The following is a 115343-nucleotide window of genomic DNA, read 5'->3' on the forward strand; positions in this document are numbered from 1 at the left end:
GGACATCGCGGCGCTCGTGGGGCGCCTCCGCTCGCTCACCGACGCGCTTGTCGCATCACCGGACGCGCCCCTCTCGAGCCTACTCCTGCCGTAGCTGCTTGGAGCCTCTCGCTGGACCTACTTCCCGCAGCACCTCTTCCACTTACGTCCACTTCCGCAGGGACAGGGAGCTTGCCGCCCGATCGGTGCCGTGCCCGCGCCCGGCCTGCGCCCCGCCTGAGCCGCCTTCAGCAGCGGGTCGAGCACCATCCACGTATTGGCCGGTGTCCAGGGCTGGTGGAGCGCCTCAGCGAGCGCGCCCGGCAGATAGAACTGCTCCGGCGTGCAACGAGCCGTGGCCGCGATGAGGTTCAGCGACACAAGCAGCTTCTTGCCGTCCGTGATCCCGTCGGCCCTGGACATCAACGGTAGCGTGCGGACGAGCTCTTCTCGGATCGGGTCATCCACTTTCGCCGCGTCCGGCTCAAAGTAGCTCTCGCCGACCCTGCGGAGCATCGCTTCGAGCTCCTCGGCAGGGGCTTCAAGGAACTGCGCCGTGATCTCGCAGCAGAGCTGCACCTCGCGGCCCATCACCTCCCGGAGACGCTTGGCCTGCGGCGTGAGGGCGGTGCTGGGGGCCGCGTGAAGCGCCTTCACGATCTCGGCGCGGGTGTTCTTCGCCCGGGTCCCGATCGCGAGGAGCGCGAACAACGTGTCGAGCAGCTCGAAGAAGCTCACGTCCTCCGCGAGCGCCCGCTTGTAGTCGGGCAGCATGAGCTTGCCGAGGCGCGCCGCCGCCCACGCGCCCTTGAGGATGAACGTGACGACGCCCGTCCCGGTGAGGGGATAGCTGAACGCGGCTCGCGCTCCCTTGTGCTGGTCGGTGAGCGACACGTACTGGTCTCGATCGGCCGTGATCGCGCCCAGGAGCGCCATGTGCCCTGCGGCGTGCAGGAGGTTCCAGTACGCGTGGAGGACCTCCTCGTCCTGGGCCCGGCGGCTGCGACGCGTCCGGAGCATGGGCCCCTGCAGCGAGAGCTCCCGCCCCATGGCCAGGTAGAGGTCGAGGAACACCGGTCCGAGGAGCGGCTCCCAGGCCGCGACGGCGAGGAAGTCCTCCCGGCTCACCGAGTCGGACGCGACGAGGAGTCGCCGCAGCAGGCGCGCGTGCGCTCGCTCTCCGCCGAGCTGCTTCGCGAGGACCATCTTCTCCCGGAGCCGGGTCACCTTGCGAGCGATCGCGTCGAGCTCGCCGCGCTTCACGATGGGGAGATCCCCGGCCCGCATGCCCCGACCGAGGCACGTGACGAAGTGGCCGCTGCGCGTGACGACCAGGAACGGCCCCTGCACGGGATCGTCGAGCGAGATCGCCACCCGCTCCACGCGCTCCGGCAGCGTCGCGGCGTCGAGCACGGCGCGGAGCAGCTCCGGGTCGCGGTAGAGCTCGAGAGCGAGATCCACCTCGCTGCGCGGCAGGCGATCGAGGCGTGAGAGGAAGTGCTCCGCGTGTTGCACGCCGGCCTGGGTACCCGCGCGGACAGAGAGCGGCAAGCCCGCTATTTCATCCAGCATCGGTTTGATTTTGTGAGAAATTCAAACGCATCGGCGGAAAGCTAGACGATCTCGCCGGGCCATGATCTCGTCCGCGTCCGGAGGCCCATGGATGGAACGACGCGCTGCCGGTGGGAGTGTCGCGGCAGGAACAGTGGCCGATGAAGCGGTGGATACGTGGGAGAGCGCGGCTCCGCTTTCTCGGGCTGTGCCGGCACGGGCTGTGAATCTGTACCTGAACGGCGCGGGCGCCGGGCTGCTCGCCAAGGAGACGCCATGTCTCGCTGGCGTACCTGTGCCGGGGCCGCCCGCGTGTTAGCCAGGGAGCTCGCGGACAGATGAGCGAGTACCAGTGGTACGAGTTCGTCGCGCTCGATCGTCCCCTCACGCCGAAGCAGATGGCGGAGCTCAGGGCCATCTCGACGCGCGCCGACATCACGCCCACGCGCTTCTGGAACGAGTACCAGTGGGGCAACCTCAAGGCCGATCCGGCGAAGCTCCTCGAACGCTACTTCGACGCGCACCTTTACTTCGCCAACTGGGGTACGCGGCGGCTGATGCTCCGGCTGCCGGCGGCGCGCGTGGACAGGAAGCAGCTCCACCCGTACTTCCCCGGCGGCGCAGCACGCATGACGGAGGCCGGCGAGCGCGTCGTGCTCGAGCTGGTGAGCGAGACCGAGGAGCCCGAGGACGACTTCACGAGCGGCGCGTCGCTCTCCTCGCTGGTGCCGGTACGGAACGAGCTTCTGCGCGGAGATCTGCGCGCCGCGTACCTCGCGTGGCTCCTCGCGGTCGAGGCGGGCGATGTCGAGGACGACGAGACGGAGCCGCCACTGCCGCCGGGGCTTCGCGAGCTCTCCGCGCCGCTCCAGGCGATGGTCGGCTTCCTTCGCCTCGACGGCGATCTCCTGTCGGCCGCGGCGGAGCCGAGCGGCGCGGAGCCGGAGGATGCCGACGCCCTCCGCGCGTGGGTCGGCGCGCTCCCCGCGCGCACAAAGGATCAGTGGCTACGACGCGCGGTGGATGAGCCGGAGCTCGCGCTCGGCGCCGAGCTGCGTCGCGCGTTCCGTGCTCGGGTGAAGGCGAAAGCCACCAGGGCTCCGCGGACCGTCGCGGAGCTGCGCGCGGCGGCCGAGGAGCGCCGCGCGAAGAGAGAGCGCGCCGAGGCGCTCCGCGCCGAGCGGTCGCGCAAGGCCGCAGAGGCCGCCCGGACGAAGCAGCTCGACGCGCTCGCGAGGCGGCTCGACGCAGCGTGGAGCGAGCTGGAGGCGCTGGTCGCGAAGAGCGCCCACGACGAGGCGCTGAAGCTGGCCATCGACCTTCGCGACCTTGCCGCGCGCGATGGCACGAGCGCTGGGTTCGCGGAGAGGTTCGAGGCGATGCGGAAGCGACAGTCGCGGCGCCGGGGCTTCTTCGACCGCTGGAAGCGGGAGAACGCGCCGAGGCGATGGTGAAGATGGTGAAGAAAGACGAGGGCCGAGCCAGGCGCCTGCCGCCGCAGCCAGCGGAGCGTCCGCTCGACGACGGCGTGCGCTACGGCCCGGAGACGTGGCGCGAGATCGATGGCGTCGCCTTCTGCCACTGGGATCGGTGGCTCCTGCGGCTGGCGCTGGCGGAGCCGCGCGGCCTCGCTGCGATCCAGCGTGAGCTCCGTGCGCGCACCGCGAATCCGCGCCTCGACCGCGACGTGGCCGAGGCGATGCTGGCGCAGGTGGTCGACCTTCGTGGCCGGCTCGCACGCCTCGCGCGGACCCCGGAGGAGATCCTCGATGCGGAAGAGCGAGCGAGCGAGTGGCTGCTGAAGAAAGCCTGGAAGCGAGTATGGCATGCCGGTCCGAACCGCCGCACGGACGCGATGCTCAACACGCCTCGCCGGCGGCTCTGGGCGCACGCGCTCCGGGGAAACTGGGCGCGCTTCCCGATGTCGCCCGCGCGCTTCGAGCCCGAGCTCCGGCGCGTCGTCGGTGACCACGCGTATTACGACTACCGCGCCACGGATCTTGTCGCGCGCCTCCTCGAGAGCCAGGTCGATCTCCTCGGAGCGATGGCAGCCTCGGATCTGGAGCGCCTGGCGCTACATCGGGCGGCGATGACGGTCATCATCGAGATGATGGACCGGGTCGACGACTCCCTCGCGGACATGAGCCAGGTGTTCGCGGCGAGCGAGCGCGCGTACCTCGCGCTCGCCCGCGACCATGCCGGGCTCGACGGGATCCTGCGCGACCTCCTCGAGCTCGCCGCGTGGGAGAACTACGGGCTTCTCCGCGGCGTCGGCGACTTCCTGGGGGCACTCAAGGAGGAGCACGCGAACCTCGCCGTCCGTGAGCTCTCAGGGATCATCGCGGAGCTGCGGCGAGAGCGCCTCGATGACCAGCTCGCCCTTGCGCTCGCGCTCCGCAAGGCGGTGCTGGCCCCCTGGGGATAGGATGGAACCGCGGCGCGCCGGCCTCGCCCAGAGGAAGTGACCTTCGGAGCGCGGCGATTCCCATCCTGAATCGCCGCCGTCCGCGCCATGACCGGCGAGACGCCCGGTGCGCTCGTTGCGCGGCCGCGCAACGCGGCCAGACCGGCGCGCTGAGAATGAGGATGAGGGGCCCAGGTGTGGCGGAAATTCGGCGGCGGGGTCGACGTCCACGTGTCGCTCGCGGGATCGTGGATCTCGGCGCTCTCGCCCGCATCGACGAGGCCGCGCGAACGCAGTGGATTGCGGTCCGGAGGGGGTTCCGAGGCCGCGCGAACGCAGTGGATTGCGGTCGGGAGGGGGTCCCGAGGCCGCGCGAACGCAGTGGATTGCGGTCCGGAGGGGTCCGGACCCCCCATCTGGCACAAAAACTGGCGCCTCCGAGGGGACGGTGGCGCAGATTTGCGCAATTTCGGACGCTGTCTGGCACAGAAATCCCCCCGGAAGACGGTTCGTGGCACGTTCCGGAGGGGTCCGGGACCCGGTGTGTCGCAATGCATTGCGTCTGTGCCGGTGCCGGACCCCCCTCGCTTGGCACAGGATCGAGCCGTTTGGCACACTCCAGGCCGGTGCGCCGCTGAAATTGACACAGAGCGCGGCGCCGATGACCCTGGCCCCATGGCGCGCACCGCTCCGGATCGTCTGGCAGCGGCACCGCCTCGGCCGGGAGCTCTATGTGACCGACCCGCTCGGTCGAATGACGATCACCGAGCGCGATCCGGACGGGCACGTCCGCTCTTCACCGGCTTGGCGGGGGCAACGCCGTGGTCGTTGCCGGCGAGCTTGTCAACCGCGGCGTCTCTGTGAGACCGATGGCCGTGCAGCGCATGCCCGACCTGCTTCGAGAGCTCCTCCTGCGGCACCACGCGTACGTGCCGAGCGACAACGACTTTCAGCGGCGGGCGCGGCTCCTGCAGGCTCTCTGGCGCGAGGAGCAGGGCCTTCCGATCGGCGAACATCGCGGGCAGCCCCTCGGCTCGCGGCTCACGATGCCGAGCGCGAAGGACACGCTCGCGAACTACCTCACCGGCACGATCCGTGACGTGGTCCGCGCGGAGGTGCTCGACCCGGCGCGAAGCCGCGGGAAGCTCTTCAGCCAGCCTCGGATCTGGAACGACCTGCTCTCGAGCCAGCCACTCTGCTTCAACCTCTTCGGCGAGCTACAGCGGGACCTCCCTCTCGCGTCGCGCGTCCTGGGCCGCCTCTCCGGCGGCCGCATCGCGACGGTGAGCGCGATGGGGTTCGAGCACTCGCCCGGGCGCGGGGACCCGAAGTACACCGGCGACCGCTCGGCGTTCGACGTCTTCGTCGAGTACCGGACGCCGAGCGGCGCGAAGGGTTTCCTCGGGATCGAGGTGAAGTACCACGAGGACCTGAGCGACCCTCCCGCTCCGCATCGGGCCCGGTACGACGAGATCGCCGCGTCGATGGGGACCTTCAAGCCGAGCCACATGGCGCTGCTTCGGACGAAGCCGGTCCAGCAAATCTGGCGGGACCATCTCCTGGCCGGGAGCCTCGTTCTCGATGGGGACCGCGGGATTGCCGAGGGGCTGTTCGCGATCGTCTACCCTGCGGGCAACGCGGCGTGCGCGCGAGCGATCGAGCTGTACCGGGCCTGCCTGGCCGACACGCGGACCTTCTCCGCCTGGACACTCGAAGCCGTCGCCGGGGCGCTCAGGTCCGAGGGCACGCCTGCGTGGCTCGCCGCCTTCGACGATCGGTACCTCGCGTTCGACAAGATCACGCCGTGACCTCCAAGAGCCTGCTCTGACGGGACGTCCTTGACCGGGGTCCGCGGTGGACAGAGCGTGCGGACGATGTTCGGGTGTAAACACCGATCTGCCCCGCTCGTGCAGGTTGATAGGACGCTCGATTGGCCGCGCTGCCGAACGACGCGGCGCAGATCGTGCCCACATGCGGCGGCGCCACGACCTCGACCGCTCGGGTCCCAGAGCCGGAACGCGCCCCTCAGCGCGATCCCCTCATAAGATTCTCGTCCGGCCTGTCTCAAACCTGTTGGCATCCTCCGCCGTTCCCGATCCCCCCACACTCTGCCGTGCCCCCTTTACATCGAGCACCCCGGCCACCAGAAGCTCGCGCATCAACCTATCCGGTAAGCACGGTTGAAACTTCGAAACCCTGCTCCGCCCCGTCCCCTCCGCATGCCGCAGCGCATCCTCCTCCGTCGGCTGCCCCGCTGCCCGCATGGCCGAGAGCACCTGCTGCACTCGCACGATGCTCTTGCCCGCCTCGCCCTTGAGCGTGATCGACTGGTTCCGACTCACGCACTGTCCACCGAGCTCGGCTTCCAGCATCCGCACCAGCAACAGGTTCGCCCCCCCGCCCGCGAACGTCCACCATGTGATCCCGTCCTGGCTCTCCAGCACCGGCGCCGCTTCGGCCCGCAAAAACGTGTGCTCCGTTCGCATCATCGAAAGCACGTTCCGAGCACGAGGAGACCAGCTGGCGTCCTCTGCGTCCTCCACGAGGACGCGCCGCATCGCCTGGCACAGCTCGTACCGAAGGTGCTGCGGCCCTCCCGCCCATCGAGGAGGCCGACCAGCAGACGCCGGCCTCACCGCACAAATTCCACGCTTCCAGTCGATCGACAGGATCTCCCAGGCGCGCCCCGCAAGCGTGAAGCTCGCCGGCTCCCGGTCCGAGTCGAGCGTCATCAGGAACAGCGCATCCACCGTCCCGATCTCTTCTGTGTTCGAACGGACCGTCACGAGCCGCGGCACATCGAACACCGCGTACAGCTCGCGGAAGTTGGCGCGCCCGTAGCGCTTCTCACCCTCGACTCCGAGCCAGAGCTTCCCACCTTGCTCCGACAGGATCGTCGTATCCAGCATGTGCTGGACGATCTCCGACCGCTCCTCCGCGCTAATCCCGTCGAACGCAGTGGCTCCTTCGAGCCATGCCCACCAATCACCCCGGCCGATGCCGCTCGCCTGGATGCTCAGACCCATGAGCTGGTGCGCGAGAATGTGCGTCGCACGGCGGCTCGGTCGGACATCTTCGATGAAGCCTTCCCGGTACAGCCGGATGATCGCCGCCGCCTGCAGGACTGCCATCTCCTTCGTCACCAGAAAGGTGCAGTTGGGTACGGCTCCGTCGCGCCGTCCGGTGCGGCCCATGCGCTGCAAGAAGCTTGCGACGCTCGGAGGGCTGTCAATCTGGAGCACATGGTCGAGATCGCCCACGTCGATACCGAGCTCCAGCGCGCTCGTCGCGACGATGACGCAGTCCCTTCCCTCCTGAAAAGCGCGCTCCGCGTCGCGGCGCTCCGGAAACGACAGCGATCCATGGCTGACGAACGCCGTCACCCCAAGCTGCTTCAGGATGTGGCCGAGCCCCTCCGCCGTGCGCCGCGAGTCGACGAAGACCAGCCTCTTCTTGCCCGGGTGCAGCGCCTTCACCACCATCGCCGCGTTCTCGAGCGTCGCCACGTAGTCGAGCGCCAGATCCGGGGGGATCCTGGATCCCTTCGGATCGACCACCTCTGCCACGCGCTGCGAGCTTCCCTGGATCCAGCGCAGGATCTCCCCGGGGTTCCCCACCGTGGCCGAAAGGCCGACCCTCTGCACATCGCGACCACAGTAGCGCGTCAGTCGCTCCATGAGCGAGGAGAGGTGTGCCCCGCGGTCATCGGCCGCGAACGAGTGGACCTCGTCGATGACGACCGTACGAAGACCGGCGAACAGCTCGCGGGTCGGCACGCGCGGGCTGATCAGCATTGCCTCCAGCGACTCCGGCGTGATCAACAGGATGTCGGCGGGGTCGCGGAGGAACGCTTTGCGCGCGCTCGGCGTCGTGTCGCCGTGCCACTTGAAGGAGCGGCGCCCGACGAGGCCAGCGAGCTTCGCCACGCGCTCTTCCTGGTTGTTGAGGAGCGCGCGGATCGGCGAGAGGTAGAGAACCGACACCGGGCGCCAGTCCTCGGTATCCATCGAGGCGAGGAGCGGGAAGAACGCGGCCTCCGTTTTTCCGCCTGCCGTCGGCGCCAGGACGACTGCGTTCTTCCCGTCAAGCACAGGGCCGATCGCGGCCTCCTGCACGGGGCGCAGCGCGCGATAGCTCAGCGTGTTGGCGATCTGGTACTGAAGCGCGCTCGAGAGGCGATCGAAGGCGCTCATTCCAGCTCGCCTCCGCGGCCTCCCTTCCGGTCTTCACCTCCCAAATCGAGCGCGATGTCGGCGACCGTGCGGATGACCCCGGCGGCGTCGCGCTCCTCATCGTTCATCTCGTTCATGGCCACGACGAGCTCGTAGTGAACGAGCGGATCGAACTCCGCGTGCTCGTCCACCTGATCGAGCAACCCCACGAGGCGCTTCAGATAAAGGCGCGGAGCTATACCCACCTTACCACCGAGCTTGCCAGCGACCCCGCGCGCAAGGCTTACGAGAAGCGCGTCATTCACGTGCGTGGCGATGCGTGCCGGGTGGTCCGACGGGTAGAGATCGCGAACCCGCCGGCCGACCTCGACAAGACGTTCGAAAGAGAACGGCTGAAGCCGGATCTGCACGGCGCGGGCGCTGTCGAATTTCGGGTCCTTTGCGAACTCCGTCTGGAGCCGCTGCGCGAGTGGCGGCAGGCGCTGAACGCCTTGCATCCCGTCGAAAAACTGAGGCGTGCCGGTGATGAGCACGTAGAGCCCCGGAAAGCGCCCGGCGCTCAGGTCGTCGATGAGCTGTCGTAAGGCGTTCAGGCTCTTTTCGCGGCTGTCGGCGCGCACGCGCTGGATCGTCTCCACCTCGTCGAGCACGAGCACGAGCCCTGCGCGCCCCGTCTGCTTGAGCAACTCGAGCAAGCCCCGGAGGAAGCCCGCGGCGCCGTCATGATCCACGTCGCCCTTGAGGCCCGCCGCGCGCTTGATGTCGGCGGCGACGTTCGGCTGCCCCATCAGCCACGCGACAAGGCCCTCGGCGATCGCGTGCTCCTCCTTCACCCGCGCCGCGTGGCACCGCCGCAGCGCGGCAGCGAACTGCGGCTGGGTCGCGCTCACCGTCGCGAGCCGCTGCTCGAGCAGCTTGCCCACCGCCTGGCTCACCGCCTCGGCGTCGTTCGCGTCGGTGCCGGGCTGGGCGATCACCTCTTCTTCGAGATTGTAGAACCAGCGGTCGACGAGCGAGCGAAAGGCGCCAATCGACCACTCCTTCGTCTGAAGGCCCTCGATGGCCCGGCGATAGACCGTCTCCATCCGATAGAGCGGCGTGTCGGACTCCGAGATCTGCACGAGCGTCGTCGCGAACCCGCGCTGCCGCGCCCGGTGCTCGAGCCAGCTCGCGAAGAACGTCTTGCCCGTCCCATACTCGCCACGCACCGCCTTGAACTTGCCGCGTCCCGATGCCGATGCCTCGAGCTCCTCGTCGATCACCTTTTCGAAGGGGTCGAGCCCGACCGCGAAGAGCTCGAGCCCATGCCGCGGGACGGCTCCGAGCCGCAGGGAGTCGACGATCTCACGTCGTTTGAGGGGGCTCTTCGGGGTCACAGCTTCACCTCGAACTGCTGCGCGAGCTTCTCACGATCGAGGTGAATCGTCTTCGCCGCCGCGTCATGGCGGATCACCTGATAGCCATCGATGTTGAGGACCTCTCCGAGCTTCGACACCACGCCTCCAATGCGCCACACGGCCACGTTCATGGCGCCCGCGAGGGCGGCTTCGGACGCTACCCCCTGGCGCTCCAGGAGGAACTCGACCGCTTCGATGATCTGCCTCCGGTCGCTCGCGGCCTTCTGCAGCGAAGCCAGAATGGGCGAAGACGCGAAGGCCGACTGCCTGGCCGCCGGCGCGGGCGGCGGCGCCGGAGGCGGCGGGGCGAGCGCCGGGAGGACGAGCTGTGCCTGGGTTGCCGGCTTCTTCGGTCGGGCCGGGCTCTCGATGGGAGCTGCATCCGGCACGACGATCGGCGTGCGGACCTCGAGATACCACCAGGGCGGGATATGCGCCGAGCCCACGTCGAGCGCCCGATCGTCATGCGCCGGCGCTCCGAGATCCTCGCAGCCGATGAGCAGACATGGCGCCACCACCTCGGCGAGCGTTGCCCCGCCGTGCTCCCCGGCGTGCGTCGCGCCACCGTACCGCGAGGCGTCGTCCGCCAGGAGCACGGCCCCATGGGCCCCTTTGGGGCTACAGATCGTGTCGCCGCGAAAGCCGACCTCGTACGGTGCGAGCACCTCGTCGGCCGAGGTCCACGGGCGCCAGCGCGCCCCCGCGTCCTTGTAAGACCCCTTCGAGACGAGGCGGTCCGCGGGCACATGACCGTGGTCGCTCGCCAGGAGCACCGCGCGGCCCGCCTCGCGCGCGCGCTCGAGCAGCTCCGGCAGCGACCTGATGCTCTCCACCGTCCACGCGTGACGCTGCTGCGGATCGCCCTTGAGCGAAGAGTCGATGGCGTTGATCACGATCGCCACGACCCGCCGGGCCCTGTCGGCGACCAGGCTCAGCGCTTCCGGTGAGGCTGAGCCCTCGAGTGTATGCCCTTCGCCACGCAGGAGGAGCTTCGGTACTTCGGCGCCGCCGAAGAGCTTCTTCACGTCGCGATGCTCGGCCCATCGCTCCACGTCCTTCGAGGTATTCCACGCCGCGCCCGGTGGCAGGGCCTTTCCTCCGAAGAACGCCGCGCGGCTCACGTCGGTCATCGTTGGAAGATTTGCCAGCACAGCCGGATAGATGCCGTCGCCGATCTTGCCCTTCGACGAGCCGTGCCAGGCCAACGGCCCCCAGGGCACCGTGCGGGCGCTGAGCGATTGCAAGAGCTCTACGGCCTGCGCCCACGCCATGCCGTCCATCAGCAACACGAGGAGCTGCCGCGAGGCGTCGTCGTCGAGGAAGCGGACAGCGATCCGCTTCACCGCCTGATCGATCGGCACCACCTGCGCCGAGGGGCGCCCGGCATCTACCCAGCTCGACAGCGAGCGGGCGAAGCGCCGATCCAGCTCCTGGCGCGCGTCATCCGCCGCCGCGACGACCGCGTTTGCGCCCTTGCCGAACCCGTCCTCCGCGGTCCCGCGCGCACTTCGACGAGCCCAGTCCACGTAGCCCCCCTCGGCGGCGTACCAGCGCGCGAGCAGCTCTGCGTCGCCGTGCGGCGTCGGCGGGCCCTGGAGATCGCGGTCCGGCCGAGCTGCGAGCCATGCCGCGAGCCGTACGGCCATCTCGGCCCGCGCGATGACCACCATCTGATCCGTGTCGGCGTAGAAGGCGTGCCCCTCGAGGCCCTTGCAGACCGCCGCGGCGCGCCCGACGCTCTGGGCCGATGGCGCCGCCGCCGCCTCGGCGAGCGCGCGGCCGAGCGCGGCGAGCCGAGCGCGCCACGCCGATGGCAACCGGCGATCGCCGGCGAGCGCCTCGCGCACGTCGGCGTTCTCGACGAGCGCGTCGGCCGCCTGCACGATCGCGCGCGCCGACGCCGCGCCCGCCTTCTGCTCGACCTGGCGGAGCGCCCCGTCCGCCGAGGCCCCGAGCGCTCCGGCCACCGCGGTCATGGCGCCGTCGTTTGCCACGTCGAGCGCAGACCGGGGCGCCAGGCTCACCCACATCTTCACCCCGGCGTGCTCGCTCGACGCCAGCGTTTCGAACAGCAGCGCATACGCGAGGGGCGTTGTGCCTCGCCCGCGCTCCCAGGCCTTCCACACGACCGGCCCCGCCTCGCCGAGCTGCGCCTTGAGGTACGCGAGGAGCTCGTCCCGCACGCCCTTCGCCGTCGGCCCGCTCATCGCCTCGACGAACTGCGCCCCTCGCTGATCGAGCGCGGCCCAGCTGAGCAGCGTGTCGAGACCGAGGCCGCCGGACACGTCGATCCGCCAGACCGCGCTGAGCCATGCGTTCCACATCGCCGCCAGGGTCAGCCGCCCCGCGGGCACCTTCAGGGGAGCGGGCGCCGACGTCGTGAGCAGGTACGTCGATAGCGCGCTCTTCCGGGCCTCCCCTTCGATTTCGTTGGCGCCCAGGAGCGTCATCAGGCGCGCTTCGGTGCCGATCCGGAGGATCTTCCCGCTCTGGGCGAAGCGACCGGCGAGATCGATCGGGATCTCCGTCGCCCACGGCACGAGGAACGCGATGCGCGTTTCCTCGTCGCCGAGCACCGGCATGCGCTCGCGCAGCTCGAGCTCACTCCGCACCGGCACGACCCGGAGCGGCGGCATGTTCGGGAAGCTCAACTGCTCTTCGATCCCGGTCCCGAAGAACGCGAACAGGTGCCGCTTGCGCTCGTACCGGTAGAGCTTGCCGATCTGCTCGGTGATGTCTCTCTGCGTGAGGCTCGGGATGTCGCTCATCCCTTCTTCTTTCCGGCGAGGGTCACCGTTCCGTGCACGCGCACGTCATCGCCCGCCGCGTCGAGCGCGCCCTCCACGTCCGCGAGCAGGGCTCGCAAGCTCGCGAGAACGGCCTCTCGCCCCCGCCCCTCCAAGGTTTTCTGAAAAAGGACCACTTCCGCCGCGCCCGCGCCCGCGCCGCGCCCGCCGCCTCCGCCGCTGATGTCGAAAACAAGAGGCGGGGCGAGCAGGCGTTGCCCCTCCTCCGCAAGCGCGCGCAGTCGCGGGGCGAGCGCCTCGTTGACCTCGTCCTGGCGCAGCGCCTGCGCCACGTTGTCGTTGACCGTCTGCGCTCCGGCCAGCTCCGCGCGTCGGGCCTGAAGCTGCGCGAAGACACCGAACACCAGCGCGTTGTCGAGCACGCTCACCGTCTCGGCGGCCGAGCCCATGCTCCGCCCGACCGCTTTGGCGCTGGTGTCGAACGTGGCCCCGGCGAGCAGGTTCACCTGCTCCAAGCCGCTCTTCTTCTGCAGGCTCGCGCAGAGCCGATCCGCGGTGATCGCCGTCCGCAGCCGGTCCGCCGTCTCCGGCTCTCCCAGCGCGACAAGGCGTGCGCGGAGGGCGCTCGGCAGCTTCGCGGACGCCGCGGCCACCGCCGCGAGCTTCTCGGCGAGCAGCGACTCGAAGCGCTTGAGGTTGTCCGCGTGGAGCGCCTTGCCGGCCAGCGCGATCCCGAACGTATCCCCCGCGACGACGAGCGCCCTGGCCCAGTCCGCGTGCCCCGGGAGAGGCGGCTTCTCGAGCACCACGTCATCCGGGATCTCCTGCCCGGCCTTCGGCTCGAACGGCTTGTCGAAGCGCACCAGGGTCCGCGCGGCCCAGCGCGCGTAGCAGCGGACGATGAGGTCGAGGGCGTCGACCTGCAAACCCATCTTGTTGCTCTCGTCGATCCAGCTCCGGATCTGGCCGACCGTCGGGATGTCGACCGCCTTCTGGCTCCGCTTCTTCTCCAGCTCCTGCAGGGTCCGGTCCTCGACGAGATGGACGGCCGTCTCGGTGACGCGCACGAGGCCGAGCTCCGAGAGCGTGCCGCTCATCTCTTTATATAGATCCCGGTCCGCGGCGATCCGCTTGTCCTCGGCGTCGATAATCTCGCCGAATTTCTCGACCAACTTGACGATCCGCGGGCCGGTCAGCGACGGGGCGAAGTGCGGGTGACGCGGGTAGCGCGCGGCGAGCACCGCGGGGATGTAGGCGTCGAGCGCGTCCGTCAGGTTGGCCGCCAGGGTCGGCTGGAGCGTCGCGCCGGGCATGAGCAGGCGCAGGTGGTTCTCCACGCTGCGACTCGGGTCGAGATCGCCTTCCTTCGCGCGGCTCAAGCCGTAGGCCTGCTCCAGCGCGCCGATCAGGCGTAACGTCTTCTGGCTGCGCAGGTTGCGGAGGTCGAGCAGCGCGCGCGCCTGGTTCTCGACCGAGAGGTGGGCCACCGCCTGTCGCTCCGTCTCCTTGTTCTCGAGGAGGTGCTCGATCACCACGAGCTCGCCCAGGAGGTCGTTGATCGACCTCGAGAAGAAGCTCGGGATCCACGCGAGCGTCCACGTCCCGTGGGTCTTCTCCACCAGCTCGTCGAGGACCCGGAGGTCGTCGTTGGGGCCAAAGTCCTTCTCGTCGAACGGATAGTCGACCACCAGACGCCAATCGTCATCGGCGGGGCAGAGGAGCTGCTCGTCGCCGAGCTTGCGCACGTTGCCGAAGCGCAGGTGTCCGGGGCGCTTCGTCCCGCGCCAGATCTGCACCCGGTCCTTCCCCCAGTCGGCGATCTTGTCGACGCCCATCGCTTCGAACAGCAGGTCGCGAATTACCCGCTGCCGCCCGCCCGGCGTGTCGTGCTCGCGCGCTTGCTGGAGGATCGGTGTCAGATCGACGCCTTCGAGCACCAGGCGCACCACCGGATCGGCCTGCGTCCCGACGTGGAGCTGGCCCACGGTGCTGCCCCAGGTGCGCAGCTTCTGGGCGACGATGGTCGCCTCGGCGCCCGGGATCGGCACGCGCAGCGTCCCGTGGTTGAGCTGCGCCAGCTTGCTCGCGGTGACCTCTTTGAAGGCCGCGATCTCGGGGACGAGCGCCGCGACGATCAGCGTCTTGATCAGCCGGTTGTCGAGGCGACAGGCCTTCTCCGGGCAGTTCGAGCAGCCGAGTCGCACCGGGTGCCCCGGCCGGAGCCGCTGGCAGCGATCCGGCGTCGTCGTCCCGTTGCCCTCCTGGATCATCGGGAGGAACTGGTAACGGTAGATCTGCTTCGCCGCCTCGAACCGCGCCTTCATCACCCCGTCGGCCGGATCATCGCCGCCGGACAGGACATCGAAGAGATCTCCCACGCCGACCACGTCGCCGAGGCGGAGATCTTCGATATGCTCGACGAGGATTTCGAGCAAGAGCTTGATCGCGGTGCGCTCGCGCTGGAGCGAGTTCGAGAGCGCGACGAGCGCCTCGACGAGGACCGGGCTGAACGGGTAGAGCAAACGGAAGGCCGTGGCGTCATCGCGACCGAGCAGGGTTTGCCACGACGCGCCCGAGGCGCGCTTGAGCTTCTCGAAGGCGTCGTCGAGAAGGCGTCGCGCGGCGTCGTCCTTGTGCTTGAGCACGCGCTTCTCGAGGATCGCGGGCAGGTCCCGGTCCTCGAGCGCGATGGTGTCGTAGCGGCCCTCCCAGTGCTCGAGAGATCGGTGCAGGCGCGCCGTCTCAGCGCCTGCGTACTGGGCGCCCACCATCTCGGCGAGGTTTCGCTGCCGGGCGATGAAGCTGATGATCGGGATGGGCCGCTGCGCTTCCTGCGCCTCGACCAGCTTGACCATCTTCTGCGTCTCGTTGTGCAGCCAGGCGGCCTCGGAGGCCCGGTGGGCCAGCCAGAGGATGAGCTCGTCGAGGAAGAGCACGATCCCCTCGTATCCGAGCCCGGCGGCGTGGCGCGCCATCGTGCCGAGGCCGCTGTCGAGATCCACGAAAGCGCGGCTCTCGTGCGCGTAGGCCTTGAAGCGGGTCTTGACGAGCGCGCTGAAGAGCTGCTCGCGCACTTTGGGGTCGGCGGAGGTGGCCGCTTCTTCGAAGCGCTCGCGGCTCCAGACCGTGACCTTGCTGAGCTCGCCCCAGCCGGCGCCGGGCGCGACGCCGTCGTTCATCGGACCGAAGAACCGCGCGTCGCCGAGTTCCTCGAGCATCCGCCGGGCGTCGGCAAAGAGCTGCTCGTCGGCGAAGAGCCCGGGCACGGTGGCGTCGGGGTGGTGCTGCCGGACATGGTCGACATAACGGCCGAAGACGGCCGCCTCGATGCTGTCCTGTCCGACCATGTGGAAGTGGAGCTGGAGGAGCTTCTTCTTCCCGATGAAGCCGTGCGGCTCGCGCAGCGCATGGAGCGTGGGGATCCGCCAGGCGTCTTCTTGCCCCTGCAGCAGGAGCGTCAGGAGGGCCATGAAGTGCGACTTGCCGCTGCCGAAGCTCCCGTGCAGGTACGCGGCCTGGCTGCGCCCGTCGCGCAGCGCGGAGCCGACGAGGCGCAGGGCCTGATCGAAGGAGGCGACGAGGGCCTTCGTGACCACGTAGGTCGAGGCCGTCTCCTTCGGCTGCTCGATGCCCTCGGTCAGCTTGAGGACGAAGTCGCCCTTGCGAACCTGGTTTGGCAGCAGGAAGAGATCGCGGACGCGGGTCGGTTCGGTCATGGCTTTCTCGGGCTTTCCAGGGGCGTGCGGGGGGAGGGGAGGAATCGACCGTGCTCTGGAGCCGGTGGACGGCGAGGCCAGCGATGAACTTCTCGCAGTTGTGGCGATTGACGACCAGCAGCCGAGGATTGAGCCATTATCTGCTCCAGCCAACGGGTGGTCCACTCGGCCAGGGGGGTCGCGGTCCGCCGGGCGTGCACCTCGCGGGCGTGCTGCTCGGCGAGCCCGGCGGCCAGGGCCGGCACCTGGGCCCGCGCCAGGAGATCGGGCAGCAGCGTCTTCTCGAGCAGCCGTGCGAGCGCGGCGGTGAGGCTCTCTTCGGCTCCTTTCTTGCGCCCGCCGGCCATGAGGTCGACCCTACCACGAGCCTGGCCAGCGCCGGGTGGCCTTGGCCGATGCCCTGGTCGTGCCGGCGCACCATGTCCCGGCCAGGAGCGTGGCATCGACGAACGCCCACCATCGCGCCCAGGGTGCGCGCTCTGGCGTCCGGGCTGCGCCTCGCTGTGGGTTGCACTCAGGCTGCGTGGGCGACGGACTCATGGGTCGCGACGTTGCGGCTCGCCAGCAGGGTCACGAGGTCGAGGGTTAGAGCCAGCCCTTTGACGCAAGGACGTCCCGCGCGAGGCGGATCTGCTCGGGGGAGAAGCGTCGCTTTTCCTCGTTCCAAGCGTGGACGGCGCCGACCGTCGCGTCGGGCTCGGCCGTCCCCTCGCGCGTCGAGACCCAGTGCACGGTGGCCAGGAGCTCCAGCCCGAATGGCGTCTCGAACCCTTCGACGAGATCGGCGACGCGATCGAAGCGGCCACGCGTGGCGGCATGCTCCGCGAGGAAGGCGGTCGCGTTCTCGATCGCACCGGGAAGCAGGTCGAGCTGCTTGTCCGGCGCGTCCCCCCCATCGGCGTAGCCGCGAACCAGATGACCCTCGATGACCGCGAGGACCTGGCGAAGGTTCTCGGCATAGGGCCCATATCGGCCCTTCGTATACCGAAGCCGGAGCGGCTCCCCTGCCTCCTGGGCGAAGTACATCAGTTTGTGCACCTCGAGCAGGGACACGAAGGGGTCCATCAGCCCGGCGAGGTAGCGATTCATGAGCCCGAGGAGCGCTGCCCGGCCAGGCGTCATTTCCGGCCGCCTGGTCGCCCGGGCCAGGTCGCCCGCCGCCGGCGCGCCCGCCGGCTCGAACAGGAGGACACGCACCTCGGAAGCTGCTGCGAATGCACGCTCGATCCGAGGACGCACGTCGCGCCAGGCGAGTCCGCCCAGGCCGCATCCGAGCGGAGGCACCGCGATCGACCGAATGTGCCGGCGCTCGACCTCGGCGACGAGCGCCTCGAGCCCTGCCTCGATGTCCGAGAGCCGGCTGTTGGCCCGCCAGTGGCGCTTCGTGGGGAAGTTGACGATGTAGCGGGGGTTCGTGAGCTGCCCGGTCTCCACCACGAGCATGCGCCCGGGCTGCACCTCGCCGCGTTTGCATGCTGCCTCGTAGACGCGGAAATTCTCCGGGAACGAGTGCTTGAACTGCAGCGCGATGCCGCGGCCCATGAAGCCGACGCAGTTGACGGTGTTCACGAGCGCCTCGGCGTCGACCTTGAGGATGTCCCCTCGCGTGAGCTCAATCATGGCTTTCAATGCCTCAATAGTACCAGTGCGGCTGGACGGCCACCGTTGGCCGATGGACAGCCGTGGCGAGCAGCGTCTCGACCTGCACCTTCAGGGTGGACGACTGAACCCCGACAGACCGGACGAGCGTCCACGGCCACCACTCATGAACCAGGAACTCCGCCTGCTTTGCCTCCTTGACCGCTTGATTCCGGAAGTCCGTCGCGGCGATCGCTTGCCAGTCGAGCTCGTCCAGCCGCGCAACGTCGGCTCGAAACGACGTGTACACAGCACCCGCGTTCGACAGGCTGAACGCCCAGCGTCTACGGTTCTGCTCAGCCCATGCGATCACCTCATGAAGATCGGCCTCCAGGTGGACGATCGGCCCCTGTCCGCCACGGTAGCCCAGATCCGGATGGTTCCCGCAGTGGATCACGAACAGCATGATCGAGCGTGGGCAAAAGTAGAAAGGGACATAGTCGCCGACGTACGTCGGGGGGTGACAGACGACGGGCAGACGGAGCCGGCGTCGCTTGATATTCGACATCCCGATCCCCGCGCTCGGGCCACCCCGCGCGATCATCGCAGCGTCCGAGAATAGCCCACCGTTGGCTACGATGGAGGCGAGGTTCCCCACGTGCGTGATGTGGTAGATCTTCGGGGTCACCGGTGCCGGGCTCCCGTGCTACTCATCGGACGCGCTCTCCTCGGCGTCCTCGGTCGCGGGCTTCTTGCGCTTGCCGGCGGCCTTGCCGCGCCGCTTGGCCTCCGGGCGCCAGGCGCGGAGATCGTCGCGGGTGAGGCCGAGGCTGCGGCACTCGCCGTCGAGGAAGCCGTCGAAGAAATCGCCGAGGCGCATGCCGGAGAACTCCTCGCTGGGCTCGTTGTGCCACTGCTTGATCCAGGGGAGCAGCTCGAGCAAGCCCGCGAGCATCGGGGTGAGGCGGTCTTTGCCCCAGGCCTCTTCCTGCTTGCGCTTCTGGTAGAGGGCGGCGAGCGCCTGGGCTTGCTGGAGGTGGTTCCAGCCGGCCCAGCCGTAGACGGGCTCGCCGTCTTGATCGCTCTCGCAGCCGGGGTAGCTGATGAAGCGCTCCTTGGGGACGTCGAGCTTGCCGCGGAGGCGGTAGTAGACCGGGTCGCGGTAGTCCTTGGGGTCGTATTTCGGAGGGACGGGGATCTCACCGACTTTCTCGCCGGCGTCTTCGCGACGCTGGAGATCCCAGGTCTGCTCCCAGATGGCACGCTTATCTAGACCTGATGGTGAATGTCGAAGCGCTGCCATGTAGGCAACTGCATCGGATTCAAGTAACGTCTGCGATGCCGCGCCTTCAATTTTCGTCTTGGTGCGCCTCCCAATTTCGCTCGGTCGGACCGGGGCAATGTCGTGCATCTCACATTCAATGGAGTCGAGTAGCCACTGGGCATGCCGTGTTTCATCGTGATTTCGGCGAAAGGCAAACTCGTCCAAGTTGTCATCCGTGTCCCGCCACTGCCGCTTGTAAAGTGGCTGTTCGAGCATCGTTAGGTCTTCGCTTGCCCGTAACTCCGATAGGCGGCACGCCCAAAGAGATTCTAGTGCCGACGACAGACGGTTGATGGGGGGCACTTCGGCCTCATGGAGAGGTACCAGGTGATCACGCCGACGCACGAAGCTCTTCCGTGGAACGAGCCGCTCGCACGGCCTGTCGCCACGTGGACAACGTGCGGCCGGCGGTGGCTCCCCGAGGACCGCGTCGGTCGCAAGACCGAATAGATGATAAACGCGCCAATCTATTTCTTCCTGTAGAACGACCATTTGTTCGCGCAGGTCATCAAATTCTCGCCACTTGCTCGTCGGCAGCGCGGTGGAGGCTGCTGGGTTGTTGTCGTGAATTGCGGCCCAGCGCATTGTGGCCAGATCCGTTAACCTTCGCGCGGCATCGGCCAGTATTTTATCGCTTTGGATACCCGGAGGTACTGGCAGCTCCTGTAGCGCCGTTCCTGCGTGTTCATAACGATTGCGTTCTGGTTCTGGATGCGTTTTGTGTTCGGCTGAATTTTTGGGCTGGAACACCTGCTTCATCCAGAAGCACGCCGTCGAGCTGTTGAGGTACGCCAGCAGCGCGAGGTGGTCGTCCTCGGTGGCGGTCTCGGGGAGCTTGATGATGGGCGCCGAGCGGTTGAAGACCTTGCCGCCGCGGTCGAGGACGAAGTGGTTGTGCGTGGCGACGAAGGCGAATGTGATTGTTCGCGGAGTACGCAGCTTGTCCGCCGTCAGTCGGCCGAACTCGTACCATTTGATGCCACTTTGGATTTTTGTCTTGCCGCCGAACAGTATGTTGTTCGATAGGTTTGTTCGGTGGGGCCATAGAGCAGTTAAGGTTGGGTCTGACGGCCTCATGGGCAAGAGGTTGTCGTCGTAGGGAAAGAAGGCATCGTCAACTTCGCCGATGGACCAATCGCGAATCACCTCTCCAATAACCATGGCCCGGAGCCGCGTCTCGGGAACGTTAAGCCTTAGCCACGCCCCCCTTGGTCGAAGGTAGACGTCGTCCTCGAGAGTGAATGATGCGATTCCGATGTTGTCTGTGATTTCGCCAAGGCGCGCCTTGGCTCGTTCCTCAAGCAACTCCTTAAGCTCCGCCGCTCCGCCGCCGCCGAGGCTCCAAGGGTGCTTTCCGAGCGTCAAACGCGCCACCCGGGCTACCGACATGTAGTCGTTCTCGAAGGCTACCTCGCTCCAGTTGTCGGCGATGCTCCGCCAGACAAGACCTTGCTCCGGATCCTCCGGGGTCGTCGGCTCACCGCGCTTCGCCAGCACGGCCAGGATGTCCGTTCCCTGGGCTGCCTCGCCAGTTCCGAACAGCAGGACCGTTGGCGTTCCATGCCCGGGGATGTACGCCCCTGAGGTGTTCACGATCAACTCAAGGTTCACCGTCGGTAGATACTTCTCGATGAGCTTCTTGCCGAACTCCCGCTTCATGAAGGAATTCGCGGTGATCATCCCGACACTCCCCCTTTCACGTGCCAGTTGGAAGAAGCGCTGCGCGAACGGCGCGGCGAGCGAGTACTTTCCCGCAGCGGCGTCGTACATCTCTCGGTACCGCTCCCGAAGTACCGCATCCTTCACCATGATATAAGGCGGGTTCCCCACCACCGCCGCAAATCTCCGGTGCAGCACTTCCCGCGCCGCCCCCTCGTCTTCCAGCGCATACGCTTGGCCCGCCCACGCCTCCGCCGACTGCCCCTCGATCTCCAGAAAGCTCGCCTGGGGCGCCTGCGCGTTGTGAAGCAACGAATCCGCGACCACCAGATGCAGCGGCAACGCCGGCGCTCCCGCGAGCCGCTTGAACCCCGCCTTCTCCAGGTACGCCAGGGTCAGCCGGAATCGCGCGATCGCCACCGCATACGGGTTGATATCCGCCCCATACACCGCATCGAGCGCCTTCCGCGCCGCCTCGCGCTCGCCCAGCCCCGGCTCCGCGTGCAGCCGGTGCTCGTAGAGCCGATCGAACGCTCCGAGCAAAAAGTGCCCGCTGCCGCACGTCGGATCGATCACCGTCGTCTCGTTCAGCCCGAACCGTTCGATCGCCGGCTCCAGGGTCCGATCCAGGATGAACGACTCCACGAACCTGGGCGTCTGGAGCAGCGCATACCGCTTCTGCACCACCTCGTTCAGGTCCTGATACAGGTCTCCAAGAAACCGCGTGTCCTCCTGCCCAAAGCGAAACGTCGGCGCCTCCGGATCCGGCAGCCGGAACAGCCCGAGCAGCGCCTTCGCCGCCTCCGCCGAAGGTGTCAACAGCCATACCGGGTTGTGCTTCGCATCGAACAGGTCCCGCGCCGCCGGAAAGTGGCTGAGCTCGCGAAAGACCGTGAGCAGATAGTCCCGCTCCCCGAGCGACGGGGCCAGATCGAGGAAGATCCGCTGGCTATCCGCCGCGCCCGGCCCCGCGAGCCGCGCCCCGCCCAGCAGCCCCCGGTCCTCCAGCGTCCGGACGAAGACGCACGAGAGCAGCCACGCCGCCGCGACCTGGTCCACCAGGTTCGTCTGCCAGACGACGAACGGATCCGCCGTCCGCCGCTGCTCCTGCTCCACCTTGTGCCGCGCTTCCAGCGCCGCCGTGACCGCCGCCGACCCTCTCGCCCGCACCAGCAGATCCTCGGCGAGCTGCTTCAACACCGGCCTCGCCGCGACCAGCAACCGGGCGCTGTCGAGCGGCGCCTTCGGATCGCTCTGCCCTTCAATCTCCGTGGGGTTCTTCTGCGTGCTCTGGCGTCGGGCGGCCATGGTCGTTTCGCTCTCAGGCGGCGGCGTTGTGCTTGTTGGTGAGCCAGTAGGGCGAGACCCACAGGCCGTCCGAAGGCAAAATCCCGCGGATCGGGAGCTCCTGGTTGATCAGCGGCAGTCCGCCCGCGTCATGCGCCGGCACGAGCAGGAAGATCGCCGCCGCGTCGCGCTCCTTCGACGCCTCGATCAGCCGGCTCAGGAAGCCCGTGAGCCGGTAGCGCGCGAGCAGCCCCGGCGACACAAGCACCAGCGGCTTCCGCGGCGGCAACAGCCGATCGGCCACCTCGGCTGCGGCCAGCTCGGCGAGGTGGATCAGGTTCGGCCACGTCGCCCCCGCCGGCCCCTGGCGATCGGCGTCGTGGACCACCGCCGGGTTCACCCCGAGCTTCTCCATCTGCCGGTTCATCGCCCCGATGAGCTCGGTGTCGAACGACGTCGGCTCCGTCCCCGCGCGGCGCGCCAGCATCAGCGCCGCCTGGCTCGCCGAGTCCGCGAGCACGCCCAGCACCCGGAACAGCCGGCGGTCGAGCGCGTGGGCGATCTTCTCGTCGAACGCGCGGGCGTGGATCGCCTCCGCATCCATCGCGAGCGGCCGCCCCGTCGGCGCCGTCGGGAGCCGCGGCAGCGCCGCGCCCGTCGTCGCATGGCCGGTGCGCTGGCCCTCGCCCGCCCGGAGGTAGCAGCCCGCCGCCCCGTTCCAGACCAGGTCGTGCGCCTTCAGCAGCGCGTCGAGCTCCGGCCTCTCCGGCAACGCCGCGGCGTCTGGGTAGCGCGCGCTGACCCGCTTCTGGATCTCCTCCGGCGGCAGCCCGCTCACCAGCACCGCCGCGCTCAGGGCCAGGGCGCGCTCCGGCGGCAGATCCCGCGGGTAGATCTCGAGGCGGGTCGAGCGCGCCGCGTGCCGGCTGGCCGCCGCAGCGACCTCGGCGAGCCGCTCTCCGGCCAGCGCCGCGAGCGGGGTGTCGCGAACCACCTCGGCAAAGCAGCGCGCCGCCTCGCCCGGCGAGGCGAGGATCGTCCGGCCCGCCAGCTCGTCGGCGACGCGACCCAGCGCCTCCAGCACGGTCTTGAGCGCCTCGTCGGCGAGCGCCCAGATCGAGCCACCCGAAAGGCGCATCACCTGCAGGCGGCCGGGATGCCCGTGCTCGACCTCATCGATGATCCGGAAGAGCGCCGCCGCGCGGGCACGGGAAAGAGGCTCTGCGACCGCGCGATCGTGGGGCAGGCGCGCGAGGATCGCCTCGGCCGCGCGCGCGATCGGGAGGGCGCCGCCGGCCTCGTCGAGGAGGGCGTGGCCGAGATCGCGCAGCTCGCCCAAGGCGCCGTGCTTCGCCCAGGCCGCGCGCGCCGCCCCGAGCGCGAGGTAGATGTTCGCGGTCGTGACCTTGTGGTGGGCCGAGACCTCGCGCACCGTGACGTCGAGGCGCGACGTGAACGGCTCGGCGAGGCCGTAGAGCGACGTCAGGTACGCCGTCCGCTTCTTCGCGGCGGGCAGGAGGGCGGCGATCCACGCCTCGAGCGTCGGCGGGCGGGTGCGATCGCCGGCGGCCCGGCTCTCCCGCTCGATGAGCTGGGTGAGCTCCGCCGTCTCGAACCCGGCCCGCCGGACGACGGCGTTGACCTGCGCGGCCGGCGCCGCGGCGACGGCGAGGAGGCCGTGGAGCCCCGCGTCGCCGAGCGCGGCCACCAGCGCCGGCGCGAGCTTCGTCGTCGCGAGGTGGACGTCTTCGCCGCGGTAACCGGCGGCGAAGAACGGCGTCGGCGCCACGGACGCGAGCGCCTCGAGCGCCTTCAAGCGGTTGCGCAGGCCGAGGATCTCCACCGCGACGCGGCGGCCGACGCCGCGCACCGACGAGATCCGGTTGTCGGGGAGCTCCAGCAGATCGCGGGCGGACAGGACCCCGGCCCGATCGAGCGCGTTGCGCGCGCGGGCGGAGAGCGGGAGGGCTTCCGCCGGGGTCTCGGGGCGGATCGCGGCGAGCTGCTCGGGCGTGAGCTCTGCCGGCTCCGGGGCCGCGGTGGCCTGCTCGGCGGTGGGACTCCGCGCCGCGCCGGCGGCGGCGGCCGAGGGGCCGGCGACCGGCGCGACGGCCGTGGCCGCGGGCGCGTCGAACCCCGCCATCGCCACCCAGGCGCGCCGCATCTCGCGCGCGGAGGAGAAGCGCAGCTCGGCGTCAGGGGTGAGCGCCTTCTCGAAGAAGACCACGAGTCGGTCGCGGACGGCCGGATCGAACCGCTCCGCGGCCAGCGTGGTCCTGGGGACGGCCGCGCCGTCGGGCGACGCGCCCTCGGTCACGGTCGGCCGCACGCCGGTGAGCATCTCGTGGAGGGTGACCGCTGCGCTCCAGCGATCGGCGGCCGGATCCCAGGCGCCGCGCTGGCGCAGGAACGGGTCGCGGTAGGCCGCGGTGCCCACGCCGAGCTCGGTGAGCGGCGCGAGGCCGAGCGAGAAGTCGAAGAGGGTGAGGTGCACCGCGGCTTTGCCGGGGCCGCCGACGCCGACGTTGGCAGGCTTGATGTCGCGGTGGATGATCTTCTTGTCCTCGAGCTCTTCGAGCGCCGAGAGCAGGTCTTCGCCAAAGCGGCTGGCGTAATCGAGCGACACGGTGCCTTCGAGCGCAAGGAAGCGCTGGAGCGTCTGCTCGCCCGCGAACGAGAGGAGCAGGCAGGCGCGATCGGCGATCGAGCGCTGCTCGACGACGCGGACGATGCGCGGGTGCTCGAGCTCGCGGAGTATCTTGGCCTCCTCGACGAGGCGCTCGTCGTGCTCGGGCGCGAGGCTGACCTTGAGCGCATAGATCCGGCTGTCCGACGCGCGGAGGACCTGGAGCGCGCGGGAGCTCGCGCCATAGCCGAGCACGGCCTCGACGACGAGGCCGCCGGCGAGGACGTCCCGCGCGCGGGCCTCGAGCGGGTCGAGCTCGATCGCCTCGGGCACGGGCGCCCGGGGGGTGATCTCCGCGAGGAGCAGCTCGATCCACTCGCCGGCGTCGTCGTAGCGCAAGGGGACCGAGCGCTTTGTCGCGGCGATGATCACCTCGGCCAGGTTCCTTGTGTCGACGTCGTCGTCGACGGTGCGCGGATCGAGGTGGTGCTCGCGGGCGAGGCGAGCGTCGAGATCGACGACGCTCGCGGCCGGAGGCCGCCCCGTGAAGATGAAGTACGCGAGCGCGCCGAGGCTGAAGACGTCGGATACGGGCGTCGGCCCCCCGGCTTCTTCGCGCAGCTCGGGCGCCTGATAGACCGCCCAGGGCGTCGAGGTGAGCGCCGACCAGTGGACGGTGCTGCGGACCTGCTGGCCGGCCCCGAGCTGAAAGTTGAAGAGGCACGTTTGCAGGAGGCCTGCCGAGTCGCGGCGCACGAGCACCGCGTGCGGGCCGAGCGCGCCGTGGCGGACGTCCTTCTTGTGGCAGTAGGCGAGCGCGCGGGCGATCTGCTCGACCAGGGCGACCCGCTCGGGGAACGGGAGATCGGCGTTCTGGCGGAGGAACGCGTCGAGCGGGACACCGCCCTCGAACGCGTCGAAGAGGACCGTGGGGCCGAGCGGTGCGTCGGTGATGTAGTCGACGAAGGTGAGCACGTTCGGGTGCTCGCGGACGCCGTAGAGGAGCTGGGACTCGCGGTCGGCCGCGCGTCGAAGCGACTGGCGGCGTGCGACGGTGGTCTGCTGCGGGACGAGGTAGACGCGCGCCCGGCGGCTCAAGCCCGGGGTGTCGCGGTGGGTGGCGAGGCGGTCCTGGTACCCCGAGGGAGCCGAGGCGTCGTCGTCGGCGCCGCCTGCCTGGAAGATCCCGTCGTCGAGCAGCGGACCGAGCTCGTACGCGCCCGCGTAGAGCTTGCCCTTGCGCTTGCGGATGCCGATCGCGGCGAGCGCCTGGGCGATGTCCGCGGCGAGCGGCTGGTCGATGCGTTCGGCGCGCCAGCCCGGCGGGGCACCGGGAAATTCGTGCCGGGTGAGCGCGGCGAGGAGCTCTTTGCGACCGACGACGGCGAGGCGGCCGTCGCTCCCGAGGCGCACCTCGGCCTCGGGGCTGCTGAGGAAGATCAGCGGCTCGACCCGGGGAGCCCGGTCCGGATTCTTCATCTTCGAGCGCAGGCGGCTCTTGAGGATCTTCGCTTTGAGGTTCGCGAGGCGGAGCGGTGGCTCCATCCAGCGTCGGAGCCCGTCCGGCGGGGTGCGATACCAGTCGACGACGTCGCCCTCGTATTTGCCGGGACCGCTCTTGATCTCGACGAGGTAGAGCGCGGAGTACCCGAGCACGAGGAGGTCAATCTCGTAAAGGCGCCCGGTGGTCGGCTCGAGGAGCTCGACAAGGCCCCAGATGCGGTACGGATCGGAGCTCGGCAGCTCGCCTATCGCGAACTGGATCGCCTCCACCTCGTGGGCGTGGGGCGACTCTCCCACCAGCTCGATTCGCGAGGTTGCGAGCATGTCGATCTCCGTCAGGGCGCGGCGGCGGCGCGCGCCCAGGTGGCGTCCTCGGGCGCGGCGTCGCTCGAGAGGACGAGGCGGCGGCCCGCGCTGATCGTGGTCTTGCCGGCGGGCGAGGCGAGGGCGGTGGGATTCTTTGTGTCGTTGAGCAGGGCGGCCCCGAGGGCGGCGAGCTGCCGGTGGGCGGGCGGCGTGGCGACGCAGACGACCTGGTCGGCCCAACCGAGGTCTTTGTCGGCCGCGAACGCGGTGACGACGGCGGCGACCGCGCTCGGCCCCACGACGAGCAGCTTGTCGGTGGGCGCGATCGTGCCGAGCTCGGGCGGGTCGAACTCTAGATCCCACGACGATGCGGCGGCGAGAACGGTCTCCCGGACCCCCTCGGGCGGCGCTTCGGCGAGGACCTTGCGCCAGAGCTCCTCGGCGTCGAGGGGATCGAGCGGACTCCACCCGGCGCCGAACGCCTCGTCCTCGGCGGCCGCTCGGAGCGCGAACACGTTGCGAGCGCCGAACGCGGCGGGCCAGTGCGCGTCGGCGTCGCGCAGCAGGAGGTCGAGTCGATCCGCGGTGGTGAGATTGCCACGGAAGGCGCCCCATTGCGCGTCGGCCTCGCTGCCGAAGCGGCGGGTGGTGGGCGCGCGCCGTTCGACGAAGCGGAGCGCCCGGAGCGCGGCCGTGTAGTACCGGGCGCGGTCGGGTACGTCAGGCTGCGTCGTGGTGGCTTGCGTCGGGCTGCTCATCGTGCGCTCCCCTGCGTGGTGCCACCATCACGGCCGGCTGGCCCGCGGATGGCGGCGAAGGGGCGCAACACTAGCCGCTCGGGTGGACGAGGTGAAGGGCGTCCAGGCGATCGTCGTTTCGAGGCTTTCTGGAAAACGCGACCGGGGGCCGCGCCAGCCCTGGTAATCTTGGTGACGGCGACGGTACCCTCGTCCTCCGGTCGCGGCCGCGCGACGACGCGCAGCCTCCAAACGATCGTTCCATCGGCTCCGCGCCGACCCACGCCGAGCTTCCGTGCGCTTCCCCTGATGAGGACCATGGCACCTTTCCTCACCGATCTCGACGAGCGCGCCGTTGTCAAGGGCTCTCGCGACCCGCTCGGTATCCAGGCCATCTGGACCCGCCTCGGCCGTCACGTCATTCACAACCTCACGACCGTGAGCAGCTCGGTCCGCGACTTCACGACGCTGATCCTCGGCTACTGGTTCGTCGAGCGCGTCGCCGAAGCCGGCGCCAGCGGCACGGAGCTCGCCACCTTCCTCAAGTGGGAGCAGCTCGCCGCCTATGCCCGCGCCGCGGTCAACGAGGACTTCTCCTTCCGCGGCGTCGAGCGCGTCGCCCGGAGCCTGAACGAAGGTCCGAAGATCACCCTATCGGCCGACCGGTCCTGCCAGATCCTCAGCGACCAGAAGACCTACGGCCTCTGGGGTCTCTACACCGTCCCCGCGCGGTCCTCGGGCCTGGTCGAGTCGGATCCTCCACGGCTCACGCCCGCAGCGCGGGACTTCGTCGAGCGGACGTACCTCCCCGTGCTCGCGGAAGGCGCGGGCCGGGAGGGCCGCGCGCTCGTCAACATCCTCCGCAATCCAGCGACGCGCCTCGACCTGCGCGGGAAGGACGCGGGCCTGGTCGACGGGGTGGCCCGGATCCTCAAGCGCCGTATCCTCGCGAAGGAGCGCGCGTTCTACTGCGACAGCCTGGTCTATGGTGGCCCCGAGGATCGCACCGGCGGGCTCCAGCGCGAGCTCGCGGGCCTGCTCCTCGATCCGCCTTTCGCCGGGTCCGGTTTTGCCTGGAGCCCGCCCGCGGTCGCGCAGCTCGTCAAGACCGCGCGGACCCGCGGGGGCGAGGCGAGCGTGCTCGCGCAAAAGCTCGATCGGATCCGTCACGCGGAGTCCTTGATGGCGCCCGCCTCGCTGCTCTTCTCGTTCCTGCTGGCTCGAGGCGAGGCCACGACCGTCGAGGTGGTCGCGGCGTTGCGCGAGCGCTGGGGTCCCCGCGTCAGGACGATCGACGTGAAAGGCGTGCAGGCGCTGGAGGCCGAGATCGGCGTCGCCTCCGGTGAGCCTGCAGCGGGAGAGCGCTGGGTGCGGTTCGGGGAGCGGCTCGGCGCCGGCGATTATGCGTCGGCGGTCCAGCTCCTGCTCGAGCAGAACCGCTATGTGATGAAGTCGCGCGCCGGGGCCATTCCGTGGATCGAGGAGCAGGGCGGCCGGCTCGTGGTGCGCTTCCGTGACGAGGGCGGGAACCTGCCGCCGCGCGAGGAGCTGCCCCATCTCTGGCGCTTCCCCTACTTCCTCGATTCGCTGCGGGCGGTGACGCTCGCCCTCAAGGAGGGGTGATCGTGCCGGAGATCCCGCGCGCCGTGCTCTCACGCCACTTCGGCGACCGGATGAACGGGCGGCGCCTCGTGAGCGCCGTCTTCCTCACGTTCCGTTTCGACCCGGGCTTCTTCGAACAGGAGGTGCTCCCCGTCTTTCTCGACATTCCGGTGAGCCACGCGACGGCTGTTCGCCTGGTGCAGCTCGAGGACGCGCTCCGCAGCCTGCCCGGGCACATCGCGGTGTACTACGACGCCAACGGCCTGCAGCAGAGCGACGCCGGCGGGGCAAAGCTCGATGTGCGCCGGATCCCGGTGCAGCACCGGACGGGGATCTTCCACCCGAAGAACGTCTTCGTGCTCGTCGAGGAGAAGGAGCAGAACGCGGAGGGGCAACGGCCGCGGGCGCTGCTGGTGGCGAGCCTCTCGGCCAACCTGACCCGCGCCGGCTGGTGGGAGAACGTCGAGGTGTGCCATCTCGAAGAGATCCCCGAAGGGGGCAAGACGCGGCTTCGCGACGATCTCGTCGGGTTCCTCGGTTGGCTGGAGCGGAAGGTGCCAGCCCAGGAGGAGCACGTCGCGCTCCGGGAGATAAGGGCCTTCCTGCGGCGCACGGAGCAGCGCGCGGTCCGCTCCGAGGAGGGGGTGCTCCACACACACTTCTACGACGGGAAGCAGCCCGTCCCAGACTTCCTCGCCGAGGTGACGGGCAACGCGCTCCGGGGCATGTGCCTGGAGGTGATCTCTCCGTACTTCGACGATGCCGCCGAGGCGAAGCCTCTCGAGGATCTCCTCGCTCGCTTCTCACCGCGCGCGGTGCGCGTCTATCTGCCGCGCGGTCGCCGGGGCGAAGCGCTCTGCCGGCAGGAACTCTACGAGTCGGTGAGCGCCCTGCCGGGCGTGACCTGGGCAGGGCTGCCCAAAGAGCTGCTCCGCGGCGGCGAGATCAAGAACGCGGACAGCCGCCTGGTCCACGCCAAGGTGTACCGCTTCTTCTCGCAGCAACCGAAGCGGGAGATCCTCTTCGTGGGCTCGGCCAACCTGACGAACGCGGCCCACGGGGCCGGTGGTAACGTGGAGACCGGCTTCCTGGTCGAGGTGGTCCCGCCGCGGCGTCCAGACTTCTGGCTCGACGCCGAGGAGCGCCGCCCCGTCCACTTCCAGTTCGCGGGCGAAGACGAGGGCACGGCGGCGTCGGGCGGAACGCGGCTGCGCATCCGCTACCGCTGGGACACCGGCGCCGCCGAGGTGTACTGGGATGACCTGAAGCCCTCCCCGGGGCTGCGCGTCGAGGCGCAGGGCGAGGAGCTCTTCCGCCTCACCGCGCTGCCCGGCCGCGCGTGGAGCTCGCTGTCCGAGGACGACGCGCGTCGCCTCGCGGTGCTGCTGAAGAGCGCCTCGTTCCTGACCGTGCACGGCGAGGCCGTGACGCCGGGTGTGCTCCTGGTCCAGGAGGAGGGCATGTCGCACAAGCCCTCGCTGCTCACGGAGCTCTCGGCAGCCGACATCCTCCGCTACTGGTCGCTCCTCACCGTGGAGCAGCGGGCCGCCTTCCTGGAAGCGCGGGCCCCCGAGCTCGCGCTCCTGGGTCAGGGCGCCGACCTCATGGCGGCCGCCCGTCTGGTCGCCGACGCCGACACCCTGTTCGACCGCTTCGCCGGCATCTTTCACGCCTTCGGCTGCCTGGAGCGGGCGGTGCACGAGGCGCTCGAGAGAGGCAACGAGCGCGAGGCGATCTACCGTCTCTTTGGCAAGAAGTACGACTCGCTCGGGAGCCTGCTGGTGCGTGTCCTCGAAGGGAAGGGGCACGCCGATGCCGTCGACCGGTACGTCATGGTGCTCTGCGCCAGGCAGCTTTGCGCCGGGGTGCGGGGGAGATGGCCCGACTTCTGGCGTGAGCACGAGGTCGACGGCAAGGCGCTGGAGCGGTTGTTCGAGGGGGCCCGTCCCATCCGCGAGGCGCTGATTGCAAAGGCGCCTGACGAGATGGGTCCGTTCCTCGCGTGGTTCGACGAACGGTTCCTGCGTCGCCAGAAAGCGCACGAGGCGGGGACATGATCGACCTCCGTACGGCGGCTGAGCTTCTGGATTTCGGGGCCCGCATCGGCGGGGGGCAGCGCGCGCAGGAGCAGCTCGAGGGGGCCGTGGCGCTGCATGACATCCTCTGTCGCCGCGGCGTGGCGTACCTGGCCGACGAGGTCGGGATGGGCAAGACCTACGTGGCGCTCGGGGTGCTCGCCCTGTTCCGCCACTTCGAGCCCACCTTCCGTGTGCTCGTGCTTTCGCCGCGCGAGAACATCCAGCAGAAATGGATGAAGGAGCTCAGTAACTTCGTTCGCCACAACGTCCGCTTCGCGGACATGCGGGTGAAGGCGCTCGACGGGCGCCCGGCCCGCGCCCTCGTCTCCTGCAGCAACCTGCTCGAGCTGGTGCGCGAGACCGGGCTCGACGACGACCGTGACTTCTTCGGGCGCTTCAGCAGCTTCAGCCTCCCCCTCTCCGGCGACACGGAAAGCTGGCGGCGCACAAGCGATTCGTTCCGAAAGCACCTGCCCTGGGTCCACCCCGAGGTCTTTGACCTGCGGGTGAAAAAAGAGGCATTCAAGGACAACTTTGCCCGCGCCGTGTGCTGCGCGTTGCCGGTCTTCGACCTGGTGATCGTCGATGAGGCCCACAACCTCAAGCACGGCTTCCGCGAGCAGGCCGCTGCCCGCAACCGCGTCCTCGGCCTCGCCTTCGGCCACCCGTCGGAGAAGACGGGTGGCCGAAGGCGCCTCTTCCCCGGATACGGCTGCCGGGCAAAACGGGTGTTGTTCCTCTCGGCGACACCCATCGAAGAGACGTACACCCATCTCTGGAACCAGCTCGACCTCTTCGGGCACGCCAAGGGCTTCGAGGGGTTGCGGGATCCGGAGGTGAGCGAGGACGAGAAGAAGAAGCTCGCCGCGGAGATCCTCGTGCGCCGCGTCACCAGCATCCAGGTGAACGGCGCAGAGCACACGAAGAACCTCTACCGGCGAGAGTGGCGGCGCGGCGGCGTGGCGCAGCACGACCAGCCCATCCGGGTCGAGGACGACCGCCAACGTCTCGTCGTGGCGCTGGTGCAGAAGAAGGTGAGCGAGGTGCTCGGCGACGAGCGATTCAACGCGTCGTTCCAGATCGGCATGCTCGCGTCCTTCGAGAGCTTCCTGCAGACGGCGGGCGTGAAGCGCGACGACGAGGAGGCGAGCAACTTCGACGATCCGGATCAGACCGAAGAGCAGCAGGAGCGGGAGGGCATCGACGTCGGCTCGGTGAACGGGCTCGCGCGCGACTACCGCAAGCGCTTCGACGGGCAGGAGCTGCCGCACCCGAAGATGGACGCGGTTGTGGAGAGCCTGGCCGGCGCCTGGACCGGGGGGCGGAAGGCGCTGGTCTTCGTCCGGCGGGTCGCCTCCGTGAAGGAGCTGAAGCGGAAGCTCGATGATCGCTACGACATGTGGCTCATCGAGACGCTGCGCAGCCGGCTACCGGCGGAGGTTCGACCGAAGCTCGATCAGATGTACGCGCAGTACCGGGCAGAGAAGGCGCAGGCCCGTGATCTTGGTTCTGACGCATCCACACCCGGAGGCGGCGTACCAGGACGGCCCGGCGCGACGGGCGACGACGAGGATCGGGGCGGGACCGACACGTTCTTTGCGTGGTTCTTCCGGGGCGAAGGGCCGAAGGGGGTGATCAGCGGCGCCAACGTCCAGCAGCGCTTCGTGCAGCGCGGGGCGACCTACGCGACGTTCTTCGAGGACAACCACGTCATGGCGCTGCTCGGCGCTCGCCCCCAGGGAGTTACAACTGCCTTGGCCGAGGCGCTCGGTATGCCGGTCGAAGCGCTGCGCGCCGAGCTGCGACGGCGGTCGGCGCGCTTCCTGAGCAGCAAGGCGAAGAAGCACGCCCGCGGCGACCGCTTCATGGCGGTGCAGGCTGCGTCGATCGAGCTGCTCAAGGATCGGGAGGGGCCGCTCTGCGAAGACGCGCGGGTCATCTGGCACGATCGCTACGAGGCAGCGGCTAAGAAGCCCTATACGAAAGAGCCTCCGGAGATAGGCGACTGGCTTGAGCTCCCCACCTTCTGGACCGAGCTCCGCGAGCGGCCTCGTCTGCGTGCCCGGCTCTGGCCGGAGCCGCGTGCCCGGGACTTCCGCGGCGTGTTTCGGGAGCGGGAGCAACGCGCTCAGCTCCTCACCACGACGGCCCGACTCGGTCACGCCCTCATCGACCTCTATGTGATGACGATCGGCCGCATTCGCAGCCTCGACCTGCGCGCGCACGAGGTCGCCGAGGACGACGCGACTGTGGTCGACAAGGCGCGCATCGACGAGTACCTCGATCTGCTGGAGGGGCAGATGGCGGCGCCGCTCACGACGCGGTCGTGGGGGGCTTTCGACGAGCTCGCCGCGGTCGCGGACCACTTCGAGCTCATCCTGGATGTCAACGCGCCGGACGCGCGGACGCGCCCACCCTCCGAGACGGCGCGCGTCTTTGCAGACCTGCTTCGACGGCAGCAGCCCGTGGGCGGCATGTCGGGGCAGGTCAACGGCACCCTGGTCAAACAGTTCCGCATGCCCGGGTATCCGTTGGTGCTCGTGACCACCGATCTGCTCCAGGAGGGTGAGGATCTGCATACGTTCTGTTCGGCGGTGCATCACTACGGGATCTCATGGACCCCATCGGCGATGGAGCAGCGCATCGGCCGGATCGATCGCGTCCTCTCGCAGACGGATCGCCGCCTGTCCGGGCTTGCGGGGGAGCTCGGCGGCGAGGACATGCTGCAGGTGTACTACCCGCACCTGGAAGACACGGTAGAGGTGCTCCAGGTCCAGCGCGTCCTCGAGCGGATGAACGTATTTTTGCGCCTGATGCACGAGGGGCTGGGACAGGGCGAGGCGGAGCAGCGAAAGCTCGATGTCTCGAAGGAGATCGTCGGGGGCCGACGCTACGTGGAGCCGATCCGCGCGAGGCTGCGGAGCGCGTTCCCCGTGCCGCGGAGCGCGCTGTCGGGCGGGCGGCGAGGGCTGGCGGTAGAGTCAGCGGCCACGCAGGCGGCGCTCGCGCGCTTCGATCGGCTGCGCAGCCGACCTCTCGGAGCGCTGCGCGTCGCTTTGGAGGAGGCGGCGCCGCCGGGGGCGCTCCTCGGCACCGTGCAGCTCGAGCGCCGCCAGCAGCCGTTCGCGCTCTATCTGCAATCGTTCGGCGAACGACCGCTGGTCCGGTGCATCAGTCCTGTGGGCCGCGTATCGCCCGACGAGGGGCAGGACGCGATCGCCGAAGAGGTATCGGCGCTGCCCGTCCGGCTCGGGGTGATCGACAAGGAGGAGGGGTCGTACGATCTGACCGTCGAGGAGGACGTGCTTCTCGCGGCCGAGGAGCACGACGCTGAGCGCATCGCGGCGCTCATCGGCCGGGTCGCCGCGCAGGCCGATCGGTTGGAGCAGCATCACCTTCCGGGGCATGACGAGCCGCTGGCAACGTTCCGGAGCGACCTGGAGAAGGAGTCGACCGATGGCGCGTGAGTGGACACGCTTGTGCAAGGGCGCGGGCTTCGCGATCGACGGTGACGAGATCGAGGTACGGTTCGCCGACGAGCGGCACCAGCGGGTGCGCGTAGCCGACGAGGGGGACGCTTTTCGGGTCGTGGGCGTGGTCGCCCAGCGGGCCGAGGTCCAGCGGCAGGAGAAAATCGCCCTGAGGGCATGGCGCAGGAATCGGTCGACGCAGCTCGTGGGGTTCCGGCTCGACGACCGAGGGCGGCTCGTGGGCGAGTCGTGGGTACCGAAGGCGGGGCTGTCGGGGGAGGAGTTCGCGACGTACGTGCGGCAGGTGGCGGCGGAGTGTGATCGGCTCGAATATCTGTTGACGGGGAAAGATACGGAGTAGGTCGCCGGAGCCGATCGTCAGCGCGCCATCGATGTAACGCTTCTGGTCTTTGCCGGGCGTGAGCACATGTTTCTGCCGGCCGCGCCGCATCCAGTCGAGCCCGAGCCGCGGGTTGAGGTCGACGTCCATCTCATCGGCGTAGAAGGCGATCTCCTCGCGAGGCAGGCCACGGATGATCGCCGACGTTCGCGCCATGACCGGCGAGACGCCGCGCGCGCTCGTCGCGCGGCCGCCCAACGCTGCGACACCGGCGCGCCGAGGAGGAGAGTGAGCGGGCCCCGGGGCGATCCCCCGCGCACCGCGCGGCGCCCCTGGACGCGTCACCGCTTCTTCTTGCAGCCCCCGTAGCGCTCCACGCTCTCGATCGCCGGCGGATTCGAGAAGTACGTCGCGTCATACCCGCCCGTGATGAGGACCGAGCCGTCTTGCAGCGTCGTCGCGGTGTGGAAGGCCCTCGGGATCGGGTCGTCGATCACGGTCCACGTATTGTTCGCCTCCTTGTAGATCTCGGCGCCCTCATCGCCGATGGCCATGACGCGGCCGTGGGACATGGGCGCCACGGCGGAGGCCCAGGTGTGGCGGAAATTCGGCGGCGGGGTCAGCGTCCACGTGTCGCTCGCGGGATCGTAGATCTCGGCGGTCTCGCCCGCATCGACGAGGACCACGATCTCCTCCTCGGTGCCGCCGTAGATCTGGCCGCCGCCGCCGACCACCAGCACCCGCCCGCTGGGCAGCAGCGTGGCCGTGTGCTGCATGCGAGGCAGGTTCGTCGGCGCCGCCGCCGTCCAGGCGCCCGTGGCCGGATCGTAGATCTCGACGCCGGTGCGACCTTCGGGCATCTCGTTGCCGTTCAACTTGTACCCGCCGGCGACGAGCACGCGCCCATCCTGGAGCAGCGTCGCCGTATGCAGGTGGCGAGTCACCGACATCGACCCTGCGCTGGACCAGGTGTTCGTGGCAGGATCGTAGAGCACGGCCTCCTTCAGAACACTCTCGTCGTCGCTGCCGCCCGTGCGCAGCACCAGCCCGTTCGGCAGGGGAGTCAGCGCCGTCTGGGCAAACTCCCAGCCATGGATCGACTCGCCGGGCGTGAGGGGGACGCTCGTCGTCGCGCCCGTGCTCGGATCGTAGACAAGCCCGCCCGGGCTGAAGAGCACCCGGCCGTCCGGCAGGGGCGCCGCGCCCACGGGGGCCAGCGGGTAGGGCAGCGTGCCGCCGGTCGTCCACGCGTCGGCGGCGGGATTGTAGAAGTCGACCGTCGTGGGGTAGGGGTAGTCGCCGCTGCCGCCGGCGACCATCACCTGGCCGTCCGGCATGAGCAGGGCGATGTGCCGCTCTCGCGCCCGGGGCAGCGGCGCCACAGAGGACCACTCCGCGTGGACACCGATGTGGCCGCGGCACTTCTTCTTCTGCTTCTCCTTCTGCTTCTTCGCGTGGTGGTCGGCCGACGGCGCCGCGTTCGCCTGGAGCGCCGCGTCTTCGAGCGCCGCTTCCGCGAGCGCCGCGGGCTCCGATGCAGGACCGCAGCCGGCGGCCACGAGCGCGGCGAGGGAAAGGAAGGCGATCAGACCACGATGGCAGTGACCGGTGGGAGACATGGTAAGACCTCGTCAGGTGTTGGGGGAGGACGGAGCCGTCCCCTGCGGGGACGCGCCACGAGCGCCGAGCGCAACAGTGGATCATATCAGAGGATCATGTGGGTGAGCGCGAGTTCCCCGGGTGGACCACGATCCGTGGGCGGTCACCCGCAACACAGACGCACACTGCGCTTCTCCTGTGCGTGCCAGGATCCGATGTGGAGGTCCGCGCCGGATTCGGCCTGGAAAATTTCGACGGTTCACCGGAAAGCATCGCGTTATTCGCTTCGGCCATTCCGTGTGGCTTCTGAATTTTCTCATTTCATGTCCCATTTTCTCAACTGACCGACTCCCATCCGACCCTGGACGTCGTGAGCCCGTCGGCAGTGCTGAATCGAGACGGACGTTGCGGTACGGTGCGCGCGCATGGCGAAGCCGAATCCCCGGATCTCGAAGGATCGTCAGCTCCGTCCCGTGGCGCGCCCGGCGCGCGGTACCCAGCGGGACGACCGGCGCCCCAAGGTCGTCGACCTCCGCCTGCTGCGCACCTTCCTGCGGGCGCCCGGCCCCCTCGACGAGCGCGCGGAGCCGCAGCCCCCGGCGTCCACGCTTCCTCTGCCCGGTGACGACGTCCCCCTGTCCCTCGACGAGATCGAGGCGGCCTTCCGCGATCAGTCCGTGACGCGCTTGCCGTGGATCCGACAGGCCGCCGCCGTGCTGGATGCGCGGCAGACGCCGATGACCGCGGAGGAGATCGAGACCTTCCTCGCCGGGCTCACGAGGTACCGAGAGAAGCTCGGCCCCCGCAACGGGCCGGGGAAGAGCGACCTCTTCATCCACGGTGACGGCGGACGGCTCACGCTGAACCCCGCCGCGCCCGGCCTCGTCGCGATGCGGCGGGCGATCCGCGAGCTGTCACAGCCGGTGCTCGTCCAGCGAGCGCAGCGCACGTCGCGAGAGGCGCAGCGCACGTCGCGAGAGGCGCAGCGCTCGGAGCCGGAGGCGCAGCGCGCCGCGCCGGAGCAGCACAGGGCGGTCCGCCGCGCGAAGCTCGACGCGGAGGCGCAGCGCGACGCCGAGATCGCGCGCGCGTCCCGTCGCGCCGTCCTTCGCGTGGTCCCTTCCGCCGCGCATCCGCAGGCCGTGGCGCTGCTCGACGTCGGCCCGCGATCGATCCAGACCTTCATCGGCCGCGACGCCGCCGAGCTCGCTGGGGTGCTCGCGCGATTCGACGTGATCGCAGGGCTCCACATCCGCGACACGCTGCACGCGCTGGGGTTCGACGCGGACCGCTGCCGGGTCGTGGACCTCGGGCCTCCGCAGGCGTCCAGGCGCCTGGACCGCACGGGCCGTACGCTCCAGATCACGCCGGAGCTCGTCATCGCCGGAACCACCCGCATCAGCCGTCCTCTCGGCGAGCCCGAGCGGATGGCGCGCTACCTGTCCGAAGGCGACCACCAGCGGCTTGCGCGTCGGATCGAGAGCGATGTCAAGGCGCTCCTCTCCTTCTACCAGTACGGTGTCCTCCACGGCTCCGTTCGGCTTCGCTATGGCCCCCTCGACGAAGCGCTGGCCGTCGACTGGGCCCTGCCCGGCGACGTGAGCCTCCACCAGCAGCTGAAGAGCGCCCGCGAGAAGTGCGCGGCCGTCGACCTGGTGATCGGCGCAGCGCCGGGCTGGGCCGATCCGTGGTCGCGGGCGCGGCGCGTGCGCGTCGTCGACCTCAGCTGGCCTGAGGTCGTCTTGACAAGGGACGAGGAGGGCAACGTCCTCCCGATAGGACGGGATGAGATCCAGGCGATCCGCGTGGCGCCTGACGATGCCGCGCAGTGGGCGTGGAACGAGCTCCGGATCCCGGACGAGCAACCGTAGGGAACAGGCCATCCATCTCGACGTCTGGAGGCCACACGCCGCTGTCCATGTGTTCAGAGCGCTCGGCCCGTGGACTGCGCGAGCTGCATTGGACAGCCCACGCAGCGCTTATTTTTATTTTTGTGAGAATTTGAGATGGGTTCACGTAACGCGAATGGCGGCCGATTTCGGCTCTACGAGTTGTTCTTCCGGATCTTCTGAAAACTGATGCTGGTATAAGAGCGACGCCGCGCGGAACGAGTCCGCGCGGCGTCGGGTCCACCTCGGTGCCGCGAGGCGAACCATGCGCGCTCGTAGACGACTGATCTGTTCATCACAAGGGGCTATGGCAGCCGCCCTCGCGCTGTGCTCCAGCGCGCTCGCCGCGGACCCTGCGCCAGGGTCCCGCGAGGTGGATGCGCTCATCCGCGAAGCCGATGCGGCCGTGAAGCGGCTCGATGTCAACCGCGCCCGCGACCTCTGGGCGCAGGTCTACGCGCTCAAGCCTTTGACGATGGCGCTCTGTCAGCTCGGCCAGCTGGATCTCCGCCTCGGGCGCCTGGAGGAAGCCGCGGCGGAGCTATCGAAATGCGTCGAGCAGATGCCTGCGCCCACCAACGCCGTCGAGCGCCGCCGTTACGAGGTGAGGCGAGCCGATCTCGCCGCGGTACGCCAGCGCGTGGCGGAGATTCACCTGCTCGCGCCCCCGGACGCGGCGCGGCTCCTCCTGAACGGCAAGGAGGTGAAGGCCGGCAGCCCGATCTACGTCGCGCCGGGCCAGCACGAGGTGACCGTCACCGGGCGGCACGGGCAGGTCGCTCGCACGCTGGTGAAGGTCGCAGCCGGCGAGTCGCGAAACATATCCCTCTCCTTCGAGAGCCCGCCAGGGGCCGCGGCGCCGAGAGCTCGTCCACCTGCGCGTGTCACAGCAGCGCCGGCGCGGATAGCGCAGGCGCCGGCGCGATCCGGGCCGAAGCCGTGGATCGTTGGCACGGGCGCCGCTGTCTCGACGGCCCTGCTCGTCACGGGCATCGGGCTGCACCTGGCGGCCAACGCCTCGGACAACGAGGCTGTCGCGAGGGTCGCCCAGGTAGGCGACGAGCAACTGCTCCCGAGCAGCCCCGAGTTCCGTCAGGTTTACGACGAGGCAACAGCCGCCAACACGCGAGCGAACCTGCTGCACGGATTCGGATCGGGGGCGCTCATCGCCGGCGCCGTGGCGGGCGCCGCGACGCTCATCTACGTCGTATTGCCGCATGACACGGAGATCCGGGCTCGCGCCGCCGGTGCGGAGGTGACGATCGCATGGTAGCCAAGGGCGAGATCTGGGAGGGGCACGAGCTCGTGAACGAGCTGGCTCGGGGCATGGTGCGCACCTTCCTCGCGAGGCAGCTCGGAGACACGAGGGAGCTCGTCTGGGTGCACGTGCGGGAAGGCGCGCGGATCGAGCGCGACGTGTTTGCCGCGGAGATCGAGCGCTTGCAGCGCCTCGCCGACAAGGTGCCGCAGGTCGCGCGCGTGCTTTACGGCGGGCTCAGCGGGACCGTCGCCTGGGCAGCGACGCCGTTCCACAAGGACGCGATCCGGCTCAGGGACGCCACGCGCGCGGCGGATCTCGGGCTCACCGCCGTGAGGATGCTCATCGAGCTCGGGCAGAGCCTCGCGCGCGCGCACGACCTCGGCGCGATCCATGGCGCCTTGAGCCCGGAGCGGGTGCTCATCGCCGCCGAGAACGGGTACGCCATCACCCACTTCGGCTTCGTTCGCCTCTTTCAGCTCGCCGAGGAGGAGGCGCTCCGGGAGCCGTGCCACGCGGCGCCGGAGCTCATCTTCGGCGGCCGGCTGGGCAAGCGCACCGATGTCTACGGATTCGGCACCGTCATGTACGAGCTCCTGTGCCAGCGCGAGCTCTACGCCGACGAGGAGCATCGGACCCTGTCCGAGAAGACCTGGGAGCCCAGGTTCCCCATCACGGTTCCTCCGGTGCTTCGCTGTGTGATGAAGAAGGCCCTCGCGAAGGAGCCGAGGGACCGGTATCCCAGCGTGGAACAGATGCTCACGGTGCTGGCGGCCATCGCCGACGCGTGGGCGGAGCTGGGGCGAGCGCCCGCGGACCTCGAGGACGCTGCTGTGACCGGATCGCCCGCGGAGCGCCAGGGGGCTCCCGAGGAGGCGTGGGAGCCATTCGCGCGCGACGAGGAGGCGCCGATGGCTGCGCCGGTGCCCGTGGTGACCCCGAGCCTCGACCGGGTGCTCGAGGACGATATCGCCCCGATCGAGGTGTCTTCCCTCGATCCCCCGTCGCGCCAGGCGCGCGAGCTGGCGGGACCGGCGCCGAGCCCGCCACGGATGCCGGAGCTGCCTCTCCCGGTACGCTCGAGCGAGGACACCGGAACGCGTGTCGCGGTGCGCTGGCTCGGCGCGCTGCTCGTGCTGGGAGCGGCGCTCGTGCTGGGAGCGGCGCTCGGGGCCGGGAGCGCGATGTCCTGGCGGCAGCGCCCTCCCGAGGCCGTTGCGCGCCTGGCGCAGATCGTCCAGCCCGCGGCCCTTCGATCCGGCGCGCCGTGTCCTCTCAGGCCCGCCGGCGCGCTCCAGGAAGCACCAGTTGCCGCGCCGCCCGTCGCGCCTCGGTCCCTGGCGAACGGCCAGGCCATGGTCGCGCGGGAAGCCGCAACGCGGCGGCCGTCGCCGGAGGTCGAGCACTGTGACGGTATCTACGCGGGCTATCTATGCGGGCACGACAACTACTGAACCGCGGGCAGCAGGAGGGGTTCACGATGCACCCGGCAGCTTGGCTCATGCTCGGCGCTCTGGCGCTCGTCGCCTGTGGGGATGAGCTCGAGCTCTACGGGCCCCGCATGGATGATGACCCGGTGTTGCTCTGGGTGGGACGTCACGCGGAGGCGCCGCCGTGTCCTGGAGATCGCCTGGACTACTGGGAGGGGTGGGCTTATGAAGCCGCTTCGGACGAATGCGGCCCCTGCACGTGCGGCCCTGCCGCATGCGTCGCGCCGTCGAGCCTGACGACGCACGCCGCGATCCGCTGCGACGGCGAAGGAGAGCCGCTCACGATCGCTGCTGAGGAGGGCTGGCATGGAACATGTGTTGCTATCGATCCCCCTGTCTCGAGCGAACGCTTCGCGTCCGTCCTCTTCGCGCCGCCGGCGCTGGCTCCCCAGTGCGCGCCCTCGCCGCCGCTCGAGCCGCCGCCCATCTCGGGAGATTTTGCAAAGGTCTGCCCGCTGGAATGGTCGCACGCTTCCTGGGAGCGCTTCGCGTTGTGTATCACACCGGAGGCCGATGGGTTATGCCGGCCTGGCTTCACGAATCGCCTGGCGTTCACGGTGCGACTCAGCGACGACCGCGCGTGTACCCCATGTGCCTGCGGCGCTCCGACAGGGGGCCGCTGCATGGCCGACGTCATGCTGTACGGAGACGCCACGTGCAATACCCAGATCGACCTGGGTGCGTTCATCGATCAAGGTGACAACCCGTGTCACGATGTTCCTGCGCCCCTGCCGCTGGCGGCAGTGCGGACAGTGCTCACCCGCGCGGAGTCGGGCTCCTGCACGCCAACGCCGGCCACCTCCAAGGTGGTTGGCACGGTGGAGCGAGGCGAGAAGCGCGTGTTCTGCTGTGAAAAGTAGCGCTCACCTGGGAAGCTGCGCGCGGAGGGCGCTCCTGCCAACGCACGAATCACTCGTTGCGGATGAACCGGCGCACATCGGAGGACGACAAGCCGTATGACTGTCCAAATCTCGCGGAGAGCCCTGGTGTCCGGTGAAAGGGTGGTGGTTGCGATGCGATTTTCCGTGGTCTACACGCTGGTAACGCTCGCATTGCTCGGCTGCTCTTCGCCGTATCCTGACGATCTGCCTTCGCCGGACCTCCGAGATAAAGTTTTCGTCTACCTGACGGGTTATGAGGATAGGCACGAATGTATACAGAGTAATCAGCTCCTGTGGGAGTCATTGGTCGATGTTATACCGATCGAAGATGTTGAGCAGGACAAATGCGAGCCGTGTGAGTGTGGCCCGGCCGAGTGCGTCCTGCCGTCCAAGGTGACTGCGCATGCGTCCGTCTGCCCCGGCGACGGCGCCGCCGGCACGTTCGATGCTGGCTCGTCGTGGGATGGTTCCTGTGCGGCGCGCACTCCGCCCATAGAGAGCGACGCCTTCGCCGCGGTGACGTTCGATCCGCCAACGCTGGCTTCCTGCGCACCCGTGTCGCGAGCGCCGGAGCCGTCGCGTCGCGCTCTGGCGTTCGCCACGGTGTGCGCGGCGAGCCCCCAAGGTTCCGGTCCCACCTCAGCGGTCCCCTGCTATCCTCCGCAGGCAAACGGAAGCTGCTGGCGCGGGTACGGTGTTCGGCACGAGTTCACGACAGTCATCGATACCCGCACGTGCAAGCCTTGCAAATGCGGTGCACCGAGCGGCGGGAAGTGCGCGGCGAATACAATATTATATCAAGACAAGTATTGTCTGGACGAGCTGGATAGCTATTTTATTTCGGATAAAGATCCGCCGATGTGCAGCAGGGGGACCACCGGACCGCTCGCGGGGATGCGGTCTGTGTTCACCCAGACGGAGCCGGGTACGTGCGCCCCTTCTGTCTCCGAATTCGAGGGCGGCGCGCTCGAGCGGGGGATCACTCGCGCGCTGTGCTGCAAACACTAGAGACGCTCGGCAAGCGTCTCTCGTTCTGTTATCGGCCTACGGGCGGCCCGGATCGGACGCCCTCCGCCGCCGACCTCGCGTGCGCCCCTCATTCCCCCCCGTCCAAAGGCTCGACCAGGGCACGCAGCGCGGCGAGCGCACGCGTGCGCCTGTACGCGGTGGACATGGGGACCTCGATCTTCTCGACAAGGTCACCCATGGACATCTCCTCGATGTCGTGCCCGACGAGCACCTCGCGCTCGTGGGGATCGAGCCTGTCGATCGCGTCGAGCACGCCGAGCCGGGTCTCCTCCGCGACAAGGAGGCTCAGCGCGTCAGGCGCCGGGTCCGGGACGTCCAGCGGTTCGTCCAGGAGCACCTCTCTCCGCCGCGACGCCCGTTCATGGTAGTGCGAGCAGACGTGCAGCATGATCCTGTTCAGCCATCGCACGGGCCTCGCGTGCTCGGGGTCGTACGTGGGCCAGCTGTGCCAGACGCAGAGCCAGACTTCGCCCGCCACGTCGTCCCGATCGCGGGCTGGAACGCCGAGGCGCTCCAGCCAGCGCAGCACGTCGCGGAACACCTTCGGGCGGAACAGGCTCGCTGCCGCAGCAGAGCGCGTGTCTTCGGTTGGCGGCCGATGCATGGGTCCTCTCCTCAAGGGGCAGCCGTCCGCCGTCATCGCGGCGGCCGCTGCCTGCCCACACCGGGCAGCGTGGCGTTGAGCGGGGAGCGGTCGAGGTCGTCCCAGGCGTCGCCGATCTCGGGAAGCGTGTCCTGGCGCTGTATCGGACGGTCCGCGCGTCCGGCGTCGGGCGCTGCGCGCGCCGGCCTGAGCTCGGGTCTGGAGGCGGTCAACCGTGGGGAACGCGGCCTCGGCGGCGGAGGCAGGGCGCCACGCTGGCTCGACACGACGAGCTCCGGATGCGCGGTAGCCGGCGCAGGGATCTCGGCGGGTGCAGAGGGGGCGGGCTCGCGCCCCACGACAAGGGGCGCCGGGGCGAAGCCCGGCGCCGGCACGCGCGCCGGATGCCTCCGCGCCCGCGTCGCCTGATCGACCAGGAGCAGCAACGTCTCGTCCGTCTCCGTCCGGTACTCGTCGTGCAGGCGCCACAGGTACTCCCAGTACCGCGCGGGCGCGCCGGTGAAGCGCTCCAGGCTCCGCGCGAGGCCCGGCGTGATCGGGAGCTCGTTCTTCAGGAGCCTCTCCACCTCCTCGGATCTCAATCCGGCGGATCGGGCGAGGTCTCGCTTCCAGTCGGCGTTCCACGAGCACAGGCTCTCCAGGATCCCGCCAGGGGACGGGACCAGCCGCTCACGAAACTCCGTCGCCTCCGCGACGATGGCGTCGATGTGACAGCCGAGGAGGCGGCGATATCGTTCGATCTCGTGAAGCTCCCAGTTCTTGTGGGTGGTCAGGGTCTTGACGGCCGCATCGCGCGCCCGTTCGGCGGCTGCGCGCAGGCCGCGCTCCACCCCGAGCGCCTCCCGCGCCGCGAGCGCCAGGCCGAAGGCAACACAGGCGATGATCGCCAGCCCGACCGGCGACAGAGGAGCCATCGTGTGAAGTAAACGTTCCATGAGGTGATCTCCAGAGGACAGAGCACGACCCGCCCGGCAGCCCAGCAGGGGCGCCCGTCACTGTCGGAACCAGGCACGGCGCGAGCGCCGTGATGTCAGAGAAGCCGTCGCTCGTCTGGCGGGCCCACGTGGAGCGAATCGGCGCTGATGCCCTTGATCATCAAGCCCGCCTCGCGGGCCCTGGCCTGCACGATCAAGCCGACGGCGCGATCCGACAGGCGGTCGCCGAGCTGGCCCCAGCGGTTGATCCCGACGAACAGCGGGCCATGTGCAGGCAGCGCAGCAGCGTCGAGCCACGCGCGCACGGCGCGCACGGGACAGGTGATGGGGTGGCAGCCACGCGGCAGGAGGATCCGCCGCGCCGGCACGACGAGCTCGATCTCGTCCGCAGCAATGCGCACGTCGGCGACGTTCAGGCGGACGAGGTCCGCGCGCCGGAGCCTGGCGGCGTAACCCACGAGAAGGAGCGCGCGATCGCGCAGATCCACGAGGTCGTCGTCGATCGAGGCGATGATCTGGCGGACCTGCTCGGCCGTCAGCGGGGCCGCTTGCTGTTGCTCGTGAGCGCCGCCGGCGACGAGGCGACGCCGCCACGCGATGACGATGGGGGAGCTCGTCGGCGGAGCGTGGCCGGAGAGCTCGTGCGCCTTGGCGATTGCCTGGCCAGCGGCCTTGATCGTCGACGGCGCCAGACGCTCACGCGCGAGCGACGCGAGATAGACGACGACCAGGCGCGGCCGGGCAGGGAGGGGGAGGGAGCGGCGCGCGGCGCACCAGGCCACGAACTGGCGCCACTGCGCCCCGTAGAGCCGGCGGGTGTTGTCGGGCAGATCGGCGTCGTCGAACAGGCGTAGAAGCTCGGCGCATCTCCTCACGACTTCGCTGCTGTTCATGGTCGACGATCGCATGAGGCGGACGTGGTCCTCGGCGCATGGCCCACCCATCCATCCCAGAGCCACGCTCGGGATCCTGGACGCCGCCTGCGTTTGTGGGCCGAGAATGGATCGATATCGGAAGTCATGCAAGAGGTATCGGAAGTCATCGCGACGGAAGTGGACCCCGGCGTCGAGCTGACCGGCATGCGCGTCGAGGCACACGGCCGCGCTGGGCCGGCGGGTCAGAGGAGGCGTCGCTCGTCAGGCGAGCCCACGTGGAGTGAGTCCGCGCTGATCCCTTCATCGAGAGATCGGCTCGTCCTCCATCGACGTGGCCATCCGGCGAACGTGCTCGGCCGTCAGCGGGGCCGTCGGCTGTTCAGCGTGACATGGTTGGATTTGGCGAGCGCATGAGTGAGACGGACGTTGTGTGCTGCGCGCCGAGGCAGCCACTCCAGAGCTACCCGTGGCGGTGCTGGGGCCTGTCGGCTCGTCTGGTCGGACGATGGATCGCGAGAGGACGCCACACCACGAGCTTGATGCTGTCCCACCCTCTTGCGACGGAGCGTTGACAAGCGCGGGCGTTCCCGCCGAACCTGACAGTGACGAATGGGACGCCGTGGCCCTCGACTCTTCCCTCGTGCGCGTCTTCCACGAGGAGGCGGGCGGGGTGGTGGATCTGCCGGAGCGGTCGCGATCCTGGTCGCGATCGCGATAGCGTTCAGCCTGTACGTGCTCGCGGCGATCCTGGCGGCGATCGGCGCGGTGCTCGCAACGCCGTACCCGTGGGTCGCGCTGGTGCTCGTCGGCACAGGTTATATCGTTTACCGCGAGCGCCTCGCGCGGCTCGGGCGGGCGGGATCGGGGGGCGGCCGCCCGCTCGCGGTGCTCGCGGTGCTCGCGGCGCTGACCGGCGTTGTTGCGCTGATCCTGTTCGCGCTCGTGATGGTGCTGAGGATCCCCGCCGTCTGGATCCTCCTCGGGGTCGGCGGCGTCGGCTACGCGATCTACCGAGTGGCGCGGCGGTTCCGGCGCGAGCGCCTGGAAGTGCTGTTCCTCGACACGGTGGCGGCCCGCCACGCGTCGGATCCCAGGGCTGTCGAGCTGCTCGGCGCGCTCGAGCACCGCGGAAGGCACGAGGCCGACGCGTGGCTGCTCGTCGCAGCCGACGCCGCGAGCCGCGCACGATATCAGGATGCCCTCGCGGCCTTGGAGCGGGCCGCTGCGCGAGTCCATGGCATCGGTCGGCTCTCGTCGGGCATTGCGCTGGCCTTCCCCGGGCTGCCTGCGCCGCTGTCGTTCCGCCCGGAGGGCGGGGGAGCCGGCAGCGTGGAGGTCGCGCTGGCCCAGATGCATGTGCTCGCCGGGGCTCCGCGCGAGGCGCTCGGTGCCCTCAAGCTCTCCATCGCCGATCCCGCCTATCCCTTGGGCGTGTGCGCGCTGGCGGATGCGCACGTCGCGCTGGGCGAGATCGACCAGGCAACGATGGCGCTGAAGCAAGCTGCGGATGCTCCGAACTGTGCCCCCGAGCTGTCGCGCAGCCTGCGTTACAAGCTGGCGCGGTTGCTGGAAGATCACGAGTCCCGCTCCGCCGCCGTGCGGGAATACAAGGCGTTGCTCGCTCAGGGCGGCCAAGAGGACGCGGCCGAGCGCCTCCGGGCGCTGCGGGCAGAGATCAAGCAGGAGCAGCGACGCGAGGAGGAGGCGCGGAGAATCGAGGAGGAGGCGCGGAGGATCGAGCAGGCACGGAGAATCGAGGAGGCGCGCGTCGAGGAGGAGGCGCGCCGTCAGCGGGCGTTGCGGGCAGAGGAGCAGGCAACGCTCGAGCAGGCGCTCGCAAAGCTCGAGGCGGCGAGGGGACCTGCCGGACGGAGGAGCGCCGTGCGGGCCGGCCTCGACCGGCTCACGCTCCAGGAACTGCGCGATCAGCTCCTGCTGGAGGCCTCCCGGATCGAGGTCGATGCTGTCCTGGAGAAGGTGGATGGGCTCAAGACCGCGGCAGCGAAACGCCGCCACCTGCTCGCCGCGCTCGAGGCCCTCCGCGCCGACGAGATCCCGGACGACCTGCAAGCGCAGCAGATCCGATGGATCGAGGAGGCGCTCGCGGCGCTGGAGATGTGACGATGGCAGATCAGGATCCGCCCAGCACGCCGCCCGAGCCTCCCGCAGCGCCGCCCGGCCCGAGCCCGGTGCCGAGCCTGGAGGGGCTCTTCCCGCGGCCCCATCCGTCGAGCGAGACACTCTTCCTGCTGGGCGTCGCGGCCATCGTGCTCGGACCGTTCGCCGGCGTGCCGGCGATCCTGCTCGGCCGGCTCGTGCTCCGCGAGATCGCCCGCTCGGAGGGGCGATACACCGGTGAGGCCAGGGCGAGGCTCGGCTTCCGCCTCGGGTGGGCCGGGACCCAGGTCTACACGCTGCTGTTGCTCTACGTGATCGGCGCTGCCTCCGGACCCGTTGCGCTCGCCGTGCTCGGGGCAGGCGTCGTTGCCGGCCTGGCGATCGCGATTGGCGATAGCGTCGCGGGGGCTCCGCGGCCGTTCGCGGCCGCGGCACGGGCGTCGCGCCAGGCGCCGTGGGGGATCTACCCCGCTATCGCCGGCCTGCTCGGCGTGGGCCTCGCGGGCTTCCTCACGAAGCAGAGCGCCGACGAGCGTGCCCGCGTGGAGGCGCTCGCCGCCTGTCAGGAGGCGCGCCGCAGCGCGGGTGAGGCCCTGGAGGCGGCGAGCTTCGACCTGGCCCGGTCGCATCTCCGGGAGGCGCGGACCACCTGTGTCGAGGGGGCGGCGCTGCAGGAGGCCGCGCGCACGGAGGCGGATGTCGACGCGAGGGAGCGCGAGGCCATCCAGCAGCGCGCCGAGGAGGAAGCCGCCCGCAAGGCGCGCGAGCGCGTCGAGGAGGAGCGGGAGCGCGCCGAGGAGGAGCGGAGACAGGCGGAGAGGGAGCGGGCGGCCGCTGTGCGGTTCAAGGACGTCGCTCCGGCGATTGCACGTCAGGTGCAGGTCGCCTCCGCCAGGGCAACGCAGCGACGGTGGAACGATGCCCAGGCCGCGTTGAGCCAGGCGGAGCTCGCGCTGGACGAGTTCCGGGGGACCGACGTGCAGCGGTCCGAGCGCTGCGCTGCGCTCCTCGCGCAGATCGTGCGGCTGCGGCCGGATGTCGACGCGGGCGTGGAGCAGACCCGGCGGCGGCGAGAAGAGGAGGAACGGCGGCGGCAGGAGCTCAAAGCGGCGGCGGAGGAGAGACTGCAGCTGATGAAAGAGGCCGCCGAGGAGAGGCGACAGGCGAGCCTCCGGGTGCAGTGCTGCGATGGCACGCTCTCGCCGAGCTGCCTGTGCGGCCGCCCCTCGTACCGTGGCTGCTGCTCGCATCATGGAGGCGTCTGCGGTTGCCAGGATTGAGGGGAGGCGTCTATCGAGGGCCTGGCTCGTGATGCCTCTTGGACGCGCGCTGATCTGCCGTAGACTCGCTCGTTCATGACGACGAGCCGGCGCGGTCTCTACGAGATCCTGATCACGGAGGCGCTGGCCTCGGGCCTTCGCGAGCTCGACGCCAGCCTGGAAGCCCGCACCGGGGCGCTCCGCGCCGCGGAGGCCGCCGACCGCATCGCGCTGCATCTGGGTCGCATCGTGCAGCGCGCCATAGCCGGTGTTCCCGACCCAGAGCGGGTGAGCGTGGGCGTGGGTCTGGCGCGGAGGCTCCTCGCGCAGATCGACGAGGTGATCGCCGGCGCGGAGGTCCAGCCGGATGCGCCGGTGGAGCCGGGAATGGTGCTCCGGGCCATCGTGGGGCGCCAGCCGGACGGCAAGCCGGAGACGATCGCCGAGCCGCTCATCCCGCTCCTCGACACGACGCTGCTCACCAACGCGCCTGGCGAGCCCAGGGTGGGTCACCAGCTCCTGACGGAGGCGCGCTCGGCGGACCGCATCGACATCGTCATGGCGTTCGTCCGCCGGAGCGGCATCGCCCCGCTGCTCGAGGCGCTCCGCGTGCATCGTGAGGCGGGCCGCGAGCTGCGCGTGCTGACGACGACGTACACGGGCTCGACGGAGGCGTCGGCGCTCGACGCGCTCTGCAGGATCGGCGCGAGCGTAGGCGTCTCGTACGACACGGGTACGACGCGCCTGCACGCGAAGGCCTGGCTCTTTCATCGCGCGTCGGGCTTCTCGACGGCCTATATCGGCTCCTCGAACCTGACGCATACCGCGCAGACGAACGGACTCGAGTGGAATGTTCGCGTGTCCGGCGCCCGCAACCCGGATGTCGTCGCCAAGGTCGCCGCAGTCTTCGAGAGCTACTGGAACAGCGGCGATTTCGTGCCGTACGACCGCGAGGAGTTCCTCGCGCGCGTCGAGCAGGCATCGAGCGGAGCGTCCTCGGTGATGCTCAGTCCGATCGAGCTCCGCCCCGAGCCGTTCCAGGAGCGCCTGCTCGAGCAGATTGCGCTCTCCCGCGAGCGCGGGCATCACCGCAACTTGCTCGTATCGGCGACCGGAACGGGAAAGACCGTCATGGCGGCCATCGACTACGCCCGGCTCCGGGAGGCGCTGCCCCGCGCGCGCCTGCTCTTCGTCGCGCACCGCGAGGAGATCCTGGAGCAGAGCCTCGCGACCTTTCGTCATGGCCTGCGCGATCACGCCTTCGGCGAGCTGTGGGTCGGCGGCCGTCACCCGCGACGCTTCGAGCACGTGTTTGCTTCGATTCAGAGCCTCTCCGCTGCAGGGCTCGACGATCTCGATCCGCGCCATTTCGACGTGGTGATCATCGACGAGTTTCACCACGCCGCTGCGAGATCGTACCGCGCCTTGCTGGAGCACGTGCAACCCGTCGAGCTCATCGGCCTCACGGCCACCCCCGAGAGGAGCGATGGGCTTCCGCTGCTCGGCTGGTTCAATGACCGGATCGCCGCAGAGCTGCGGCTCTGGGACGCGATCGACCAGCACCGGCTCGTCCCCTTCGTGTACTACGGCATCCACGACGGGCTGGATCTGCGCGAGGTGCCCTGGCGCCGCGGGCGCGGTTACGACGTCGAGGGCCTCTCGGGGTTGCTCACGGCCAACGACGTCTGGGCCCGGCAGGTGGTGGCCCAGCTCGCCGCGCACGTCGACGATCCGCGGAAGATGCGGGCGCTCGGGTTCTGCGTCAGCATCGAGCACGCGCGGTTCATGGCGCGCGTCTTCCGCGAGGCGGGCATCGCGGCGACGGCCGTGTGGGGGGACAGCCCCGATGGCGAGCGGCGCGCGGCGCTCGCGGAGCTCGGCGCGCGGGGCGTCAACGTTGTCTTCTCGGTGGACCTGTTCAACGAGGGCATCGACGTCCCTGCGGTCGATACGCTGATCCTCCTGCGCCCGACCGATAGCCCCACGCTCTTCTTGCAGCAGCTCGGGCGTGGCCTGCGGCGCAGCGCCGGCAAGACCGCCTGCACGGTGCTCGACTTCGTGGGGCACCATCGCCGCGAATTCCGCTTCGATCGTCGCTTCGGAGCCCTGCTCGGCGGCAGCCGAAAGGAGCTAGTTCAGCAGATCGAGGGCGGGTTCCCGTTTCTGCCGGCGGGCTGCCACATGGAGCTCGACCCGAAGGCGTCGGAGCTCGTGCTCGAGAACATCCGGCAAGCCGTGCCGTCGGGGTGGACCGCCAAGATCGAGGAGCTGCGACGGCTCGCCCGCGGCGGTGGCGACGTGAGCCTCGCGCGGTTCCTGGAGGAGACCGGGCTGGAGATCGAGGACGTGGTTGCCGGACAGCGGTCGTGGTCAGACCTCCGGGCCGATGCGGGGCTTCCGTTGCTGGGCGCGGGGCCGCACGAGGAGGCGCTGCGGCGCGCGTGCGGGCGGCTGCTGCACGTCGACGATTTCGTGCGGATCGAGGCCTATCGCCGGCTGCTCGCGTCCGAGGCGTGTCCGGATCCGGGAGCGATGAGCCTCCGCGAGCGCCGACTCCTGCGCATGCTCGTCGCCACCGTGGCCGATCGCGCGATCGGCAAAGCGACCCCCCTTGCGCAGGCGTGCGCTCTCGTCTGGGCGCACCCCCAGGTGCGCGCGGAGCTCGTCGAGGTGATGGACCTGCTCGCGGACCGCGTCGACCATGTTCACCGGGCGATCGCGACCCACCCGGACGTGCCGCTGGAGGTGCACGCGCGCTACTCGCGCATCGAGATCCTGGCGGCGTTCTGGGTCGGGGGCGGCGCGAAGGTCGCGCCGTGGCAGACCGGCGTGTACTGGGCGAAGGACGCCGGGGCCGACCTGCTCGCGTTCACGCTCGACAAGACGAGCGGGCAGTTCTCGCCGACGACGCGCTACCGCGACCATGCCATCAGCCGGCAGCTGATCCACTGGGAGAGCCAGTCGAGCACCCGCGCCGAGAGCGAGACGGGGCGGCGGTATCAGCAGCACGAGGCGCTCGGCACGGCGGTGATGCTGTTCGCGCGGCTGCGCAGCGATGAGCGGGCGTTCTGGTTCCTGGGCCCGGCGAGCTATGTGCGGCACGCGTCCGAGCTGCCGATGGCGATCACGTGGAGGCTGCACCACGCGCTGCCGGGGGACCTCTTCGCCTCGTTCGCGGCGGCGGTGGCGTGATGTGGGCCTCGCCCGCTCGACGGTCGGTTCGCTCCCGCCCTCGATGAACGATGTCAGTCTGGATGAGACAAGACGCTGGGCAAGGAGGCGCTCGCCTGCACGGAGCGCGGCCTGGCAACCAGGTAAGTCACGCCGCATCGGCGATGCTCGTGATGCTCGTTCCGGCGAGCCCTCCGACGAAGCCAGAAGGTCCTTGCGCCGAGGACGGAACGCGCGAGGGGGTATTCTGCAGAGTGTGTTCCGTGCGATTCTCTCCCCGGGATGCAGCTGTTTTTGCTTCACTGTCCGGACGACGACGACTGCGCGATGGCGCTTCGCCCTCACCTCGATGAGGTGTGCCGCAAAGAGCGTGTCGAGATGCTGGGTGCCTGCATCGCCGGCGAGCACGTGGAGCGCGGGATCGAGGAGCGCCTCCGCGCGGCCACGCATGTGGTCGTCCTTGTCACTGCCCGGCTGCTCGACTGGCCCCAGTGGACCCGTGTCGTCCGTCCTGCCCTCATGGCACGGAGGCGGGCCGAGGTCTCGCTCGTGTCATGGGAAGCCTGCGTCGACGACGCGGACGAGGTACTGCGTCGCTTCGGGCCGATGCGGGAGCCGGTGGCGAGCGCCGTCGATCGCGCCGCAGCCGTCTGCGCGGCCGCACGCCGCGTCGGCGACGCGCTGCGCGCGGCTCGACTGGGCCCGAGGTATGGTGTGGCGCTTGGCGGTCTTCCTTCGCCCGAGCGAGGGATTGTGGGGCGTGAGCAGGATAAGAGGCAGCTGGACGACGCGCTCGACAATCAAGCCGTCCATGCCGTCGTCGTGATCGGCGAGGGGGGAGCTGGCAAGACGCAGCTCGTCCGGACCTGGCTCGACGGCCTGCAACCGGCCTACGGGGACGTCGACGCCGTGATCTCCTGTTCCATCGAGGATCAGGACCGCGGCGGTGGCCCCTACGGATCCGCCGCCGTGTCCGTTTTGCTCGATGCGCTCGGCGAGAAGCCCTCGGAAGACCCGCTCGAGAGCGTGAGCCGTCTCGTCCGGTGGGTGCGTGAGCGCCGCACGATCGTGGTCCTTGATGGGCTGGAACCGCTGCAGGACGACCGAGGAAGGCTGATCGACAGCCCCATCCGGATGCTCGTTCGTACTCTGGCGTCGCAGATGTACGGCGGGCTATGCGTGATCACCACGCGCCCACCCTTCGATCTCGAAGGGACCGGCGTCCGCCGCATCCAGCTCGGCCCCGTCGACCCGGCGTCCGCCATCCAGGTGCTACGGAGCCGAGACGTGCGCGGGTCCGACGAGCAGCTCGGGCGCGTGGCCGATCGCGTGGGCCGCCACGCCCTCTCGCTCGCCCTCGTGGCCGACTACCTGAGCGAGGCGCACGCTGGCGACGTCCTCGCGGCCGATCGTCTCGACCTCGGCGCTGAGGATATCGACGACGGCGGCCGGATCCAGCGTATCCTCTCCTTCTACGAAGACCGCTTGAGACCCGACGAGCGCGCGGTGCTCGGCGTCGTCGCGCTCTGCGAGCGGCCCACGGATCTCGCCACGCTCGCCGCGGTCGGCGCCCGGCCAGGTGCCTCCGGCTTCGCCGCGGTGCTCGGCGAATCACCGCCCCAGCAGCACCGGCGGATCTGCGCGCGCCTCGAGAAGACCGCGCTCCTGTTGAAGACCGAGGCGGGCGCCTGGGATCAGCACCCCCTCGTGCGTGGCTTCTGGCGACGCCGGCTGGAAGCGAGCGATCCCGCGGGGGTCCGCTCCGCGCACGAGCGCCTGTTCGAGTGGTTTCGCGACTTGCCTCCTCGCGCAAGCGACGGCACGGTCCGCCGCGAGGACCTCGATCCGCTCTATGCAGCGGTCGCACACGGCGTTCGAGCCCAGCGATGGTCCGGAGCGTTCGAGGTCTTGCACGACCGCATCCGCCAGGGAGAGCGTCACTCCAGCCTCAAGCTGCACGGCACCGTGGCGGAAGACCGGCGCGCTTTTCTCGCCTTCTTCGATCGGGACACCTTTCGGTTGCTCGGAGACCTCGCCCCCTCGCAGCGATACTGGCTCGAGAACAGCGCGGGCGTGCTCCTTCGTGCGCAAGGGGAGACCTCCGACGCCGTGCGCCTCCTCGAGCGCGCCGTGCGGACGGCGGTCGACTCGGGCCTCCCTGGGGGAGCGGCGGAGTCTGCGCGCAACCTGGCCTCTGTGCACTCGCTGAGAGGCAACCTCACCGAGGCGCTCGCGTGCGCGGAGAGCTCCGTGCGCCACGCTGACGCTTCTGGCGAGCTGCGTCCTCGCCTCAGTGCGCGGGACTTCCGCGGCTACCTCATGCACCGGCTTGGCCGGCTGCACGAGGCCCGCGCTGCCTACGAGGAAATCGAGCAGATCCGCGACCGGGAGATCGCGGGCCAAGCGGGTGTGGCGCACTACCCGTTCGCGAACCACGCCGTGCTGCTGCTCGATCTTGATGAGGTGGATCTCGCCCACGAACGCGCAACGCGGGCCCTCCGACTGATCTGTGGTGACGATCCCGACGCCGCCTCGCTGCTGAACCGCGGCCTGTCGACGCGTGTGCTCGCCCGGACGCTCGTCGCGCGGGCGCGGCCGGACGAGGCGAGCCAGCTGTTCGAAGAGGCCGTGTCGCTCGTCCGAGATTCCGGGCGATGGGACCACCTCGCGTCGTGTCTCATCGATTGTGCGTGGTTCTGGGCAGCCCGGGATGTCCACAGGGCCCGGAGGCATCTCGACGAGGCCCGCCAGATCTGGGAAGGTCGTGGTTTCCGCCTCAGCGAGGCCGGCGCGGCGCTCACCGCGACCCGTGTGGCTCTCGTCGAGAACAGGCTGGCCGAGGCCACCGAGCAGCTCGATACCGCCGAGGCGCTCCTGTGCGAGATGCGTTACCGCGTCCGCCTCCCGTGGGTCCATGTCTTTCGCGCGCAGCTCTGCGCCCTGCGGGGTGACCACGCCGGCGCGCGCCGGCAGGCGGACCTGGCCCGCCAGAAAGCGAGCGCGATGGGGCTGAAGAGGCGCGAACTCTGGCGAGAGCTGGACGCCTGGAGCGGTGCCAAGGAGAGCTCATGAAGATCCTGCAGGTCATCCACGGCTACCCGATGCGCTACAACGCGGGCTCGGAGGTCTACACGCAGACGCTCTGTCACGGGCTCGCCGGCCGCCACGAGGTCCACGTCTTCACGCGCGAGGAGGACCCGTTTGCGCTGGATTATGCGCTCCGCCACGAGAAGGACAGCGACGATCCGCGCATCTCGCTCCACCTCGTCAACATGCCGCGCGCTCGAGACGGCTACCGGCACGCCGGCGTCGACCAGCGCTTCGCCGAGCTTTGCGACCGGCTCCGGCCCGACGTGGTCCATATCGGTCACCTCAACCACCTCTCGACCTCGCTCGTCGTCGAGGCCGCCGGGCGAGGGATCCCCATCGTGTACACGCTGCACGACTACTGGGTGATGTGCCCGCGCGGGCAGCTCATGCAGACGCACCCAGCGAACCCTGACGATCTGTGGGCGGCGTGCGATGGCCAGGAGGACCGGAAGTGCGCCGAACGCTGCTACGCGCGCTTCTTCTCCGGGGCGCCGGGCGAGCGCGAGCAGGACGTGGCCTACTGGACCGACTGGGTAGCGCGCCGGATGCGTCACGTGCGCGAGATGACCGATCTCGTGGACCTGTTCATCGCGCCCGCGCGCTACCTGGAGCACCGGTACCGCCAGGCATTCGGGCTGCCCGAGCGCAAGCTGGTCTACCTGGACTATGGCTTCGACCTCTCCCGCCTCGGCGCGCGCGCCCGAGCGCCCGGGGAGCCGTTCACCTTCGGGTACATCGGGACGCACATCCCCGCGAAAGGGATCCACCAGCTGATCGAGGCCTTTGGCCGGGTGAGGGGAGACGCTCGGCTCCGCATCTGGGGCCGGCCGCGCGGGCAGGACACCGAGGCGCTCCGCGCGATCGCGCGACGACTACCGGGCGACGCGGCCGCTCGCGTGGAGTGGCTGCCCGAGTACCGCAACCAGGATATCGTGCGCGACGTCTTCGACAGGGTCGACTGCATCGTCGTGCCATCGATCTGGGTCGAGAACTCGCCGCTCGTCATCCACGAGGCGCTCCAGGCGCGCGTGCCGGTGATCACCGCGAACGCCGGCGGCATGGCCGAGTACGTGCACCACGAGGTCAACGGCCTCCTCTTCGAGCACCGCGATCCTGCCTCGATGGCGCGCCAGATGCAGCGCCTCGCCGACGATCCCGCGCTCGCCCGCCGCCTGGGTCAGCGCGGATACGCGCAGTCCGAGTCGGGGCACGTCCCCGACCTCGCCGGCCATCTCGAGGCGATGGAGCGCATCTACGCCGACGTCATCGCCCGTCGAGACGCCGCCCGGATCGAGCCCGGCGAGGGGCCATGGCGCATCACGTTCGACACGAACCCGGACACCTGCAATCTCCGCTGCATCATGTGCGAGGAGCACTCGCCCCACAGCCCTCTCCAGGAGGCGCGCAAGGCCGCTGGAAAGCCGCGCCGGCTGATGCCGATCGAGCTCGTGCGCCGCGTGATCGCCGAGGCGGCCGGCCACGGGCTCCGCGAGGTGATCCCTTCCACCATGGGCGAGCCGCTCCTGTACGAGCACTTCGATGAGATCGCCGACCTGTGCCGGGAGCACGGGGTCAAGCTCAACCTGACCACGAACGGCACCTTCCCGCGACGGGGCGCCCGGGAGTGGGCCGAACGGCTCGTGCCGATCACCTCCGACGTGAAGATCTCCTGGAACGGGGCCACCCGGCAGACCCACGAGCTGATCATGCTCGGCTCCCGCTGGGAGGCCGTGCTCGAGAACGTGCAGGCGTTCATCGCTGTCCGCGATGCGCACGCCGCGGCCGGCGGCAACCGTTGCAGGGTGACGTTCCAGCTCACGTTCCTGGAGACGAACGTCGCCGAGCTCGCTGACATCGTGCGGCTCGCCGTCCGCCTCGGCGTGGATCGCGTCAAGGGGCACCACCTGTGGGCGCACTTCGAGGAGATCGCGCCGCTCTCCATGCGCCGCGATGCCGGGGCGATCCAGCGCTGGAACGACGCGGTGCTGGCCGCGCGAGAGGCGGCGGCGGAGCGGGCCTTGCCGAACGGTAAGCACGTGCTGCTCGAGAACATCTTCCTGCTCGACGAGTCTGCGCCCGAGGACGTGGCTCCGGGCGGCCGCTGCCCGTTCCTCGGTCAGGAGGCATGGGTCAGCGCCGAGGGGCGCTTCGATCCGTGCTGCGCCCCCGACGCGCAGCGCAGGATGCTCGGCGATTTCGGCGATCTCCACGAGGCCGGGCTGATGGAGAGCTGGAACGGAGAACCTTACCAGCGGCTGCTCAAGTCGTACCGGAGCCGTGCGCTTTGCCTGGGCTGCAACATGCGGCGGCCGGCGGAGGAGCCATGAACGACTGGCGACGTGCCCGGGTCGCCCCGGAGCGGACGCACCACGTGGTGGACGGCGAGCCGCTGTACGCGACACGCTTCGAGGAGGTGCTCGCGTTCCACGCCCCGGGCATCGCCCCCGTTCGGTGCGGGAGCGAGGCGTGGCACATCGATGGTCGCGGGGCGCCCGCCTACACACGGAGTTTCCAGCGGACCTTCGGGTTCTACGAAGGGCGCGCTGCCGTCTCGGCTTCCGAGGGCTGGCATCACATCCTGCCGGATGGCGCCGAGCTCTATCCAGAGCGGTACTCCTGGTGCGGCAACTACCAGGACGGCCGGTGCGTGGTCCGCGACAGCGAGGGACTCTATGGCCACATCGATCAGGCCGGGCGTCCCGTGTACGCGGCGCGGTGGCGCTACGCGGGCGATTACCGCGACGGCGCCGCGGTCGCGCAGGGCGAGGATGGCCGCTCCACGCATATCGATGCAGGCGGCGAGCTCGTTCACGGTCGCCGTTATCTCGACCTGGACGTGTTCCACAAGGGCTTTGCGCGCGCCCGCGATGAGCGGGGGTGGATGCACGTGGATGGCCGCGGGCAGCCTGCGTATGCTCAGCGGTTCGCGATGGCGGAGCCGTTCTACAATGGCCAGGCGCGGGTCGAGCGCTTCGATGGATCCCTGGAGATCATCGATGAGGCTGGGCGCACGATGGCCGTGCTGCGAGCCGCCTCGCGGAGCGAGCTCGAGGCGCTCTCTGCCTCTGCCGGGTTGAACACCTGCGCTGCGCGCCGACCCTCCACTGACGCTCTCTGACGCGGCGATCGAGTACGCGGGACCGCTGCGCTGCCGCTGGCGCGAGCTGCCACGCGCGCTCCGGTCAGCCACGTGGAGGCCGGACGAACCGGCGAGAACGCCGAGCGCGCTCGTCGCGCGGCCGCGCAACGCGGCCACACCGGCGCGCCGAGAAGGAGGGTGAGGGGGTCCCGAGGCGGGGCGAACGCAGTGGATTGCGGTCCGGAGGGGGTCCCGAGGCGGGGCGAACGCAGTGGATTGCGGTCCGGAGGGGGTCCCGAGGCGGGACGAACGCAGTGGATTGCGGTTCGGAGGGGTCCGGACCCCCCATCTGGCACAAAAACGGGCGCTTCCGAGGGGGGGGTGGCGCAGATCTGCGCAATTTCGGACGCTGTTTGGCACAGAAATCCCCCCGAAAGACAGTCCGTGGCACGTTCCGGAGGGGTCCGGGACCCGGTGTGCCGCAATGCATTGCGTTTGTGCCGGTGCCGGACCCCCCTCGCTTGGCACAGGATCGAGCCGTTTGGCACGTCCCAGGCCGGTGCGCCGCTTCGTGCGCGATGGCCCCAGATCTCATGGGCACACTCGGCGCTGCTCCTCCGTAGCCGCCAGCACGAACTGCTGTCGCTTGTGCTCTTTCCTGGTCCAGGCCGAGGGCAAGATCGAGGAGGAGGTCGTGCGACCCTCGCGCGCGCCGGGTGGGCACAGTCGACAGAACAAATCTTCACCGTGTCGTTGTCGAGGCGTACCTTGCCGTGCACCCCCAGCTCCACGCGGCGCGTGTCACCCCGATGTCGATGTCCGTTTCCTCGCCCCCAGTTTCCTCGCCCTCCGTTCGCACTCTCCTCGAGTCGCTGCCCTCGCGGGGGCGCTTGATCGAGCTCGCGCGCCACGTCGGCGTCTTCGTGCCTCAGCGTGGCACGAGGGCCGAGCTGGTCACCGCCCTGGCCCGCTCCGAGCAGGTCCGCATGCGCTCCGTGGTCGAATGGATGGGCCGCGACGAGCTTCGCGCCGCCTGCCAGGCCCACGGCCTGGACGCTTCCAGCCGCGCGCGCCAGGCGCTCGCGGAGCGCCTCCTCCACGCCCTCGGCGACCGCAAGAGCGCCCCGCCGACGGGCCTGTTCGGCGCCCACGCCGCCCCGCGCCTCTCGCCCGTGAAGGGCGACATCGCGCTCGTCCGGCAGCGCCAGTACCTCGTCGAGGACGTCGTCACGCCCGAAGCTCCGAACGAGGCCACCCGCGTCGACCTCGTCTGCCTCGACGACGATGCGCAGGGCGTTCGCCTCTCGGTCCTCTGGGAGATCGAGCTCGGCGCGAAGGTCTTGCAGCCCGAGGCCGAGGGCCTCGGCGCGGTCGCCTCGCTCGACCCCCCGCGCCGCTTCGCCGCCTACTTCCACGCCCTCAAGTGGAGCAGCGTCACGGCCACGCGCGCCGATCTCTTCCAGGCGCCTTTCCGGGCCGGCATCAAGCTCCTCGACCACCAGCTCACGCCTCTCAAGAAAGCCCTCGAGCTCCCCCGCGCGAACCTCTTCATCGCCGACGACGTGGGCCTCGGCAAGACCATCGAGGCCGGGCTCGTGATGCAGGAGCTCCAGCTCCGGCAGCGCGTGGACTTCGTCCTCGTCGTCTGCCCGGCCTCCCTCTGCCTCCAGTGGCGCGGCGAGATGGAGAAGCGCTTCGGCCAGCGCTTCGAGGTCATGGGGCGCGAGCTCGTCGCCCGCCGCCGGCGCGAGCGCGGCTTCGGCGTCAACACCTGGAGCACGCACAACCGGTTCATCGTCTCCTACCAGACGCTCCGCCGCCCCGAGTACCGCGAGCCGCTGCTCGCCCACCTCGGCACGCGCATGAAGAAGAGCCTGCTCGTGCTCGACGAGGCCCACACCGCAGCGCCCGCCTCGGCGAGCCTGTACGCCGTCGACTCCCACGTCACGACCCTGATCCGCGACGAGCTCGGCCCGCGGTTCGAGAACCGCCTCTTCCTCTCGGCGACGCCGCACAACGGCCACTCGAACAGCTTCAGCGCCCTCATGGCCATGCTCGACCCCCAGCGCTTCACGCGCGGCGTGCCCATCCAGGCGGGATCGAAGGCGCTCTCCGCCGTGATGGTCCGCAGGCTCAAGCGCGACCTCCAGGCGCTCGGCAAGAGCGATTTCCCCCTCCGGAGCGTCGTCCGGATCGCGCTCGAGCGCGAGGGCGACGGCTTTCGGGCGCGGTACTTCGAGGCCGAGGCCGGGAAGAGCGAGGAGCTCGCCGCCGAGATCTCCCTCGGCCCCGTGGGCACGCCCGAGCTCGAGCTCTCGCGCCTGCTCGCCGAGTACTCCGAGAAGATGAAGCCCAGGCGCGGCCGCGGGCAGCTCGTCTTCATCAACCTCCAGAAGCGGCTGCTCTCGAGCGTCGAGGCGTTCCACCGGACCCTGAATGCGCACGCGGCGCGCGTCGAGGAGGGAACGGCGAGCGCCGAGCCCCGATCCGCATCGAGGGTGGCACGCCGGCGCCCCGAGGAAGACGACGACGCGTACGGCGTCGACGACGAGCAACGCGACGAGGAGGACGCCGCCGAGGTCGCCTCGGCGTCGGCCGCGCTCTCGTCCCCGGAGGGGCGCGCCCGCGAGCTCCTCCAGCGCATGCTCGACCTCTCCCGCCAGCATCGCCATCGGCCCGATGCCAAGGTCGTGGCCCTCCTCCACTGGCTCCGCGCAGAGCTCTGCCCGGGGGTCAGCGTCTCGGGTGGGGGCAAGCGCGCGAGCGGCGCGTGGAGCGAGCGTCGGGTGATCCTCTTCACCGAGTACGGCGACACAATGCGTTACCTCCAGAAGACCCTCGGCGCCGCCATCGAGGCCACGGATCGCGGTGACGAGCGCATCGCGATCTTCCACGGCGGCATGGGCGACGAGGTGCGGGAGGAGCTGCAGCGGGCGTTCAACGGCGATCCGAAGGAGCACCCGGTGCGCATCCTCATCGCCACCGACGCCGCGCGCGAGGGCCTGAACCTCCAGAACCACTGCGCCGATCTCTTCCATGTCGACGTGCCGTGGAACCCGGCCCGCATGGAGCAGCGCAACGGCCGCATCGATCGCACGCTCCAGCCTTCGAGCAAGGTCCGCTGCCATTACTTCGTCTACCCCGAGCGCGTCGAGGACGCCGTGCTCGAGAAGCTCGTTGGCAAGATCGAGACGATCCAGACCGAGCTCGGGAGCCTCGGCGAGGTCGTCATGGACCGCATCGAGCGGACCCTCAGCCGCGGCATCGACAGGGGCACCGCGGCCGCGCTCGACGAGGCGGAGCGGCTCCCCGACCAGGCCGAGACGACCCGGCGGGAGCTCGAGAGCCAGCGCGTCGACACGGCCGCGCTGAAGAAGGAGATCGACGAGGCCCGCCGCATCCTCGGCCGGTCCCGCAAGGTCATGGACTTCCGGGAAGAGCTCTTGCACGACGCCATCGACGTCGGCCTCGAGCTCGCCGGGGCCGCGCCCCTCGCGCCGCTCCCCGAGAAGGTCGAGGGGCAGCAGGCCTTCGCGCTGCCGCCGCTGCCGGCGAGCTGGGGCCGCACCCTCGACAGCCTCCGCCGCCCCCGCCACCGGGACGAGCCCGAGTGGGAGTGGCGCAAGCTCTCCCCGCAGCCGGTCGTCTTCAAGGCGCTCGACCGCATGGGCGAGGAGCGCGTCCACCTGCACCTCGAGCACCCGTTCGTGCAGCGCATCCTCTCGCGCTTCCTGGCCCAGGGCTTCGGTGCCCAGGATCTCTCGCGCGTGACGGTCGTCCCGGATGATCGCTCGGGCGAGCCGCGGGTCATCGCCCTGGGACGCCTCTCGCTCTTCGGTCCCGGGGCCGCGCGCCTGCACGACGAGCTCATCGCCGTCGCCGCGCCCTTCCGCGAGAGCGGCGAGGGCGACCACCTGAAACCGATGGGCACCGACGAGGATCGTCAGGCCGTCGCCCACCTCGAGGAGCTGCTCACGCGCGTCGCCAGCCTGCCGGCCGTCCCGGAGCGCCTCCGCGAGCGCCTGGCGACGACGGCAGCCGCGCACTTCGGCGTGCTCTGGCGGCATGTGCAGGACGAAGCCGATGGCCGAGCGCACGAGGCCGCGCAGCTCCTGCAGGCCCGGGGCGCGAAGGAGGCCGAGGATCTCCGGCAGATCTTGAAGGACCAGCGCGTCGAGATCGAGAAGCAGCTCAGCGTCCAGCTCGGGCTCTTCGACCACCTCGAGGACGAGACCATGAAGCCGCAGCGCGAGCAGCTCGACAGCGAACGACAGGACATGAAGAAGCGCCTCGCCAGCATCGAGGACGAGATCCGCGACGAGCCGGCGGACCTCGAAGCGCTCTACCACGTGAGCCTGAAGCGGCTCTCGCCGGTCGGGCTCGTGTACCTCTGGCCGACGACGAGCCTCTAGGGACAACCAGGCCATGAGCGACGCCGACAAGCGATTCCACGAGCAATGGATCGGCATGGCGCAGCCCTCCGAGGGGCTCGTCGTGTCGTTGCCCGTGCTGGTCGATGCCCAGTGCGCGGAGAAGCTCCCGCGGGAGGCGCACCTGGCCTTCCTCGAGTGCCTGGAGGAAGACGCCGGGGGGAGGCTGCGCGTCTCCGATCTCCCGCGGCTCTTCTCGACCGTCCTCGACCTCGGCCCGCCGCGCTTCGACGAGGGCGAGGCGCTCCCGAAGGAGCTCTCGCTCTATGTCGTCGAGGGCAAGCAGCTCCTCCGCCCGACGCGCGCGCTCACGTGGAACAAGCCCCGGGAGGACGCGACGACGGCCGCCGACAGCACGCCGGCGGCGCAGGCCGGGCGCCCGTACGCGATGCTTGTCTGGGAGGTCTCCCCGGAGGTCGAGCAGCTCGACAGGCCCGAGAAGGTCACCGGCGCGTGGGAGTACCCCGCCCAGGCGAAGTTCGAGCGGCTCCTGCGCGAGTGCCGGGTGCCGGTAGGGCTCCTCTCGAACGGCCACGAGATCCGGCTCGTCTACGCGCCGCACGGCGAGTCGAGCGGATGGATCGCCTTCCGCGTCGCGGACATGGCGTCCGTGAGCGGGCGGCCGATCTTCGATGCCTTCGTGATGCTGCTCTCGCGGCAGCGCTGGTTCGGGGTCGCGGCCGAGCAGGCGCTCCCGGCGATCCTGGCCGAGAGCCGCAAGCGCAACGCCGATGTCACGAACGACCTCTCGCGCCAGGTCTTCGAGGCGCTCGAGGCCTTGCTCGCCGGGTTCGCCGCGGCGGACGAGCGTGACGGCACGGGCGCCCTCCGGGACGCGCTGGAGCGGAAGGACGACCCCCTCTACGCGGGCCTGCTCACGGTGCTCCTGCGGCTCGTGTTCCTGCTCTACTGCGAGGACCGGGGGCTCCTGCCGACCGAGCAGCCGCTCTTCGCCGGGAACTACAGCCTTCTCGGGCTCTTCGACGCGCTGCAGGCCGACTTCGGGAAGTACCCCGACACGATGCACCGGCGCTTCGGCGCCTACCCGCGGCTCGTGGGGCTATTTCGCGCGGCGTTCCTCGGCGTCTCGCACGGGGAGCTCGAGATCCCGGCGCGGCGCGGGCAGCTCTTCGACCCGAACGTCTATCCGTTCCTCGAGGGGTGGGGGCCGGAGGGGAGCGCGCCGATCACGCAGCCGGAGGCGCGCGCGGCCGTGAAGCTGCCCAGCGTCGACGACCTCACCATCTATTCGGTGCTGGAGAAGCTCCTGTACCTGAGCGGACAGCGGCTCTCGTACAAGGCGCTCGACGTGGAGCAGATCGGCAGCGTGTACGAGGCGCTGATGGGCTTCACGGTGAAGCGCATCGAGCACGGGGCGGTGCGGATCCGGCTCGGGAGCAAGAAGGGGGCGGCGCGGGTCTGGGTGGAGGCGGACGCGCTGCTCGCGGTGCCGGCGAACCAGCGGGAGCGGTGGCTCCAGGACGAGCTCGGGTTCGACAAGAACGTGGCGGCGAAGATCGCCGAGGCGGTGAAGGGGGCGAAGAAGGCCGGGGAGGCGCTCGGGGCGATGGAGGCCCTGAGCGGGAGGAACCCGGAGCGGGCGGGGGCGGGGACGCTGGTGATCCAGCCCGGGCCGGAGCGGCGGCGGACGAGCAGCCATTACACGCCGCGGGAGCTGACCGAGCCGATCGTGGCGCGGACGCTGGAGCCGCTGATCAAGGCGATGGGGGAGGCGCCGAGCTCGGAGACGCTTCTGAACCTGGTCGTCTGCGATCCGGCGGTGGGCTCGGGGGCGTTCCTCGTGGCGGCGTGCCGGTATCTGGCGGACCACGTGGTGGCGGCGTGGACGCGGGAGGGGCGGATGGAGGTCATCGCCAGCGCGCACGACGATGTGGTCAATCACGCGCGGCGGCTGGTGGCGCAGCGGTGCCTTTATGGCGTCGACAAGAACACGTATGCGGTGCAGCTCGCGCGGCTGTCGCTGTGGCTCGTGACGATGGCCAGGAACGAGCCGTTCACGTTCGTGGACCATGCGATCCGGCATGGGGATTCGCTTGTGGGGCTGGGGTTCGAGCAGATCCGGGCGTTCCACTGGAAGCCGAAGGCGCAGGTGGAGCTGTCGGCGGGGCTCCTGGCGGAGGCGCTCGACGAGGCGATCGGGATCCGGAAGAGGATCCTGGACCTGGCAGGCGAGGGGACGTACGCGGCGCAGCGGGAGAAGGAGCTGCTCCTGGCCGATGCCGAGGACGCGCTCGATCGGGTGCGGCTGGTCGCGGATCTCGTGGTGGGGGCGTTCTTCGGGCAGAAGAGCGACAAGGACCGGGAGAGGGAGCGGACGCGGCGGCTAGATCGGGTGACGGCGTGGCTCGCGGCGGAGAAGCGGGGGGATGCGGCGAAGGCGGGGGAGATCCTGGGCGAGTTGCGGGAGATGCAGGAGGAGATCCGGCGGGATCAGGTGCCGTTCCACTGGATGATCGAGTTTCCGGAGGTGTTCTACGCCGAGCGGCCCGATCCGCTAGAGGGGGGAAGGGTGAACGGGGCTGGCTTTGTGGATGCATTCGTTGGGAATCCGCCGTTTCTTGGCATGGCGCAGGTAGCGGCTTCGTTGGGACAGCCCTACATGGACTGGATGTTCGCCGCGCGTGATCAAGTTGTCGGTCAGCACGATCTCTGCGCGCATTTCTTTCGACGGTCGGATGAGCTTCTAGGTATGCACGGCGCGATAGGTCTCATTGCGACGAATACGATTGCGCAAGGGGACACCCGGGAAACAGGTTTGAAGCCGATGCTCGCTCAGGGACTCATTATCTACGATGCGGTCTCCTCCATGCCTTGGCCCGGGGACGCCTCTGTGTCCGTGGCCATGGTTCACTTGGCTAAGGGGACGCTCCGTTCGCGCCTATCCCACATTGCGCTGGGCGAGAACCAGGTGGAGACGATTAACTCCCGCCTGCGCGCAGGACGAGAGCAAGCGGATCCGGTAAAGCTCGCAGCTGCCGACGGGATGAGTTATCTGGGGTGCGCAGTTATCGGTTTGGGGTTTGTTCTCACAAAAGCCGAGCGCGACGAGTTGATTGCGTGCGATCCCAAGAACGCAGAGCGAATTTCCCCCTACCTTGGGGGAGAAGAAATAAACACAAGCGCAACGCAGGCGTTTCATCGTTACATTGTTCACTTTGGGCAGATGTCCCTAGAAGAGGCGGAGGCGTGGCCTGACTTAATACGGATCGTGCGCGATCGCGTGAAGCCTGAGCGAGATAAGGTTCGTCGTGATTCGCATCGTGTTTATTGGTGGAGATATGGTGATCCAAGGCCCGGGCTGTTCGCGGCGATCGGTCCACTCTCGCGATGCCTGGTTACGGCGCAGGTGACAAAGCACCTATGTTTCTCGTTTCAGCCAACGGATCGCATCTTCTCGCACAAGGTCTACGTTTTTCCGCTAGACCGCTACACCTCTCTCGCCATCCTCCAGTCTCGCATCCACGTCCCTTGGGCCTGGTTGCTCTCGTCGACGATGAAGACAGACCTTAGCTATTCCGCCTCCGACTGCTTCGCGACCTTCCCCTTCCCGAGTCCTGATCCTCGTACCATTATTCCAGCGCTCGAAACCATCGGCGAGAAGCTCTATGAAACCCGCGCCCGTCTGATGGTTGACACGAACCAGGGCCTCACAAAAACCTACAACGCCCTGAAGAACCCCGACAACGACGATCCCCGCATCCTCGAACTACGCACCCTCCACGAAGACATGGACCGCGCCGTCCTCGCCGCCTACGGCTGGAGCGACATCGCCGTCCCCCCCTACTGCCCGAAGACCGACGAGGATCGCGCCGCGCTCCAGGCCTTCGAGGACGAGGTCATCGACCGCCTCTTCGTCCTCAACGCCGAGCGCGCCGAGCAGGAGAAGCAAGCCGCCGCAGCCTCCGCGCCTCCCGCCAAGGGCGCCAGGAAGCCCGCCGCCGCCAGGAAGCCCGCCGATCCCGCGAAGAAGCCCCGTACCCCGCGCGCGAAGCCGGCGACGCCCTCGTTGCCCGGCTTCGCGGACGAGAGCGACCCGTGATCCGACGAGCCGCGGCACGACCTCGCCGGGGCGCTTCCAGGGCGGCCCCGCTCGCGAAGCGGCCGTCCGCGCCCGCCGTGGCGCCCGCGAAGCTCGTCGGGGACATCCGCCGCCTCATCGACGCCGCACGCCAGCGGGCGGCGGTGACCGTCAACGCCGTGCTCACCCGGCTCTACTGGCGCATCGGCGCGCGGATCCGGACCGAGGTGCTCCGGTACGCCCGCGCCGCCTACGGCGAGCAGGTGATCGCCGCGCTCGCGGAGCAGCTCCAGCGCCGCTACGGCCGCGGCTTCTCGGAGAAGACGCTGCGGCGCATGGTCCAGTTCGCCGAGGCCTTCCCCGAGGAGCCGATTGTCGCGACGCTGTCGCGACAATTGACCTGGAGCCACTTCGTTCTCCTGCTGCCGCTCGAGGCTCCCCTCGCGCGCGCGTTCTACGCCGAGATGTGCCGCGTCGAGCGCTGGAGCGTGCGCGCGCTCCGCCAGCAGATCGACAGCATGCTCTACGAGCGGACCGCCCTCTCCCGCAAGCCCAAGGCCGTCGTCGAAGCGCAGCTCGCGGCGCTGCGGGCGGAGGACCAGGTCAGCCCCGAGATGCTCCTGAAGGACCCCTACGTCCTCGATTTCCTGGGCGTTCAGGACCGCTACCTCGAGAAGGATCTCGAGGACGCCATCCTGCGCGAGCTGGAGGCGTTCATCCTGGAGCTCGGGAGCGGGTTCTGCTTCGTCGCCCGCCAGAAGCGGATCCAGGTCGACGGGGACGACTTCTACATCGACCTCGTCTTCTACAACCGAAAGCTCCAGCGGCTCGTGGCGGTCGACCTGAAGGTCGGCGCGTTCAAGGCCGAGTACAAGGGCCAGATGGAGCTCTACCTGCGCTGGCTCGACCGCCACGAGCGCGAGCCCGGAGAGGAGACCCCCCTCGGGATCATCCTCTGCGCCGGCAAGCGCCGCGAGCAGATCGAGCTCCTGGAGCTGGGCAAGACGGGCATCCACGTCGCGGAGTACCTCACCGTCCTGCCGCCCCGTGACGAGCTCGCCCGCAGGCTCCACGCCGCGGTGGAACATTCACGCGCGCGGCTCGCGCCGCCCGAGGAGGCGAAATGAGCGACAGCACGTCGACGCAGCCGAAGAGGAGCCCGCCCTCGAACCCCCGCGACCACCTGGTCCGCGCCCTGCACGCCGACCTGATCGGCCCCTACCAGCTCGACGAGGAGGGCATCGTCGAACAGGAGGTGCTCGAGCTTCCGCCGTCCCGCCACTACCTCACCGGCTTCCTCGCCTCCGAAGAAGAACGCGAGCCCGACGATCCGACCGCCGACGACAGCCTCGGCGCCGGCCCCGACGAGCCCGAGGAGGAGACCCAGGGTGAGGAGATCGAGGACAAGCGCCCCAACCTCTGGCCTGCATCCATTGGAATGAGCGTGCTCGTCCCCAGGGAGACGCGCGACGTCAAGGCCACCGTACGCTTCGCGGAGTATCACCCCGAGACCCTGAAGCCCGAAGGGCGCGGTCGAGGGCAGCGCGTCTGGAAGCGAACACCGCGGCAGACGATCGCCACGGACGTCCCGCTGGACCCGCAGATCCTCAAGAACGGGATCCGCCTGCGGGACACGGTGGGCCTCGTGATCTACGGCCAGATCAAGGCCGTCGAGCACGCGCGCGGGCTCCGCGAGGGGACGCAGGCGCTCGCGCTCTTCGTCGTGAACCAGCGCGGCGCCGGCGAGAGGGGCCGGCGCGACGAGCAGATGGTCTTCCAGATCGAGATGGAGATCGAATGCGCCGATGGCATCGTCCCGCGGCCGAATTTCGCGGACGAGGAGAGCGACCAGTGGGACCAGAAGGTCGCCGATCTCCAGTTCCGCGAGCGCGTCGAGTACGCGGTCGGCCACGGCGTCGCCGTCGTGGTGCCCCCGGGCCAGAGCTCGCTGGACGAGGGGGGCTCGCCCGGCAAGCCGGGCTCCCCGGTCACCCGCGTGAAGACCACCTGGCTCCCCGAATACGAGGTGCGGCGGGTCATCGCGCACGGGGAAGCCGACGTGAAGGTCGCGATGGACGAGCTCGCGAAGCTCGACAGCGCCGAGGACGTGCGCGCCCACCTCCAGCGCCTGCCGGCCGCCTACGGGGCGTGGATCGAGCGGCAGCGAGGCGTCGCGCTCGAGGGCGACAGGCGCGCCGAGACCCGCGACGAGCTGATGCAAAAGGCCGACGACGCCCGGCGGAGGATCCAGGAGGGCATCGCGCTCCTCGAGAGCAACGGGCAGGTCCGCCAGGCGTTCTGCCTGGCCAACGAGGCGATGGCCGAGGCCGCGCGGCATCGGAGCCCTTCCCGCTACCAGGGCGGCAAGCGCCCCGAATGGCGCCTGTTCCAGCTCGCGTTCCTGCTGATGAACCTCCACGGCGTGGCCAGCGGCGAGCACCCCGATCGCGAGCGCGTCGAGCTGATCTTCTTCCCGACCGGCGGCGGCAAGACGGAGGCGTACCTCGGCGTCATCGCCTATTGCCTGCTCCTCCGCCGCCTGCGGCGGGCGAAGCTGCCCGACGGCGGGCTCGGCGTCACCGTGCTCCTCCGGTATACCCTGCGCCTGCTCACGCTCGACCAGCTCGGCCGCGCGGCGACGCTCGTCTGCGCGCTCGAATCCCAGCGCCGGAAGATGCCCGCGGTGCTCGGCGACACGCGCTTCTCGGTCGGCCTCTGGGTCGGGCGCAGCGCCACGGCCAACACCCTGGACGAGGCGTCGAAGCTCGTCACCGGCTTCAAGCTCGGCGCGAACGGCAATCCCTGCCCGCTGCCCGCCTGCCCGTGGTGCGGCGAGGAGCTCGGCCCGGGCAGCCTGACGCTCCTGCCCTCGAAGACCGCGCCCGACGAGGTGCGGGTCGGCTGCACCAGCGAGACCTGCGAGTTCTCGCGCGCCAACAACGACGAGGGCATCCCGGTCGTCTTCGTCGACGAGCAGGTCTATCGCGAGCTGCCGAGCTTCCTCATCGCCACCGTCGACAAGTTCGCGATGATGCCGTGGCGCGGCGAGGCCGGCATGCTGTTCGGCAAGGCCGGCGCGCGCGACGGCCGGCGCTTCTACGGCCCCATGGACGGGAAGCCGCCGCGCACGGCGAAGAACCTGCCCGGCGGCCTCGCCCCTCCAGAGCTCATCGTGCAGGACGAGCTGCACCTGATCTCGGGGCCTCTCGGCACCATGGTCGGCCTCTACGAGACGGCGGTCGACGCCCTCTGCTCGCGCCAGACGAGCGCCGGCGTCGTGCGGCCCAAGGTGCTGGCGGCGACCGCCACGGTCCGCCGCGCCGATACGCAGATCCAGGCCCTCTTCGGCCGTCCGGCGAGCACGGTGAGCGTGTTCCCGCCGCCCGGCATCGACGACTCCGAGACGTACTTCGCGACCGTGGACACGAAGAGCCCCGGCCGGAAATACGTCGGCGTGGCCGCGCAGGGGCGCAGCATGAAGGCGATCCTCCTGCGGGTGTACCGGACGCTCCTCGCCGGGGCGATGAAGACCTACGACCCGTCGTCGTCGCCCGAGCAGACGGCGGACGCGTACATGACGCTCGCCGGCTATTTCAACAGCCTCCGGGAGCTCGGAGGGATGCGGCGGCTGGTCGAGGACGAGGTGCTCGGCCGCGCAGCGCAGGCGGACGAGGCGCGCCCGAGGAACGCGACGGGCAAGCACCTCTGGTTCGCCAACCGGGAGCTCGGCGAGCCGGTCGAGCTGACGAGCCGCGAGCACACCGACGCGGTGAAGCGCACAAAGGATCGGCTCAACAAGCCCTGGAGCGATCCCGAGCGGATCGACGTGCTGCTCGCGAGCAACATGATCTCGGTCGGCGTCGACATCGATCGACTCGGCCTGATGGTGGTCGCGGGGCAGCCGAAGACGACGGCCGAGTACATCCAGGCGTCGAGCCGCGTCGGCCGCCAGGACAGGTGGCCGGGGCTCGTGGTGACCGTGTACAACCTCCACAAGCCGCGGGATCGCTCCCATTACGAGCACTTCGCCGCCTACCACGAGAGCTTCTACCGCTTCGTCGAGGCCACGAGCGTGACGCCGTTCTCGGGTCCAGCCCTCGATCGTGGTCTCGTGGGCACGCTCGTCGCGATGGTCCGCTTCGCCTCGCGCGATCTGACGCTGCCGAAGGGCGTCATGGGGCTGCCGGCGAACCGGCACCTGGCGAACGCCGTCCTCGAACAGATCGCCGCGCGCGCGAGCCGCCAGCCCGAGCTGAACCAGGACGGGCAAAAGAAGCTCGAGGAAGAGCTCCGGATGCGCGGCCACAACCTGCTCGACACCTGGACCGACCTGGTGCGGTCGACCCCCGAGGAGCCAAAGCAGCGCCGGTACTCGAAGTTCGACCGGGAGAAGGTCGGCGGCAAGCCGCTGCTCTACACGCCGCTCGACGAGGAGCGCCCGGGCCCCGACACGCCCGATGGGCGCTTCGCGGCGCCCACGTCGCTGCGGGACGTCGAGTCGACAGCGCACCTCTGGCTCATCGGGCGACGCCTGGGGAGGCAAGGCTGATGGCCATCGCGAAGAAGACAGCGAAGGGCGGGCACAAGCCCCCCGAGGGCAAGATCCGGCTGGGCCAGGTCGTGATGACGTTCGGTCCGGGCGCGATGGTCGACCTGCTCGAGCATGCCGTGCTCATCGGCGGCACCGACTTCTGGCGCTACGACAGGTACAAGGATCAGGGCTTCATCGACGAGCCCCGCCTGCGCGACGCCATCCTCGCCAGGGTCGGCTCGAAGCTCGGGATCGAGCTGAGCATCAACCGCGCGTTCCGGCTGCCCCCCGCGGGCGACGACGACGCGCCGTCGCAACACAGCGGCATCCAGGTCGCCGAGTTCCCGTCGTGGTTCGTCTGCCAGCGCTGCCGTGCGCTCGGGCCTTCGAGGAACCTCGAGCGTGAGAAGGGGCGCTACGTTCACCGCTGCACAAACACCCAGAAAGGCTTCTGCGTCCCCGTGCGGTTCGTGGCGACGTGCAAGCGCGGCCACCTCGACGAGTTTCCCTGGAACTGGTTCGTGCACCCTTCCCAGGAGACGCGGTGCGAATCGCTGGATCTCCACCTCAAGGAGGACGCGTCCGGCGACTTCGCTCATATCCGCGTCTGCTGCGGCGTCTGCGGCGCGGAGCGAAAGCTCTCGGAGGCGCGTGAGCCCAAGGTCCTGCCCCAGTGCCGGGGGGAGAGGCCGTGGCTCGGCTTCGAGGGACGCGAGGAGAAGGGCTGCGAGGAGAAGCTCAACCTGCTCGTCCGCACGGCGAGCAGCGGCTACTTTTCGCAATGGATGAGCGCGCTCTCGATCCCCGACAAGGCGCGCGAGGTGCTGAACAAGGTCAGCCAGGCGGACGTGTGGAGTGTAGTGCAGGAGGCCAAACGCGAGGAGCTCGCGCTGCTGCGCAAGGTCGTGGCCTCCGTGCGCAACGCGCTGCGCGACTACGACGACGACCAGGTGTGGACCGCCATGGAGACGATCCGCAAGGGCAAGTCGCCGGCGAGGGACGAGCTCCGGACCGCGGAGTACAAGGTCTTCCTCGAGGCGAAGGACGAGGTGGAGGGGCAGCTCCCGCCGCGGGACGAAGACTTCTTCGCCTGCCGCCTGTCCCCGAAGCGCCATCCGCTGCCGCCGAAGGTGAGCCGCATCGTGCTCGCCAAGAAGGTGCGTCAGGTGCGCGCGCAGATCGGCCTGACGCGCCTGTCGGCGACCCAGATGAACCTGCAGGGCGAGACCGAGGACACGAGCAACCTCCAACCGCTCGGGCTGACGCCGACCTGGCTGCCGGCGGCAGAGATCTTCGGCGAGGGTGTGCTGGTCTGCCTGGACGAAGAGGACGTACAGAAATGGGAGGGCCGCCCGGCGGTGATCCGTCGAGAGGAGGAGCTCGCGGACGGGTACAAGCAGGAGTTCAAGGGCAATAGTCGGGGACCGGGCTTTCCGGGGGCCAGGTTTTACCTTCTGCACTCGCTCTCGCACCTCCTGGTGTCCTCGATCTCGCTCCAGTGCGGCTATTCGGCGAGCGCGCTCTCCGAGCGCATCTACTGTGCGCCGGCGACCGACGACCTGCCGATGGCGGCGATCTTCATCATGACCGGCACGAGCGGCGCCGAGGGCACGCTCGGGGGGCTCGTCGAGCAAGGTCGCTCCATCGGCCGGCACCTCCGTCGCGCCTGGGACATGGCCTCGCTGTGCTCGAGCGATCCCGTCTGCGCGCATCATTCGCCCGGGGACCGGTCCGGGCGCCATCTCGAGGGCGCCGCCTGCCACGGGTGCCTGTTCGTCGCAGAGCCGGCGTGTGAGCGATTCAACCGCTACCTGGACCGGGCGCTCGTCGTGCCAGCGATGGGGCACGATCCCGAGCTCGCCTTCTTCAAGGTCCGCCCGTGACGGGGGCGGGGTTATCCGCGGTCACGGAGCAGGATCTGCTCGCCCTCGTCGCCGCGCTCGACCGGGGGGACGTGCGCGCGCCGATGAGCGAGACGGGCCTGCGGGCCAACGGCTTGGGGCACCTCGTCGACGCGCTGCGGCCTTATCTCCGGCTCGATCGCGAAGGCATTCACGCGGTCGTCGGCGTCGTGCTGGCCGAGCGGCGGCATCGCAAGGCCCCCAGGCTCACCCTTGTCTGGACGGGCGACGACCCGGGCGTCAGCCATTCCCGTCACACGCGGGTCCTCCTGTCCGAGCTCTTCGCGCGGGCGCGAGAGCACGTGCTCGTCGCCGGCTACTCCATCGACCACGGCGCGGAGCTCTTCGCGTCGCTGCACCGGGGTATGGCCGACCATGGGGTGACGGCGGATCTCTTCGTCGACGTGGATCAGCTCGCCAGGCGGCTGGAGCAGGCGACGAAAAGCGCAGGACAGAGCTGGGCTCTCGTGTCGGCGCCGCTCGAGGCCGCCCGGGGGAACGTGGCGCGGGGGCAGGCGGTGGTGGCGCTGTTCTACCGGCTCATGTGGCCGTTCGGCGGGCCGAGGCCGGTCGTCTATTTCGACCCGAGGACGGCCGACAGGCAGAGCGCGGTCAGCCTGCACGCCAAGTGCGTCGTGATCGACCACGAGTACACGCTCATCACGTCGGCGAATTTCACGGATCGTGGCCAGACGCGGAACCTGGAGGCCGGGGTGGCGATCGAGGACCGGGGGTTTGCGGCGAGCCTCGAGAGGCAATGGCTCAACCTGGTGGATGCGGGGAGGGTCGTGAGGGCGTGAGGCGCGCCCTGGCGGAAAGGAGCTTGCGTTGATCTCGACGTTCACCTGGCTGGATCATTCGGATCGGGAGCGGCAGCGGGTCCTCGAGGCGATCGACCGCTTCAAGGAGAGCGACACGCGCGACGAGCTCGGGCTCGGCGGCATCCGCGACGCCTTCGCGGACATGTTCTTTCCGGGCACAAGCGTCATCCAGACGCGGGCGAGGTACTTCCTGTTCGTGCCCTGGATCTACCGCGAACTCGAGGCGCGCAAGACGCCCTCGAGCGAGATCGAGGCCAGGGCGCGCAGGGCGGAGACGAGGCTCATCCAGGTGCTGAAGGCGTCCGACGACCCGCTCGGCACGATCGGGGGCCTCGCCGGCGAGACGCTGAAACGGCTGCCGAGCAACGTGTACTGGCTCGGCCTCGAGGCCTGGGGCATCCGTGTCTTCGATGGCTCGCAGGACGACTATCACCGCTCCCTCGACCGCTTTTACGCCGCCCGCGACCGCGCCGGGCGCGACGACGACGGCGAGAGCCTCGACGGGCGCGCGCGCCGCAACTGGCACGCCGCGATCCCGGATCCCCCCGAGGATTTCCCGGGCGAGGCCGGCTTCGCCTTGCGGCGCGAGGAGGCACGCTATCTCGTCGAACGGATCCAGCTCTCTGCGCCGCGCTCGCTGCTCGCCTTCCTGGCGGACCGCGGCCGCCCGGCGGCGGTCGACTTTGTCTGGATGCACCCCCAGCTCGGTGAGCTCTCCGGCGAGGTGCAGGAGGCGCTCGCGCACGCGCGGCTGCTCGCGGAGACGATGCAAGGCGCGGCGTGGCTCTACAACGTGCTGCTCGCCGAGGAGCGCGCGAAATCGACCGCAAACGGCGAGGCGGTGGAGCGGTTCCGGGGCGAGCTCGCCGGCTGGTCCGAAGAGATGCGCCGTCGGCGCGCGGCGATCGCGGCCTGGGACCGCTCCGTCTTCTGGCGTCTCGTCCGCCAGCGCACGCGCGTGGCAGGGTCGACAGAGGCGTTCGTCGAGGGCTGGCTCAGGCTCACGCCCTGGGACAAGCGGGGCGGCGGGGCTGACGACAAGACGGCGCGCGCGCTGGTGTGGCAGCGGGAGCAGCAGCTCAAGGGCGGCCGGGCGCGGCTCACCAACCCGCGCGCGCTGGAGCTCTGGGGTGGTGAGTCGGGCACGGCGCGCCTCAGTTACCGGTGGCCGTCGGCGAGCCGGCTGCTCGCCGATCTGTACACGGCCCTGGGCCGGGGAGGGGACGATGCTTCAGCCGGGTGATCGCCGGGTGCTCCTCGAGGCGCTGCGGCCGCCGGACGGCTACGTCGTCGACCGGACCCTCGCCACGACCTACTCGCTCGACCTTGTCGCATTGCTTGTCGCGCCGCTGTCCTTCTCGCTCTTCGACCGAATCGCACGCCGCGGGGATCCAGCGGCGGACGAGGCCGCGCCGCTGGGGGCGACGGCGCTGCTCCAGGCCGTGCGCGCCCATGCCGAGAAGCTCGTGGTGTTCTGCCAGGCGGGTTGTATCGCGCGCCCGGCGCAGTACCGCCAGCTCCTCGCCTACCTGGAAGGGTCCGTCGTCCAGGTGCGCGCGCGAAGCGAGCAGGGGGTGTTCCACCCCAAGGTATGGGTGCAGCGCTTCACCTCGGCCGACGGCCCCGTGCGATATCGGGTCCTGGTCAACTCGCGTAACCTCACCTTCGATCGATCGTGGGACACGATGCTCTCGCTGGAGGGCGAGCTCAAGGACCGCACCAACGCGATCGGCCGGAATCATCCGCTCGGGGACTTCCTTGCGGCGCTCCCTGGCCTCGCGGTGCGCCCCGTCTCCGGGCGGGTGGCCACGGACACCGCGCTCCTTGCCGACGAGGTGCGCCGCGTCGCCTTCGAGGAGCCGGAGGGGTTCGAGGATCTCAAGTTCTGGCCCCTCGGCCATGACGACAAGACGCGGTGGCCGTTCGACACGCGGATCGATCGGATGCTTGTGATCTCGCCATTCCTCGCGGCCGAGACGCTCGGGCGACTGACCACGACCGGGAGCGGCCACGTGCTCGTTTCGCGCACCGAGGAGCTCGCCCGCGTCTCCCCCGCGACATTCGCCCGCTTCGACGAGGTGCACGTCCTCAACGAAGGAGCGGAGGGCGAGGACGATGACGCCGGCGGGGACGTTGAAGCCGGCGAGGCGAACACCGCGGAGACGGCCGCGCGCGGGCTTCACGCCAAGCTCTATATCGCCGATGCGGGGCGGAACGCGGAGGTATGGACGGGATCCGCCAACGCGACGCGAGCGGCGTTCCACGAGAACGTCGAGCTCCTCGTCCAGCTCACGGGAAAGAAGGGCAAGGTGGGCATCGACGCCGCGCTCGGCGACGGCGGCGGGTCGGCCGCCCTGCGGGCGCTCCTCGTGGCGTTCACGCCGTCGGGGGACGCCGTGCCACAAGACCCCGTCGACGCGGCGCTCGACCGTCGGCTACGCGCCCTGCGCCTCGCGCTGGGGAGCGCTCCATGGCGGGCGAAGGTCGAGCTCGAGGCCGCGCCGGGTGACGACACCGAGCGCTACAGCGTCCACCTCCGCGCGGAGGGGGCGCGGCTCGACCTCGGGCCGGGCACCGAGGTGCGCTGCTGGCCGATCGCGCTCCCGCCGGATCACGCGACGGGCCTCTCGCTGTCCAGCGCCGGAGCGTCGGCCACCTTCTCCCGGTGCTCGTTTCAGGCCCTGACGAGCTTCTTCGCCTTCCGCGCCGTGGTGCAGGAAGGCGCGCGGACAGAGCAGATCGTCTTCGTGGTCAACGTCCCGCTCGACGGGGCGCCGGAGCACCGGCACGCGCGCATCCTCCTGGCGATGCTCGATGATCCAGCCAAGGTGATGCGCTTTCTCCGGATGCTCCTCGCGCTCGATCCGGTGGAGGGCATCGAGGAGCTGCTCGACGCCGAGGGCACCGCGGAAGGAGCTGCCGCCCGCTGGTCCGGCGGGGGCTCGGGGACGCCGCTGCTCGAGGCCCTTCTCCGGGCGCTCGACCACGAGCCGGAGCGGCTGCGCGAGTTCGAGCGCGCGGTGCGGGAGCTCGGGACCACGCCGGAGGGCGCTGCCGTGCTGCCGCCCGATCTCGGGCGCATCTGGGAGCCCATTCGCGCCGCCTGGGAGGCGCAGCGCTCCAGAGGAGGCCGGTCATGAGCGGAGGCACGGAGGTGCGCGTCGCCGACGCGGTGCTGGCGGGGCTCAAGGACTTCCAGCGGCGGACGGTCGATTGGGTGTTCGAGCGGCTCTACGAGGACGAGGGCGGGAGTTGCCGCTTTCTCGTGGCGGACGAGGTCGGTCTCGGCAAGACGCTCGTCGCCCGCGGCGTGATCGCGCGCGCGATCGATCACCTGCGCGCGACGGTGCCGCGGATCGACGTGCTGTACATCTGCTCGAACGGTGACATCGCGAGGCAGAACATCCAGCGGCTGAAGCTCGATGGAGACGGTCACGTGGCCCTGGCGTCGCGCCTGACCATGCTCCCGCTCGAGGTGAGCAAGCTCAAGAGCACGAGCACCGGGGTCAATTTCATCTCGTTCACGCCGGCGACGTCGTTCGATGTGCGCGACGGGCTGGGCCAGGCACAGGAGCGGGTGCTGCTCTACTGGATGCTCCGCAAGGCGTGGGGGCTCGGCGCCGGCAAGGCGATGATCAACGTGTTTCGTGGTCACGTCGGCGCGGACCGGTTCCGCGAGCGGCTCGACGGCTTCGACACCTCCTTGATCGACGTCACCGCCCAGGATGCGTTCGAGAAGGCGCTCTCCAGGCGCGTGGCGCAGGAGAGGGCGGGCGGCGCGATCGATCTGCGCGCGCAGCTCGACGCGCTCTGCCAGGCCTTCTCCTCGTCGACCCGGGCGATCGACAAGGAGACCGGCCGCGCCCGCGGCCGCTTCGTCGGCGCGCTCCGGTCGGTGCTGGCGGAGAGCTGCGTCGAGGCGCTCGAGCCCGATATCGTGATCCTCGACGAGTTCCAGCGCTTCAGCCACCTGCTCGACGACGACGACGACGAGGCGAGCGTGCTCGCGCGCGCCGTGTTCGAGTATCCGAAGGTCCGGGTGCTGCTCCTGTCGGCGACTCCCTACAAGATGTACACGCTGAGCGAGGAGGGGGGCGAGGACGACCACTACCGCGACTTCGTGCGCACCATCCGCTTTCTCGAGGGGAAGACGGGTGACGCCAGAGGGATCGAGGACGAGATGGAAGCGTACCAGTCCGCCGTCCTCGGGCTGACGCAGGCCGAGGGGCCCGAGCGCCTCCGCGCGGCGACCGGGCGGCTCAGGGAGCGGCTCCGTCGGGTGATGGTCCGGACCGAGCGGCTCGCCTCGACGCCGGACCGGAACGGGATGCTCGTCGAGGTGCCCGGAGCGCCGCTGGAGCTTCGTTCGAGCGATGTGCTCGACTACCTCGCCGTGCAGGCGGTGTCGCGGGTGGTCGGGCAGCAGGACGCCATCGAGTACTGGAAGAGCGCGCCTTATGTGCTCAGCTTCCTGGACGAGGGTTACAAACTCAAGACCGAGCTGCGCAAGGCGCTCGACGCGGGCGACCAGAGGATGCCTGTCGCCCGCGCCTTGTCGCTCTCTCCGACGGCCACGCTGCCCTGGGACAACGTCCACCATTACAAGGAAGTTGAGCCAGGCAACCCACGGATGCGGGCGCTGGTGGACGAGTTCCTCGGTACCGGCACGCACCGCCTGCTCTGGATCCCGCCTGCGATGCCCTACTACGCGCTCGGCGGGCCGTTCGCGGACGCGGGCGTGGCGCGGCTGACGAAGCGGCTCGTCTTCTCGTCGTGGCGGGTCGTCCCCCGGGCGATCGCGGCGATGCTGAGCTACGAGGTCGAGCGACGGGTGTTCAGCGAGGATACGGCCGCGGAGTACACGACGGAGTACCGGGCGGGGCGGCGCGGGTCGCTGCGCTTCGGTGCCGAGGCCGATGGCCGCCTGACCGGCATGGCCGTGCTCGCGTTGCTCTACCCGAGCCTCTACCTCGCGGAAGCGTGCGATCCCGCGAAGCTTTCGGTCGAGCTCGCCCGGGATCGGACGTGCGGCGGCGCGCCGTGCGGCCTGGGCGCGATCCCCGCGACAGACATCCTCCAGCTGGCGAAGGAGCAGATCCAGTTCGCCGTGGAGAGGCACCTGCCGCGCACCCGGGCGGACGGCCCTGCAGACGAGCGCTGGTACTGGGCCGCCCCGTTGCTCCTCGACCGCAAGCTCAGGGAGGCGACGACGGTGGCCTGGTTCCAGCAGGAGGACCTCGCGGCGGCATGGTCCGGCGCGGCGGACGCCGACGCGCCTGTCGAGGGCGAGGAGCGCGCCGGGCGGGGCCGCTGGGCGGAGCATGTCGAGGAGGCGCGGGCTGTCGCGCTCGGCGGTGCGGCCATAGCGACGTCGGCGGAGGGGCAGAAAGCGCTCGGGCGGATGCCCGACGACCTTGTCGATGTCCTGGCGCACCTCGCCATCGGCGGGCCTGCGGTGACCATGTTCCGGGCGATGCTCCATGTCGTGGGCGGGGAATCCGCCCTCGACGAGGCGGCGCGGACGGCCCTGCGCAACGGCGCGGGGACCACCGCGTGGGCGTTCCGCGCGCGGTTCAACCAGCCCGAGGTGGTGGCGCTCCTGCGCGGCATGCGGCGGGGCGATGATGCGACGCCGTACTGGCGGCAGGTCCTCGACTACTGCGTCAACGGCTGTCTCCAGGCGGTGCTCGACGAGTACGTGCACGTGCTCCGCGATCACCTGGGCCTGCTCGCCGGGACGATCGGCGAGCGCGTCCACGAGGTCGCGGACGAGATCGTGGAAGCGATCGAGCTCCGGACGTCACGGGTCGCCATCGACGACCTCGCGCGCAGCGAGGCCGGCCGCACGGTGAAGCGCGTGAGCCGCAACCTGCGGACGCATTTCGCTCTCCGGTATGGAGATGAGCGGTCGGAGGACGGGTCCCTTGTGACGCGCGCTGACCACGTGCGCAAAGCGTTCAACTCACCGTTCTGGCCATTTGTGCTGTCGACGACCTCTGTCGGCCAGGAAGGGCTCGACTTTCATACGTACTGTCACGCCGTCGTGCACTGGAACGTGCCGTCGAACCCGGTCGACTTCGAGCAGCGTGAGGGCCGCGTTCATCGCTACAAGGGCCACGCGGTGCGCAAGAACATCGCCGAGGCGCACGGGGAGGCGGCGCTCCACGACGGCGACCGCGATCGCTGGGAGGCGATGTTCGCCCGCGCCCTGGAGCGGCGCTCTGCGGACACGACCCACATCGTACCGTACTGGATCTTCCTCGAGGGCGCGGCGCGCATCGAGCGGCATGTCCCTGCGCTGCCGCTCAGCCAGGATCGAGGGCGCATCCAGCGACTGCGCAGCTCCCTCGCCGTCTATCGTATGGTCTTCGGCCAGCCGCGACAGGAGGACCTTGTCGCCTACCTGATCGAGCGGGTACCCCGGTCGGAGCTGGATGAGCTGATGGCGGAGCTGCGCATTGACCTGAGCCCGGACGGCGGTGCGTGAGGGTGCGTGAGCCTGAAGCGCTGTACACTCTTTCCACCCTCCTCCGGGACGCGCACCTCGCTACCTCGTTGAGGACGAAAGCTGGCCCCGGCGGCGCGCTCAGCCGTCGATGACCTTGGTCTGGCCGGGGTTCAGGATCTGGATGACACCGCCCCATGTGCACATCAGCTTGGCGGCGCTGTCGAGGGCGGGCATGCCCTTGAGGAGCACCTTGGTGCTCCCCGGGATCCAGGTGCCGGCGGGGACGGGGACGCAGGGCATGGGGGTGAGGACGCCGAGGGCGGCGGCGGTGGCCGCGGCGACGGTGGGGTTCGCCAGGGAGGAGCAGGCGCCGAAGGGGAGGACATTGAGCACCGGGGCGCAGTCCGAGATGTTGGCGGCGGGCAGGGTGGCCATGGCCTGGTGGACGGGGAGGGCCATCAGCGTGGCGGGGGCCATGCCGAAGCTGCACATCGTGGTGGCTCCCGCGCAGACTTGAACGGCCATGGCGGGGGAGGATAGGGGAGGGGGGCGATGAAGGGCCAGATTTCGAGCGGGCCGGCGCCCTCCGGAGGTCTCCAGCGCTGCGCCGAAGACGCCCACGTCGATCTCGGCTCCTCCGCTCTTCAGCTCTCGTCGTCCAGCGTCTCGTACATCACCCTCGGCCCCGGCGCCGCCCCGCCCTCGGGGACCGGCACCCGCGCCGCGCGCAGCACGTCGAGCGCGAACGTCGAGCACTGGCGCTTGTCGAGGCTGTATCGGTATCGCCCCGACTCGTACTCCGCGATCTTCGCCATCGCCGCCCGCGCCTGCTCCCCCGTGATCGCGTAGTCCCGCGTCTTCACCCCTGGCCTGTCGAAGGCGCCTTTGTCGTCGTGCACCACGCCCTCGACGCCCCTCCTGAGCCGCCCCAGGTCCCGCTGCGGGTCGTAGCTCGAATACCGGGCCGGCGAGAACCCGAACGCCCGTCGCTCCCCGCTCGGCTCCTCGATCGCCACGAAGCTGTGTCCCGCCACCGGCTCGGGCAGCTCCCTGTCGTGCATGTAGGCGCCCACCAGCAGCCGATAGCCCCCCTTCGCCTGCGCCCCGCCGCTCTTCGCCTGCGCTCCCGCTGGCCCTCCCGCCCCGCCGGGCGCCGGCCCCGACGACCCGGGCCCGCTCTTCCCCTGCGCCGCCGCCTTCCCGTGCCGGTCCGCCTCGGCCTCCAGCTCGAAATCCTGCACCACCGCCACGCCGTCGCCGAAGGGGTTGGCGACCCGCCCCTCCCGCTGCTGCACGACGTGCGTGAGCTCGTGGCCGAGGAGCTCCTGGCCATAGTGCGTGTGCGGCTGGTAATGCTCCGGCGCGAAGTAGAGATCAGAGCCGAGCGTGAAGGCGAGCGCCCCGATCGAGGAGGCCTCGGGGCCGACGTGGACCCGCACGTCCGAGAAATCGGCTCCGAAATAGCGCTCCATGCGGAGCTGCACCGAGGGCGGGAGCTTCTGCCCGGCCTTCGCCGGGCCCTCCAGGAAGCCGGTGGGCGGCTGGAACGCGTGGACGTCCGCCTCCTTGCGCTGCGCCGCCCCGGCGGCCCGGGGCGCCGCGCCGAAGGGCGCCCGCGGCTGGGCGACGGTGGCGGGGTGCGGCGGCCTCGGCGCGAAGCTGAGCCCGGGGCGGGGCTGAGCGACGGTGGCGGGGTGCGGGGGCCGCTGCCGTGGGTCCATGGCGGCGCGCGGCTGCGCGGCGGTGGCCGGGTGCGGCGGCAGGACCGTGCGGGCGAAGCGCTGGACCGCCGTGCCCGCAGGGACGCGGCGCTCGGGGAAGAAGGCCTGGATGACGCGGGGGGGCGCAGCGGGACGCATGGCCGATGGCGAGCACGGTATCACCCCTGCCCGCGGAGGCTCCAGAAGCTTGCCGAAGAGCCCGGCTCCGCGCGCACGGCGTTTCACCGAGGGCCTGGGGTGTTGCAGATGGGACCGCGGTCCTGTCGGTGGTCGATTTGCGGTCACATTTCGTCGCTGGTTTTTCCCAGGACCGCATTACGTGCAACCGCACGAGTGGTGCGCACAAAATCAGCTGTTTCGGCGGATTTCTCGCTGGCACCACCCAGCGGTATCGATACGTTATGCCGCGCGAGCGCCCCGCCGCGGCCGGTCGGCTATCGGTAGCTCGTGTGCACCAGCCCCCTCTGGCCACGGCGTCCACCGCCCATAGAGCCCCGCATGCCGACGCTCGAGCACAATGGCATCGTCGAGATGTTCCGCGAGAACCCCGAGCTCGCGCCCCATTTCATGACGACTCTGTTCCACGTGGACGTGCCGCCGCACGCTTCCGCGGCGGTGGTCGAGTCGTCGCTCGATCAGCTCCTCCCGGTCGAGTTCCGCGCCGACCTGGTGCTCGAGCTGCGGGATGCCGCCGGTGCGCTCGTGCTGGCGATCGTCGTCGAGGTCCAGCGCGAGGAGGATCGGGATAAGAAGTACTCCTGGCCGGTGTACGTCGCCGTCGTGCGCGCCAGGAAGCGCTGCGACACGGCCGTCCTCGTGGTCGCGACGGACGCGGTCGTGGCCGCCTGGGCGGCGGAGGACATCGATCTCGGGCTGGTGCTCGGTCCGACAGTCATGCCGGCGATCACCGACCTGGCCGAGGCGGAGAGAGAGGTCGAGCTCGCCGTGCTCGCGGCGGTGGCGCACGGCAATGACCCCAACGGCATGGCCGTGGTGCAGGCGGCCGTCCACGCGCTGGCGCGGCTCGACTTGGACCATGCGGCGGTGTATTTTCAGATCATCTACGACGCGCTGCGCGAGCCCATGAGGCGGGCTCTGGAGGCATTGGTCATGGAGCGGCAGACCCAAGGCAAGGCGACGTTCCCCCCGTTCGCGCAGAAGATCTTCGAGCGCGGCATCAGCGAGGGCTTCCGTGACGGCGAGCTCCAAGGGAAGCGCGACGTGCTGTTCCGGCTGCTCGCGCGGGCGGGGATTGCGCTCTCGGACGAGCAGCGTGACCGCATCCTGGCGTGTGAGGACGGCACCACCCTGGATCGGTGGGCGGAGAACGTTCTGGGGGCGAAGACCGCTGCCGACGTGCTCCCCTGAGGCAACCCTGCGCCCGCCGGCCGTCCCGGCCGCGGTGTCGGCACCGCTGGAGCCGGGGCGGGATCCAGCCCTGATCGCAAACACGCAACCAGCGCCGCCGGGTGGTGGCCGGATTTGAACATGAAGGCGGGAAAGCGGGAAGAAAAGATCAATGATCTTCCTGCCTTCCCGCCTTCATGTGAAACACTCCGGGGCAAATCAGGCCACCACCCGCCGCCGAGGCGCTCCGCTGAGCCCCAGGCGGGGTAACCCGCCCGGCCGCGCCCGCCCGGCCGCACCCGGCACAATGTTGCCATCCATCAGAGGCCGCCGTTACGTTCCCGCCCCTGGATATCCCCGCCGCCCTCCGCTCCCTCGAGCTCTCTCGCGAGGACGACGTCCCCGACCTCGCCTGGCTCGCCGCGAGCCACGACGATCCCCCCGCCTTCTGGTCCGCCCTTGCCGATCACGCCCGCCGCGTCGGCCCCGCCCCGCGCAGCCGCCCCGGCCACGCCTACGACCTCTACCACGACGCCATCGGCCGCCACGCCGGCGCCGGCCGCGCGGCCTTCATCGCCTACCAGCGCCGCGCCGGCTGGCAATCGCTCTCCTATCCGGAGCTCGCCGCCCGCGCCTCCGCCTGCGCCCGGCGCTGGGCCGCCGCCGGCGTCGCGCCCGGCGCCGCCGTCGCCCTCGTCCTTCCCCTCGGCATCCCCTGGCTCATCGCCTTCGGCGCCGCCCTCCGCCTCGGCCTCGTCGTCTCCTTCCTCGCCCCCGCCGGCGAGCGCGCCCTGCTCCGCCGCCTCGAGGCGCTGGACCCCGCCCACGTCGTCGTCGATCCCGCCGCCCCGCCGCCCATCGGGCCCTTCGCCGAGCGCGCCCTGCCGCTCGCCGGCGACGGCCCGCCGCACGCCGCGCCGCCGCATGCCTATGCGCCCGACGAGCCCTGCGCGCGCCTCTTCTCGCCCCTGCGCGTGCCCCTCGCCGAGCCGGTGGACCTGCCCGCGAGCGCCGCGTGGCAGCGCGCCCTCCACGACGCCGTTCTCGCGTATCGCCTCGGCCCCGGCGACGCCCTCGCGCTCCCCGGTTTCCACCCCCAGCAGCATCACCCCGCGGCGATCCTCGCGGCCCTGCTCGCGGGCGCCACCTTCGTGCACCTCACCCCCGCCGACGTCCTCTCGCGCCCGGCCCTCCTGCAAGAGCAGCCCATCACCACCCTCGGCATCACCCCGGCGCTCTGCGAGGCGCTGCGCAAGGCGCCGATCGCGCGGCCGCCGAAGCTGCGCCAGTGGGTGCGGAGCGTCGACGAGCCGCTCGACTGGGTGGCCTGGAACGATCTCGTCAAGAAGAACGACCTCGCCGGCGTGCCCTCCACGAATCTCCTCGTCGACGCCGCCGCCGGCGGCGCCGTGCTCTTCTCCACGCGGCGCCCCGGCAGCGTCCAGGCGCTCGCGCTGCCGGCGGCCGGGCAGCCCTACGCCCTCTTCGACGCGACCGGGAGCGGCGAGCCCGCGGCCGGGGGCGCAGGCGTCTTCGTGCCGATGCCCGACGGCGATCCGAAGAAGGACGGGTGGTTCGTGCTCGCGCGGCGCGGCACGGAGCACCTGTGGGGCGGCACGCTCGTCCCTCGCCGCGCCGGGCGGGCCTTCCCGGCCGCGGAGCTCGCGGAGCGGGTCTCGGAGGTGCCCGGCATCCTGGGCGCCTGCGTGGTGCCCATCCCCACCGGAGACCCGGGGGCGCGCTGGGCCTTCCTCCTCCTCGCGTTCGCGGGCGCGCCGCCGGACGGCACCCCCGCGCGCGCCGCGCTCTCCGATGCGATCGACGCCGCCATCCGCGAGGACCTCGGCGACGATTTCCTCCCCGATCGCGTCACCGTGCTCCCCCTCTACCCCCGCATGCAGGGCCGGAAAGTGGACGCCGCGTGGTGCCAGCGGCAATACTCGTCGGGCTTCCTGGCGGCGAAAGCGCAGCACCCCGTATTCCGCCGCCTCGCCGGGCTGCGGGGCCTGGTCCTCGGGGCCTGAGCGCGGGCCGCCGCACGGATCCGCTGCATGATCGATATCGCCCTCGCCTCGCGCGCGCTCGACGGCCCCGGTCAGGACATGGCCGAGTCGACCGTCGACGCGCTCGTGCGCCTCGTCCAGGCGGGTGAACATCAGGAGGCGGCGAGGCAGGCGACGAAGGCGCTCGCGGCGGGGGGGACCGACGTCCGGGCGATCGCCGCGCTCCTCCTCGGCGTCTTCGGGGAGCGGGGACCGGCGGCGCTCCCGGGAATGCTGGACGTCCTGACCGGCGCGACCGGGCGGCGCTGGGAGGCGCTCCGGCCCGCGGCGCGGCGGGATCGGGCGGTGGACTCCGCGCTCTGCCTGCTGTTCCGGAGCGTGAAGGCGAGCATCGATTTCCACGAGAGCGCGCGCGACGCCACCTGGCGCGCATGGGTGGAGCAGGTGGACCGCGATCTGGCGCGCGCCTGCCTGGAGGCCGCCGCCGCCTTCGAGGCCGCCGCCGCCGAGCGGATCGCGTCCCCGCGCTGCGTCGTGGAGCTCGCCGGCCTGAAGACGCGGGTCGAGCTCTGCCTGCAGAGGATGCCCCAGCGCGAGCCCCCGCCGGAGCCGGTCGCCGCCCCGGAAGCGGGCGCGGACGCGGCCGCGAAGGACGTGGATGCGGACGCAGGCGCGGCGCCCCCTGCCGCCGGGATCGCGCAGAGCGAGCCCGCGCCGCAGGCGCCGGGGGCGCGGATGATCCAGGTCTCGCCGGCGCTGGAGCGGTTCATTCGCAAGCTCGAGGCGTTCGCCGGGCTCGTCGAGCAGGGCGAGATGGGCAAGGCCGCGATCGTGGCCCGGGACATCAAGGCCGCGGTCGACGACTTCGATCCGCGCGTCTACCTGCCCGCGCTCCTCGCGCCCCATTTCCGCCTGCTCAGCACGCATATCGAGGCGATCGCGCCCCACTGGGCCGCGGCGGACAGCCCGGCGTGGGAGGCGCTGGAGCAGCTCTATCGGGTCGATCTCGACGCCTTCCTCGAGCCTTGAGCGACGCGATGACCGCCGCCCGGGAGCGCCCCGACGAGGATCCCGCCGAAGAGGACGGCCCCGCGGCGCTCGAGGCGGCCATCCGCCGGCGCGCGAGCGCGCTCGACGCGCCGGCGCTGATCGCGCTGCTCCGGGAGAAGCTCCCCGACCGCGCCATCCGGTTCCGCTGCCACCCGTCGCTCTCCACCCGCTCCGCGATCGTGCACGACGTCGAGATCGCGCCCGATCACGTGGTGGTGACCCTGAACCTCGGGCTCCGGAGCAGCACGAGCCCGCTGCCCTCGTATTTCCTGGAGCTGCTCGCGCACCCGCGCGCCGGCCCGGCGCTGGAGGGCGTCCTCGCGATGCTCGACGATCGCCTGCTCCGCGACCGCGTGGACGCCCTCCTGCCCGAGCGCTCCGAGCGGCTCTTCCCCCGCGCGGCGGACGTGCGCCGCGACGCGCTCGCGCTGGCGCGGCCGGCCTCGCCGCTCGCGCTCCACTGGCTGCTCGAGAAGGTCTACCCCGAGCTCGGGGTGAGCGTGCGCCGCGCGCCCGTGCGGCGCGGCATGCCGGCGCAGGATCCGCGCCTCGGGCAGGCGGTGCTCGGCTTCGCGGCGCTCGGGGGCGAGGCGGAGATCACGGCGCCCGGGCTCGACGCGATCCTCGTCGCCGAGGAGTCCACCACCTGGAGCGGCGCGCCCTGGGCCGCGGAGGCGCGGCGCCGCCTCGATGCGCGCGTCCTGCCCGCCCTCGGCGATACGGGTCTTCACCTCCGCGTCATCCTGCTCGATCGCCAGGCCGATGGCCGGCTCGAGCTGGTGGGCGCGTCCCACCTCGGATTCGAGCCGATCGTGCGGGCGCGCCCGCCCAAGGCGACCCTCCTGTTCGAGGGGCGGGTCCCGCCCACGTGACGTGAAAGTTGGTCCGCGGAGGATGGGTGTGTGAGCCTATGCATCGTTCCGGGGGGCAATGGCGTTGCGCAGAGAGCGCCCCTGAGCGTCCACCGTGCCGAGCGAAGAAGGAGGACGGCGTTGAGCAAGCCGATCCAGGAGCAGATCTTTAAGTCGCGCCTGACAATTACCTACCGGACCGACATCACCGGGACGGTGCAGCAGGAGAACCTGCCCTATCGCCTGCTCGTCCTCGGAGAGTTCGCCGGTCGATCCCTCCGTCGAGGGAACCTGCTCCCCGACCTGGGGACGCGGGGCGTCCGCACGATCAAGCGCGGCACCACGGTGAACGATCACCTGCGCGAGGTGATCCCGATCTGGCGGATCCCGGAGGGGGACGAGGCGCTGCGGCCGCTCCGGAGCGCCATCCCCGGGCAGATCCACTTCGACAAGGTGACGTGCCTCATCCCCCTGACCGCGCTCGACAAGCCCGGGGAGACGGCCTTCAGCCTGAGCGGGTCGGCGCACTTCCGGAGCGCGGAGGGCGACAACGGGATGACCGAGATCACCGGCGATGTCCGGGTCCACGGCTCCCTCACGGTGACCATCGCCGATCGCACGGCGACGGCCAAGGGCGCCAAGATCGACCTGACGGGCGCCGTCACCGGGACCTACGTCGATCCGGCGACGAACAAGGTCGTCGGGATCCTCACCGGGTTCCTGGAGATGCGGGGGATCTCGCTCGACGACAAGCGGGTGACGATCTCGCCGGTGGAGGAGGGCGAGGAGGACGGCGCCGCGGCGGCCGCCGGGGACCGGAAGGTGAAGGCCTTCGCGGTCACCGTCGAAGGAGCGCAGTCTGGCCACGCGGAGCGGACGATCCCGTTCACCTCCGTCGACTCGTTCGCTCCGGACGCGGTCGCCACAAGCATTCCCGAGGTGTACCGCCTGCGCGTGCTCAAGCAGCTCCTCCTGGACCTGCAATCGGGGCTCAGGAACCGACCCGATCTGCGCAAGCGGCTGAAGGACATGCTTCCGGGTTATGGCGAGTCCACGGCGGCGATCGAGGCGAAGCTCGCGGGGTTCCGCGAGCTCAAGGCCTGGGCGGGCGAGAGCTTCCCGCTGCTCCAGATCGAGCCGCCCGACGTCGCGCCCCCGGCGGGCGGAGGCGGCGCCCCGGCGGGCGGAGGCGGCGCCCCGGCGGGCGGAGGCGGCGCCCCGGCGGGCGGAGGCGGCGCCCCGGCGGGCGGAGGCGGCGCGGATGGCACCTGAGCACCGGTCCCTGGTGAGAGCGCTCGGCAAGACGAGGCGGGAGAATCAGCGATGGCTCTGACGGACAAAGCGAAAGAGTTGCAAGAGCGCCTCCTCGAGACGCTCGGAGAGACGCCCGGAGATCTCTACAAGAACGGCGATCCCAGCGGCAGTCCCAAGGCGATCATCAGCCTGGCGAGCAAGCCCGCGGCGACCGTCGCCGCCCCCGGGGCGGCCGCCGCCCCCGGGGCGCTGCTGTCCGCGCCGGCCGGCGTGGCCGCGCCGCTCCATTTCGACGATCGCAGCACGGAGCTCAACGAGGGGGCGCGCTTCATGAACGCGCTCGCGGTGCTCCTCGTGAACAGCGCCGACATCAACCGTGACCTGAAGAGCTTCAGCGATATCCTCGACACCATCGGCCGGCTCACCGCGGCGATCGACAAGAAGGTCGCCACGTACCTGGATCTCGTCTACCACGACGACGACTTCCAGGCGCTGGAGGCCGCGTGGCGCGGGCTCGACGACCTCGCGTCGAGCGTGAACGAAGAGGACGTGACCATCGACTTCCTCGACGCGAGCAAGGAGGAGCTCTTCAACGACCTCGTCGACCACAAGTCCGACATCTTCGGCGGGGAGCTCTTCAGGAAGGTCTACATCGAGGAGTACGATCGCTACGGCGGCAAGCCGTTCGCGTCGATGATCGGCCTCTACGAGTTCAACTCCTCGGACGAGGACGTCGAGTGGCTCAGCGCCATGAGCAAGGTCGCGAACGCGAGCCACTGCCCCTTCGTGTCGGCGGTGCACCCGACGTTCTTCCAGCCCAGCAAGACGATGGAGGAGGTCGCCCAGATCGGGGATCTCGACGCGGTGCTCGCGCACCCGAGGTTCGGGAAATGGCAGGCGCTCCGCGACACCGACGCGGCGGCCTACCTCGCTCTCACGCTGCCGCGCTACCTGCTTCGCCACCCCTGGGCGAACGGCGCGTCGATCCAGCGGGGCAACCAGATCGGGTTCGGCGAGACCGTCCACCCCGGCCGCACCGACGACGCGAGCCACTTCCTCTGGGGAAACTCGGCGATCCTCTTCGCCAAGAACATGGTGCGCTCCTACGAGCGGAGCGGGTGGGCGCAGCACATCCGCGGCCCGAAGGGCGGCGGCATCGTCGAGGGGCTCACGGTCCACACGTATACGAAGAACGGCTACGAGGAGATCCAGCCCCCGGTCGAGATCGCCATCCCCGATTACCGCGAGCTCCAGTTCGCGAAGAACGGCTTCATCCCGCTGGTGCACAAGAAGAACGAGGCCACCGCCACGTTCTTCAGCTCCCAGTCGATCAAGAAGCCGCGCCTCTTCGTCGAGGACCTGAACACAAAGAACGCGCACCTGGTGACGAACCTGGCGTATACCTTCTCGGTCACCCGCATCGCCCACTTCGTCAAGCGGATGATGCGCGAGTACATCGGGAGCACCGCCGACGGGCCGTACATCCAGCGGGTCCTCGAGGGCTGGCTCGGCCAGTACGTCACCACGATCACGAACCCCGACGACCTGACGCTGCTCTATTACCCGTTCAAGGCGGTTGCGGTCGAGGTCGAGCCGAAGCCGGGCCCCTTCGGCTGGTACAAGGCGACGCTGTCCGTCCTGCCGCACGTCCAGTTCGAGGGGATGGATGTGGAGCTGCGCCTCGAGGCGGCCCTCGGCGGGCCCTGAGGCCACGAGTCGACGAGGACGAGCCCCCCACGCGCGAGAAAGGATGAGCGGCCATGCCGACGTTTCGTAGAACCCTCGATATCTACCAGGGATACAACTACAAGAAGGACAAGCAGACGCCGGTCGGCTTCATCACGAAGCTGAAGCTCGGCGACACCGACCTCACGGCGGACCAGACTTGCAAGGACCCGACCAACCCGACGACGGATCTGAAGGTGGTCGCCGTGCTGTCCGACATCCAGTGGGAGACGGGCGTCACCGACGCGATCTATTTCGCCGGCCAGGTCTCGATCACCAACAAGCAGAGCCTCCTCACGCTGGTCTACACGTCGATGACCAACGTCCTCGCGGAGTTCCAGTTCTCGGTCTACGACTACGACCCGCTGGCGAAGAAGTATTTCCTCTGCTTCCACAGCAACCAGACCGACATGAAGGGCATCCTCGAGAAGAACGGGGACGAGCTCAACCTGGCCGTGGCGGACGACGCCTCGACCCAGGTGCAGTCGCCCGAGAACTACGCGGCCACCACCGGCATCAAGCCGCAGCCCACGGCGCAGGCGCTCCAGGTCGCGGTCGGCGACGGCAAGAACTTCGCCAAGGCCTGGGGCCTCACGGTCGGCTGAACGGCCGCCGGGAGCACGATGGCGGCCTCCACCCTGGCTCGTCCGACGTGGCGGATCGGGCAGATCCTCCTGCCCGAGCACTTCGCCGGCCTCGAGGCGGCGCTCGCCGCCGAGACGGCGCTGCGCGCGGGGCTCAGCGCGCCGGCCTACGGCGTGGCCCGGCTGGCGTGGAACGGCGACGATCCGACGGACGGCGTCCTCTGGGTCACCGCCCTCACCGCGGTGCTGCCGGAGGGCGCGCTCATCGACGTGCCGGGCAACGCCAGGATGCGCGCGCCGCTCGACCTCAAGGAGGCCGGGCGGCGCGAGGTGGAGGTCTTCGCCCACGTGCTCGACCCCGAGGGCGACGGCGGCGAGGGCGAGCCGCCGATGGAGCTGCCCTCGCCGCGGGAGATCCCGCGGGTGTTCCACGTCATCGAGCTCTCCACCGAGCGCGCCGCGCTGGGCGCCCGCGGCCGCGTCCCCCTCGGCCGCTTCGTCCTGCAGCGCGGCGCGTTCCGCCTCGACGAGGCCTCGGCACCGCCGCTCCTGCGCCTCGACACAACCCCTTACCTCACCCGCGCCCTCGCGTCGCTCCGCGGCGATCTCGCCGGTCTGGAGAGCGCGCTCGACGCGCGGGCGCTCGACGCGCTGGGCCGCGGCGAGTCGCTCGGGCCGGTGCAGCGCGTGCGGCTGGAGGCGCGCAAGCTCGCCGCGCTGCTCGCGGACATCGAGCGCGGCGTGCCGCTCCACCCTTACGCCGTGTTCTCGGCGCTGCGCGCGTTCTCGCTCGACGTCTACCTGCTCGACGAGCACGCCTCGCCGTGGCAGCCGCCGGCCTACGATCACGACGCGCCGGCGCACTGCTTCGGCGAGGTGCTCGCGCATCTCGAGCGCCGGACGGCGGCGCCGCAGCCGTCCTCGCCGGCCGTCGCCTTCCTCCCGGACAACGGCCGCCTCGTCGCCGCCGAGCTGCCCGACGAGGCGCTCTCGGCGCCCGAGGTCTACGTGGCCGTGCTCAAGGCGCGCGCGGCCGATCGGGTGCCGCTCGACGGCGTGCGGCTGGCCAGCCCGACCCGGCTGCGGATCGTGCGCGAGCACGCGCTCCGCGGCCTGCGGCTCGCCCCCACGTCGAGCCCGCCCTTCCGGCACGGCTTCGGCGGGGCGGTCGACTTCTACCGGGTGGTCTTTGGCGCGGCCGGCGACGAGGGCGGCGAGTGGGCGCACGCCGCGCGCGAGCGCGCCCTCGCGTTCCACCCGCCGCCGCACCTCGAGGGGCACCAGGTCGTCCTCTGCTGGAGGCGGCCGTGAGTACCCTATACTCGGCCACGGAGGCGCTGGATCGTGTCGTTCTTCGGGAAGCTTTCCGGCAATCCGGACGAGCGCGCGCTCGAGAGCATCGCGCGGAACCTCGAGGCGGTGCTCAACGCGAAGCGCGGGCACGCCGGCGCCGTGGAGGTCTTCGGGATCGGGGGCTACGACGGGATCCACGCCACGAAGCCGTTCATCGGCGCGCTCTCCCAGGAGATGCTGGAGCAGGTCAAGCGCCACGAGCCGCGGCTCACCGAGCCCCAGCTGACCCTGATCGGGCGGGATCGCGCGCTCTGGGTGCGCTTCCGGCTCAGCGGGCGCTGCCAGGGCGAGGCCTGCTCGTTCGCGATCCTCTTCCACAGCGTCTTCCGCAGCGTCCGGGTGCTGCCGGCGGCGTAGGGCCGAGGGGAGGGGCGCGGTCGTGAGGGAGCGCCTCCAGATCTCGCTCACCCTCACGCTGGCGGGGACGGCGCACGAGATCCCCGGCGGCGACGTGCGCGGCCTCGGGCTCGAGATGCACGCCTGGGGCGTGGAGGGCTGGGTGGAGTTCGTCGTGCAGGCCGACGACGGCCGGCAGGGGAAATACGCCGACGCGATCCTCGACGATTTCCAGAAGCCCGATCTCGCCGAGGTCTCGCTCTCCCTCCAGGCGGGGCACCTCGAGACCGACACCGAGCCGTCCGACGCGGTCCTGAAGACGGGCGGCGTGGTGCTGGAGCGGGCGCTGCGCGAGGAGGTCCACCAGCCCGAGGGCGAGGCGGCCGACGCGCTCTCCCGGTACTACCGGGTGAGCTTCGCCGATCCGGCGCGCGCGCTGTGGCGCCAGCACTTCCCCTGCGAGCTCACCACGAACAAGTCGTTCAAGGACGTCATCGAGGCCCACAAGGGCGCGAAGGCGACGCTGACCTACGACTTCGACCCGATCACGACCGCGGAGCCGCTGATCTTCTTCCACCTCGACCCGGCCGCGGGGAGCAGCTTCTACGATCTCGTCCTCTGGTACGTGCGGCACCGGATGGGCGTGTTCACCTTCGATCACGCGGCGCGGGCGTACTCGATCAAGGGGGCCAAGGACACGAGCGGCGCGGCCGCCGAGCTGCCCGCCGAGGACCTGGCGCGGCTCACCTCGGTCTTCCCCGCGATCCCGCGGCACAAACCGCGCGTGCGCTGCTCGTACACGGAGTCGCCGCGCACCGAGGTGGGCGAGAACGCGAACGCGGCCGCGGGGGTGTTCCGCGACGCGCTGATCCGCACGCCGATCGCCGCGGAGGTGGACGGCCGGGTGGCGCTCGAGAAGGCGCGGCCGCTCCTGCCGGGGCGGGGGGTCGAGGTGGTGTTCCGCCGCTTCCCCACCGTGCAGGTGGCGCCGGGCAGCCTCGTGTCGATCTCCGCGACCGGCGGGCACAGCGCCGCGCTCCTGCTCGCCGCGGATCCGTTTCGCGTCCACCGGCTCTCGATCGAGGCGCGCGCCGTCGACGAGGGGCCGGAGCAGGGCTACGGCGAGCCGTCGACGGCGTTCGAGCTCTCGATGTCGGCCCACCTCGAGGCGAAGGCCGAGCCCGCGCTCCGGCTGCCGCCCATCGTGGATCCGCGCTTCCCCGGGTACCTCGAGGGCAAGGTGGTGAGCACGGTCGGCGAGGACGCCGAGATCACCTACCAGTTCGCGACGGACTCGAGCACCTCGGTCGAGCGCTACACGATCGAGATCCCCCTCTTCGAGGACCAGGAGATCACCGCGCCCTACGAGCCGACCTCCGGCTCGGGGACGCTCTACCTGCCGCTCTACAAGGGCGAGCGGGTCCTCTGCGCGCTCGATTTCTCCCGGGCGCGCGTCCAGGCGCTGCTCGACTGGCGCGCTGACGCCAGGGCCCCCGCGGACGGGCAGGGGCAGCACCTGTTCCTGGGCAAGTCGGCCACGAACAGCACGTCGGTGCTCCACGACTACCAGGACGAGAAGCCCGTGCTCCGCGTCCTGCGCACGAACGACAAGGACACCGTCCTCCTCCAGCTCGAGGAGGGCAAGCTCACCCTCAAGGTCGAGGAGAAGCAGGGCTAGCCGCGATGGGGACCCTCGTCTGCACCATCGAGATGGACAAGGCCGCGGGGCTCACCGTCACCATCACCAACGCCGACGCCAAGATCACGCAGACCATCAAGATGGACGGCACGAAGATCGAGCTGAAGGTCGCGGGCGATCAGGCGACGAGCATCATCCAGCAGGTGGCCGAGAAGATCACCATCACCTGCAAGCAGTTCGAGGTGAAGGCGGAGGAGACGATCGACCTCTCCTCGGGCAAGGCGTCCACGTGGAAGAGCGGCGACGCGCTCACCGCGCAGAGCGCGAAGGACATGACGCTCACGTCGGACGCGGACGTGAGCGTCTCCGGGCAGAAGATCGCGGCCGATGGGCAGACCGAGGTGAGCCTGAGCGGCGCGTCGACGAGCACGCTCTCCCTCGCGAGCGCGGGCGCGACGGTCGCCTCGGGGGGGAAGCTCGAGCTGTCGCAGGCGCAGGCCTCGATGTCGGGGGTGCAGGTGCAGGTGAAGGCGGACGGGATGATGTCGCTGGAGTCGTCCGGGATCGCCACGCTGAAGGGCAGCCTGACCAACGTGCAGGGCAACCTGATCAACCTGGGGTGAGGAGGGAGCATGAGCGCGAACAGCGAGCGGCTCTCTGCGATGTTCCTGGCGGAGCTCCAGGCGCTCGACGCCTTCGCGGCCCGGCGCGAGGCGGAGGGGGGCCTCCTGCCCGGGCGCGACGACCCCGACGTCCGCCGGATCCTCGAGGCGATGGCGTTCTTCTCGGCGCGGACGCGCGCCGCCGCCGCCGCCGCGACCCGCGCGGCGGTGCGGCGCATCGCCGCCGGCACCCTTGACGATCTCCTCGCGACGTCGCCCGCGGCGATGATGGTGCAGGCGGCGCCGGACGGCGGCCTGATCGAGCCTTCGGGGCTGCCCGCCGGCACCCTCCTCCGCGTCTCCACGCCGGAGGGCAAGGCCGGCATCTTCTCCACCGCGCGGCCGCTCGCGGTGCTGCCGCTCGAGATCGAGGGCGCGGCCCTCGTCGAGGTGCGGCGCCGGCTGCGCCTCACCCTCCGGCTGCGCGCGCTCCGGCCGATCAAGGGCGCGGTGGAGCTCCCGATCCACGTGCGGCGCCTCAACGACTACCGCGCCTCGCTCGCGTTGCACGACGCGCTCGAGCAGCACGCGGTGCGGGCGTTCGCCGTGGCCGACGGCGACGGGCGCGAGGCGCCGTGCCGGATCGCCTTCGGCGCGGAGCCGCCGCGGCGGCTCGCCGACGAGGCCGGCGAGCCGGGCGCGCTCGCGCGGATCCGCGGGTTCTTCCACCTGCCGGAGCAGGATCTGTTCGTCCACGTCGCGGTGCCGGCGGCGCCCACGCCGTGGAGCGCGCTCGCGATCCACCTCGATCTCGACGAGGCGTTCCCGTCGGACATGGTCGTGCCGCGTGACGCGTTCCACCTCTTCGTCGTGCCCGCCGTGAACGCCTGGACCGATCTCTCCGCGCCCGTCCTCTGCGACGGCACCCGGGACGGCTACCCGGTGCAGAGCCCGAGCGCGGTCCTCGAGGCCGTCGAGCTCACGGGCGTGCGCGGGGTCTACCGGAGCGACGACCGGGGGCTCTCGCCGATCCTGCCCGCCGCGCTCGCCTGTGGCGGCGACACCTACGAGCTCGAGGAGGACGAGGAGGGCGGCCCGCCGCGCCTGCGCCTGCAGATCGCCGGCGCGTTCGAGCGGCCCGCGAAGGTGCAGGTGGACGCGCGGTGGTCTCAGCCCGGCCTCTGGTCCTCGGCGGTGGGCCGGCTCGCGATCGTGCCGCAGACGCGGCACTTGCCGGCGATCTCCTTCCGCGCGCTCGGGCCGCTGCGCCGCCCCGAGGAGAGCCCGCTCGCGCGCGATCCCGCGCGCTGCCTCGACGTGCTCTCGCTGCGGATGCGGCCTTCGCTCTCTCAGCGGGACCTGATGGGCGTGCTGGAGATCCTCGGCACGGGCGCCGACGGGCCTTACCGGGGCGCGCACGCGCTCGTGGACTCCCTCGAGGTCGCCGAGGCGGCCGATCCGGCGCGGCGCGCGGGCGGCGTCCGGCGCGTCTACCGCCTCGCGCTGCGGCGGCGCGGCCCGGAGGACGCGCCGCTCCTGCGGCGGCTCGCGGCGCAGGTGGTCGAGCTGCTCGACGCATGGACCGAGGAGCCGGTGGACGTCGAGATCGACGCGCGCGGGGACGCGCCCCGGCGGGCGCTCCCGGCCGGCGGGGGGCGGGCGTGACCCCGCGGCTCTGGGCGGAGATCGTCGCGGCCCACCAGGACGCCGAGCGCATCATCGCCGCGGCGTTCGGGGACCGGGCGGCGCGGCCCGATCTCGATGCGCTGCGGGCGCGCCTGCGCCGCCGCCTCGACGAGCTGCTCGCGGCGCTCTCGCCTCCGGCCAGCGAGGAGGACGCCGTCTCCGCCCTGGTGCCGCTCGTGCTCCTCCTCGACGAGCGGGTCGAGGGCCGGCTCACCCGGCTCGACCCGGAGGAGCCGCCCGCGTGGCCGGCCCTCCAGCGCGACCTGTTCCCGGCGGGCGACGGCGGCGACGTGTTCTACGAGCAGGCGGCGGCCCTGCTGCGCCTGGCCGCGCCGCCGGCGCTCGTGGTCGGGGCCTACCTCTTCTGCCTCAGGGCCGGCTTCGAGGGTCGACTCGTCGACGCGCCGGCCCAGATCCCGCGCTGGAAGGAGCGCCTCGCCGCGAGGCTGCCGCCGGCCGCGCCCCTCGTGGCCGAGGCGGCGCAGGCCGCGTCGCGGAGGGCGAGGCCGCGCTGGCACCACGTGGCGGCCGTGGTAGGCGCCCTGCTCGCGCTGCAGCTCGTCCTCTTGGCCATCACGCGCGGATTGTGATGCAGTGGCCGCCGTGGCGGCCGATCCCGAGAGCAAGCACCCCACGTCGCCGGTGCTCGCGCGCTGGCGCGAGACGGCGTCGCGCCCGGGCGCGCTGCCGCGCGGTCCGCGGCCCGCGGCCTCGCGCGAGCTGCCCGCCGCGCCGCCCGCGGATCCGGTCGACGTGGAGGGCCGCGCCGCGCCGCGCGAGGCTGCGCCCCGGGACCCCGTCGTCGCCGCGCCGCGCGAGGCTGCGCCCCGGGACCCCGTCGCGCTCCTCGCCGAGATCGAGGAGGCGATCGCCGCGGCGGCGCCGCCGGCGTTCGTCGCGGTCGCGCGCGCGGCGCTGGATCCCCTCCGCGCCGCCCTGGGCGCGCCCGATGCGGAGCGCGATCCAGCGGCGCTGCTCCCGGCCTTCGAGCAGGCCGAGGACATCCTCGAGGCGCTCCTCCTCCTTCCGGCGCGGCCCCCGCCCCCCGTGGAGGGCTGATGCGAGCGGCGAGCGCGGCACCGCCGGGCCGCGCGGAGAGCGCGCTGCCGTGAGCCTCTGGATGATCGTCGCGCTCGCGGTGGTCGGGGTCGCGCTGGTGATCCTCGCGGTGGTCCTGCTCGTCCGGCAGCGTCGCCGCGCGCCGAAGGCGCCGAGCGCGCCCTCGCTCGGCGCGGCGTGGTCGCGCTTCGTGCGCGGCCTGCCGGCGAGCGCCCGGCGCGATCCGGTCGTCGTGGTCCTCGGCGAGCGGCTCGCGGGCAAGTCGCGGCTCGTCCTCGCCGCCCTCGAGCAGGGCGGCAGCCCCGTGCTGGGGGGGCCGGACGCGCCCGAGGATCCGCGGCTCACCCCCTTCGCCGGCCGGCAGATGCTCGTGCAGGAGATCTCCGGCGACCTCCTCGAGGACACGCGCGCCGAGGCCCGGGACGCCCTGCGCGAGCTCTGGGAGCCCCTCTCGCTGGAGGTGCCGCTCGTGGTGGTCGTGCTCGACGCGGGCGCGCCCTCGTGGTCGCCGGTCGGGCTGCGGCGGCTGGGTGCGCTCGCGCGCGCCAAGGTCGACCTGCTCACCGCGCTGCGCGGCACGCCGCCGCGTGTGCGCGTGTGCCTGACGCACCTCGACGAGGCGGCGGAGGGCTTCCGCGAGCTCGCGCCGATCGCCCGCGACGCCGGCCACACGGCGGAGCTGGTCCCCGCCGGCCGCGGCGCGTCCGAGCTCTCCGCCGCGGTCGCGCCGCTCGGGACCTACGTCTCCCCGTCGCTCGCGGCGCTGTCCACCGAGGCGCTGGGCCGGGTGACGCGGTTCCTCACCGCGTCCGGCCCCGGCCTGCTCGGCGCGCTCGCGCCGTTCCTCGAGGCGCTGCTCGGCGGCCGCGGCGCCGCCGCCGCCCCGACGCTCGAGGGCATCGTGCTGGCGGGGCTGCCGGACGGGGAGGGCGGCGCCGCGGTCCTCGGCGATCCGCTCTCGTTCGACGGCGCGCTCGTCGATCGGGACGCGCGCGCGTTCGACCGCCGGCGGGCGCGGACCGCGGTCCTGGCCGTTGTCGCGGGGGCGGCGCTGCTCCTCGGCGTCTACGGCTGGCACCTCCACGCGCTCGGGCGCGCGGGCGACGCGGTGGATCGGCTGGCGAGGGCCGCGGAGGACGCGAGGCGCGCGCCGCCGAGGAGCTGGCCTGGGAACGCGAGGGCCCGCGAGGCCGAGGCCGCCGCGGCCGACGCGCTCTCCTCCGCGCTCCGGCCGCTCTGGCCCCCGCTGCGCGTCGCGTTCCCGTCCGACAAGCGGGACCTTGTCGAGCGCTTCCTGACGAGCCTCCGCGAGCTCTACCTCCTCCCCCCCGCGCGCGGCGGCGAGCGCGGCCGGCGCATCTATGCCCTCTCGCTGCTCTACGCCTCCAGGGACAACGCGCTCGGCGAGCGCATCCGGAGCGCGCCCGACGCCTGGGCCGCGGCGCTCGAGATCCCGGCGCGGGTCGCGCTCGACTACATCGAGCGCAGCGAGCGTCCCTGGTCCGGCAGCGTGGAGCCGCCGTCGGGCGGCGAGGCCGAGGTCTCGCTGGCGGACTGGGAGGGCTGGCTCGGCGCGCTCGACGAGGCGCTGCGGAGGGAGACCCTCGCCCAGGACGCGCTCGACGCGCTGCAGAAGCAGGGCGCCACGCTGTCCGAGTCGATCGGCGGCGCGGTCGAGGTGGGCGGGCTGGACGCCGTGATCGAGGAGCTCAGGGCCGTGCGCGGCGACGAGGAGGTCGACGCGCTGCTCGGGTCGGTGGCGGCCCGACGGCGGGAGCCGCGGTGGGTGAGCGACAACCGCGAGGCGCTGGAGGGGCTCCTCGCGATGGTGGGGCAGGGGAGCCTCGCCGTGCCCTCGGCGAAGGGCAAGAGCCTGCGCGAGGCGCTGAAGGATCTGGCGGTCGTCGGGGGCGACGCCGGCGTGAAGGACGCCGCCCACACGATCGTCGTCGACGGCCGCGCCGCGCGCACCTACCAGACCCGGGCCTTCTCGGATCTGCTCCGCTCGAGCCGGTCGGGTCTGTACGTGCGGGCGTTCATCGACGACGTGGCCGTCGCGGGGCGGTCGCTCTTCTTCGCGCGGACCTCGGACTACCCCGCGGTCGGCCTGGGCGACACGCGCCAGCGCGGGCCCACCCGGAGCCTCCCGGGGACGTTCACGGCGCGGGCCGTGGAGGCCGAGATCAAGCCGCCGCTGCTCGCGTTCGACGCCGCGCTCGAGGGCGCGCGGGTGCCCCGCGACGAGCGGGCCGCGTTCACCCGGCTGGTCGCCGACGGCATCGCGCGCCACGCGTCCGAGCACCGGGCGGCGCTGTGGGCGTACGTCTCGAGCTTCCGGCTCGACGTGACCTCCGCCGCGGGTCTCCGCGTCGATCTGGAGGCCATGGTCGGTCCAGCCTCCTGGTTCACGGACTTCTGGGTGACGGTGGCGGAGAACGCGCGCGTGGAGCCCGGGGGCAACGTCTACCTCCAGGTGCTCGCGGACGCGCTCGTCGCGTTCCGGCCGATCGTCGAGGTGATGACGGGCGACAAGGGCAAGTACCCGGCGCTCGACGCGTACTACGCGGCGATCTCGCCGATGGTGCCCTCGCTCGACGACGGCGCGCCGGCGGCGCCGGGTCCGGCCGATGCGCCGCTCGCGGATCGGCTGCCGCCGATCGGGAAGCTCGGGCTCGCGATCCTCGACGTCGACAAGCCGGCGCCGCTGCAGCAGGTGACCGCGTGGCTGGACGGGGCGCGCATCCACGAGAAGGCGCAGCGCGAGCCGTTCCTTTCCCCCGTGGCGCTGGCCTACGGGATGGCGCTCCAGCGGGTGGAGCGGACGATCGAGGCGGCGTGGCGGGAGCAGATGCGGCCGCAGGTGGCGCCGCTGCTCGCGCGGTTCCCGCTGGATCCGCGGGGTGAGGTGGAGGTGTCGCCGGACGATCTGCTGGCGGCGGTGGGGCCGAAGGGGACGTTCCGGTCGGGGGTGGATCTGATCCTGGGGCCTGTGTGCCGGAAGGGGAGCGCGGCCGGGTGCACGCCGAAGGCGCCGGTGGGGTCCCGCGCGGTGCGGGTGCCGGGCGAGGCGGTGGAGCTGGCGACGTGGGCGGAGAAGCTCTCGGCGGCGCTGTGGGACGACGGGGGAAACCCCAGGGCGATCGCGCTCCAGGTGCGGCCGCAGGTGCTTCCGGAGGTGCAGTACGGGGCGGGGATCGGGGTGACGCGATCGTTCCTGCGCTCGGGCGAGACGACGGTCTACGGGTTCAACCAGGCGCCGGCGTGGCGGGCGCTGGCGGTGACGTGGTGGACGTCGAGCGCGGCGAGCGCCGGGATGGAGCAGACCCTGGTCGGGGCCAGCGACACGCGGGCGCAGACGATCGAGAGCAGCGGCGCTGCGTGGCGGTTCTACCGCCTGCTCTGCCGCGCGGCGGCGGGATCGGAGGGGGTGGTGACGTGGCCGTTCGATCCGCCGGTCTCGTTCGACATGCAGCCTGCCCCGTGGGCGCTCGTCGTGCCGCCGGGGAACCGGGGGCGGCGTTGCGTGAGCGCGGTGGCGGCGGACTAGCGGGCGATCCCGCGCGATGGCCGCGGGATCCGTCACGTCCGGAGGAACCCTCCGGGGCTGGCGAAGGGGTCGTCCCGCACGCAAGCGGGGCGGCTACCGGCCGTGGGCCGAGCTTCTGCGCCGCACGTTTGCGATCGATGTCCTCGAGTGCCCGGCCTGCAAGGGCAGGATGAAGCTCGTCACTCGCCGGCTGCGCACCGGGAGACGAGCAGCTGGCCGGCGCCTCCTCGCGAAGACCTGTGTCGGCCAGCGAGCGTCGTCGATCACAGGGGCACTTGGAGCACGTCCTCGCAGGTGAAGTCGACACCCAGGGAGACCTCGACGTCGGCCTGGACCACGGCGCAGGTGTCATCGCAGAGGATGATCGCCGTCGGGTTCACAGGGTCGTCGTAGCGCCACGTGCCTGGGACCGAGCAGGCCTGATCATACGAGAGGGTCGTCGGCGTGTTGGTCGCGGCGCTCGTGTAGGTCACGTTGACCTTTTGCTTGTCGAACGTCCTCCCGTCGGGCGGCGGCGGGATCGGGATCGTGCACGAGACGGCGGCGCCGCGGATCTTCTCGATCGCGGTCTTGAACGCGGCCGTCGTCTGCGTGGGGTCGCCGGTGTTCAGCATGGACGCCTCTCCCGTGCCGCCCGCAGCGGCGATCTCGTGCAGGTTGGTGAGGCTGGGCGGCGCGCCGGCCCCCTGCGGACTGTCGACCCCGATCACGAAGGTCGAGATGTTGTTGGAGAGTGCAGCCTCGACGTTACTCACGACGTCCTGGAGCGTGTTGCCTTGCCGGCACCCCTCCGGATAGCCGTCGGTCACGAGCACGATCGCATATTTTCCGGGGTTCTGCTGGCGCTGCGCTTCGATGTAATCGACGATGCCGTCGACCGCGAATGCCGTCGGCGTGGTGGTGCGCCACGAATCCCTGACGCTGATCTCCGGCTCGATGACATCGAGCGCCTCGCCGAACGCCGGGGAGGGCAGCGGCGTCATCGGGACATTCGGGGTCGAGTAGAGGGTGCTCTCGCACGCCTGAAGCGCCTGAGCCGCGCCCGGGAAGAACGTGAGCGACGCCCTGAACCCGGCGGACGCGCTATCCACGAAGAACTCCTTCGTCGCGGCCACGACGGGATCCCACTTCAGATCCTTCCTGCGCCACTCCACGTCGCTCGCTGTCATGCTGGCCGATACGTCGAACGCAAACACGAGGTACACCTGTTGAAACCCGGCCTGGGACGACTGGGTGGCGCACGCATTCCCCGCGCCCGTCGAGCCCCCGCTGCTGCCGCCGCCCGTGCCGGAGCCCCCGCTCGAGCCCACGCCGCTTCCGCTGCCGAAGGTGTCGTCAATCCCGGTGCTGGTGCTGGCGCCGTTGCCGGAGCCGTTGCCGGCGCCGCTCTGCGAGCCAGCGCTGTCCCCGCCGCCATCGTTGGCCCCTCCGCACCCCGCGCCGAACAAAGCCACCATTGGCAATGCAATGGCTATCCTAGGCAATCTCATGAGCCAGACTCCTTCTGGAACGCGTGCCAGCGCGGTCCGCGGGCACGAAGTTAGTTCGCAACGAGAGGTCTCCAGAGGCGGAATTTTCCAGTCGTATGCCTCGCAGGAGCCCCGGATCGATGATGAGTATAGTCGATGACGCTGATCTTTGCGCGGGATACGGTCTGAAAAGACGCAGCGTCGAGTCGCGGCCGTCATCGCGCAATGCGACCCCGGCCACGCAACCAGCATGGTCGTCGGCGTGAAATCTCACATCCGGGCGTCGTAGGTGCTGGCCCGCGCCGTCCCTCATGGCGCGGGCCCCAGCGGCGCGGGACGGCCGCGCGCCCTCGTGGCGCGGAGGCCGCCGGGATCCGAGGGGCAAGGCAGCGGTCCTGGACAAGGCAGAGCGGCCCGCGCGGTGGCCCATGTCGCGCCGCGTGCAAAGGTCGCTCGTCGGGGGTGTCAGAAATGTCGCCGGAGCTCCTTGCGGTGGACGTCCTGAGGGGATCCCTCAGAGACGCCTCCCATCGCGCGTGCGCGGAGTCCGAGCTGCGAAGCGGCGTGAGCGCCGCAGGCAAAGCCCCCTGGCGCCCGCAACGCCGGCGTCCACGCCGACGTGCGCCCGCGGCGCTGCCCGCGCCACAGGTTCGGGGCAAACGCGCTCGGTCGCGCAGCGCCGACCCACCCGAGGCGCCCCGACAACCGGCGACCGGGCGGTAGAAGGCGTATTCGACGTCCCAGCCTCTCCACCCCGGCCGGGACGTGTAATCCCCGCTTCCTGATGATTCTTGATCGTGTTTATCTGCTAGCGTCTATCAATCATTGAATCGGCGCAGGCGCCGCGTCCGGTGCGGGTGCGGGCGCCGCGTCCGGTGCGGGTGCGGGCGCCGCGTCCGGTGCGGGTGCGGGCGCCGCGTCCGGTGCGGGCGCAGGCGTCGGCGCGGGCTCCGGGGCCGGCGTGGGCGCAGGCGCGGGCTCCGCCTTGGCTGGCGCCGGCTTGCAGGGCACGCAGGGCGGCAACCCTGGCACCTTCGAGCCCACGGCATAGGAGAGCGTGAGCAGGATGTTATTCTGCACCTGCCAGGCGTCGATGAGCTGCGGCTGGCGCACGACATGGAGCTGGTAATCGAGGGACGCCCACTCCACGAGCTTGAAGGAGAGCCCCCCGACGATGTCGACGTTCATGAGGTCCAGCGCGCCGCGCTCATCGCCTGCGTCCAGATCCGAATACACGATCGGCAAGAGGGCGGCGATGCCCGCCTTGTACGTGATCTGCTTCTCACGGAGCGTGCCCGAGGCCTCGATGACAGCCTCGGCGCCGAGCTGGTTATAGCCCGAGAGCTCGCTCACCTCGACCTCGGGCGTCCCGTCGTCGTCCCCCAGGGCGAGCACGCCCGACGCAATGACCTCCTGCGCGCCAGCGCCGGCGCGCGCCTCGACAAGGACGGACTCCCGATTGACAGGCTGGACGAAGACGCCGAGCGACTGCTTGAGCGTCACGGGCTGGAACGGGTCGCTCAGGTGAAGGCGCGTCCCGGTGCTCGCCTCGGTCGTCCCGTCCGCGCGCGTGATCGCGTAGGTCGTCGGCGCCGAGCGCGGGTCGCTGCCAGGGAACATCTGCGTATCGAGAGCGAAGCGACCGAACGGCCCGAACCAGGGCACGACGTGGTAGAGGTAGATCGCCTCGAAGGCGAGCGCGTCGCGCGACTTGACCCAGGCCTCCAGGGCCGGCGTGCGCGTCACGCCAGCGCCAGCGCCGAGCGTCATGCGGAGCTCATGGGCGGCCTTATTGAAGTCGAGGGAGCCCTCCAGAATGAAGCCTGCGGATACGCCTGTCCCGTCTGCCTGCCCGACGACGCTGCGGTTGTTGGCCAGGTTGAACGTGCCGCCGAGGAGCAGCCCCGGTGACCAGCCCTCCACGCGCCCCGGATCGGTCGCGGGCGCTTCGACGTACGTGGTCTCGACGGAGGGTGCCGACTGCGCAGAGGCTCCGCGAGCGATGAGACCGGCCACGGCGCACGCTGAGGCTACAAGCCCGAAGCGCTCTTGAGAGATTTTCATGGGATACCCTCGGCGAGTGTGCTGAATCAGGTGCAAACGCGGGGTCTATAGCACAGAGAGCGTTCAACGAGAGTCGAACGTAGAAATTTTCAAGAGAGAGCGGCGCCGTCGGGTAAACGGCTGGGTTTCACGTAAGCTCACCTCGCCCGAGCCTTCTGTCACGAACGACGCTGCTTGGAGGCGATGGGGCCAAGGCCGCTCCTCTCCAGTCGCTCGTAGCGCCCCGCCCACCTGCGCGCCTTTCCGGAGAACGACGGCTGTTGAGGTCGCTCCGCGCGGGGCGTCGCCTCACTCCACGCCTCGGCGCCCGCTGACAGGTCAGGTATCCAAGGAGGTTCCCTTCCGACCGATGGGGTCAACGACATGCCTCTGCGACCAGCAACGGAACGAAGCGGGGTTGCGGCGGTTCGGTGCGCGCATCGACCGGGCGAGCCTGCTCCGTCGGGTGGTCCTCGAGGCGGTGTTGGCCTGCCCGTGTGGCGCCCGCAACGCCGGCGTCCACGCCGACGTGCGTCCGCGCCACAGGTTCGGGGCAAACGCGCTCGGTCGCGCAGCGCCGACCGACCCGAGGCGCCCTGACAACCGGTGGCTGGGCGGTAGAAGGCGTATTCCACGTCCTGGCCTCCCGAACGAACGCTTCATGTGCTCGAAAGGCCGCACAAGATAAGCTCCACTTGCGAGTGCGAGCTGGGTACACGCGAGCTTTCCTCGCCGGCGACGACGCCAGCTACGTGACCGGACAGATCTGGCAGGTCGACCGGTAGTTCAAGCTCGAATGAAGGGTATTCGGTTGGAGAATGCTCAATCGGGGAATGACTTCGATGCGTACACTTCGGGGAGTTCGCCGGCGAACGCGTTCTTCCGGTAGAAGGGATTGCCCATCAGCTCGGTCGAGTGATACACGGTGATCTTGTTCCCGTTCGAGGTCGAGCCCTTCACGGCCACGCCGTTCACGAAGATGCACACGTTCTCCGCGTAGCTCGCCTTCGTGGCAATGCCCTTGGCGTCGCAGAAGGACACGTTCGTCGAGCCAGCCGTGCCGTTGAATCCGTACACGGTATAGGTGTCTCCCAGGTGCTTGCTCAGGGTCCTGGCCGACGAGCTGTTGTTGAATTTCTCTGGAGGGGAGGCCAGTTCCGTGGCGCTCCAGCAGGCGTCCAGCACGATGCGCCGTGCGCGCACTTCACACTCCTTCTGGATCTTCCGGAGCTCCGCCGCGAAATTCTTCGCGGGCCCGCCTTCCTGGCCGGGCGTCTCGCCGAACAACCACTGAACGTTGCCATGCGCCGTCAGCACCACGATGACGTCCTTGTCTTTCAGCGCGTTCTGGACCTTGTTGGGGATTTTGCCGATCGTCTGCTTGCCGGTGTCGAAGCTGATCTTGGAATCGTTCAGGATCGTGCAGTTGTTCAGCTTCGTGTAGAACGCGTGGCTCGTGTTGAACAGGTTGTCCTGGCCGTTCGCGTCGAAGGTCAGCGTCAGGATGATGGCGGGTTGTTTCTCGTATTCAGGACACCGCAAGAGCTGCGCGAACGTCTGCTCGCCCAGGTAGTTGACCTCGTCCCTCAGCATCGGCTGAACGAGCGACGCCGCCGCCGCGCCGACGTGCGCCGCGTGCGGTGGCGCCGCCGTCGCGGCGGGGCGCGCGGCGCGCTGGGCGACCGTGGCGGGGTGCGGCGGCAGGACCCGAAGCGCCGTGGCGGGGTGCGGCGCCACGGAGCGCTGCACCGTCGCCGCGTGCGGGGGAGGGCGCTCGATGGTCCGGCGCTGGGCAGCGGCCGGCGGCGCCGGTTCCGGGTCGAGCACGGCCGGATGGGCCAATGGACGGGCGCTTACGGTCGCCGGGTGCGGCTGCAAGGGTCCCGCCGGAGGGCGCGGGCCCCTGGCTGGTCGCGCGCGGTCGTTCGCCATCTGGCCTGAGTGTAGTCCAGCGGCGCCCGAGCAAACAAATTCGTCCACGTTGGGGGGAGCCGTGCGCATCGCCTTGGCGGGTAGGAAACCGTAGAACTCCCCGACGGCCGCATCGCAACTCGGCATCGGAGGCCACGCTGCAACGGCGCCACCCACCTCGTGCTCGAGCCCATCGCGTTCATGGCCAGGCTGGCCGCGCTCATCCCTCCACCGCGCTAGCCGTTGCTGGGCCTGTCCGGCGTGCTCGCGCCGCACGCGTCGTGGCGCGGCGCAGAGCGGTGCGCGCACCCGCCTCGGCACCGGCGTCACGAAGCCAGTCGGTGCGCGCATCGACTGGGCGAGCCTGCGCCGCAGGGGGGTCCTCGAGGACGTGTTGGCCTGCCCGTGTGGCGGGCGGTGGCGGCTCGTGGCCGACATCTCCGAGCGCGAGGTCATCGTCGCCATCCGGATCCGGGACGCGGATCTTCGCTGCGCCTTGTTCGTTGGGGCCGCGCCGTATTTGCGCGCCGTGGTCCGCGGGGGGGAGCACGCACGGAGCGCGCGGGGGAAGGCCACGGTTTCCCCTTCCCGCTGCAAGCGTATATCAGACATAGGGGCTTGCTGGAAGCCCCGGGTCATGCCGCACAGTCCCTGACCATGACGAAGCACGCAGTGGTCATCGCTGGTGGGGGGCCGACGGGGCTGATGTTGGCGGGGGAGCTCGCGCTGGCGCGGGTGGACGTCGCCATCGTCGAGCGGCGCGAGAGCCAGGAGCTCGCGGGGTCGCGCGCAGGAGGGCTGCAGGCACGCACGATCGAGGTGCTCGATCAGCGCGGGATCGCGGATCGCTTCCTCGCGGAAGGGAAGATCGCTCAGGTCGCGTCGTTCGCGACGACGCCCCTCGATCTCAGCGACTTTCCGACGCGCCACAACTACGGGCTGGCGCTGTGGCAGAAGCACTTCGAGCGCATCCTGGCCGCGTGGGTCGAGGAGCTCGGGGTGCCGAGCTACCGCGGGTGCGAGGTGACGGGGTTTGCCCAGGAGGACGCCGGGGTCGATGTCGCGCTGTCCGATGGGCGGTCGTTGCGGGCGGCGTACCTCGTCGGATGTGACGGTGGGCGCAGCCTGATCCGCAAGAAGACCGGGATCGGTTTCCCGGGGTGGGAGCCGTCGGTCAGCTACCTGGTGGCCGAGGGCGAGATGGTCGAGCCGGCGCTGGGCATCCGCCAGGGAGACAAGGGTGTCTATGGCATCGGGCCGCTCGAGGACGGCAAGCGGGTGCGGGCGGTGCTGAGCGAGAGGGAGATCCGGCAAGACGAGGAGCCGACCCTGGACGACCTGCGCGAGGCGCTCGTCGCCTCCTACGGGACCGACTTCGGGGTGCACGGCGTCACGTGGCTCTCGCGGTTCAGCGATGCGACCCGGCAGGCGGCGTCGTACCGGGAGCGGCGGGTGCTGCTGGCCGGCGATGCGGCGCACGTGCACTCCCCGGCGAACGGGCAAGGGCTCAACCTCGGGGTGCAGGACGCGGTGAACCTGGGGTGGAAGCTGGCGCAGGTGGTCCACGGGACGTCGCCGGAGAGCCTGCTCGATACCTACCAGGCCGAGCGGCACCCGGTCGGGGCGCGGGTGCTCAAGCACACCATGGCGGCGACGGCGGTCCATCGGGGCGACGAGCGGACGAAGGCCTTGCGCGAGACCCTGGCCGAGCTGTTGACGCTGGAGGAGGCGCGCAAGCGGTACGCCGGGCTGATCTCGGGTCTGGACATCCGCTACGACCTCGGCGCGGGACACCCGCTGCTCGGGCGCCGCATGCCCGATCTGGACGTGGAGACCGAGGGCGGGCCACGGCGGGTGTTCACGCTGCTGCACGAGGCCCGGCCGGTGCTGCTCGACCTCGGTGAGCCCGGGGCCCTCGACCTCGGTCCCTGGGCGGATCGGGTGAAGCGGGTCGACGCGCGGTACGCCGGGGTGTGGGCGCTCCCGGTGCTCGGCGCGGTCGCGGCGCCCAGGGCCGTGTTGATCCGGCCCGATGGATACGTCGCGTGGGTGGGAGACGGCACGGACCAGGGCCTTCGTGAGGCCCTGACCACGTGGTTCGGGCCGCCCACGGCGGCGTAGCTCGCTCAGCCGCCCGCGTCACACCCGGTCGCCCGGCGATGCGCCCCGGCTCGAAGAGCTGCATGGGCTGCCACTCCGCGGGCAACATCGCGCCCTTCAGCCTTACCGCGTACGACGAGGCCAAGGCTGTCGCGGCGCTGATGGTCCACACGACCAAGGCGGGCACGATGCCGCCCTTCGCCGTGCGTGACACGGACGAGTGCTCGACCCGTCACGCGTGGAAGGGCGACATCCGCCTCTCCGACGAGGAGATCAGCACGCTGGAGGCCTGGAGCGAGGCCGGCACCCCCAAGGGTGATCCGAAGGACGCGCCCGCCTCGTTCGTGCCGAAGAGCCCCGACCTGCCGGGCATGACCCTCGAGGTTCATCCGAACGAGCCCTACGTCACCTCCGGTGAGCAGGACGAGTTCCGCTGCTTCATCATCGATCCCGGGCTCACCGAGGACCAGTACCTAAATGGTCTACAGATGGTGCCCGGCAACCATAAGGTCGTTCACCATGGGATAATCTCCATCGATCCGGAGTGGAAGTCCGCGAGCCTGGCCGGCCCCGACGGGAGCTTTCCGTGTGGCGCCGGCGAGGTCCCGAATGGCGTGGAGATTGGATCGCTCCAGATGCTCACAGCCTGGGCTCCCGGCACCGACCCGGTCGATCTGCCCGAGGGGGTGGGTCAGCTGATCCCGAAGGGGTCGCTCATCATGATGCAGATCCACTACCACCCCGCCGGCACGACGGCCGACCCGGACCTGACGCGCATCCAGCTCAGGCTCACCAAAGAGAAGCCGAAGTACGGCTTCCTGTACCACCTGATCGGCAACTTCGATGATCCGGTCGGCCAGTTTGGCTTCGGGCTGCTGCCGGGTCCGGGCGACAAGAACGGCGTCGAGTTCCTGATCCCCGCGGACAGCAAGAACCACGTGGAGACGGAGCAGTTCACGGTCCCGGCCCCGGACTCGCCCGGATCGCAAGAGATGCCGTTCCCGCCGGGCACTCGCATCTATGGCGACTTTCTGCACATGCACTACCTGGGATTCGACGAGAAGGTGACGGTCACGCGGGCGAACGGCTCACCCGATCAACCCAAGGAGGAGTGCCTGGCGCACGCGCCGAAGTGGGAGTTCGGCTGGCAGCGCTCGTACTCGTACGACGCGCCCATCGAGACGCTCCCGGCGCTCGATCCGGGCGATGTGCTCCAGGTCCGGTGCACGTACAATAACTCGACGGAGAACCCGTACGTGGTCAAGGCGCTCAAGGAGGCGAACATGATCTCGACGATCGACGTGGCCTACGGCGAGGGGAATACGTTCGACGAGATGTGCGTCGCCGGGCTCTCGCTCGTGTACCCGATGCCCTGACGGGAGCGGAGGCGGGAGGCGTATAAGGCATGCGCTACATCGAACAAGAGCTTCGCCGCTACCTTCGCTGCGGGCGCCTGCCGTGGGGCTTCGTGCGCGCCGCTCGCGCCCCCCTCGGAGGCAGTAGATCGAGCGCGCCCACGGCGGCCGTTGCCGCAAGGCGAAGAGCGTGGATAACAACGAGGGCGCTCGCTGCCCCCTGCCTTCGTCACGGAGGAGGCTTCTGCCCGAGGAGCACGCTCAGATCGAACGGGTAATAGGTATTGAGCTTCCGCTCACGCACCGGCGGGATGTCGACCGCGAGAACCTTCACCGGATCCCTGGCCGAGAGCTCCGTCGCCGAGATCGTGTACATCCCGCCGCTCTCGACGAGGAGACCGAAGCCCGCAGCGTCGGACGCTGCCAGGTGGAAGCCGGCGTTCGTGTCGCTCTTCCAGGCGGACAGGAGTGCCACCTTGTCCCAGACGCCGCCGTCCGACGCGAGGCTCGAGGGTATCACCACGATGTCAGCACCGGCCTTGGCCAGCGCGACGCCGATCTCGGGGAAGACCGAGTCGTGCCCCGTCACGAGCCCCACGCGCGCATCGGGCAGGTCGACGAGCTCGGGCCTCCTGCCGCTCCCCGGATCCGCGCCAGCGGCGTGGATCGCGGGAACCGTCCGCGGAAGTCTCCCCCTCTCCATCACGAGCAGGGACTCACGTGCGCCGGCGCCGGATGGCCTCTCGCGGATCGTGGTGACGAGCAGCTGAACGCCTCTCCGATCGACGAACTCCCGCCACGCCGACCATGGGGGATCGCTCCAGTCCGGGAGCGGCTCCTGCGCGGTCTCCCCGGAGATCCCCAGCGCCGGTAGCACGACCAGCTCGGCCGGAGCGTCACCCCATCTCGAGGCGACGAGGTCGAGGTTCGCGGCAGGATCGGCCTGAGGGACGTAGGAGAGGACGCGGATCTCGACCCTGCCGGCAGGAGGCAGCCCGGCCTGGCAGGACGCGGGGGCCGTTGGCACGAAGCAAGGCCCTGCAAGATCCGCGTAAGCCTGCGGGCGCCGGTTCGCGATGGTGTCGGTCGGGTTGCTCTTTGCTCCGATCCGCGCCCGCGGGATCGACATCGTGGCGTAGAGAATCTTGTCGGCCGGCGCCGTCATGTCCTCCGCCCGGTGACGCAGCTCGACCTTTCCCTGGGGGTCGATCACCACCGACGGCGCGTCGTTCATGTCATAAACGTACGGGTCCGCCCCGCGGCGATCGACCTCTTGGCCCCAGCGGTTCGCCACCGCCATCCAGACGCCGTTTTCCCGCGCCCGCGTGGTCCAGATCGCCTCCTGCCCGTAGTCACCCCACCAGTTGGCCGGTGCGACGACGACGTCGGCTCCCTGCAGCGTCGCGATGCGCACCCAGTCCGGCAGGTAGGTGTCGGAGCAGATCACGGCGGCGAGCTCGCCATACGGCGTCGAGATGACCTTGAAGGGCGTGTCGCCACGAGCATTCCACGGCGTCGTCCCGCGCTTGCGCTCCACGCCGAGGAGACCGCCTGGACCAAAGATGGCCGCCGAGTTGAACAGTGACGCTCGCGTCCGCTCGGCGACGCCGACAACCACGTACGCCGCATATCGCTCGGCGAGATCTCGGATCCGATCGAGCTCAGGGAAGGGCGAGACGGAGCCCAGGCTCGTGCTCACCTCCTCCGCCGTGATCGAGTATCCCGTGGTGGCGAGCTCCGGCGCGACGACGATCTTCGCGCCTTTGATCAGCGATTCCTCGACGAGCTGCGCTATTCTCGCGACGTTCTGGTCACGCTTGCCGAGCTCCGGGTTCATGTGGAGCAAGGCGACCGTCACCGTCACCTCCGCGCCGGATGCCGGCAGCGGCGGCTGCGCGCTCGTTGGAGCGCCGCCCGAGCAGCCGAGGGCAAGCACGAGGGGGGCCGACCAGGCTGCGGAACCATTTGCGCAGCTGTGCCGCATGAGGCAGCCGATCCTGCCAATGGAACGACGGAGGTCCATGTGCCATACCCTCAAAGAACACTGCTATATGCAATCTCGACGTAACGACGTAACGACGCAGCGCTCGCCTGGGTCGCTGCCCTCCGGCATCCGCCCCGGAAATCCCTATCAGGACGAGCCAGTGTATGTCAATATAGCGCCGCGATGATCCACCAGCTGGGACAAATTGGCCTCCCGTCCAACGGCTGCGCTGCCATTTTGACGGTCGGGGCCGTGGGCCCGTTGCCAGGGCGACGCGTGCATGGGGGCATGGAGGTATGGTGGTGATGGCGAACAAGGCGAGTGTCTGGGCGGGACGGTCGCTGAGCCTGCTCCTGCTCCTCGGATGCAACGTGGCGCCGCCTCCGGGAAGCACCGGAGGGGTCACGAAGCAGTCGGACGGGTCCGGGCGAGGTTTGAGCATCGTGAACACGGACTACCAACCCACCAATGTCTCGCTCCTCGACATCGAGGGAGCCGTCCTAGAGCGCTTCTGGAGGAGCGCCCGCGGTGGCCCTGCGGGCCGCGGCCCCACGGAGACGGGCTCACCAGGCGTATGCCTGCGGGGCCTCGCCACCGGGGCCGGGCCAGATCTGCTCTAGCCTCGTCACAACCTCCTCACTGAGAGCCATATCCATGGCGCCTACGTTCTGCACCAGCTGCTCGACGGTTCGCGGTCCGATGATCGCCGCCGTGACGGCCGTGTTGCGCAGAACCCAGGCGAGCGCGACGTCGGCGGTGCGATGCCCAGCCTGCTGACACAGGTCCTCGAACGCTCTGAGCTGCTCTCGATGCTGCTCCGCTATGCGCTGAACCCAGCTGTCTGCGCGGCGCCCCGGCGCAGGGCTCGTCAGTCCCCCGCCGAGCAACCCGCCGCCCAGCGGACTGTACGCCAGCAGCGCCATGCCGAGGGCCCGACAGCAGGGGATGACCTCGAGCTCGATCATCCGCCTGCGGAGGTTATAGACACTCTGTTCCGAGACGAATCCAGGCCACTGGTGCTGTCGACTGAGGCTATTGGCCGATGCTATGTCCCATGCCGCGAAGTTGCTGCTCCCGACGTTCAAGACCTTTCCTTCCCTCACCAGTTGATCCATGGCCTGCCATAGCTCTTCCCACGGACAGGCCCGGTCGACATGGTGGACCTGATAGAGGTCGATACGGTCTGTTCTCAGTCGCCGGAGGCTCTGCTCACACGCCTCCAAGATGTGACGCGCCGAGAGGCGCGGCTCGTCCGGCCCTCGGAAGACCTTCGTCGCCAGCGCGATCCTGCTTCGTCGGCCTTGTCCGAGCGCCAGCCAGTTTCCGATGATGCTCTCCGCTCGCCCCTCGCTGTAGACTTCGGCCGTGTCGACGAGGTTGATCCCGCAGTCGGTCGCCCTGTCCAGCAGCAGAAATGCGTCTCTCTCGGAGGTGTGCAGCCCGAAGTTCACTGTCCCCAGACAGAGGCGGCTGACGCTGATGGCCGTGGGGCCGAGAGGGCAATATTTCATCGGCTAAAAAGGGGGAGGCGTCCTCATGAAGTCATTGTGGTGGTAGCGATCGGCTCCTCGGACAACGAGGGTCCTCAGGTAGCCGAAGCTCGACTCCACCGCCGCGCGCTCGAACCGAACCTCCGGCGTCGTGAACCGCAGCGCGTAGGCTATGCGCGGACTAGAGCTCATATTTCCCTCCGAGCCGTGATAAAGATACCCGGAGAAGAACGTCGCCTGGCCGGGGATCATCTCTAGCTCGACGATCGGGAAGCTTGAGCTGTCGATGTCCGGTATATGGGAGTCGTGGGGCACGGTCCGATGCGAGCCGGGAATCACTCGCAGGCCGCCGTTGCCGTGATGACAGGCGCTCAGCGCGATCCAGGCCGTCAAGTTGGTGTCGCGGTCCAAGACGGGCCAATAAACGGCGTCGCAGTGCCAGGGGACGATGTCCTCCGATCGCGGCGGCTTGTACCAGACGTGGCTCGCCCACAGCACCAGATCAGGTCCCAGCACGGCCTCTACGCAGTCGAGGAGCGCCGGCGTCGTGGCGAGCTCGTACGCCCATCGATGCCTGAGGTGGTACCCCGATAGCGCGTGGGGATCGGGGCGACCTCCGCTCTCGCCCAGCGAAGCGAGGAAGCTCCGCCGATAGTGGTCGGCCCTGGCCCGGTCGAAGACCGGAACGGGGTCGGCATACCCGTTGCGCGAAAGCTGTTCAGTCAGGGTGGATTTCATGCTGAATGCTACGCGCCGTCTCTCGGCAGGACGTCGTGCCGCGCGCCAGCAGAATCGCTGGCGTCGGGCAGGACAGAGTCGATCTCTCGGATCGAGCGGACCTTGTACGCGGCCGCAGCGAGCCCCATGGTGGCCAGGCCCGCGACGATGAAGAGGAGGCTCATTCCAGCGCCCGGGCCCGAGCCGACGAGCCAGGAGAGGAACGGGACCCAGGCCCCCCCTGGAGATAGCGCCGGCTCCAGCACATAGTCCGCGAGGGGACCGGCGATGAGCATGGCGACGGGGACCATCGCGTCGACGACGATGCGCCGGGCGGCGAAGACCCGCCCCTGGGCGTCGGGATGGATCTTTGACTGCCAGATTGCCTGGTTACACCCGTACAGGATCGGAAAAAAGAAGGAGGTCAGGAAGGATGCCATTCCCCAGGTCACAGGCGTGCGACCGAGGCCAAGCAGCACCTGACCGAAGAGGCCGTTGAGAAAGATCATCAAGAGCACTCCCTGGATGCGCTTTCGCGGCCCTCCCCACAAGCCCATCGCGATGCCTCCGGCCACGCCTCCAGCCGCGCCTGCCACCATGACCGACGCCAGAGTTGCCTCGTGACCTCCCGTCCGGGCGAGGACCAAGGGCGGCAGCAGAATCCCGAACATGCTCAGAAAGTTGTTGACCGAGAGGACGAACAGCAGCCCGACGAGGCTCTTGCGGCCAAAGACCGTCCGGAAGCCGTAGGTCGCCTCCTCGATGAGCCGCGGGCGGTCCCTCGGCTCGGTGGCCAGCGCGCGCGCTGGGAGCCGGACGAAGATCAGGAGGGCGACGGCGATCCCGAAGCTGGCGGCGTCCAGCATGAGGACACCATCGAGGCCGACGCTGCGATAGAGCGCCGATGCTGCCACCGGAGAGAGCAGGCCCGAGAGCGAGAGCGACAGCGACATCATGCCACTGGCGCGCGCATAGGACTCCTTGGACAGGAGGACGGTCACCGCTCCCAGATAAGCCGGCAACTGAAAGGCGACGAAGGCGCCGGTCAGCAGCTTGGCCACGTAGAGGTGCCAAGGCTCCAGCCCGACGGTCCTGTTGATGCACAGGATCCCGACCGTCACCGCGCCGACCCCTAGGTCGGCCACCGCCATCGCCCACCGCCGGTCAAGGCGATCGACGAGCACGCCGGCGAGCGGGCTGACCAGGACGACGACGCCGAAGGAACACAGCTCGAGGGTGGTGATGGACGCAGCGTGATGCGTTCTGTCCCAGACCCATATCGTGAACACGAAGCTGCTGATGCCGGTCCCGAGCGTTGACAGGAGCTGACCGAACCAGATCGCAAGAAACGACATCGGCAGCAATCGGAGCATCCTCCCGATCCCCTCGAGCGAAGGTGTCTCCTCACGGGATCGCGCGGTCGCTCATCGGCCCAGGATCCGGGGGGTGCGCCGAAGGGGGCTGGGAGAGGAAACGCTCCTGCAGGAGCCAGAGATTCAGGTGTTTGATGATGTGATCTGCGCAGCGATCCAGCTCCTTCATGAAGCCTTCGCCTGACGCGATGGTCTCCGGCGCCGACGCTGCCTCGCTCTCC

The 115343-nt window shown here is 70.2% G+C and carries 68 protein-coding genes and 1 pseudogene (1 of these 69 only partly in view); 44 read left to right on the plus strand and 25 right to left on the minus strand.

The window, feature by feature from the left end; genetic code table 11:
- Window positions 1-117: 117 nt before the first annotated feature.
- Window positions 118-1494 (minus strand): YecA family protein, encoded by a 1377-nt coding sequence (locus WMF28_RS15360; RefSeq protein WP_437602982.1) that lies wholly within the window; start codon window positions 1492-1494, stop codon window positions 118-120.
- Between the two features lie 374 nt (window positions 1495-1868).
- On the opposite strand from WMF28_RS15360, the gene WMF28_RS15365 reads away from it, so the two are divergent.
- The 3 genes from WMF28_RS15365 to WMF28_RS15375 all read left to right on the plus strand — a co-directional run bounded on the left by WMF28_RS15365 (window position 1869) and on the right by WMF28_RS15375 (window position 5742).
- On the plus strand, window positions 1869-2984 hold the full coding sequence (locus WMF28_RS15365) for a hypothetical protein (RefSeq protein WP_437602983.1): 1116 nt from the start codon (window positions 1869-1871) through the stop codon (window positions 2982-2984).
- A gap of 2 nt (window positions 2985-2986) precedes the next feature.
- Window positions 2987-3955, plus strand: a complete 969-nt coding sequence (locus tag WMF28_RS15370) for a hypothetical protein (protein ID WP_437602984.1) — start codon at window positions 2987-2989, stop codon at window positions 3953-3955.
- A gap of 863 nt (window positions 3956-4818) precedes the next feature.
- Window positions 4819-5742 (plus strand): PGN_0703 family putative restriction endonuclease, encoded by a 924-nt coding sequence (locus tag WMF28_RS15375; protein ID WP_437602985.1) that lies wholly within the window; start codon window positions 4819-4821, stop codon window positions 5740-5742.
- A gap of 231 nt (window positions 5743-5973) precedes the next feature.
- Here the strand turns inward: WMF28_RS15375 and WMF28_RS15380 are convergent, their stop codons facing one another.
- The 10 genes from WMF28_RS15380 to WMF28_RS15425 all read right to left on the minus strand — a co-directional run bounded on the left by WMF28_RS15380 (window position 5974) and on the right by WMF28_RS15425 (window position 27007).
- Entirely contained in the window at window positions 5974-8127 is a 2154-nt protein-coding gene (locus tag WMF28_RS15380) for a DEAD/DEAH box helicase (RefSeq protein ID WP_437602986.1), read from the minus strand.
- On the minus strand, window positions 8124-9482 hold the full coding sequence (gene brxD / locus WMF28_RS15385) for a BREX system ATP-binding protein BrxD (RefSeq protein ID WP_437602987.1): 1359 nt from the start codon (window positions 9480-9482) through the stop codon (window positions 8124-8126). Before brxD ends, WMF28_RS15380 begins: the two co-directional genes overlap by 4 nt.
- Window positions 9479-12271, minus strand: coding sequence for a BREX-2 system phosphatase PglZ (gene pglZ / locus WMF28_RS15390; RefSeq protein WP_437602988.1), 2793 nt, complete (start codon window positions 12269-12271; stop codon window positions 9479-9481). Before pglZ ends, brxD begins: the two co-directional genes overlap by 4 nt.
- Window positions 12268-15966, minus strand: a complete 3699-nt coding sequence (locus WMF28_RS15395; RefSeq protein ID WP_437602989.1) for a hypothetical protein — start codon at window positions 15964-15966, stop codon at window positions 12268-12270. Before WMF28_RS15395 ends, pglZ begins: the two co-directional genes overlap by 4 nt.
- On the minus strand, window positions 15963-16313 hold the full coding sequence (locus WMF28_RS15400; RefSeq protein WP_437602990.1) for a hypothetical protein: 351 nt from the start codon (window positions 16311-16313) through the stop codon (window positions 15963-15965). The genes WMF28_RS15395 and WMF28_RS15400 overlap by 4 nt, the downstream gene beginning before the upstream one ends.
- 238 nt (window positions 16314-16551) lie before the next feature.
- A complete protein-coding gene (gene darG / locus WMF28_RS15405) occupies window positions 16552-17586 on the minus strand; it encodes a type II toxin-antitoxin system antitoxin DNA ADP-ribosyl glycohydrolase DarG (RefSeq protein WP_437602991.1) in 1035 nt (344 codons plus the stop codon).
- A gap of 13 nt (window positions 17587-17599) precedes the next feature.
- Window positions 17600-18232, minus strand: a complete 633-nt coding sequence (gene darT, locus WMF28_RS15410) for a type II toxin-antitoxin system toxin DNA ADP-ribosyl transferase DarT (protein ID WP_437602992.1) — start codon at window positions 18230-18232, stop codon at window positions 17600-17602.
- 18 nt (window positions 18233-18250) lie between these two features.
- Window positions 18251-21835, minus strand: a complete 3585-nt coding sequence (gene pglX / locus WMF28_RS15415; protein ID WP_437602993.1) for a BREX-2 system adenine-specific DNA-methyltransferase PglX — start codon at window positions 21833-21835, stop codon at window positions 18251-18253.
- A 13-nt stretch (window positions 21836-21848) separates the two neighbouring features.
- Window positions 21849-26267, minus strand: coding sequence for a protein kinase domain-containing protein (locus WMF28_RS15420; RefSeq protein ID WP_437602994.1), 4419 nt, complete (start codon window positions 26265-26267; stop codon window positions 21849-21851).
- 11 nt (window positions 26268-26278) lie between these two features.
- Window positions 26279-27007 carry a hypothetical protein gene (locus WMF28_RS15425; RefSeq protein ID WP_437602995.1) on the minus strand — a complete coding sequence of 243 codons (729 nt, stop codon included), beginning with the start codon at window positions 27005-27007 and terminating at the stop codon, window positions 26279-26281.
- A 297-nt stretch (window positions 27008-27304) separates the two neighbouring features.
- On the opposite strand from WMF28_RS15425, the gene WMF28_RS15430 reads away from it, so the two are divergent.
- The 4 genes from WMF28_RS15430 to WMF28_RS15445 are packed head-to-tail and all read left to right on the plus strand — an operon-like array spanning window position 27305 to window position 34497.
- Window positions 27305-28609, plus strand: coding sequence for a hypothetical protein (locus WMF28_RS15430; RefSeq protein ID WP_437602996.1), 1305 nt, complete (start codon window positions 27305-27307; stop codon window positions 28607-28609).
- Between the two features lie 2 nt (window positions 28610-28611).
- Window positions 28612-30645, plus strand: a complete 2034-nt coding sequence (locus WMF28_RS15435) for a hypothetical protein (RefSeq protein WP_437602997.1) — start codon at window positions 28612-28614, stop codon at window positions 30643-30645.
- Complete coding sequence (locus tag WMF28_RS15440) at window positions 30642-34133, plus strand: helicase-related protein (RefSeq protein ID WP_437602998.1); 3492 nt, start codon at window positions 30642-30644, stop codon at window positions 34131-34133. The genes WMF28_RS15435 and WMF28_RS15440 overlap by 4 nt, the downstream gene beginning before the upstream one ends.
- Window positions 34123-34497 (plus strand): YbjN domain-containing protein, encoded by a 375-nt coding sequence (locus WMF28_RS15445; protein ID WP_437602999.1) that lies wholly within the window; start codon window positions 34123-34125, stop codon window positions 34495-34497. The genes WMF28_RS15440 and WMF28_RS15445 overlap by 11 nt, the downstream gene beginning before the upstream one ends.
- A 320-nt stretch (window positions 34498-34817) precedes the next feature.
- Here the strand turns inward: WMF28_RS15445 and WMF28_RS15450 are convergent, their stop codons facing one another.
- On the minus strand, window positions 34818-36095 hold the full coding sequence (locus WMF28_RS15450) for a Kelch repeat-containing protein (protein ID WP_437603000.1): 1278 nt from the start codon (window positions 36093-36095) through the stop codon (window positions 34818-34820).
- 405 nt (window positions 36096-36500) lie between these two features.
- Between WMF28_RS15450 and WMF28_RS15455 the strand changes: the two genes are divergently transcribed.
- The 4 genes from WMF28_RS15455 to WMF28_RS15470 all read left to right on the plus strand — a co-directional run bounded on the left by WMF28_RS15455 (window position 36501) and on the right by WMF28_RS15470 (window position 41572).
- Entirely contained in the window at window positions 36501-37946 is a 1446-nt protein-coding gene (locus WMF28_RS15455; RefSeq protein ID WP_437603001.1) for a hypothetical protein, read from the plus strand.
- A 325-nt stretch (window positions 37947-38271) separates the two neighbouring features.
- Complete coding sequence (locus WMF28_RS15460; RefSeq protein ID WP_437603002.1) at window positions 38272-39237, plus strand: hypothetical protein; 966 nt, start codon at window positions 38272-38274, stop codon at window positions 39235-39237.
- Window positions 39231-40676, plus strand: coding sequence for a serine/threonine protein kinase (locus WMF28_RS15465; RefSeq protein ID WP_437603003.1), 1446 nt, complete (start codon window positions 39231-39233; stop codon window positions 40674-40676). The genes WMF28_RS15460 and WMF28_RS15465 overlap by 7 nt, the downstream gene beginning before the upstream one ends.
- Window positions 40677-40702: 26 nt before the next feature.
- Window positions 40703-41572 carry a hypothetical protein gene (locus WMF28_RS15470; protein WP_437603004.1) on the plus strand — a complete coding sequence of 290 codons (870 nt, stop codon included), beginning with the start codon at window positions 40703-40705 and terminating at the stop codon, window positions 41570-41572.
- Between the two features lie 1117 nt (window positions 41573-42689).
- Here the strand turns inward: WMF28_RS15470 and WMF28_RS15475 are convergent.
- From WMF28_RS15475 to WMF28_RS15485, 3 genes are all read right to left on the minus strand, one after another.
- Window positions 42690-43226 carry an RNA polymerase sigma factor gene (locus WMF28_RS15475; RefSeq protein WP_437603005.1) on the minus strand — a complete coding sequence of 179 codons (537 nt, stop codon included), beginning with the start codon at window positions 43224-43226 and terminating at the stop codon, window positions 42690-42692.
- A gap of 32 nt (window positions 43227-43258) precedes the next feature.
- Window positions 43259-44161 (minus strand): helix-turn-helix transcriptional regulator, encoded by a 903-nt coding sequence (locus WMF28_RS15480; protein WP_437603006.1) that lies wholly within the window; start codon window positions 44159-44161, stop codon window positions 43259-43261.
- A 95-nt stretch (window positions 44162-44256) separates the two neighbouring features.
- Entirely contained in the window at window positions 44257-45054 is a 798-nt protein-coding gene (locus WMF28_RS15485; RefSeq protein WP_437603007.1) for an integrase, read from the minus strand.
- A 714-nt stretch (window positions 45055-45768) separates the two neighbouring features.
- Here WMF28_RS15485 and WMF28_RS15490 point away from each other — a divergent pair.
- The 15 genes from WMF28_RS15490 (at window position 45769) to WMF28_RS15560 (ending at window position 79962) form a co-directional block, all read left to right on the plus strand.
- The gene (locus WMF28_RS15490; RefSeq protein WP_437603008.1) at window positions 45769-47157 is read left to right on the plus strand and encodes a hypothetical protein; all 1389 of its coding nucleotides are present in this window, start codon (window positions 45769-45771) and stop codon (window positions 47155-47157) included.
- Window positions 47158-47159: 2 nt separating this feature from the next.
- Complete coding sequence (locus WMF28_RS15495) at window positions 47160-48434, plus strand: hypothetical protein (RefSeq protein WP_437603009.1); 1275 nt, start codon at window positions 47160-47162, stop codon at window positions 48432-48434.
- A 75-nt stretch (window positions 48435-48509) separates the two neighbouring features.
- Window positions 48510-51605, plus strand: a complete 3096-nt coding sequence (locus WMF28_RS15500) for a DUF3427 domain-containing protein (RefSeq protein WP_437603010.1) — start codon at window positions 48510-48512, stop codon at window positions 51603-51605.
- Between the two features lie 261 nt (window positions 51606-51866).
- Window positions 51867-54656 (plus strand): hypothetical protein, encoded by a 2790-nt coding sequence (locus tag WMF28_RS15505; protein ID WP_437603011.1) that lies wholly within the window; start codon window positions 51867-51869, stop codon window positions 54654-54656.
- A complete protein-coding gene (locus WMF28_RS15510; RefSeq protein WP_437603012.1) occupies window positions 54653-57001 on the plus strand; it encodes a glycosyltransferase in 2349 nt (782 codons plus the stop codon). Before WMF28_RS15505 ends, WMF28_RS15510 begins: the two co-directional genes overlap by 4 nt.
- Window positions 56998-57792 carry a WG repeat-containing protein gene (locus WMF28_RS15515; protein WP_437603013.1) on the plus strand — a complete coding sequence of 265 codons (795 nt, stop codon included), beginning with the start codon at window positions 56998-57000 and terminating at the stop codon, window positions 57790-57792. Before WMF28_RS15510 ends, WMF28_RS15515 begins: the two co-directional genes overlap by 4 nt.
- Window positions 57793-58643: 851 nt before the next feature.
- Window positions 58644-62165 carry a DISARM system SNF2-like helicase DrmD gene (gene drmD, locus WMF28_RS15520; RefSeq protein ID WP_437603014.1) on the plus strand — a complete coding sequence of 1174 codons (3522 nt, stop codon included), beginning with the start codon at window positions 58644-58646 and terminating at the stop codon, window positions 62163-62165.
- 13 nt (window positions 62166-62178) lie between these two features.
- Window positions 62179-66243 carry a DNA methyltransferase gene (locus WMF28_RS15525; RefSeq protein ID WP_437603015.1) on the plus strand — a complete coding sequence of 1355 codons (4065 nt, stop codon included), beginning with the start codon at window positions 62179-62181 and terminating at the stop codon, window positions 66241-66243.
- Window positions 66244-66320: 77 nt separating this feature from the next.
- Entirely contained in the window at window positions 66321-67349 is a 1029-nt protein-coding gene (locus WMF28_RS15530) for a PDDEXK nuclease domain-containing protein (RefSeq protein ID WP_437604262.1), read from the plus strand.
- A complete protein-coding gene (drmA, locus tag WMF28_RS15535; RefSeq protein WP_437603016.1) occupies window positions 67346-70771 on the plus strand; it encodes a DISARM system helicase DrmA in 3426 nt (1141 codons plus the stop codon). Before WMF28_RS15530 ends, drmA begins: the two co-directional genes overlap by 4 nt.
- The gene (drmB, locus tag WMF28_RS15540; RefSeq protein WP_437603017.1) at window positions 70771-72636 is read left to right on the plus strand and encodes a DrmB family protein; all 1866 of its coding nucleotides are present in this window, start codon (window positions 70771-70773) and stop codon (window positions 72634-72636) included. Before drmA ends, drmB begins: the two co-directional genes overlap by 1 nt.
- Complete coding sequence (locus tag WMF28_RS15545; protein WP_437603018.1) at window positions 72633-73454, plus strand: phospholipase D-like domain-containing protein; 822 nt, start codon at window positions 72633-72635, stop codon at window positions 73452-73454. The genes drmB and WMF28_RS15545 overlap by 4 nt, the downstream gene beginning before the upstream one ends.
- Window positions 73455-73482: 28 nt before the next feature.
- Window positions 73483-74718 carry a DUF6361 family protein gene (locus WMF28_RS15550; RefSeq protein ID WP_437603019.1) on the plus strand — a complete coding sequence of 412 codons (1236 nt, stop codon included), beginning with the start codon at window positions 73483-73485 and terminating at the stop codon, window positions 74716-74718.
- Window positions 74702-76615 carry a phospholipase D family protein gene (locus WMF28_RS15555; protein ID WP_437603020.1) on the plus strand — a complete coding sequence of 638 codons (1914 nt, stop codon included), beginning with the start codon at window positions 74702-74704 and terminating at the stop codon, window positions 76613-76615. The genes WMF28_RS15550 and WMF28_RS15555 overlap by 17 nt, the downstream gene beginning before the upstream one ends.
- Window positions 76612-79962 (plus strand): DEAD/DEAH box helicase, encoded by a 3351-nt coding sequence (locus WMF28_RS15560; RefSeq protein ID WP_437603021.1) that lies wholly within the window; start codon window positions 76612-76614, stop codon window positions 79960-79962. Before WMF28_RS15555 ends, WMF28_RS15560 begins: the two co-directional genes overlap by 4 nt.
- Before the next feature lie 99 nt (window positions 79963-80061).
- Here the strand turns inward: WMF28_RS15560 and WMF28_RS15565 are convergent, their stop codons facing one another.
- Together WMF28_RS15565 and WMF28_RS15570 are read right to left on the minus strand one after the other, a co-directional pair.
- The gene (locus WMF28_RS15565; RefSeq protein ID WP_437603022.1) at window positions 80062-80448 is read right to left on the minus strand and encodes a DUF4280 domain-containing protein; all 387 of its coding nucleotides are present in this window, start codon (window positions 80446-80448) and stop codon (window positions 80062-80064) included.
- Between the two features lie 119 nt (window positions 80449-80567).
- Window positions 80568-81782: an eCIS core domain-containing protein gene (locus WMF28_RS15570; protein WP_437603023.1), complete on the minus strand. Its 1215-nt coding sequence runs from the start codon at window positions 81780-81782 to the stop codon at window positions 80568-80570.
- Window positions 81783-82142: 360 nt separating this feature from the next.
- Here WMF28_RS15570 and WMF28_RS15575 point away from each other — a divergent pair, with 360 nt between their 5' ends.
- The 16 genes and pseudogenes from WMF28_RS15575 to WMF28_RS15650 all read left to right on the plus strand — a co-directional run bounded on the left by WMF28_RS15575 (window position 82143) and on the right by WMF28_RS15650 (window position 100680).
- Entirely contained in the window at window positions 82143-83012 is an 870-nt protein-coding gene (locus WMF28_RS15575; RefSeq protein ID WP_437603024.1) for a hypothetical protein, read from the plus strand.
- Window positions 83013-83563: 551 nt separating this feature from the next.
- Window positions 83564-83767, plus strand: a pseudogene (locus WMF28_RS15580) (AMP-binding protein); the annotation flags it as partial.
- 198 nt (window positions 83768-83965) lie between these two features.
- Window positions 83966-85015, plus strand: coding sequence for a hypothetical protein (locus WMF28_RS15585; RefSeq protein ID WP_437603025.1), 1050 nt, complete (start codon window positions 83966-83968; stop codon window positions 85013-85015).
- 27 nt (window positions 85016-85042) lie between these two features.
- The gene (locus WMF28_RS15590; RefSeq protein ID WP_437603026.1) at window positions 85043-86023 is read left to right on the plus strand and encodes a type VI secretion system protein IglI family protein; all 981 of its coding nucleotides are present in this window, start codon (window positions 85043-85045) and stop codon (window positions 86021-86023) included.
- Entirely contained in the window at window positions 86020-86916 is an 897-nt protein-coding gene (locus tag WMF28_RS15595; protein WP_437603027.1) for a hypothetical protein, read from the plus strand. Before WMF28_RS15590 ends, WMF28_RS15595 begins: the two co-directional genes overlap by 4 nt.
- A 30-nt stretch (window positions 86917-86946) precedes the next feature.
- A complete protein-coding gene (locus WMF28_RS15600; protein WP_437603028.1) occupies window positions 86947-88167 on the plus strand; it encodes a type VI secretion system contractile sheath small subunit in 1221 nt (406 codons plus the stop codon).
- Between the two features lie 78 nt (window positions 88168-88245).
- The gene (gene tssC, locus WMF28_RS15605; RefSeq protein WP_437603029.1) at window positions 88246-89856 is read left to right on the plus strand and encodes a type VI secretion system contractile sheath large subunit; all 1611 of its coding nucleotides are present in this window, start codon (window positions 88246-88248) and stop codon (window positions 89854-89856) included.
- A gap of 53 nt (window positions 89857-89909) precedes the next feature.
- Window positions 89910-90479: a hypothetical protein gene (locus WMF28_RS15610; RefSeq protein ID WP_437603030.1), complete on the plus strand. Its 570-nt coding sequence runs from the start codon at window positions 89910-89912 to the stop codon at window positions 90477-90479.
- A gap of 18 nt (window positions 90480-90497) precedes the next feature.
- Window positions 90498-91769, plus strand: a complete 1272-nt coding sequence (gene tssK, locus WMF28_RS15615) for a type VI secretion system baseplate subunit TssK (RefSeq protein WP_437603031.1) — start codon at window positions 90498-90500, stop codon at window positions 91767-91769.
- 33 nt (window positions 91770-91802) lie between these two features.
- Window positions 91803-92168, plus strand: coding sequence for a GPW/gp25 family protein (locus WMF28_RS15620; RefSeq protein WP_437491832.1), 366 nt, complete (start codon window positions 91803-91805; stop codon window positions 92166-92168).
- A 22-nt stretch (window positions 92169-92190) separates the two neighbouring features.
- Window positions 92191-93825 carry a hypothetical protein gene (locus WMF28_RS15625; protein ID WP_437603032.1) on the plus strand — a complete coding sequence of 545 codons (1635 nt, stop codon included), beginning with the start codon at window positions 92191-92193 and terminating at the stop codon, window positions 93823-93825.
- A gap of 5 nt (window positions 93826-93830) precedes the next feature.
- Window positions 93831-94409, plus strand: a complete 579-nt coding sequence (locus WMF28_RS15630) for a hypothetical protein (protein WP_437603033.1) — start codon at window positions 93831-93833, stop codon at window positions 94407-94409.
- 9 nt (window positions 94410-94418) lie between these two features.
- Complete coding sequence (locus WMF28_RS15635) at window positions 94419-96053, plus strand: type VI secretion system baseplate subunit TssF (RefSeq protein WP_437603034.1); 1635 nt, start codon at window positions 94419-94421, stop codon at window positions 96051-96053.
- Window positions 96050-96664, plus strand: coding sequence for a DotU family type IV/VI secretion system protein (locus WMF28_RS15640; RefSeq protein WP_437603035.1), 615 nt, complete (start codon window positions 96050-96052; stop codon window positions 96662-96664). Before WMF28_RS15635 ends, WMF28_RS15640 begins: the two co-directional genes overlap by 4 nt.
- Window positions 96665-96677: 13 nt before the next feature.
- Complete coding sequence (locus WMF28_RS15645) at window positions 96678-97133, plus strand: hypothetical protein (protein WP_437603036.1); 456 nt, start codon at window positions 96678-96680, stop codon at window positions 97131-97133.
- A 49-nt stretch (window positions 97134-97182) separates the two neighbouring features.
- Window positions 97183-100680 carry a hypothetical protein gene (locus tag WMF28_RS15650; RefSeq protein ID WP_437603037.1) on the plus strand — a complete coding sequence of 1166 codons (3498 nt, stop codon included), beginning with the start codon at window positions 97183-97185 and terminating at the stop codon, window positions 100678-100680.
- A 263-nt stretch (window positions 100681-100943) separates the two neighbouring features.
- On the opposite strand, the gene WMF28_RS15655 is transcribed toward WMF28_RS15650, so the two are convergent.
- From WMF28_RS15655 to WMF28_RS15665, 3 genes are all read right to left on the minus strand, one after another.
- Window positions 100944-102137, minus strand: coding sequence for a vWA domain-containing protein (locus WMF28_RS15655; RefSeq protein ID WP_437603038.1), 1194 nt, complete (start codon window positions 102135-102137; stop codon window positions 100944-100946).
- Between the two features lie 834 nt (window positions 102138-102971).
- Entirely contained in the window at window positions 102972-104213 is a 1242-nt protein-coding gene (locus tag WMF28_RS15660) for a hypothetical protein (protein ID WP_437603039.1), read from the minus strand.
- Between the two features lie 801 nt (window positions 104214-105014).
- The gene (locus WMF28_RS15665; RefSeq protein WP_437603040.1) at window positions 105015-106070 is read right to left on the minus strand and encodes a hypothetical protein; all 1056 of its coding nucleotides are present in this window, start codon (window positions 106068-106070) and stop codon (window positions 105015-105017) included.
- Between the two features lie 690 nt (window positions 106071-106760).
- Between WMF28_RS15665 and WMF28_RS15670 the strand changes: the two genes are divergently transcribed.
- Both WMF28_RS15670 and WMF28_RS15675 read left to right on the plus strand, forming a co-directional pair.
- Window positions 106761-108224: an FAD-dependent monooxygenase gene (locus WMF28_RS15670; protein ID WP_437603041.1), complete on the plus strand. Its 1464-nt coding sequence runs from the start codon at window positions 106761-106763 to the stop codon at window positions 108222-108224.
- Window positions 108225-108286: 62 nt separating this feature from the next.
- On the plus strand, window positions 108287-109579 hold the full coding sequence (locus tag WMF28_RS15675; RefSeq protein WP_437603042.1) for a hypothetical protein: 1293 nt from the start codon (window positions 108287-108289) through the stop codon (window positions 109577-109579).
- Window positions 109580-109787: 208 nt separating this feature from the next.
- On the opposite strand, the gene WMF28_RS15680 is transcribed toward WMF28_RS15675, so the two are convergent.
- From WMF28_RS15680 to WMF28_RS15700, 5 genes are all read right to left on the minus strand, one after another.
- Window positions 109788-111416 carry a nitrilase-related carbon-nitrogen hydrolase gene (locus tag WMF28_RS15680; protein ID WP_437603043.1) on the minus strand — a complete coding sequence of 543 codons (1629 nt, stop codon included), beginning with the start codon at window positions 111414-111416 and terminating at the stop codon, window positions 109788-109790.
- A gap of 689 nt (window positions 111417-112105) precedes the next feature.
- A complete protein-coding gene (locus WMF28_RS15685; protein ID WP_437603044.1) occupies window positions 112106-113053 on the minus strand; it encodes an aldo/keto reductase in 948 nt (315 codons plus the stop codon).
- Window positions 113054-113056: 3 nt separating this feature from the next.
- On the minus strand, window positions 113057-113770 hold the full coding sequence (locus tag WMF28_RS15690) for a phytanoyl-CoA dioxygenase family protein (RefSeq protein WP_437603045.1): 714 nt from the start codon (window positions 113768-113770) through the stop codon (window positions 113057-113059).
- A gap of 8 nt (window positions 113771-113778) precedes the next feature.
- A complete protein-coding gene (locus WMF28_RS15695) occupies window positions 113779-115104 on the minus strand; it encodes an MFS transporter (protein WP_437604263.1) in 1326 nt (441 codons plus the stop codon).
- A gap of 49 nt (window positions 115105-115153) precedes the next feature.
- Window positions 115154-115343: the end of an AAA family ATPase gene (locus tag WMF28_RS15700; RefSeq protein ID WP_437603046.1), read on the minus strand. The gene runs 719 nt beyond the window's last position; only the last 190 of its 909 coding nucleotides appear in the window; the start codon falls outside the window, past its right edge; it ends in the stop codon at window positions 115154-115156.

Origin of the sequence: Sorangium sp. So ce590 (assembly GCF_051521365.1) — a bacterium.
Classification (GTDB): Bacteria; Myxococcota_A; Polyangia; order Polyangiales; family Polyangiaceae; genus Sorangium.

Excerpts from the sequence above, each read along its gene's own strand:
- WMF28_RS15630 (WP_437603033.1), top strand. The coding sequence starts at position 93,831 with ATGGGGACCCTCGTCTGCACCATCGAGATGGACAAGGCCGCGGGGCTC.
- WMF28_RS15495 (WP_437603009.1), top strand. The coding sequence starts at position 47,160 with ATGGCAGATCAGGATCCGCCCAGCACGCCGCCCGAGCCTCCCGCAGCG.
- WMF28_RS15365 (WP_437602983.1), top strand. The coding sequence starts at position 1,869 with ATGAGCGAGTACCAGTGGTACGAGTTCGTCGCGCTCGATCGTCCCCTC.
- WMF28_RS15670 (WP_437603041.1), top strand. The coding sequence starts at position 106,761 with ATGACGAAGCACGCAGTGGTCATCGCTGGTGGGGGGCCGACGGGGCTG.
- WMF28_RS15450 (WP_437603000.1), bottom strand. The coding sequence starts at position 36,095 with ATGTCTCCCACCGGTCACTGCCATCGTGGTCTGATCGCCTTCCTTTCC.
- WMF28_RS15590 (WP_437603026.1), top strand. The coding sequence starts at position 85,043 with ATGATCGATATCGCCCTCGCCTCGCGCGCGCTCGACGGCCCCGGTCAG.
- WMF28_RS15560 (WP_437603021.1), top strand. The coding sequence starts at position 76,612 with ATGAGCGGAGGCACGGAGGTGCGCGTCGCCGACGCGGTGCTGGCGGGG.
- WMF28_RS15395 (WP_437602989.1), bottom strand. The coding sequence starts at position 15,966 with ATGACCGAACCGACCCGCGTCCGCGATCTCTTCCTGCTGCCAAACCAG.
- WMF28_RS15565 (WP_437603022.1), bottom strand. The coding sequence starts at position 80,448 with ATGGCCGTTCAAGTCTGCGCGGGAGCCACCACGATGTGCAGCTTCGGC.
- WMF28_RS15445 (WP_437602999.1), top strand. The coding sequence starts at position 34,123 with ATGGCGCGTGAGTGGACACGCTTGTGCAAGGGCGCGGGCTTCGCGATC.
- WMF28_RS15455 (WP_437603001.1), top strand. The coding sequence starts at position 36,501 with ATGGCGAAGCCGAATCCCCGGATCTCGAAGGATCGTCAGCTCCGTCCC.
- drmB (WP_437603017.1), top strand. The coding sequence starts at position 70,771 with ATGGCCATCGCGAAGAAGACAGCGAAGGGCGGGCACAAGCCCCCCGAG.
- WMF28_RS15420 (WP_437602994.1), bottom strand. The coding sequence starts at position 26,267 with ATGCTCGCAACCTCGCGAATCGAGCTGGTGGGAGAGTCGCCCCACGCC.
- WMF28_RS15465 (WP_437603003.1), top strand. The coding sequence starts at position 39,231 with ATGGTAGCCAAGGGCGAGATCTGGGAGGGGCACGAGCTCGTGAACGAG.
- pglX (WP_437602993.1), bottom strand. The coding sequence starts at position 21,835 with ATGGCCGCCCGACGCCAGAGCACGCAGAAGAACCCCACGGAGATTGAA.
- WMF28_RS15570 (WP_437603023.1), bottom strand. The coding sequence starts at position 81,782 with ATGCGTCCCGCTGCGCCCCCCCGCGTCATCCAGGCCTTCTTCCCCGAG.
- drmA (WP_437603016.1), top strand. The coding sequence starts at position 67,346 with ATGAGCGACAGCACGTCGACGCAGCCGAAGAGGAGCCCGCCCTCGAAC.
- WMF28_RS15505 (WP_437603011.1), top strand. The coding sequence starts at position 51,867 with ATGCAGCTGTTTTTGCTTCACTGTCCGGACGACGACGACTGCGCGATG.
- WMF28_RS15485 (WP_437603007.1), bottom strand. The coding sequence starts at position 45,054 with ATGAACAGCAGCGAAGTCGTGAGGAGATGCGCCGAGCTTCTACGCCTG.
- pglZ (WP_437602988.1), bottom strand. The coding sequence starts at position 12,271 with ATGAGCGACATCCCGAGCCTCACGCAGAGAGACATCACCGAGCAGATC.
- WMF28_RS15575 (WP_437603024.1), top strand. The coding sequence starts at position 82,143 with ATGCCGACGCTCGAGCACAATGGCATCGTCGAGATGTTCCGCGAGAAC.
- WMF28_RS15370 (WP_437602984.1), top strand. The coding sequence starts at position 2,987 with ATGGTGAAGAAAGACGAGGGCCGAGCCAGGCGCCTGCCGCCGCAGCCA.
- WMF28_RS15695 (WP_437604263.1), bottom strand. The coding sequence starts at position 115,104 with ATGTCGTTTCTTGCGATCTGGTTCGGTCAGCTCCTGTCAACGCTCGGG.
- WMF28_RS15375 (WP_437602985.1), top strand. The coding sequence starts at position 4,819 with ATGCCCGACCTGCTTCGAGAGCTCCTCCTGCGGCACCACGCGTACGTG.
- WMF28_RS15690 (WP_437603045.1), bottom strand. The coding sequence starts at position 113,770 with ATGAAATCCACCCTGACTGAACAGCTTTCGCGCAACGGGTATGCCGAC.
- WMF28_RS15380 (WP_437602986.1), bottom strand. The coding sequence starts at position 8,127 with ATGAGCGCCTTCGATCGCCTCTCGAGCGCGCTTCAGTACCAGATCGCC.
- tssK (WP_437603031.1), top strand. The coding sequence starts at position 90,498 with ATGGCGGCCTCCACCCTGGCTCGTCCGACGTGGCGGATCGGGCAGATC.
- WMF28_RS15430 (WP_437602996.1), top strand. The coding sequence starts at position 27,305 with ATGGCACCTTTCCTCACCGATCTCGACGAGCGCGCCGTTGTCAAGGGC.
- WMF28_RS15500 (WP_437603010.1), top strand. The coding sequence starts at position 48,510 with ATGACGACGAGCCGGCGCGGTCTCTACGAGATCCTGATCACGGAGGCG.
- darG (WP_437602991.1), bottom strand. The coding sequence starts at position 17,586 with ATGATTGAGCTCACGCGAGGGGACATCCTCAAGGTCGACGCCGAGGCG.
- WMF28_RS15515 (WP_437603013.1), top strand. The coding sequence starts at position 56,998 with ATGAACGACTGGCGACGTGCCCGGGTCGCCCCGGAGCGGACGCACCAC.
- WMF28_RS15440 (WP_437602998.1), top strand. The coding sequence starts at position 30,642 with ATGATCGACCTCCGTACGGCGGCTGAGCTTCTGGATTTCGGGGCCCGC.
- WMF28_RS15685 (WP_437603044.1), bottom strand. The coding sequence starts at position 113,053 with ATGAAATATTGCCCTCTCGGCCCCACGGCCATCAGCGTCAGCCGCCTC.
- WMF28_RS15480 (WP_437603006.1), bottom strand. The coding sequence starts at position 44,161 with ATGGAACGTTTACTTCACACGATGGCTCCTCTGTCGCCGGTCGGGCTG.
- WMF28_RS15525 (WP_437603015.1), top strand. The coding sequence starts at position 62,179 with ATGAGCGACGCCGACAAGCGATTCCACGAGCAATGGATCGGCATGGCG.
- WMF28_RS15470 (WP_437603004.1), top strand. The coding sequence starts at position 40,703 with ATGCACCCGGCAGCTTGGCTCATGCTCGGCGCTCTGGCGCTCGTCGCC.
- WMF28_RS15510 (WP_437603012.1), top strand. The coding sequence starts at position 54,653 with ATGAAGATCCTGCAGGTCATCCACGGCTACCCGATGCGCTACAACGCG.
- WMF28_RS15660 (WP_437603039.1), bottom strand. The coding sequence starts at position 104,213 with ATGAAAATCTCTCAAGAGCGCTTCGGGCTTGTAGCCTCAGCGTGCGCC.
- WMF28_RS15655 (WP_437603038.1), bottom strand. The coding sequence starts at position 102,137 with ATGGTGGCTTTGTTCGGCGCGGGGTGCGGAGGGGCCAACGATGGCGGC.
- WMF28_RS15460 (WP_437603002.1), top strand. The coding sequence starts at position 38,272 with ATGGCAGCCGCCCTCGCGCTGTGCTCCAGCGCGCTCGCCGCGGACCCT.
- WMF28_RS15610 (WP_437603030.1), top strand. The coding sequence starts at position 89,910 with ATGCCGACGTTTCGTAGAACCCTCGATATCTACCAGGGATACAACTAC.
- WMF28_RS15425 (WP_437602995.1), bottom strand. The coding sequence starts at position 27,007 with ATGAGCAGCCCGACGCAAGCCACCACGACGCAGCCTGACGTACCCGAC.
- WMF28_RS15475 (WP_437603005.1), bottom strand. The coding sequence starts at position 43,226 with ATGCATCGGCCGCCAACCGAAGACACGCGCTCTGCTGCGGCAGCGAGC.
- WMF28_RS15675 (WP_437603042.1), top strand. The coding sequence starts at position 108,287 with ATGGGCTGCCACTCCGCGGGCAACATCGCGCCCTTCAGCCTTACCGCG.
- WMF28_RS15555 (WP_437603020.1), top strand. The coding sequence starts at position 74,702 with ATGCTTCAGCCGGGTGATCGCCGGGTGCTCCTCGAGGCGCTGCGGCCG.
- WMF28_RS15400 (WP_437602990.1), bottom strand. The coding sequence starts at position 16,313 with ATGGCCGGCGGGCGCAAGAAAGGAGCCGAAGAGAGCCTCACCGCCGCG.
- WMF28_RS15635 (WP_437603034.1), top strand. The coding sequence starts at position 94,419 with ATGAGCGCGAACAGCGAGCGGCTCTCTGCGATGTTCCTGGCGGAGCTC.